The 112,435-nt window shown below is 69.7% G+C and carries 105 protein-coding genes (2 of these 105 only partly in view); 34 read left to right on the top strand and 71 right to left on the bottom strand.

What is annotated here, in order from left to right; genetic code table 11:
* Positions 1-2,186 carry the 5' portion of a polyribonucleotide nucleotidyltransferase gene (locus AC4FS2_RS03585; protein WP_491153449.1) on the bottom strand. 100 nt of this gene lie to the left of the window's left edge, so the window shows 2,186 of its 2,286 coding nt (coding positions 1-2,186); it begins with the start codon at positions 2,184-2,186; its stop codon lies beyond the left edge, outside the window.
* A gap of 378 nt (positions 2,187-2,564) precedes the next feature.
* Here AC4FS2_RS03585 and AC4FS2_RS03580 point away from each other — a divergent pair, with 378 nt between their 5' ends.
* The gene (locus AC4FS2_RS03580) at positions 2,565-2,750 is read left to right on the top strand and encodes a DUF5302 domain-containing protein (RefSeq protein ID WP_491153451.1); all 186 of its coding nucleotides are present in this window, start codon (positions 2,565-2,567) and stop codon (positions 2,748-2,750) included.
* A 45-nt stretch (positions 2,751-2,795) separates the two neighbouring features.
* Here AC4FS2_RS03580 and AC4FS2_RS03575 read toward each other — a convergent pair whose 3' ends face one another.
* From AC4FS2_RS03575 to AC4FS2_RS03560, 4 genes are all read right to left on the bottom strand, one after another.
* Positions 2,796-3,551: a fructosamine kinase family protein gene (locus AC4FS2_RS03575; RefSeq protein ID WP_491155658.1), complete on the bottom strand. Its 756-nt coding sequence runs from the start codon at positions 3,549-3,551 to the stop codon at positions 2,796-2,798.
* Positions 3,552-3,565: 14 nt separating this feature from the next.
* Positions 3,566-4,231, bottom strand: coding sequence for a CE1759 family FMN reductase (locus tag AC4FS2_RS03570; protein WP_491153453.1), 666 nt, complete (start codon positions 4,229-4,231; stop codon positions 3,566-3,568).
* A 1-nt stretch (position 4,232) separates the two neighbouring features.
* Positions 4,233-5,438, bottom strand: a complete 1,206-nt coding sequence (locus tag AC4FS2_RS03565) for an LLM class flavin-dependent oxidoreductase (protein ID WP_491155660.1) — start codon at positions 5,436-5,438, stop codon at positions 4,233-4,235.
* Between the two features lie 108 nt (positions 5,439-5,546).
* Positions 5,547-6,431, bottom strand: a complete 885-nt coding sequence (locus AC4FS2_RS03560; RefSeq protein WP_491153454.1) for an alpha/beta fold hydrolase — start codon at positions 6,429-6,431, stop codon at positions 5,547-5,549.
* A 76-nt stretch (positions 6,432-6,507) separates the two neighbouring features.
* Here AC4FS2_RS03560 and AC4FS2_RS03555 point away from each other — a divergent pair, with 76 nt between their 5' ends.
* Together AC4FS2_RS03555 and AC4FS2_RS03550 are read left to right on the top strand one after the other, a co-directional pair.
* Entirely contained in the window at positions 6,508-7,692 is a 1,185-nt protein-coding gene (locus AC4FS2_RS03555) for an acyltransferase family protein (RefSeq protein WP_491153456.1), read from the top strand.
* Positions 7,693-7,743: 51 nt separating this feature from the next.
* Positions 7,744-8,772, top strand: coding sequence for an isopenicillin N synthase family dioxygenase (locus tag AC4FS2_RS03550; protein WP_491153457.1), 1,029 nt, complete (start codon positions 7,744-7,746; stop codon positions 8,770-8,772).
* Between the two features lie 150 nt (positions 8,773-8,922).
* On the opposite strand, the gene AC4FS2_RS03545 is transcribed toward AC4FS2_RS03550, so the two are convergent.
* Together AC4FS2_RS03545 and rpsO are read right to left on the bottom strand one after the other, a co-directional pair.
* A complete protein-coding gene (locus AC4FS2_RS03545) occupies positions 8,923-9,975 on the bottom strand; it encodes a DUF2776 family protein (RefSeq protein ID WP_491153460.1) in 1,053 nt (350 codons plus the stop codon).
* A gap of 165 nt (positions 9,976-10,140) precedes the next feature.
* Entirely contained in the window at positions 10,141-10,410 is a 270-nt protein-coding gene (gene rpsO, locus AC4FS2_RS03540; RefSeq protein WP_491153462.1) for a 30S ribosomal protein S15, read from the bottom strand.
* Positions 10,411-10,602: 192 nt separating this feature from the next.
* Here rpsO and AC4FS2_RS03535 point away from each other — a divergent pair, with 192 nt between their 5' ends.
* Both AC4FS2_RS03535 and AC4FS2_RS03530 read left to right on the top strand, forming a co-directional pair.
* A complete protein-coding gene (locus AC4FS2_RS03535) occupies positions 10,603-11,931 on the top strand; it encodes an MFS transporter (protein WP_491153464.1) in 1,329 nt (442 codons plus the stop codon).
* An 88-nt stretch (positions 11,932-12,019) separates the two neighbouring features.
* Positions 12,020-12,946 (top strand): DMT family transporter, encoded by a 927-nt coding sequence (locus AC4FS2_RS03530; protein WP_491153466.1) that lies wholly within the window; start codon positions 12,020-12,022, stop codon positions 12,944-12,946.
* Positions 12,947-12,992: 46 nt separating this feature from the next.
* Here AC4FS2_RS03530 and AC4FS2_RS03525 read toward each other — a convergent pair whose 3' ends face one another.
* From AC4FS2_RS03525 to AC4FS2_RS03515, 3 genes are all read right to left on the bottom strand, one after another.
* Positions 12,993-13,553 carry a YceI family protein gene (locus AC4FS2_RS03525; protein WP_491153468.1) on the bottom strand — a complete coding sequence of 187 codons (561 nt, stop codon included), beginning with the start codon at positions 13,551-13,553 and terminating at the stop codon, positions 12,993-12,995.
* 122 nt (positions 13,554-13,675) lie between these two features.
* Positions 13,676-14,041 (bottom strand): FKBP-type peptidyl-prolyl cis-trans isomerase, encoded by a 366-nt coding sequence (locus tag AC4FS2_RS03520; RefSeq protein WP_491153470.1) that lies wholly within the window; start codon positions 14,039-14,041, stop codon positions 13,676-13,678.
* Positions 14,042-14,199: 158 nt separating this feature from the next.
* Positions 14,200-15,363: a PrsW family intramembrane metalloprotease gene (locus AC4FS2_RS03515; protein ID WP_491153471.1), complete on the bottom strand. Its 1,164-nt coding sequence runs from the start codon at positions 15,361-15,363 to the stop codon at positions 14,200-14,202.
* A 94-nt stretch (positions 15,364-15,457) separates the two neighbouring features.
* Here AC4FS2_RS03515 and AC4FS2_RS03510 point away from each other — a divergent pair, with 94 nt between their 5' ends.
* On the top strand, positions 15,458-16,321 hold the full coding sequence (locus AC4FS2_RS03510) for a fumarylacetoacetate hydrolase family protein (RefSeq protein WP_491153473.1): 864 nt from the start codon (positions 15,458-15,460) through the stop codon (positions 16,319-16,321).
* 2 nt (positions 16,322-16,323) lie between these two features.
* Here the strand turns inward: AC4FS2_RS03510 and AC4FS2_RS03505 are convergent, their stop codons facing one another.
* The 4 genes from AC4FS2_RS03505 to AC4FS2_RS03490 form a co-directional block, all read right to left on the bottom strand.
* On the bottom strand, positions 16,324-17,796 hold the full coding sequence (locus AC4FS2_RS03505) for an aspartate ammonia-lyase (RefSeq protein ID WP_491153474.1): 1,473 nt from the start codon (positions 17,794-17,796) through the stop codon (positions 16,324-16,326).
* 122 nt (positions 17,797-17,918) lie between these two features.
* Positions 17,919-18,833 (bottom strand): phosphodiesterase, encoded by a 915-nt coding sequence (locus tag AC4FS2_RS03500; RefSeq protein ID WP_491153476.1) that lies wholly within the window; start codon positions 18,831-18,833, stop codon positions 17,919-17,921.
* Positions 18,834-18,864: 31 nt separating this feature from the next.
* Positions 18,865-19,194, bottom strand: a complete 330-nt coding sequence (locus AC4FS2_RS03495) for a peptidase (RefSeq protein WP_491153478.1) — start codon at positions 19,192-19,194, stop codon at positions 18,865-18,867.
* Entirely contained in the window at positions 19,191-20,441 is a 1,251-nt protein-coding gene (locus AC4FS2_RS03490; RefSeq protein ID WP_491153480.1) for an inorganic phosphate transporter, read from the bottom strand. Before AC4FS2_RS03490 ends, AC4FS2_RS03495 begins: the two co-directional genes overlap by 4 nt.
* A gap of 172 nt (positions 20,442-20,613) precedes the next feature.
* Here AC4FS2_RS03490 and AC4FS2_RS03485 point away from each other — a divergent pair, with 172 nt between their 5' ends.
* The gene (locus AC4FS2_RS03485; protein ID WP_491153482.1) at positions 20,614-22,731 is read left to right on the top strand and encodes a S9 family peptidase; all 2,118 of its coding nucleotides are present in this window, start codon (positions 20,614-20,616) and stop codon (positions 22,729-22,731) included.
* Between the two features lie 510 nt (positions 22,732-23,241).
* Here AC4FS2_RS03485 and AC4FS2_RS03480 read toward each other — a convergent pair.
* From AC4FS2_RS03480 to AC4FS2_RS03465, 4 genes are all read right to left on the bottom strand, one after another.
* Positions 23,242-24,270, bottom strand: coding sequence for a 6-phosphofructokinase (locus tag AC4FS2_RS03480; protein ID WP_491153484.1), 1,029 nt, complete (start codon positions 24,268-24,270; stop codon positions 23,242-23,244).
* 100 nt (positions 24,271-24,370) lie between these two features.
* Positions 24,371-26,530 carry a DEAD/DEAH box helicase gene (locus AC4FS2_RS03475; protein WP_491153486.1) on the bottom strand — a complete coding sequence of 720 codons (2,160 nt, stop codon included), beginning with the start codon at positions 26,528-26,530 and terminating at the stop codon, positions 24,371-24,373.
* 196 nt (positions 26,531-26,726) lie between these two features.
* Positions 26,727-27,341: a hypothetical protein gene (locus AC4FS2_RS03470; RefSeq protein ID WP_491153487.1), complete on the bottom strand. Its 615-nt coding sequence runs from the start codon at positions 27,339-27,341 to the stop codon at positions 26,727-26,729.
* A 58-nt stretch (positions 27,342-27,399) separates the two neighbouring features.
* Positions 27,400-29,700, bottom strand: a complete 2,301-nt coding sequence (locus AC4FS2_RS03465) for a heavy metal translocating P-type ATPase (protein WP_491176368.1) — start codon at positions 29,698-29,700, stop codon at positions 27,400-27,402.
* A gap of 93 nt (positions 29,701-29,793) precedes the next feature.
* On the opposite strand from AC4FS2_RS03465, the gene AC4FS2_RS03460 reads away from it, so the two are divergent.
* Together AC4FS2_RS03460 and deoC are read left to right on the top strand one after the other, a co-directional pair.
* Entirely contained in the window at positions 29,794-31,155 is a 1,362-nt protein-coding gene (locus AC4FS2_RS03460) for an MFS transporter (RefSeq protein ID WP_491153489.1), read from the top strand.
* Between the two features lie 9 nt (positions 31,156-31,164).
* Positions 31,165-31,881 (top strand): deoxyribose-phosphate aldolase, encoded by a 717-nt coding sequence (deoC, locus tag AC4FS2_RS03455; protein ID WP_491153491.1) that lies wholly within the window; start codon positions 31,165-31,167, stop codon positions 31,879-31,881.
* Here the strand turns inward: deoC and AC4FS2_RS03450 are convergent.
* From AC4FS2_RS03450 to AC4FS2_RS03430, 5 genes are read right to left on the bottom strand one after another with little or no spacing between them, the layout of a single operon-like run.
* The gene (locus AC4FS2_RS03450; RefSeq protein ID WP_491153493.1) at positions 31,875-32,858 is read right to left on the bottom strand and encodes a bifunctional riboflavin kinase/FAD synthetase; all 984 of its coding nucleotides are present in this window, start codon (positions 32,856-32,858) and stop codon (positions 31,875-31,877) included. The two genes, deoC and AC4FS2_RS03450, sit on opposite strands and share 7 nt — an antisense overlap.
* Complete coding sequence (locus AC4FS2_RS03445; protein WP_491153494.1) at positions 32,855-33,292, bottom strand: hypothetical protein; 438 nt, start codon at positions 33,290-33,292, stop codon at positions 32,855-32,857. Before AC4FS2_RS03445 ends, AC4FS2_RS03450 begins: the two co-directional genes overlap by 4 nt.
* A 44-nt stretch (positions 33,293-33,336) precedes the next feature.
* The gene (locus tag AC4FS2_RS03440) at positions 33,337-33,705 is read right to left on the bottom strand and encodes a hypothetical protein (protein ID WP_491153495.1); all 369 of its coding nucleotides are present in this window, start codon (positions 33,703-33,705) and stop codon (positions 33,337-33,339) included.
* Positions 33,702-34,598 carry a tRNA pseudouridine(55) synthase TruB gene (gene truB / locus AC4FS2_RS03435; RefSeq protein ID WP_491153497.1) on the bottom strand — a complete coding sequence of 299 codons (897 nt, stop codon included), beginning with the start codon at positions 34,596-34,598 and terminating at the stop codon, positions 33,702-33,704. Before truB ends, AC4FS2_RS03440 begins: the two co-directional genes overlap by 4 nt.
* Positions 34,598-35,272 carry a nucleoside/nucleotide kinase family protein gene (locus AC4FS2_RS03430; RefSeq protein ID WP_491153498.1) on the bottom strand — a complete coding sequence of 225 codons (675 nt, stop codon included), beginning with the start codon at positions 35,270-35,272 and terminating at the stop codon, positions 34,598-34,600. Before AC4FS2_RS03430 ends, truB begins: the two co-directional genes overlap by 1 nt.
* A 69-nt stretch (positions 35,273-35,341) precedes the next feature.
* Between AC4FS2_RS03430 and AC4FS2_RS03425 the strand changes: the two genes are divergently transcribed.
* Positions 35,342-36,208: an HhH-GPD family protein gene (locus AC4FS2_RS03425; RefSeq protein WP_491153500.1), complete on the top strand. Its 867-nt coding sequence runs from the start codon at positions 35,342-35,344 to the stop codon at positions 36,206-36,208.
* A gap of 24 nt (positions 36,209-36,232) precedes the next feature.
* Here AC4FS2_RS03425 and rbfA read toward each other — a convergent pair whose 3' ends face one another.
* The 5 genes from rbfA to AC4FS2_RS03400 all read right to left on the bottom strand — a co-directional run bounded on the left by rbfA (position 36,233) and on the right by AC4FS2_RS03400 (position 43,123).
* Complete coding sequence (gene rbfA / locus AC4FS2_RS03420) at positions 36,233-36,781, bottom strand: 30S ribosome-binding factor RbfA (protein ID WP_491153502.1); 549 nt, start codon at positions 36,779-36,781, stop codon at positions 36,233-36,235.
* A gap of 224 nt (positions 36,782-37,005) precedes the next feature.
* Positions 37,006-39,810, bottom strand: a complete 2,805-nt coding sequence (gene infB / locus AC4FS2_RS03415; protein WP_491153504.1) for a translation initiation factor IF-2 — start codon at positions 39,808-39,810, stop codon at positions 37,006-37,008.
* A 93-nt stretch (positions 39,811-39,903) separates the two neighbouring features.
* A complete protein-coding gene (locus AC4FS2_RS03410; RefSeq protein WP_491153506.1) occupies positions 39,904-40,155 on the bottom strand; it encodes a YlxR family protein in 252 nt (83 codons plus the stop codon).
* 30 nt (positions 40,156-40,185) lie between these two features.
* Positions 40,186-41,172 (bottom strand): transcription termination factor NusA, encoded by a 987-nt coding sequence (gene nusA / locus AC4FS2_RS03405; protein ID WP_491153508.1) that lies wholly within the window; start codon positions 41,170-41,172, stop codon positions 40,186-40,188.
* 103 nt (positions 41,173-41,275) lie between these two features.
* Entirely contained in the window at positions 41,276-43,123 is a 1,848-nt protein-coding gene (locus AC4FS2_RS03400; RefSeq protein ID WP_491153510.1) for an alpha/beta fold hydrolase, read from the bottom strand.
* A 97-nt stretch (positions 43,124-43,220) separates the two neighbouring features.
* On the opposite strand from AC4FS2_RS03400, the gene AC4FS2_RS03395 reads away from it, so the two are divergent.
* A complete protein-coding gene (locus tag AC4FS2_RS03395) occupies positions 43,221-44,030 on the top strand; it encodes a DUF1206 domain-containing protein (RefSeq protein WP_491153511.1) in 810 nt (269 codons plus the stop codon).
* 6 nt (positions 44,031-44,036) lie between these two features.
* Here AC4FS2_RS03395 and AC4FS2_RS03390 read toward each other — a convergent pair whose 3' ends face one another.
* The 3 genes from AC4FS2_RS03390 to AC4FS2_RS03380 form a co-directional block, all read right to left on the bottom strand.
* Entirely contained in the window at positions 44,037-44,858 is an 822-nt protein-coding gene (locus AC4FS2_RS03390; RefSeq protein WP_491153512.1) for an aldo/keto reductase, read from the bottom strand.
* A 99-nt stretch (positions 44,859-44,957) separates the two neighbouring features.
* On the bottom strand, positions 44,958-46,727 hold the full coding sequence (locus tag AC4FS2_RS03385) for a proline--tRNA ligase (RefSeq protein ID WP_491153514.1): 1,770 nt from the start codon (positions 46,725-46,727) through the stop codon (positions 44,958-44,960).
* 59 nt (positions 46,728-46,786) lie between these two features.
* Positions 46,787-47,092, bottom strand: coding sequence for a hypothetical protein (locus AC4FS2_RS03380; RefSeq protein WP_491153515.1), 306 nt, complete (start codon positions 47,090-47,092; stop codon positions 46,787-46,789).
* 112 nt (positions 47,093-47,204) lie between these two features.
* On the opposite strand from AC4FS2_RS03380, the gene pcp reads away from it, so the two are divergent.
* Positions 47,205-47,840, top strand: coding sequence for a pyroglutamyl-peptidase I (gene pcp, locus AC4FS2_RS03375; RefSeq protein WP_491153517.1), 636 nt, complete (start codon positions 47,205-47,207; stop codon positions 47,838-47,840).
* Between the two features lie 122 nt (positions 47,841-47,962).
* Here pcp and AC4FS2_RS03370 read toward each other — a convergent pair whose 3' ends face one another.
* Positions 47,963-49,147, bottom strand: a complete 1,185-nt coding sequence (locus tag AC4FS2_RS03370; protein WP_491153519.1) for a benzoate/H(+) symporter BenE family transporter — start codon at positions 49,145-49,147, stop codon at positions 47,963-47,965.
* A 149-nt stretch (positions 49,148-49,296) separates the two neighbouring features.
* Positions 49,297-50,427, bottom strand: a complete 1,131-nt coding sequence (ispG, locus tag AC4FS2_RS03365) for a flavodoxin-dependent (E)-4-hydroxy-3-methylbut-2-enyl-diphosphate synthase (RefSeq protein ID WP_491155662.1) — start codon at positions 50,425-50,427, stop codon at positions 49,297-49,299.
* Between the two features lie 198 nt (positions 50,428-50,625).
* Between ispG and AC4FS2_RS03360 the strand changes: the two genes are divergently transcribed.
* Entirely contained in the window at positions 50,626-52,545 is a 1,920-nt protein-coding gene (locus tag AC4FS2_RS03360) for an anthranilate synthase family protein (RefSeq protein ID WP_491153521.1), read from the top strand.
* Positions 52,546-52,551: 6 nt separating this feature from the next.
* On the opposite strand, the gene AC4FS2_RS03355 is transcribed toward AC4FS2_RS03360, so the two are convergent.
* Positions 52,552-53,871, bottom strand: coding sequence for a M50 family metallopeptidase (locus tag AC4FS2_RS03355; RefSeq protein WP_491153523.1), 1,320 nt, complete (start codon positions 53,869-53,871; stop codon positions 52,552-52,554).
* A 72-nt stretch (positions 53,872-53,943) separates the two neighbouring features.
* Between AC4FS2_RS03355 and AC4FS2_RS03350 the strand changes: the two genes are divergently transcribed.
* The 3 genes from AC4FS2_RS03350 (at position 53,944) to AC4FS2_RS03340 (ending at position 57,080) form a co-directional block, all read left to right on the top strand.
* Positions 53,944-54,549 carry a hypothetical protein gene (locus AC4FS2_RS03350; RefSeq protein ID WP_491153525.1) on the top strand — a complete coding sequence of 202 codons (606 nt, stop codon included), beginning with the start codon at positions 53,944-53,946 and terminating at the stop codon, positions 54,547-54,549.
* Positions 54,550-54,648: 99 nt separating this feature from the next.
* Complete coding sequence (locus AC4FS2_RS03345; RefSeq protein ID WP_491176367.1) at positions 54,649-55,344, top strand: DUF1775 domain-containing protein; 696 nt, start codon at positions 54,649-54,651, stop codon at positions 55,342-55,344.
* A gap of 74 nt (positions 55,345-55,418) precedes the next feature.
* Positions 55,419-57,080: a Mur ligase family protein gene (locus AC4FS2_RS03340; RefSeq protein WP_491153527.1), complete on the top strand. Its 1,662-nt coding sequence runs from the start codon at positions 55,419-55,421 to the stop codon at positions 57,078-57,080.
* Between the two features lie 108 nt (positions 57,081-57,188).
* On the opposite strand, the gene dxr is transcribed toward AC4FS2_RS03340, so the two are convergent.
* Together dxr and AC4FS2_RS03330 are read right to left on the bottom strand one after the other, a co-directional pair.
* Positions 57,189-58,274: a 1-deoxy-D-xylulose-5-phosphate reductoisomerase gene (gene dxr, locus AC4FS2_RS03335; protein ID WP_491153529.1), complete on the bottom strand. Its 1,086-nt coding sequence runs from the start codon at positions 58,272-58,274 to the stop codon at positions 57,189-57,191.
* A 29-nt stretch (positions 58,275-58,303) separates the two neighbouring features.
* Positions 58,304-59,257 (bottom strand): FKBP-type peptidyl-prolyl cis-trans isomerase, encoded by a 954-nt coding sequence (locus tag AC4FS2_RS03330; RefSeq protein ID WP_491153531.1) that lies wholly within the window; start codon positions 59,255-59,257, stop codon positions 58,304-58,306.
* A gap of 113 nt (positions 59,258-59,370) precedes the next feature.
* On the opposite strand from AC4FS2_RS03330, the gene AC4FS2_RS03325 reads away from it, so the two are divergent.
* The 4 genes from AC4FS2_RS03325 (at position 59,371) to dhaM (ending at position 62,614) form a co-directional block, all read left to right on the top strand.
* Positions 59,371-60,132: a lysophospholipid acyltransferase family protein gene (locus AC4FS2_RS03325; RefSeq protein ID WP_491153533.1), complete on the top strand. Its 762-nt coding sequence runs from the start codon at positions 59,371-59,373 to the stop codon at positions 60,130-60,132.
* 85 nt (positions 60,133-60,217) lie between these two features.
* The gene (gene dhaK / locus AC4FS2_RS03320; RefSeq protein ID WP_491153534.1) at positions 60,218-61,210 is read left to right on the top strand and encodes a dihydroxyacetone kinase subunit DhaK; all 993 of its coding nucleotides are present in this window, start codon (positions 60,218-60,220) and stop codon (positions 61,208-61,210) included.
* A 7-nt stretch (positions 61,211-61,217) separates the two neighbouring features.
* On the top strand, positions 61,218-61,856 hold the full coding sequence (gene dhaL / locus AC4FS2_RS03315; RefSeq protein WP_491153536.1) for a dihydroxyacetone kinase subunit DhaL: 639 nt from the start codon (positions 61,218-61,220) through the stop codon (positions 61,854-61,856).
* Positions 61,853-62,614, top strand: a complete 762-nt coding sequence (gene dhaM, locus AC4FS2_RS03310; protein ID WP_491153538.1) for a dihydroxyacetone kinase phosphoryl donor subunit DhaM — start codon at positions 61,853-61,855, stop codon at positions 62,612-62,614. Before dhaL ends, dhaM begins: the two co-directional genes overlap by 4 nt.
* A 6-nt stretch (positions 62,615-62,620) precedes the next feature.
* Here the strand turns inward: dhaM and AC4FS2_RS03305 are convergent, their stop codons facing one another.
* On the bottom strand, positions 62,621-63,592 hold the full coding sequence (locus AC4FS2_RS03305; protein WP_491153540.1) for a sugar-binding transcriptional regulator: 972 nt from the start codon (positions 63,590-63,592) through the stop codon (positions 62,621-62,623).
* A 110-nt stretch (positions 63,593-63,702) separates the two neighbouring features.
* On the opposite strand from AC4FS2_RS03305, the gene AC4FS2_RS03300 reads away from it, so the two are divergent.
* The 3 genes from AC4FS2_RS03300 to glpK all read left to right on the top strand — a co-directional run bounded on the left by AC4FS2_RS03300 (position 63,703) and on the right by glpK (position 67,887).
* Entirely contained in the window at positions 63,703-65,427 is a 1,725-nt protein-coding gene (locus AC4FS2_RS03300; RefSeq protein WP_491153542.1) for a glycerol-3-phosphate dehydrogenase/oxidase, read from the top strand.
* A 115-nt stretch (positions 65,428-65,542) separates the two neighbouring features.
* Complete coding sequence (locus AC4FS2_RS03295; RefSeq protein WP_491153544.1) at positions 65,543-66,298, top strand: MIP/aquaporin family protein; 756 nt, start codon at positions 65,543-65,545, stop codon at positions 66,296-66,298.
* Positions 66,299-66,372: 74 nt separating this feature from the next.
* A complete protein-coding gene (gene glpK, locus AC4FS2_RS03290) occupies positions 66,373-67,887 on the top strand; it encodes a glycerol kinase GlpK (protein ID WP_491153546.1) in 1,515 nt (504 codons plus the stop codon).
* A gap of 81 nt (positions 67,888-67,968) precedes the next feature.
* On the opposite strand, the gene AC4FS2_RS03285 is transcribed toward glpK, so the two are convergent.
* On the bottom strand, positions 67,969-68,436 hold the full coding sequence (locus AC4FS2_RS03285) for an OsmC family protein (protein WP_491153548.1): 468 nt from the start codon (positions 68,434-68,436) through the stop codon (positions 67,969-67,971).
* A 65-nt stretch (positions 68,437-68,501) separates the two neighbouring features.
* Between AC4FS2_RS03285 and AC4FS2_RS03280 the strand changes: the two genes are divergently transcribed.
* The 3 genes from AC4FS2_RS03280 to AC4FS2_RS03270 all read left to right on the top strand — a co-directional run bounded on the left by AC4FS2_RS03280 (position 68,502) and on the right by AC4FS2_RS03270 (position 72,080).
* Entirely contained in the window at positions 68,502-69,485 is a 984-nt protein-coding gene (locus tag AC4FS2_RS03280) for an asparaginase (protein WP_491153550.1), read from the top strand.
* Positions 69,486-69,520: 35 nt separating this feature from the next.
* On the top strand, positions 69,521-70,636 hold the full coding sequence (ald, locus tag AC4FS2_RS03275; protein WP_491153552.1) for an alanine dehydrogenase: 1,116 nt from the start codon (positions 69,521-69,523) through the stop codon (positions 70,634-70,636).
* Positions 70,637-71,231: 595 nt separating this feature from the next.
* Entirely contained in the window at positions 71,232-72,080 is an 849-nt protein-coding gene (locus tag AC4FS2_RS03270; protein ID WP_491153553.1) for an endonuclease domain-containing protein, read from the top strand.
* Positions 72,081-72,221: 141 nt separating this feature from the next.
* Here the strand turns inward: AC4FS2_RS03270 and AC4FS2_RS03265 are convergent, their stop codons facing one another.
* From AC4FS2_RS03265 to prmC, 19 genes are all read right to left on the bottom strand, one after another.
* The gene (locus tag AC4FS2_RS03265) at positions 72,222-73,442 is read right to left on the bottom strand and encodes a saccharopine dehydrogenase family protein (RefSeq protein ID WP_491153555.1); all 1,221 of its coding nucleotides are present in this window, start codon (positions 73,440-73,442) and stop codon (positions 72,222-72,224) included.
* Between the two features lie 9 nt (positions 73,443-73,451).
* A complete protein-coding gene (locus AC4FS2_RS03260; protein ID WP_491153557.1) occupies positions 73,452-74,990 on the bottom strand; it encodes an APC family permease in 1,539 nt (512 codons plus the stop codon).
* 32 nt (positions 74,991-75,022) lie between these two features.
* Complete coding sequence (locus AC4FS2_RS03255) at positions 75,023-77,809, bottom strand: FtsK/SpoIIIE domain-containing protein (protein WP_491153559.1); 2,787 nt, start codon at positions 77,807-77,809, stop codon at positions 75,023-75,025.
* A gap of 91 nt (positions 77,810-77,900) precedes the next feature.
* Entirely contained in the window at positions 77,901-78,677 is a 777-nt protein-coding gene (locus tag AC4FS2_RS03250) for a PP2C family protein-serine/threonine phosphatase (protein WP_491176365.1), read from the bottom strand.
* Between the two features lie 103 nt (positions 78,678-78,780).
* Positions 78,781-79,758 (bottom strand): aldo/keto reductase, encoded by a 978-nt coding sequence (locus AC4FS2_RS03245; RefSeq protein WP_491155665.1) that lies wholly within the window; start codon positions 79,756-79,758, stop codon positions 78,781-78,783.
* A 71-nt stretch (positions 79,759-79,829) separates the two neighbouring features.
* On the bottom strand, positions 79,830-80,642 hold the full coding sequence (locus AC4FS2_RS03240) for a large exoprotein (protein ID WP_491153562.1): 813 nt from the start codon (positions 80,640-80,642) through the stop codon (positions 79,830-79,832).
* Between the two features lie 114 nt (positions 80,643-80,756).
* Positions 80,757-81,506 carry a YaaA family protein gene (locus tag AC4FS2_RS03235; protein ID WP_491153564.1) on the bottom strand — a complete coding sequence of 250 codons (750 nt, stop codon included), beginning with the start codon at positions 81,504-81,506 and terminating at the stop codon, positions 80,757-80,759.
* A 97-nt stretch (positions 81,507-81,603) separates the two neighbouring features.
* Positions 81,604-81,864 carry a F0F1 ATP synthase subunit epsilon gene (locus AC4FS2_RS03230; RefSeq protein ID WP_491153566.1) on the bottom strand — a complete coding sequence of 87 codons (261 nt, stop codon included), beginning with the start codon at positions 81,862-81,864 and terminating at the stop codon, positions 81,604-81,606.
* Between the two features lies 1 nt (position 81,865).
* Complete coding sequence (gene atpD / locus AC4FS2_RS03225) at positions 81,866-83,308, bottom strand: F0F1 ATP synthase subunit beta (protein ID WP_491153567.1); 1,443 nt, start codon at positions 83,306-83,308, stop codon at positions 81,866-81,868.
* A 23-nt stretch (positions 83,309-83,331) separates the two neighbouring features.
* The gene (locus tag AC4FS2_RS03220) at positions 83,332-84,228 is read right to left on the bottom strand and encodes a F0F1 ATP synthase subunit gamma (RefSeq protein WP_491153568.1); all 897 of its coding nucleotides are present in this window, start codon (positions 84,226-84,228) and stop codon (positions 83,332-83,334) included.
* 20 nt (positions 84,229-84,248) lie between these two features.
* On the bottom strand, positions 84,249-85,886 hold the full coding sequence (gene atpA, locus AC4FS2_RS03215; RefSeq protein ID WP_491153570.1) for a F0F1 ATP synthase subunit alpha: 1,638 nt from the start codon (positions 85,884-85,886) through the stop codon (positions 84,249-84,251).
* A gap of 71 nt (positions 85,887-85,957) precedes the next feature.
* Positions 85,958-86,749: a F0F1 ATP synthase subunit delta gene (locus AC4FS2_RS03210; RefSeq protein ID WP_491153571.1), complete on the bottom strand. Its 792-nt coding sequence runs from the start codon at positions 86,747-86,749 to the stop codon at positions 85,958-85,960.
* Positions 86,749-87,315 carry a F0F1 ATP synthase subunit B gene (locus AC4FS2_RS03205; protein ID WP_491153573.1) on the bottom strand — a complete coding sequence of 189 codons (567 nt, stop codon included), beginning with the start codon at positions 87,313-87,315 and terminating at the stop codon, positions 86,749-86,751. The genes AC4FS2_RS03210 and AC4FS2_RS03205 overlap by 1 nt, the downstream gene beginning before the upstream one ends.
* Before the next feature lie 28 nt (positions 87,316-87,343).
* The gene (atpE, locus tag AC4FS2_RS03200; RefSeq protein WP_491153574.1) at positions 87,344-87,592 is read right to left on the bottom strand and encodes a F0F1 ATP synthase subunit C; all 249 of its coding nucleotides are present in this window, start codon (positions 87,590-87,592) and stop codon (positions 87,344-87,346) included.
* A 46-nt stretch (positions 87,593-87,638) separates the two neighbouring features.
* Positions 87,639-88,451, bottom strand: coding sequence for a F0F1 ATP synthase subunit A (atpB, locus tag AC4FS2_RS03195; RefSeq protein ID WP_491155666.1), 813 nt, complete (start codon positions 88,449-88,451; stop codon positions 87,639-87,641).
* 130 nt (positions 88,452-88,581) lie between these two features.
* Positions 88,582-89,052 (bottom strand): Cg1360 family ATP-synthase-associated protein, encoded by a 471-nt coding sequence (locus AC4FS2_RS03190; protein ID WP_491153576.1) that lies wholly within the window; start codon positions 89,050-89,052, stop codon positions 88,582-88,584.
* Positions 89,049-90,206: an MraY family glycosyltransferase gene (locus AC4FS2_RS03185; RefSeq protein ID WP_491153578.1), complete on the bottom strand. Its 1,158-nt coding sequence runs from the start codon at positions 90,204-90,206 to the stop codon at positions 89,049-89,051. Before AC4FS2_RS03185 ends, AC4FS2_RS03190 begins: the two co-directional genes overlap by 4 nt.
* Positions 90,203-90,919 (bottom strand): L-threonylcarbamoyladenylate synthase, encoded by a 717-nt coding sequence (locus AC4FS2_RS03180; protein WP_491153580.1) that lies wholly within the window; start codon positions 90,917-90,919, stop codon positions 90,203-90,205. Before AC4FS2_RS03180 ends, AC4FS2_RS03185 begins: the two co-directional genes overlap by 4 nt.
* A gap of 141 nt (positions 90,920-91,060) precedes the next feature.
* Entirely contained in the window at positions 91,061-91,954 is an 894-nt protein-coding gene (prmC, locus tag AC4FS2_RS03175) for a peptide chain release factor N(5)-glutamine methyltransferase (protein ID WP_491153582.1), read from the bottom strand.
* A gap of 98 nt (positions 91,955-92,052) precedes the next feature.
* Between prmC and cysK the strand changes: the two genes are divergently transcribed.
* The 3 genes from cysK (at position 92,053) to AC4FS2_RS03160 (ending at position 95,083) form a co-directional block, all read left to right on the top strand.
* Positions 92,053-92,991, top strand: coding sequence for a cysteine synthase A (gene cysK, locus AC4FS2_RS03170; protein ID WP_491153583.1), 939 nt, complete (start codon positions 92,053-92,055; stop codon positions 92,989-92,991).
* Positions 92,992-93,561 (top strand): serine O-acetyltransferase EpsC, encoded by a 570-nt coding sequence (gene epsC / locus AC4FS2_RS03165; protein ID WP_491153585.1) that lies wholly within the window; start codon positions 92,992-92,994, stop codon positions 93,559-93,561. It begins immediately after the preceding gene.
* A gap of 130 nt (positions 93,562-93,691) precedes the next feature.
* Positions 93,692-95,083: an amidase gene (locus AC4FS2_RS03160; RefSeq protein ID WP_491153587.1), complete on the top strand. Its 1,392-nt coding sequence runs from the start codon at positions 93,692-93,694 to the stop codon at positions 95,081-95,083.
* A 114-nt stretch (positions 95,084-95,197) separates the two neighbouring features.
* Here AC4FS2_RS03160 and prfA read toward each other — a convergent pair whose 3' ends face one another.
* The 9 genes from prfA to AC4FS2_RS03115 all read right to left on the bottom strand — a co-directional run bounded on the left by prfA (position 95,198) and on the right by AC4FS2_RS03115 (position 107,354).
* Complete coding sequence (gene prfA, locus AC4FS2_RS03155) at positions 95,198-96,274, bottom strand: peptide chain release factor 1 (RefSeq protein ID WP_491155668.1); 1,077 nt, start codon at positions 96,272-96,274, stop codon at positions 95,198-95,200.
* Between the two features lie 18 nt (positions 96,275-96,292).
* Positions 96,293-98,599, bottom strand: coding sequence for a transcription termination factor Rho (gene rho / locus AC4FS2_RS03150; protein WP_491153589.1), 2,307 nt, complete (start codon positions 98,597-98,599; stop codon positions 96,293-96,295).
* Positions 98,600-98,790: 191 nt separating this feature from the next.
* Positions 98,791-99,702 (bottom strand): homoserine kinase, encoded by a 912-nt coding sequence (thrB, locus tag AC4FS2_RS03145; protein ID WP_491153591.1) that lies wholly within the window; start codon positions 99,700-99,702, stop codon positions 98,791-98,793.
* The gene (thrC, locus tag AC4FS2_RS03140; protein WP_491153593.1) at positions 99,699-100,784 is read right to left on the bottom strand and encodes a threonine synthase; all 1,086 of its coding nucleotides are present in this window, start codon (positions 100,782-100,784) and stop codon (positions 99,699-99,701) included. The genes thrB and thrC overlap by 4 nt, the downstream gene beginning before the upstream one ends.
* 1 nt (position 100,785) lies before the next feature.
* The gene (locus AC4FS2_RS03135) at positions 100,786-102,171 is read right to left on the bottom strand and encodes a homoserine dehydrogenase (protein ID WP_491176362.1); all 1,386 of its coding nucleotides are present in this window, start codon (positions 102,169-102,171) and stop codon (positions 100,786-100,788) included.
* Positions 102,168-103,613 carry a diaminopimelate decarboxylase gene (gene lysA, locus AC4FS2_RS03130; RefSeq protein ID WP_491153597.1) on the bottom strand — a complete coding sequence of 482 codons (1,446 nt, stop codon included), beginning with the start codon at positions 103,611-103,613 and terminating at the stop codon, positions 102,168-102,170. Before lysA ends, AC4FS2_RS03135 begins: the two co-directional genes overlap by 4 nt.
* A gap of 184 nt (positions 103,614-103,797) precedes the next feature.
* A complete protein-coding gene (locus AC4FS2_RS03125) occupies positions 103,798-104,604 on the bottom strand; it encodes an LmeA family phospholipid-binding protein (protein ID WP_491153598.1) in 807 nt (268 codons plus the stop codon).
* A 2-nt stretch (positions 104,605-104,606) separates the two neighbouring features.
* Positions 104,607-106,289 carry an arginine--tRNA ligase gene (locus tag AC4FS2_RS03120; protein WP_491153599.1) on the bottom strand — a complete coding sequence of 561 codons (1,683 nt, stop codon included), beginning with the start codon at positions 106,287-106,289 and terminating at the stop codon, positions 104,607-104,609.
* A gap of 252 nt (positions 106,290-106,541) precedes the next feature.
* On the bottom strand, positions 106,542-107,354 hold the full coding sequence (locus AC4FS2_RS03115) for a transglutaminase-like domain-containing protein (protein WP_491153601.1): 813 nt from the start codon (positions 107,352-107,354) through the stop codon (positions 106,542-106,544).
* Between the two features lie 146 nt (positions 107,355-107,500).
* Here AC4FS2_RS03115 and AC4FS2_RS03110 point away from each other — a divergent pair, with 146 nt between their 5' ends.
* A complete protein-coding gene (locus AC4FS2_RS03110) occupies positions 107,501-108,328 on the top strand; it encodes an SGNH/GDSL hydrolase family protein (RefSeq protein ID WP_491153603.1) in 828 nt (275 codons plus the stop codon).
* Positions 108,329-108,337: 9 nt separating this feature from the next.
* On the opposite strand, the gene AC4FS2_RS03105 is transcribed toward AC4FS2_RS03110, so the two are convergent.
* From AC4FS2_RS03105 to AC4FS2_RS03095, 3 genes are read right to left on the bottom strand one after another with little or no spacing between them, the layout of a single operon-like run.
* Positions 108,338-108,748 carry a VOC family protein gene (locus AC4FS2_RS03105; RefSeq protein WP_491153604.1) on the bottom strand — a complete coding sequence of 137 codons (411 nt, stop codon included), beginning with the start codon at positions 108,746-108,748 and terminating at the stop codon, positions 108,338-108,340.
* Positions 108,749-108,751: 3 nt separating this feature from the next.
* Positions 108,752-109,198 (bottom strand): helix-turn-helix transcriptional regulator, encoded by a 447-nt coding sequence (locus AC4FS2_RS03100; RefSeq protein WP_491153605.1) that lies wholly within the window; start codon positions 109,196-109,198, stop codon positions 108,752-108,754.
* A 37-nt stretch (positions 109,199-109,235) separates the two neighbouring features.
* Positions 109,236-109,394 (bottom strand): hypothetical protein, encoded by a 159-nt coding sequence (locus tag AC4FS2_RS03095; protein WP_491153606.1) that lies wholly within the window; start codon positions 109,392-109,394, stop codon positions 109,236-109,238.
* Between the two features lie 156 nt (positions 109,395-109,550).
* Here AC4FS2_RS03095 and AC4FS2_RS03090 point away from each other — a divergent pair, with 156 nt between their 5' ends.
* The 3 genes from AC4FS2_RS03090 to AC4FS2_RS03080 all read left to right on the top strand — a co-directional run bounded on the left by AC4FS2_RS03090 (position 109,551) and on the right by AC4FS2_RS03080 (position 110,950).
* Positions 109,551-109,745, top strand: coding sequence for a hypothetical protein (locus AC4FS2_RS03090; RefSeq protein ID WP_491153608.1), 195 nt, complete (start codon positions 109,551-109,553; stop codon positions 109,743-109,745).
* A 104-nt stretch (positions 109,746-109,849) separates the two neighbouring features.
* Positions 109,850-110,179, top strand: coding sequence for a hypothetical protein (locus tag AC4FS2_RS03085; RefSeq protein ID WP_491153610.1), 330 nt, complete (start codon positions 109,850-109,852; stop codon positions 110,177-110,179).
* A gap of 12 nt (positions 110,180-110,191) precedes the next feature.
* A complete protein-coding gene (locus AC4FS2_RS03080; RefSeq protein WP_491153611.1) occupies positions 110,192-110,950 on the top strand; it encodes a DUF1275 family protein in 759 nt (252 codons plus the stop codon).
* On the opposite strand, the gene AC4FS2_RS03075 is transcribed toward AC4FS2_RS03080, so the two are convergent.
* Positions 110,947-112,029: a DNA glycosylase AlkZ-like family protein gene (locus AC4FS2_RS03075; RefSeq protein ID WP_491153613.1), complete on the bottom strand. Its 1,083-nt coding sequence runs from the start codon at positions 112,027-112,029 to the stop codon at positions 110,947-110,949. The genes AC4FS2_RS03080 and AC4FS2_RS03075 overlap by 4 nt on opposite strands.
* Before the next feature lie 153 nt (positions 112,030-112,182).
* On the opposite strand from AC4FS2_RS03075, the gene AC4FS2_RS03070 reads away from it, so the two are divergent.
* Positions 112,183-112,359 carry a DUF2188 domain-containing protein gene (locus AC4FS2_RS03070; protein WP_491153615.1) on the top strand — a complete coding sequence of 59 codons (177 nt, stop codon included), beginning with the start codon at positions 112,183-112,185 and terminating at the stop codon, positions 112,357-112,359.
* A gap of 56 nt (positions 112,360-112,415) precedes the next feature.
* Here the strand turns inward: AC4FS2_RS03070 and AC4FS2_RS03065 are convergent, their stop codons facing one another.
* Positions 112,416-112,435 carry the end of a sugar ABC transporter ATPase gene (locus tag AC4FS2_RS03065; RefSeq protein ID WP_491153617.1) on the bottom strand. The gene runs 319 nt beyond the window's last position, so only the last 20 of its 339 coding nucleotides appear in the window; the start codon falls outside the window, past its right edge; the stop codon is at positions 112,416-112,418.

Genomic DNA, 112,435 nt, shown 5'->3' with positions numbered 1-112,435 from the left:
ATCTTCGTGATCTTCACGAGGATCTTCTGACCGACCGAGAGGACGTCTTCGACGTTCTCGACACGCTTGCCGCCGGCGAGCTTGCGAACCTCGCTGACGTGCAGCAGGCCGTCCTTGCCGGGCAGGAGCGAGATGAACGCACCGAACGTCGCGATCTTGACGACGGTTCCGAGGAACTGCTCGCCGATCTCCGGGTTGGTCGGGTTCGCGATCGCGTTGACCTGGGCACGCGCGGCCTCAGCCGACGGGCCGTCGGTCGCGCCGATGTAGACGGTGCCGTCCTCCTCGATGGAGATGTCGGCGCCGGTGGCGTCCTGGATCGAGTTGATCGTCTTGCCCTTGGGGCCGATGAGCTCGCCGATCTTGTCGACGGGGATCTGCACGCTGATCACGCGCGGGGCCGTGGGCGCCATCTCATCCGGCGCGTCGATCGCGGCGTTGAGCACACCGAGGATCGTGAGCCGTGCCTCGTGCGCCTGCTGCAGCGCGGCCGTGAGCACCGACGACGGGATGCCGTCGAGCTTCGTGTCGAGCTGGATCGCCGTGACGAACTCGCTCGTACCGGCGACCTTGAAGTCCATGTCACCGAGGGCGTCTTCGGCGCCCAGGATGTCGGTCAGCGCGGCGTAGCGCGTCTGGCCGTCGACCTGGTCGGTCACCAGGCCCATGGCGATACCGGCGACCGGCGCGCGCAGCGGCACACCGGCGTTCAGCAGCGACAGGGTCGAAGCGCATACGGAGCCCATCGACGTCGAGCCGTTGGAGCCCAGCGCCTCGGAGACCTGACGGATCGCGTACGGGAACTCCTCGCGGCTGGGCAGCACGGGCACGAGGGCGCGCTCGGCCAGGAAGCCGTGCCCGATCTCGCGGCGCTTGGGGCTTCCCACACGGCCGGTCTCACCGGTCGAGTACGGCGGGAAGTTGTAGTGGTGCATGTAACGCTTGCGCGTCACCGGCGACAGCGAGTCGATCTGCTGCTCCATCTTGAGCATGTTCAGCGTGGTGACGCCCAGGATCTGGGTCTCACCGCGCTGGAAGATCGCCGAGCCATGCACGCGCGGGATGACCTGCACCTCTGCGTCCAGCGGACGGATGTCCGCCAGGCCGCGGCCGTCCATGCGCACGCCCTCGGTGAGGATCCGGCTGCGCACGATCAGCTTCGTGACCGACTTGTAGGCGGCCGAGAACTCCAGGGTCGCGACGGCAGGCAGTCGGCCCGCTTCGACGGCGGCGAGAAGCTCAGCCTTCACAGCATCCTTCAGCTCGTCGTCGGCGTTCTGACGCTCGATCTTGTCGGCGATCTGGTAGATCGGCACGAGCTTGTCGTAGGCGAGGCCGGCGACGAAGTCGTAGGTCTCCTTGCTGTAAGGCAGGAAGACGGGGAAGTCCTTGATGGGCTTGGCCGCGGTGTTCGCCACGACGTTCTGCGCCGCGACGAGCTCCTTGATGAACGGCTTCGACGCCTCGAGGCCCTCGGCGACGACCTGCTCGTTCGGCTTGGTAGCGCCGCCCTTGATCAGGTTCCAGCTGCCTTCGGTGGCTTCGGCCTCGACCATCATGATCGCGACATCGTCCTTGCCGTCGGCGTCCGTGATGACACGGCCGGCGACGATCAGGTCGAAAACGGCGGTCTCGAGCTGCGCCGCGGTCGGGAACGCGATCCACTGGTCGGCGTGCTCGCCCGAGCCGGGGATGAGCGCGAGGCGCACACCGGCGATCGGACCGGAGAACGGCAGACCGGAGATCTGCGTCGACAGGGATGCGGCGTTGATCGCCAGCGCGTCGTAGAACTCGCCGGGCGCGATCGAGAGGATCGTCACAACGATCTGGACCTCGTTGCGGAGCCCCTCGACGAAGGACGGACGAAGCGGCCGGTCGATGAGACGGCAGACGAGGATCGCCTCGGTGGACGGGCGTCCCTCGCGACGGAAGAACGAGCCGGGGATCTTTCCGGCGGCGTACGAGCGCTCTTCGACGTCGACGGTGAGCGGGAAGAAGTCGAATCCTTCACGCGGGTGCTTGCCGGCGCTGGTCGCCGAGAGAATCATGGTCTCTTCGTCGAGGTACGCGGCGACGGCGCCCTGGGCCTGCTGCGCCAGACGGCCGGTCTCGAACCGGACAGTGCGGGTGCCGAAACGGCCGTTATCGAGAACGGCTTCAGCGGCGGTGATTTCTGGACCTTCCAAGAGGTCCCTCCTTCTTTGTTTAGACTCGCGCGTCCGTATGACGGGCGAGGCATTCGAAGGAGCAGGAACAGGCAGAAAGGGCGCGCGACGACAAGTCGGCGCGGTACCGGGCGACTGGCCACCAGTAGACGACCACCATCCGACACGGATGGGGATCCACCACAGGGGACCAGCGTCTGCCGGCCTGCTCCGCAGCTCATATGAAATTGAGCGGGGTACCGAATTCGGTAACCGACATCAGCGTATCAGGAGCGCCTCCGTCCCGGCTGAGGACTCCCCCGGGAACGGCGAGCGCACGCCCGGCACGGCATGCGAGCGGGACGAACCCCGCCGCCCCGTGCGGTGTACTCACGCGAAGTGCCCGCCTAGGCTAGGGATATGAGCAGTGAAGGCAAACCCGCGGGCGCAGCATCCGATGAGATGAAGCGCAAGTTCCGCGAAGCGCTCGACAAGAAGAACGCCGCCAACCGCAATGGCGAGGCACACCTGGACGGCGACTCGCCCGTCCATGGCACCCACGGCGCGGCGAGCTCCAAGCGGGAATTCCGCCGCAAGAGCGGCTGACCGGAGCTTTCCCGGGGCCGCCTTTCGGCCCGAACGCAGAGCCCTTCAGCCGGCCAGGGCGATCGTGCGCGCGGCCGCATCGGCCAGAGCCCGCCCGTACGAGCGGCCATGCCCGGCGGCATGCACCGCCAGGGGATGCAGCTGGTGCACCGGGATGCGGTCGCGCCAGCCCGCCCGCAGGGGACGGCGCTCGTCGTAGGCAGCGCGCGAGACGTCGAGGAACGGGCATCCGAACAGTTCGAGCATCGCCAGGTCGGTCTCGCGATGTCCGCCGTGCGCTGCCGGGTCGATGAGGACGACGCCCTCGCGCGACCACAGGACATTGCCGTTCCACAGGTCGCCGTGGAGGCGCGCCGGCGGGTCGCCGTCGTCGAAGGTGCCGGAGGCGATGATGGCGCACGCCCGCTCGACCCCACGGGCTTCGTCGACCGTCAGGTTGCCGGCATCCACAGCCGCCGGCACGAACGGCATCACACGCTGCGCGGCATAGAACGCCCCCCACGTCGCCGTCGGCTCGGCGGGCTGGCGACGCCGGCCGATGAAGGTCGGGCCGGTCCATCCCTCCGGCGGAGCGCCGAAGGCCTCCGCGCCCGCGGCGTGCGTATCGGCCAGCGCCCTCCCGAACGCCGCGGCAGACACCGCATCCGGTTCGCCCTGACGCACCCGCTCGAGAACGATGCGCCCGGGACCGACCTCCAGGACCCGCGCGAACCGGGCGCCGCCGGCCGCGGCGAGCCACTGCAGGCCCGCCGCCTCGGCCTCGAAGAAGCCCTCGGGTGCGTCGGCGCGCTCCTTGACGATGCGCTCCACGCCGGCTACTCCCCCGCCAGGCCGCCGAGAAGATGCCCGAACGAGCGCCCTTCCCCGAGGTAGGAGGACGGGTCGTAGGGATCGTCCTCCCGGGCAGGCTCCCGGGCGGCGATGGCCGCAGCGAGCTCCCTGGCCGCCCGATCGACCCGCGAGCCCAGTGGGGCGACCTCGTCCGCGCTGGCTCCCCAGTCGCTGGATGCGGCGAAGACGCCCGTCGGCACGGGGTTGGCGTGCAGATAGGTGAACAGCGGACGCAGCGCATAGTCGATCGCGAGCGAGTGCCGCGGGGTGCCGGCGTTCGCCCCGAGCAGCACAGGCACTCCGGCGAGGGCGTCGGGGTCGAGGATGTCGACGAACGACTTGAACAATCCCGAATAGCTCGTGGAGAAGATCGGCGTGACCGCGATGATCGCGTCCGCCGACACCACGGCGTTGATCATGGACTCGAGGCCCGGCGCGGCGAACCCGGTGAGGAGGTTGTTCGTGATGTCATGCGCGTAGTCGCGCAACTCGAACACATCGACCTCAGCATCGATCCCGTCGGGGTCGGATGCGGTGGTCGTTGCCCGAAGGGCTGTGACAGCCGCCGCTGCGAGGCGGTCGGCGAGCATCCGGGTGGACGAGGGGTTGGAGAGCCCCGCCGTCACCACGGCGATGCGACGGACGGTCATGTCACGCTCCCGTCCGGCTCGCAGCCGCCCCGAACGCGCTCCCGGTCCGCGCCGCGGTATCGCGGTACGGCGACCCGTCGGTGAGGTTGTCGCCGCGGTTTGCCTTCGGCCGCGCCTCGCGGGGCACGCCATCACCGTACGCGGCGGCGACGAGGTTGGCGTGGGTGGGAGCATCCGGAACCGACGCGGGGCGGTTCTGCGCGAGCTCCTTGCGGAGGACGGGCACGACCTCGCCGCCGAGGATGTCGAGCTGCTCGAGCACCGTCTTCAGCGGAAGACCCGCGTGATCCATCAGGAACAGCTGGCGCTGGTAGTCCCCATACGCGTCCCGCATGCCGGCGTATCGGTCGATGACCTGCTGGGGCGAGCCCACCGTGAGCGGGGTCATCTCGGTGAAGTCCTCGAGGCTCGGGCCATGGCCGTACACGGGGGCGTTGTCGAAGTACGGGCGGAACTCGCGAACGGCGTCCTGCGACTTCGCACGCATGAACGCCTGCCCGCCGAGCCCGACGATCGCCTGCTCGGGCGTGCCGTGCTCGTAATGCGCGAAACGCTCCCGGTACAGCGTGATCAGGCGCTGATAGTGCTCCTTCGGCCAGAAGATGTTGTTCGCGAAGAACCCGTTTCCGTAGAACGCGGCCTGCTCGGCGATCTCCGGCGTGCGGATGGAGCCGTGCCAGACGAAGGGCGGCACGCCGTCCAGCGGACGCGGGGTCGAGGTGAAGCCCTGCAGCGGGGTGCGGAACTTCCCTTCCCAGTCCACGACATCCTCACTCCACAAGCGGTGCAGGAGGTCGTAGTTCTCGATGGTCAGCGGCAGACCCTGACGGATGTCCTTCCCGAACCACGGATACACCGGCCCGGTGTTGCCGCGGCCGAGCATGAGGTCCACGCGTCCACCGGACACGTGCTGCAGCATCGCGAAGTCCTCGGCGATCTTCACCGGGTCGTTCGTGGTGATGAGGGTCGTGGAGGTGGTGAGGATGAGGCGCTCGGTCTGCGCCGCGATGTACGCGAGGGTCGTGGTCGGTGACGAGGACCAGAAGGGCGGGTTGTGGTGCTCCCCCAGCGCGAAGACGTCGAGGCCCACCTCCTCCGCGTGCTTGGCGATGGTCAGGGTGGCCTGGATGCGCTCCGCCTCGCTGGGCGTCTGGCCGGTCGTGGGATCTTCGGTGATATCGCTCACCGTCATGATGCCGAACTGCATGCCCGGCCACGTTTTGTCGTTCACGTTCTCTCCCGTGTCGTCCCGCGCTCAGATTATATGCGCGTGAATATACCTCGTGTAACGCGTCGCTCCTGAGGTTATTCCCGCTCACGCGGTCGCGAACAGGGCGAGCAGATCGCGCACCACCTGGTGCGGAGTGGTTTCGCACGGGCTGTGACCGGTGTCGTACACGGCGAAGCGCGCGCCGATGCGCTGGGCGTACGCGCGGTGCTGGGCGGTGGGCCACAGATCGTGCGAACCGACCGCGGACAGGAGCGGCACCTCCGCATCCCGCACTTCCCGGGCGACGTCGGGCATGCGCATCATCAGGCCCACGATGTCGTCGACGCTGCTCCGGCGGGTGAGCGCGAAACGTTCGCGCACGAACGCAATCCGCCTGGGCGAGACGCCGTTGAGGTTGTTGCGGATGCCCCACAGCATCAGCGTCGCCCCGCGGTGAGGGGATGCCAGCGGACTCAGCCGCCCGATGTGCTTGATCCCTCGGAAAACGTTGCCCGTCGCGGGGGGCGTCGAGAGCAACGTCAGGGAGGCGAACAGGTCGGGACGCCGAGAGAGGGTCACCTGCCCGACGAGGCCCGCGAAGGAGTACCCCACGACGTGCGCGGGCGCCGTGTCGTCCTCGAGCACCGCGATGAGATCATCGACGAAGAGGTCGTAGTCGTAGTGCGCGCGCGGCGGATGCAGACGCTCAGGACCTGCCCGATAGGACTCATACTGCCCCGCGAGGTCGAAGGCTTCGGCGCGGTACCCCGCGTCGGCGAGCAGCGGGAGCATGAGGGTGAAGTCTTCCTTCGAGCCGGTCGCGCCAGGAACGAGCACGATGCGGCCGCGCTCCCCCGAGCCCATGGCCACGCGCGCGATGGCACCACTGGGTGCCGCGAACACATCGCTCTCGGCGCCGACCGGCAGCACGCGCCAATCGAGGTCCGACAACGCTCGGTCGCGGCTCACGGCATCATCGAGAGTGGTCATCGGCGGTACAGTATCGCTTCGCCGTCCGTGCAAGGGGGGTCGGCGCGTCGATCGGGCGAGATAGTGTGACGCCGAGATGAGCGACGCCTCCGCCCCCGCCGACCCGGAATCCCCCACCGGCACCGTGACCCCGGCGCGCCCGCGGCGACGCGTGCCCTTCTGGGACAACGCTCGCTTCGCGTGCATCGTGCTCGTCGTCCTCGGCCACGCGACACAGCGCCTGACCTACGACTCCGATGTCGCTCTTGCGTTCTATCTCCTCGTGTACGCCTTCCATATACCGGCCTTCGCGCTGATCTCCGGGTACTTCTCGAAGTCCGGAGCACCCACCCCACTGCAGATGGCGCGCATCCTGACCGACATCGTGGTCCCGTATGTCATCTTCGAAGCCCTGTGGACGATGACGAAGTGGCTCGTCGAGGGCCAGGCGAACCCCAACCTCACCCAGCCGTCCTGGACGCTGTGGTTCCTCCTCGCGCTCGGCATCTTCCGCCTCGTGCTGCCCTACCTCGCGCTGCTGCGCTGGCCGCTGCTGTGGACGGTCGTGATCTCCATCGGCGTGGGCTACCTCCCCAACATCGACTCCACGTTCGCACTCACCCGTACTCTCGGACTGCTGCCCTTCTTCACCCTGGGCTGGTGGCTGCGTGAGCACGACATCGTCGAGAGGCTGCATCTTCTCGGCCGCCGGCCGTGGTGGGCCGTCGCGGCATCGATCGCAGCCTTCGTCATCGGAGCTCTCGTCAGCTGGTTCTTCGTGGACGTCTGGCGCGGGGTCGACCTCCGGACCTGGCTGTTCTACGACGACGCATACTCCGTTCTCGTCGGGCCGCAGTGGTGGGGCGGCGGGGTGCGTCTGCTGCTCATGGGCGTCGCGGTCATCCTGTGCACGGCGTTCTTCACCCTCCTGCCACGACGGCAGACGTGGTGGACGCACTTCGGCAGGTACACGATGTACGTCTATCTGCTGCACTCGTTCGTGCTGTATCCGTTCCGCGAGTCGGGTGTGCTGCGCGACCTCGAGCCGACGTGGCTGTGGCTGCCGATCGTGATCGTCGCCAGCGTCCTCATCGCGTTGGGGCTGGCGACCCGCCCGGTGCGCCGGGTGTTCCGGGTGCTGGTGGAACCCCGGCCGAGCTGGCTGTTCGCGGATCCCGGGCTGGCGACCCGGGAAGGCCACCAGGATGACCCCACGGGGTCACGCCGTCCGCAGGAAGATCCGCGCCCGCTCCCGGCGGATCCCGGACCGAACGGCCGGTAACGCGGGGCAACATTCGTGCACACCGGGCCGGCGGAGATCTAACCTCGGGGCATGTCCGACCTGAACCTTCCCGTGCTCGATCTGTCGCTTCTGGACCAGGGTCCCGAAGCCGCCCAGCGCTTCCGCGAGGAGCTCCGCACCGCGACCCATGACGTCGGGTTCTTCTATCTCGTGGGCACCGGCGTGACGCCCGAACTGGAGGCACGCCTGCTGCAGGTCGCGAAGGACTTCTTCGCGCTCCCCGAGGCTGACAAGCTGGCGATCGAGAACGTGCAGAGCCCGCATTTCCGCGGCTACACGCGTGTCGGCGGTGAACGGACGCAGGGCAAGGTCGACTGGCGCGAGCAGATCGACATCGGTCCCGAACGCCAGCCGGTCACCGAACCTGACGCGCCCGATTACGCGCGGCTCATCGGGCCGAACCTGTGGCCTGATGCTCAGCCCGAACTGCGCGACGTGGTCACGGAATGGCACGACCACCTCACGGGCGTGGCACGCAAGCTCCTGCGCGCATGGGCGCTGTCGCTGGGGGCCGAGGATTCGTACTTCGATCGGCACTTCGGCGAACCGTCCACGCTCATCAAGATCGTCCGCTACCCCGGTAAGGAAGACCCGACGCCGCAGCAGGGAGTGGGCGCGCACAAGGACTCCGGCGTCCTCACCCTCCTGTGGGTCGAGCCGGGCAAGGGCGGCCTGCAGGTGCAGCGCGAGGGGGAATGGGTGGATGCTCCGCCCGTGCCCGGCGCATTCGTGGTGAACATCGGCGAGCTGCTCGAGTACGCCACGCAGGGCTACCTGACGGCCACGAACCACCGCGTCATCTCGCCGCGCTACCCCGGCGAGCGGATCTCGGTGCCGTTCTTCTTCAATCCGGCGCTGGACGCGACGCTGCCGATCATCCAGCTTCCCGCCGAACTGGCCGCTGAGGCGCGGGGCGTGACGGACGACCCGTCGAACCCGATCCACGCCACCTACGGAGAGAACGCGCTGAAGTCGCGCCTGCGCGCGCACCCCGACGTCGCCGCCATCCACCACGCCGACCTCGTCGCCGCACGAGCCGCCGCATCCGCGTCTTCCTGACGCTCGCGCACGCTCCCCCGCGCTCCCTCGCGCCCTCCCTCTCGACCGCGCTCTCGGCCGCGCTCTCGGCCGCGAGGCTGCAAGGCGGCCTCGTTCGGTTGCAGTCTCGGCGGCGGGGGCGACAGGGCCACGGGACGAGGCCAGAGCGGGTCAGGAGTCCTTCGAGGTGCCCGCCTCGAGGATCGAGACGATGGAGAACAGCGTGAAGCAGACCGCCCCGAGCCCTGTGAGGACGCGGGCGGGAACGAAGAAGTTCGGGTCGGTCGTGGCCGCCTCCGCCAGGAACGCCGCGAAGAAGAGGCAGGTCAGACAGGTCATGATCGGGATGATCGGCACTCTGTTGGCCAGCGGGAAGTCACGGCGCCATACCGAGGCGAGCAGCCAGACCTTCGAGATGATGCTGAAGCAGATCAAGCCGAGACCGATCAGGATGCAGCCAGGTGCGATCCGCTCCGGACGGTTCGAGCCGAACAGTACGAACAGCCCCCACACGATGGTGCTGGTTCCCATGATCAGCACCCAGATCGACCACGACCAGCGCTCCTGTTCGTCGAACTGATTGCGCACCTGTCGCACGACGGTGCCCACCAGTGCGATGAGACTCGAGCAGATCGCGGTCAGTCCGAGCAGCACGTGCCCGGCGACATAGTGATCAGCCTGCGCCCCACCTGCCAGCAGCACGACCGCCCAGGCTCCGGCGATGAACGTCGCTGCGACGGGCACGCTGAGCAGCGCCCAGGCCGCCGACCTGCTGTAGGCCTCCGCGGGCGCGCCGTCGCTGCGACTACCCGCGCCGTTCCGCGGGATCAGCGTGAACGCGCTGGATGCGGCACCGACGGTCGAGACGCAGGCTGCAACCAGCCCGACCCCGAACACGACGTGACCGGCGACGAACGAGGGAGCAGACGTCGCGTCCGATCGGAGCCAGAGACCCCAGCCGGCTGTCGCGAGCGCGACCCCGTAGCCCACCGTGGGGAGAACGACCTTCCACGCCGGCGCGAAGGTGTTCGTCAATTGACGGATGATCATCGCCGCCGTGGTGAACAGTGCGATGCAAATGGCCGTCAACGCGGTCAGCACGTGCCCTGCGACGAAATGACCCGCGTCGCTGCCGCCGCTGAGGACGTACAGCCCGAACCCCAGACAGACGGCGCCCATCAGCAGAGGAATGACGCGGAAGAGGATGCTGATCCCGTAATTCATGCGGAGCACCTCCTCACGAGCCGAAGGACGTCGCCCGGATTCCACCGGCATCCACAACGTATCCGCGCCTCCGGGCATTCACAAGGATGCCGCCCGAACGCAAAGCGAAAGGCCGTCCCACACCTGGGACGGCCCTTCGAGAAAGCGATTGTGCGCTGGTTGCGACTAGCGGCGGAGCCCCAGACGCTCGATCAGCGTGCGGTAACGCGCGATGTCGATGTCCTGGAGGTAGCCGAGCAGACGACGGCGCTGACCCACCATCAAGAACAGACCACGACGTGAGTGGTGGTCGTGCTTGTGCTCCTTGAGGTGCTCGGTGAGGTCCTTGATGCGCTGCGTCAGCATCGCGACCTGCACCTCGGGGGATCCGGTGTCACCGGGGTGCGTCGCGTACTCTTCCATGATCGCCTTCTTAGCGTCTGACTCGAGTGGCATAGATGGGATCCCCTTTCAGCTTGTTGCGCGGCGCCCGACGGCTTATCCGTGGGCTCTCTTTCTCCGCGGCCGATCCAACGGCAACCTCCTAAGACTACCAGCGAACGGATCCCGCGGCGACCGGGCCGCGGCCAGCGCCGGTTAGCCTGGAGGGATGCGCCGACCCTCCCCCGCCGTCCGCGCCACAGCCGCGTGAGCGCGGGTCGTCCGGCTCGGGCCCGTGGTCTGCGTCGCGATCACTTCGTCGACCTCCGGCCGTTGCGCACCCCGGCGTTCGCGCGCCTCTGGGCAGGCTCGGCACTGGCGGGGCTCGGCGGCCAGCTGACCGTCGTGGCCGTCATGCTGCACGTCTACGAGCTCACCGGTGACACGTTCGCGGTGTCGATGATCGCCGTGGCGGGGCTGTTGCCGATGGTCGTCGCGGGCCTCTATGGCGGGATGCTCGCGGACGCGTTCGACCGCCGGATCGTGGCCCTCCTGGCCGCGTCGGTGACCTTCAGCTCCACGGTGCTTTTGTCGGTCCTCGCCTGGACCGGCGGAGAGACCGTGTGGTGGCTCTACGTGCTGAGCGTGGTCAATTCCGCCGCGAACTCGGTCGTGATGGCCACCCGGGCCGCCATTGTGCCGCGCCTCATCACGCGCGACCTGCTTCCGGCCGCCGCAGCGCTCCAGGGCATCTCCGCCGGGGCGATGGTCATGGCAGGACCGGCGCTCGCCGGCGTGCTGGTCGCATTCACGGGGTACGCGTGGACGTACACGATCGACGTCATCCTGATGCTCGGGCTGTTCCTGGGTCTGTGGACCCTTCCGAAGATCGCGCCGGAAGGAGACTCGGTCAAGGCGGGTCTGCAGTCGCTCCGTGACGGATGGCAGTTCCTCCGCCGCGCCTCGAACATCCGCCTGCAGTTCCTGCTCGACATCGTGGCGATGACCTTCGGGCACCCCCTCGCCCTCTTCCCCGCGATCGGTGCCGTGCTGCTGGGAGGCGGCGCGATCACGACAGGCGCCCTCACTTCTGCGGTGGCGGGAGGGGTCCTCCTGTCGAGCCTGTTCTCCGGCCCGGTCGGACGCGTCCGACGCCAGGGGCTCGGGATCGAGCGGGCCATCCTCGCGTATGGCGTCGCCATGGCGATGTTCGGCGGCGTTCTCGCCGCCGCGGCCTTCGGGATTTTCGCGCCATCCGAGGTCAACGAGAACTCCGCGAACACCGCGCTCATCATCGCGGCCATGGTGACCCTGGTGCTCGCCGGCGCCGCCGACAACGTCAGCTCGATCTTCCGATCGACGATGCTGCAGGCCGCCGTCCCCGACAACATCCGCGGCCGCCTTCAGGGCGTGTTCATCGTCGTCGTCACCGGCGGACCGCGCGTGGGAGCACTGTACGCCGGCACCCTGGCGACCCTCGTGGCGCTGTGGTTCCCGCCCTTGCTCGGCGGCTTGGTCATCCTCGCCCTCGTGGGCCTTCTCGTCCGCCTCAACCCCCGTTTCCGCCACTACGACGCGGAGAATCCGCAACCGTGACCGTGCGCCGACCGCCGATCGTCGGAGGATTTCGGACGTCCCTTCAGAGCGGTGCATCCGCGTCCGCCAGCGGGGCTATCGTCGGCGGGTGACCTCTCCGACGGCCGTCCGCACTCCCTCCCCGATCACGATCGGGGTGCAATTCGTCCTCACCGGAGTCGTATGGGGTTCCAGCTTCCTGTTCATCGCGGTAGCGCTGACCGGCATGACATTCGTGCAGGTCACGTGGTCACGTCTCGTCTTCGGCGCCCTGACCCTCGCGGCGATCGTCCTTCTCCGGCGCGAACGGCTGCCGCGCTCCCGGAGGGTGTGGGGTCATCTGAGCGTCGTGGCCGTGACCTTCTGCATCCTGCCCTACCTGCTGTTCGCGTGGGCTCAGCAGCACGTCACCTCGAGCCTGGCGAGCATCTTCAACGCGACGACCCCGATCATGACGGCCGTGCTCGCGTGGGCGGTCTTCCGTGTCGAGCGCCTGCGCACCGGTCAGCTCGCCGGGATCGCCGTCGGCGTGGCCGGCGTGGTCGTGATCATCGCGCCGGGAGCGACCTTCGAACTCGGCGAGAGCGTCGTGGCCCAGCTGGCCCTCCTCGGGGGCACCGCCTGTTACGGCTTCAGCCTGGCCTACATGCGCAGGTTCCTCGCGGACACCGGCCTGTCCGGGGTGGCCGTCGCCGCGGGCTACATCGGCATCGCCGCGCTCGTCATGCTCGCCCTGTCGCCCCTGGTCTTCCTCGAACCAGTGCGGTGGGATCCCTGGGTGGCGGGCAGTGTTGTGCTGCTGGGATGCTTCGGCACCGGCCTGGCCTACATCTGGAACCAGAGCACCTTGGCGGCGTGGGGACCCACCCGCGCATCCACGGTGACGTACATCACGCCCGTGGTGGGTGTGATCCTCGGCATCGTGGTGCTCGGGGAGACGCTGACGTGGAACGAGCCCGCGGGCGCCCTCATCGTCGTCCTGGGGATCCTCCTCGTGCAGCAGCGGATCCGCCTCGGACCCCGCGCGACCGACTGAACGACGAAGCGGCGGATGCCGGAGCATCCGCCGCTTGCTGTCGCGGTCAGGCCTGCAGCGATCCCTGCAGCTCGAGCTCGAGGGTGACATCCTTGCCGACCAGCACACCGCCGGTCTCGAGGGCGGCGTTCCACGTCAGACCGAAGTCCTCGCGGTTGATGACCGCCTTCGCGGTAGCGCCGGCCTTGTAATTGCCGCCCGGGTCGGTGCCGAAGCCGCCGAATTCGAAGGCGAACGTCACCGGACGGGTGGTGCCCCGGATCGTCAGGTCGCCGTCGACGAGGAAGTCCCCCTGCTCGATGCGCACGCCGGTGGAGCGGAACTCCATGGTCGGGTACGTCTCGGCGTCGAAGAAGTCCGCCGAGCGCAGATGCTGATCGCGGCCCGCGTCCTTCGTGTCGACCGAGGCCACGTCGACGGATGCCTCGACGCGAGCGTCGAGGGGGTTCTCGGGGGCGATCAAGGTCGCGCTCTTCACACCGAAGGTACCGCGCACCTTGGAGATCATCATGTGGCGAACCGTGAAGGACACCTCGCTGTGCGAGGGATCGAGCACCCAGGTGCCTGCTTGATACCCGGAAACGTCGAGCGGGGTGGTGTCGGTCATATCTCTCCTCGTGGATGCTGGGGATGCTGCAACAAGGGAGCCAACGCGTCACGCGGTTCGATCTATTCCCCCGAATAGAAAGACCCGGGAGCGAAGGCTCCCGGGTCTTCCTCGCCCGATCGTCAGCCGACGGCGAGCAGGTCGATGATGAAAATGAGGGTCTTGCCGCCGAGGAAGTGGCCACCGGCGGGGCCGTACGCAAGGTGCGGCGGGATGATGAGTTCGCGGCGCCCCCCGACCTTCATACCGGGGATGCCGTCCTGCCACCCCTGGATGAGGCCACGGAGGGGGAACTGGATGCTCTCGCCGCGTCCCCAGGAGGAGTCGAACTCCTCGCCGGAGTCGTACTCGACGCCGGCGTAGTGGACGGTCACGGTGTCGCCGGGCTTGGCCTCGGGGCCGTCCCCGACGATGAGGTCACGGATGACGAGGTCGGTGGGAGCCGGCCCCTGGGGCGCGTCGAACTCGGGCTTGGTGCGATCGGTCATGATCTCATCCAAGCACGCTCGGCGGTGCGCCGGCGGCACCTCTTGACACCCTCTCGAGCAGAGTGGATGCTGTGTGCAGACAAACTCAGCGCTCGGTAGGCACGCAGGCATCGCCGCGGCACCGGGCGCTGAGTCTTGCTGCGGGCCCGCCTGCCGGGTCAGCGGGCGAACAAGGCTGCCCGCGCCTCGGCGGTCTGCCTCAGCAGGGTCCGCTCGCTCTCCGCGGCAGATGCGTCCCGCCCGCTCAGGCTTCGCTGCCGCGCGGCGGCCAGGGCGGTGGCGTCGGCGATGAAGGTGCGCATGAGCCTGCGCCGATCGCCGGGGAGGGTCGCGGCCCAGTTCAGCGCCGCGCGGCGGCCGGGTCCGGTGGCGAGCATGTCCACCTCCTGGGGAGTGAACCATCCCGCTGCCGCATACTCCCCCAGACGGGCGCGCGTGAGACGGCTTTCTTCCCGACGAAGCAGCACGACACCGAGGATGAAGAGCACGAACAGCGGCACCTGCAGCGTGAAGTACAGGCCGAAGAAGTCAGCGAGAACGGCAGAACCGTTCCACAGCGCGTGCAGGACGATGGCGGCCACCAGGCCGACAACACCGTAGCGCAGCGCTCCCCCGGCACCGAGCGCGCGCCGTGCCGCCAGACCGAGAGCGAACCCGGTCATCGCGGTGAACATCACGTGCGCGAACGGTGAGAGCACGGCACGGAGGAAGAAGGTCACTGTCACGTCCGCGATGCCGCCTTCCAGGAGGCTCACCGCGAAGTACTGCACGTTCTCGGTGAAGGCGAAGCCGGCTCCGACGAGCGCGCCGTACACGATTCCGTCGACCGGTCCGTTGAAAGCCCGCCGGGCGGCGACGTAGATCAGGAAGACGCCGAGACCCTTGGCCACCTCCTCCACGATCGGAGCCTGGACGATCGCGGAGAGCGCGGAGTCGCCGGCGCCGAACAAGAGTACGAGCACGAGGTCGACGCCCAGCGCGATGCCCACCGAGGCGATCGCCCCCCACGCGAGGGCGAACACCACCAGACCGCGCGGCTCCGGCTCCCAGCGATCGACGATCCGTACCGCCAGCCACACCCCCACGAACGGGATTGCCGCCAACACGACGCCGATGATGGATGCGACGGGACCGAGGAAGCGCAGGAAGTACCCGACCAGGGCGAGCAGCACGATGACGAGGACGCCGCCGACCCAGATCAACGCGGCGCCCGTGCCCCGTGGCCGCGGCGGCTCGCTCGGAGCGACCTGCCGTGACGGTGCCGGTGGGATCAGGGCTCCGGCGCCGGGGTGCGGTTGCGACAGCGACGAGGGATGCGACATGCGCTCAGCCTAGAGCGCCGCCGGGTCCCTCTCCGGCCAGGCGCACCACCCCGCTCGGCACGGACCGCGCCGCAACCGCAGGTAGCGTGGAACCATGCGTTTCGCCCATGTCATCCCGCCGTCCTCGACCACCCCTCGGCTTGTGGTCGTCCGCGACGGCGAGAGCGCATTCGTCGACGAGCTCTTCCCGGGCGCGCCGTCCCGACTGGATGACCTGATCGCCGGCGGCGACGACCTGCTGGGTCGTGTCCGCGAGGCCCAGCAGGCAGCCGTCTGGCAGCCGCTGGCCGACCCCACCTTCGCGTCAGTGGTGCTCACTCCACCCGTCATCCTCGCGGTCGGGCTGAACTACGCGGCGCACTCGGGCGAGCTGGGGCTGAAGACGGACGCGACCCCGACCGTGTTCGGCCTGTGGCCGAATTCCCTCACCGGGCACGACGCGACCACCTCCTGGCCCCGGTCCCTCAGCCAGTCCGTCGACTACGAGGCCGAGCTGGGCGTCCTGATCGGCCGGCCCGCGAAGGACGTCGCGGTGGAAGACGCCCTCGACCACGTGTGGGGCTACACGGTGGTCAACGACATCACCGCGCGCGACATCCAGTTCTCCGAGGCGCAGTGGTCGCGATGCAAGTCGTTCGACGGCTTCACGCCGACCGGACCGTTCGTCGTGACGGCGGACGAGATCGCCGACCCGCAGGATCTGCACATCTGGACAGTGGTCGACGGGCACCTCGTCCAGGACGCCTCCACCGGTCAGATGGTGCGGTCTGTGGCCCTTCTCATCTCGCACCTCTCCCGCTCCGTCACGTTGCTGCCGGGCACCCTGATCTCCACCGGAAGCCCGGGAGGCGCGGGCTACTCGCGCGACCCGCAGATCTTCCTGCGCGACCGCTCCACCGTGACCGTGGGAGTGGACGGGATCGGCGAACTGACAACGCACTGCCGCATCCTCGACTGACCTCAGTCCTCCGCGGGCGCCACCACGTTCTCCGCGGCCTGGATGATCGGGATCGCCTCCGTGATGGCCTCGAGCCCCGACAGGCGCATCGGGGAGAGCTGCTTGATGACCTCCGCCCGCGACATCAGCCCCGCCTCCACGACGAGGTCGGCGACGCTCCGCCCGGTCAGCAGCGCGGTTTTCGCCAGCGCCGCCGACGCCGCGTAACCGATGAAGGGCGTCAGGGCGGTCACGACACCGACAGACGAACCGACCATGGCGCCCAGCCGCTCCCGGTTGACGGTGATGCCCTCGATGCAGTTGACGCGCAGCGTCCACATGGCCTGCTGCATCCACGTCATGGACTGGAAGATCGAATGCGCGATGACCGGCTCGAACGCGTTCAGCTGCAGCTGGCCGCCCTCGACCGCCATCGTCACGGTGAGGTCGGCACCGGCGACGGCGAACGCGACCTGATTCACCACCTCGGGGATGACGGGGTTGACCTTTCCCGGCATGATGCTGGAGCCCGCCTGCCGGGCGGGGAGGTTGATCTCCCCCAGGCCGGCCTGTGGGCCGCTGGAGAGCAGGCGCAGGTCGTTGCAGATCTTCGACAGCTTGATCGCGTTGCGCTTGAGAGATGAAGAGAACGACATGAACGCGCCCGTGTCGCTCGTGGATTCCACGAGGTCGGTCGCCGTCTCCAGGTCCAGTCCGGTGTTCTCGCGGAGGTGACGCAGAACCGCGCGGGCGTATCCGGCATGCGTGGTGATCCCGGTGCCGATCGCGGTGGCGCCCATGTTGATCTCGGACAGCAGGTAGGCGTTCTCGGTGAGACGGTTGTAATCCTCGCCCAGCGTGGTGGCGAACCCGTGGAACTCCTGCCCCAGGGTCATGGGCACGGCATCCTGCAGCTGCGTGCGACCGACCTTCAGCACGTCGTGGAACTGCGCCGCCTTGTCCAGGAAAGCCTGCCGCAGGAGGGCCAGCTGCTCGAGCAGGCTGTGCAGCGTCAGGGACAGGCCCACCTTCACCGCGGTCGGATACACGTCGTTCGTCGACTGACTGCGGTTCGTGTGGTCGATGGGCGAGAGGAAGGCGTAGTCGCCCTTCTCGCGTCCGGCCATCTCCAACGCGATGTTGGTGATCACCTCGTTGGCGTTCATGTTCGTCGAGGTGCCCGCGCCGCCCTGGATGACGCCGACGACGAACTGGTCGTGGAACTCCCCGTCCATCACGCGTTGCGCCGCGGCATCGATCAGGTCCGCCTTGTCGGCATCGAGCACGCCGATCTCGCGGTTGGCCCGTGCGGAGGCCTGCTTCACCATCGCCAGAGCGCACACCAGATTGGGGTAGACGGAGATCGGGCGTTTGGAGATGGGGAAGTTCTCGAGGGCGCGCGCCGTATGGATGCCCCAGTAGGCGTCGGCGGGAATCTCGAGCGAGCCGAGGGAGTCGGTCTCGAGACGGGTACGCGTCGTTGCGTCCAGTGCCATGTGATTGTCCTCGTGGGTCGCTTCACGTCGGTCGGGGATGCCCCGAGCCTACCCGCCGGGCCTCCCGGCCAGCCGTGGCCGCGGCGTCCAGCGAGCTCTCGGCGGCCGCCGCAGCGGACGGCTCACGCCTCCGCGGGACGCTTGCGCGAGAACGCCTCGAGACGCTCGTCCGGGCTCAGCCGGGACATCCGCTCGGCCCACGCCGCCGAGAAGTAGCCCGAGGGCTCCGCATCCACGACCGGCACGACCGCGGAGGTCACGGTGTCGTCGTAGACGTGGACGAGATGAAAAGACTGGCCGGCATCCATGCCGTTGACCTCCACGGCCGGTCGCGCGAGGTCCATGGTGTAGCACGTCGCCGCGGCCACGCTCACGGGCACCCCGGCGAAGGTGCCGCTGGTGGAGTAATGCAGGTGCCCGGCAAGGATCAGCCGCACGTCGGAGCCGGCGATGGCCTCGGCGAGCCCGGCCTGGTCACGCAGCTCGAGGATGTCGAAGAGGGGGATGTGCGTCGGCAGCGGTGGGTGATGCAGGGCGAGGACCGTTCCGAGCGGCGCCGGTTGGGCCAGAACGTCGCGCAACCACGCCAGCTGCGCCGCATCCACATCGCCGTGGTGCCATCCCGGAACCGTGCTGTCCAGCGCGATCAGGCGCAGTCCGCCCAGGTCCCACACACCGGTCACCGGCTCTTCGGACGGGGCGAGCCCGAGGAGGTCGCGGCGCAACGCAGGCCGCTCGTCGTGATTGCCCGCGACCCAGATCACGGGCGCCCCGAGGCGCTCGGCGACGGGCTCCACCGTCGCGCGCAGAGCGTGGTAGGCCTCGGGCTCACCCAGGTCGGTCAGATCCCCCGTGAAGACGATGGCGTCGGGGCGTACACCCAGGCCCGCGACGGCCTCCAGAGTGCGTGCGAGGTTGCCCGCCGTGTCGTACCGGCCGGCGAGCCGCTGGTTCCCAGCGAGCAGATGCGTGTCGCTCACGTGCACGATCACGCGGCGGGCGGGGGGATGCTGACCGAACTGAACCGCGGAGACCATGCCTCCACCCTAGAGCGGGGCGCCGACGCGATCAGTGCCCGACGACGATGAGGATCAGCCCGGCGAGCACCGCCAGCCCACAGACGACGAAGCACCCGTACGCGCCCAGGAGGGCGATGCGCTTCTGGGCGGCGCTGAGCGGGTTCTTCCTGGCCGCCTTGGCCGCGGCCTTCGCCGCGCGGCGCCGCTGTTTCTCGGTCACGACCGCGATGGCGTCGGTGAACTCCGCCGGGGCGACCACGGGAACACGCCCCGCGCGGACGAGCAGCCGGAGGCCGAGCGCGTAGAAGAGCACGACGACCACAGCGCCGAGCAGCGCCACGGCGAACACCAGCAGGAAGGAGAACCAGTCGATGGTCACTTGTCGCTCCCTTCGTCGGTGCGGGAGGGGGCGTCCGACGTTGCGGCCGATTCATGCGAGAGCCGCCGCTGGCGGCGCGTGGGCGGGGGGTTCCGCTGGACCTTCACGGCGCGGCCGGAAACGGCCACCTCGCTCATGGCGTTGGACGACGTCACCTGGTTCCGGCGGGAGCGCAGGAACAGCCCGAGCACGGTCACGCCGGCCAGGATCGCGTCCACGAGGATGCCCCAGCCCCCGAGCCAGACCACCAGAAGCGCCGCGAGCGCACCGACCCCACCGGCGGCCGGGAGAGTCAGGAGCCAGCCGATCCCGATGCGACCCGCCGTGCGCCAGCGCACGATGGAACCGCGGCGACCGAGACCCGACCCGATCACGGATCCCGACGCCACCTGCGTCGTCGACAGAGCGAAGCCCAGTGCGCTGGAGGCGAGGATGGTGGAGGCCGTGGACGTCTCGGCCGCGAATCCCTGGGCAGGCTTGACGTCGGTCAGGCCCTTTCCGAGCGTGCGGATGATGCGCCATCCGCCCATGTAGGTGCCCAGTGCGATCGTGACCGCGCACGCGATGATCACCCACAGCTGCGGCTCGTGGTGGGCGGACGATTGCCACCCCACCGTGATGAGCGCGAGGGTGATGACGCCCATCGTCTTCTGCGCGTCGTTGGTGCCGTGTGCGAGGGCGACGAGGCTGGACGTGAAGATCTGCCCCCAACGGAATCCGTCGCGTCCGTCCGGCCTGTTGTCGTACCGGCGGGTGACGGCGTAAGCGATCTTCGTGACGGTGAAGGCGATGATCCCGGCCGTGAGCGGCGCGACCAGGGCAGGCAGGATCACCTTCGACAGCACGACACCGAAGTCGATCGCGGTTGCTCCCACGCCCACGAGCGTGGCGCCGATGAGTCCCCCGAACAGCGCGTGGGACGAACTCGAGGGCAACCCCAGCAGCCACGTGAGCATGTTCCACGTGATGGCGCCGATCAACCCCGCGAAGATGATGGCCGGGAAGATCGATGCGGAGATCTCGTCTTCGCGGATGATCCCGCCCGAGATGGTCTTGGCCACTTCGGTGGACAGGAACGCGCCGACGAGGTTCAGCACGGCAGCCAGGAGCACCGCCACCTTGGGCTTCAGGGCGCCGGTGGCGATGGGCGTGGCCATCGCGTTCGCCGTGTCGTGGAACCCGTTCGTGAAATCGAAGAACAGTGCCAGCAGAATCACCAGCACGATGACGAGAGTTGCGGTCTCCACCGTTCGCTTCCTTGAGGGGATAGGGGGCCGACGTCGCGGCCGTGTGACGAACGAACAGTTCACCGTCTTGTTGCACCCCGTTAACCGGGCACCGAAGAATCCTGACACCCTCGCCAGCCCTGGTCAACTTGGCCCAGCGCCCTCGCGATCCGTGCTCCACTACCGTGGGAACGTGACTGACACCGCAGCATCCCCTCTCGCGCCGCAAGCCGCCCGCAAGCCCGTCGCTCGCACGCACCACGGCGACACGTTCGACGATCCGTACGAATGGCTGCGGGCCAAGGACGACCCGTCCGTGATCGCGCATCTGGAGGCGGAGAACGCCTTCACGCAGTCCCGCACGGCGCACCTCGAAGGGCTCCGGGACCGGATCTTCTCCGAGATCAAGGGGCGGACCCAGGAGACGGATCTGTCGGTGCCCGCCCGCCGTGGGCAGTGGTGGTACTACGGACGCACCCTGGAGGGCAGCCAGTACGGCATCCAGTGCCGTGCCCCGATCCGGTCGGAGGATGACTGGACCCCGCCCGAGCTCTCGCCCGACGCCGAGGTCCCCGGCGAGCAGGTGCTCCTCGACGGGAACATCGAGTCCGAGGGTCACGAGTTCTTCTCGCTGGGCAGCTTCGAGGTATCCACGGACGGGAACCGCATGCTGTACGGCGTCGATGTCGCCGGGGACGAGCGTTACACGGTGCGGGTCCGCGACCTCGTCACCGGCGCGAACCTGCCGGACGAGATTCCCGGGACCTTCGCCGGAGCGAGCTTCTCGCCGGACGGGCGGTTCATCGTGTACACGACAGTGGATGACGCGTGGCGCCCCGACACCGTGTGGGTGCACGAGATCGGCACCCCGGTGTCCGACGACGTGACGCTCTTCACGGAGCCCGACGAGCGGTACTGGGTCGGCGCCGGTTTCACGCGCAGCGACCGGTACCTCGTGATCGAGGTCGGGTCGTCCATCACCAGCGAGGAATGGCTGGTGGATGCCGCCGACCTGCGCGCCGAGCCGCGCGTCATCTGGCCTCGGCGCGAAGGGGTGGAGTACTCCGCATCCCATGCCGTGGTCGACGGCGAAGACGTGCTGTACATCCTGCACAACGACGGCGCCCTCGACTTCGAGCTCGTGCGGGTCCCCGCATCCGACCCGCAGGGCGACCGCCACGTCGTGCTCGCCCACGAGCCGGGGCGCCGGCTGCTGGACCTCGACACGTTCCGGGACTGGGGCGTGGCCGCCTACCGTCGTGAGGGGCTGGCCCGCATCGCGCTGCTGAACTACGCCGACGGGTCGACGGACGAACTGGAGTTCGGCGAGCCGCTCTACAGCGTGGGCACCGCCGGCAATCCGGAGTGGGCCCCTCCCCTGCTTCGCCTCGGGTACGGATCGTTCGTCACGCCCGGCACCGTCTACGACTACGACATCGCGACGGGCGCGCTGTTGCTGCGCAAGCGTCAGCCGGTGCTCGGCGGCTACGAGCCGTCGGACTACGCGCAGGAGCGGGTCTGGGCGACGGCGCAGGATGGCACGCAGGTGCCGATCTCGGTCGTCTGGAAGCGTTCGTTCGGCGAAGCGGGAGCCGCGCCCCGGCCGGTGCACCTCTACGGGTACGGGTCTTACGAACATTCGATCGAGCCGGGGTTCTCCGTCGCGCGACTGTCTGAGCTGGACCGCGGCGTCGTTTTCGCCGTCGCCCACGTGCGCGGTGGCGGCGAGATGGGCCGCCAGTGGTACGAGGACGGCAAGCTGCAGGCCAAGCGCAACACCTTCACCGACTTCGTGGACTGCGCACGGCATCTGATCGACGCGGGATACACGACGCCGGACCGCATCGTCGCGGAGGGCGGCAGCGCCGGAGGCCTGCTGATGGGCGCGGTGGCGAATCTCGCACCCGAGCTCTTCGCCGGAGTGCTCGCCGACGTGCCCTTCGTCGATGCGCTCACGACGATCCTCGATCCCTCGCTGCCGCTCACGGTGATCGAGTGGGATGAATGGGGCGACCCGCTTCATGACCCCGACGTGTATGCGTACATGAAGTCGTATTCGCCGTACGAGAACGTCCGCGAGGGGGTGCGGTACCCCCGCATCCTGGCCGTGACGTCTCTCAACGACACACGCGTGCTGTATGTCGAGCCGGCCAAGTGGGTCGCGCGCCTCCGCGAGGTGGGCGCCGACGCGCTGCTGAAGTGCGAGATGGTCGCAGGCCACGGCGGTGTCAGCGGCCGCTACAACTCGTGGCGCGAGCGTGCCTTCGAGCTCGCCTGGCTTCTGGACGTGCTCGGCGTCGCCGACGCCTGACCCGCGGGGCGCCCCGGATCACGTGATGCGGCGCATCCAGATCAGGTGATGCGGCGGAGACAGGACGATCAGGCCGGAAACGTCCTGTGTACGCCGCATCTCCTGATTCGGGCGCGGGGAGCCGAAGAGCGCGGCCCGTTCACGCACCCGCGGCCGCGCGGCCGGGTCGGGCGATGCGGCGCATCCAGATCAGGTGATGCGCCACTGCATCCAGATCAGGTGTTGCGGCGGAGACAGGACGATCCGGCCGGAAACGTCCTGTGTACGCCGCATCTCCTGAACTCGGCGCGGGGAGCCGAAGAGCGCGGGCCGTTCACGCACCCGCGGACGCGGGCGGGTCAGGTGATGCGCCGCATCCAGATCAGGTGTGCGCCGCATCCAGATCAGGTGATGCGGCGGAGACAGGACGATCCGGCCGGAAACGTCCTGTGTACGCCGCATCTCCTGATTCGGGCGCGGGGTGAGCCGAAGAGCGCGGGCCGTTCACGCACCCGCGGACGCGCGGGCGGGTCAGCCGAAGAGCGCGGCGGCCTCTTCGTAGCGGTAGTACGGCACGGAGTTGAGCTCTCCGAGGGCGTCCGCGAAGGGCACGCGGACGATGTCGGTCCCCTGCATGGCGACCATCTGGCCCCACGCCCCCTCCATGAGCGCATCGGCGGTGTGCAGCCCGAGGCGCGTGGCCAGCACACGGTCGAACGCCGACGGCGAACCCCCGCGCTGGATGTGGCCGAGCACCGTCGAGCGGGTCTCGATGCCGGTGATCCGCTCGATCTCCGGAGCGAGGATCTCGCTGATGCCGCCCAAGCGCGGGCGGTTGAACGCGTCGAGCCCCTTGTCGCTGTAGGCCTCTTCCATCCCCGTGAGGGTGAAGCCCTCCGACACGACCACCAAGGGCGCCCGGCCGCGATCGTGAGCGCGGGAGACCTGCGCGCAGATCTCATCGATCGACATCGGAACTTCCGGGATGCAGATCACATGGGCTCCCGCGGCGATGCCGGCGTGCAGCGCGATCCACCCCACGTGGCGACCCATGACCTCCGCGACCATGCAGCGCTGGTGCGAATCGCCCGTGGTACGCAGGCGGTCCATCGCATCGGTGGCGATGTTCACGGCCGTATCGAAGCCGAAGGAGTAGTCCGTGGCACGCAGGTCGTTGTCGATCGTCTTCGGGACCCCGAGCACGTTGATGCCGTCTTTCGCCAGCCGATCGGCCGCCGCCAGAGTGCCCTCGCCGCCGATCGCGACGATGCCGTCGATGCGGTGGCCGTAGAGCGTCTTGGCGATGTTCTCCGCTCCCCCGCGCGGACCCTCGTAGGGGTTCGTGCGGCTCGTCCCGAGGATGGTGCCGCCCACCTTCGACAGGCCCTTCACCTCGTGCCGGGTGAGGGGGAAGAAGTCCGCGTCCACGACGCCGCGCCATCCATCGCGGATACCGACGAATTCCATGTCGTAGGTCGTCGTGCCCTTGAGTACGACGCCGCGGATGACCGCGTTCAGGCCGGGGCAGTCCCCGCCGCTCGTCAGGATGCCGATCTTCATAGCTGTGGTCCTCGCTGTGTGGGGTGAAGAATCCGGCGACGCTGCCACCCCGACCCTAGCGCGGCCTCCCGTCGGGCGGCCACAGGGCGCGGATGACGCGTCAGTCGCCCCCGAGCGCCTGCCGCAGCAGGTGCGACAGCGCGCTCAGCTGCACAGAGTCGCTCGAGGTCGGGTCCGTTGCCACGCCGTCCAGCGCGCGCAGTGCGAGCCCTTGCTTGGAGTCGATGAGCTCGGCGATCTTGGTGTCGATCGTATGAGCGGCGATGATCCGCCACGCCGTGACCGGCTCGTCCTGGCCGATGCGGTGCACGCGGTCGATCGCCTGGGTCTGCTCGGCCGCGGTCCAGCTCAGCTCGGCGAGCACGACGTTCGACGCGGCCTGCATGTTCACCCCGACACCCGCGGCGGTCAGCGAACACACCGCGATCCCGACGCCCGGGTCGTTGTTGAACGCATCGATGGCGGCCTGGCGCGCCGTGGTGGTCTGATCGCCGCGGAGGGACACGGTGCGCACCCCGGATGCGGCGAAGTGCGCCTCCGCAGCATCCATCACGTCGATGTGCTTGGCGAAGAACACCACCTTTCCGACCGACCGTTGCAGCTGCACGGTGTAGTCGGCCGCGAGGTGGGCCTTGGCCTTGCCGATGCGGCGGACCATGGTGAACACGTTCTCCGAGCCGGACCCCGCCGCCTTGGACTCGTCCAGCTCGTTCTGCGCCACCAGGCGCACGATGTCGTCGTCGATCTCGCCGGGGGCGAGCCCACGGGCACCGCGCGCGTCGAGGATGCGGCGGTACTTCGCCGCGAGGCGGTCGGCGAGTTCGCGCTCGGCCCGACGGATCGAACGGCCCTCTTCGCCGTCGAGCTCCACGGGGAGGTCGGCGACGAGCTTGTCGGGCAGGTCGGCGGCGACGTCCTTCTTCTTGCGGCGCACGATCCCCATCGAGATGACGGCGTTGCGGGCCTCCGGGTAGAAGGCCTTGTCGGCCGGCGTCAGACCGGACGTGTCGAGCTTCTCCATCAGCTCCGGACCGGGCTTCTCGCCGTTCGTCCAGCCGAGGTAGCGCCAGATGGCATCGAAGTCTTCGACGTCGTTGATCAGCGGGGTTCCGGTGAGCGCCAGCAGCAGCGGGTCACGCACCTGCTCGCGGATGCGGGCGGCCAGGGCCAGCACGTTCTGCGAGCGCTGCGAGGAGAGGTTCTTGATGAAGTGCGCCTCGTCGACGACCATGCCCTTCAGGCCGATCGAGCTGAGCCACGCGAGGTGCCGGTCGAGGATCTCGTAATTCACGATGAACACGTCGGCGAACGCGTCCATGTCTTCACCATCGCCGGAGATCACGGTCGCGCGGCGCTGCGGCGTCCACCGGTGCACCTCGCGCGCCCAGTTCATCTTGACGACGTTGGGGACGACCGCCAGGAGCGGGTAGGCGTCGGCGACGGATGCGGCCAGCACCGACTCGGCCGTCTTACCCAGGCCCGGTTCGTCGGCGAGCAGGAACGTCCGGTGCCCCTCGCGCACGGCTTCGAGGAACCGTGACTGGTGGGGCATGACCTCCAGGCCCCGAGGCGAGAGCCGGTCGTACTCGGGGACGTCGGGAAGATCCATGGATGCGGCGGCCCCGCCGGCGCCGGTCTCGAACGCCTTGTACAGCGGTCCCATCAGCTCCCAGCCGTCCAGCCGGCGCCGCGGCGTGGCCTGGGCCGGACGCGCGCCGAGGTCGGGGGCGAGGAAGGGGTTGGCCATCTTGCGCGCTTCGACGGCGGGCGGGATGACCTGTCGCTCTGCCAGTGCCGCCGGTACGACCTGCGCGGTGGCGGGGGCGACATCGGTGATGATGAGCTCGTCCGGCGGAAGTTCGGCGCCGGACTCGAGCAGCCAGTCGCGACGCATCCGCCGTGCGACCGGCGACGCGGCCTGGTCGACTTCGAGCAGCTGGATGAGGGAGGTGTCTCGCGCGGCGGTCTTGGCGAGGATCGTCGCGACGCCGTCGAGCCGTTTGAGCAGCTCCGCACGCGCCGCGTCCGGAAGCTCGGTGTCGGCTTTCACCCGCGCGCGCTCTTCGCGCACGAGGAAGGCGATCACCTGGAACTTCACCCGGTTGGTCGGGCCGAGCTTGCCGCGCTGCGCCTTCGCCTCGACCTCTCGCACCTTGCGGGCGAGGATCGGGATGAGTGGGGCCTCGTCGTCGCGGCGCGCGGACGAGGACTTCCTGCGCCTCTGGCCAGAGCCGGAAGCGGCGGTCGCCGTGGTCGGCATGCTCCTCCTGAGCGTGTCATCCGGCCCTCGCCGTCATCGACGACGAGGAGTCCGGTAGGTCTGCGATCCCGCGGGGCGGCGCGAGCCGTGACTCCCTCGGGGCGGTTCCCTCACCCTGTCGCAGGCGTTCGCTGAGGCGAGCTGCGTCGTGGGGAAGGAGAATTCCGATAGCCAGTGTAGCGCTTCGCGGAGGAGATCAGCCGCCCAGCGTCGCCAGAATGTCTTCCGTATACCCCTCGGGCGAGATGTTCAGCCATCCCGTCGCAACCCACAGGTCGCCGCGCAGCGCGTGCGTCTCCCCCCGCACGTACTCGGTGTCCTCGAGGGTCACCCCCCGCTGTTCGATGCGGCAGACCGTCGCCCCGTCCGCGTCGTCGCAGCCGAATCCGGCGGCCACGAGCGCGTCGGCGACCGTAGCGGCCTGCCCCGCGTCCACGACGGAGATGTTGGTGGCCAGGCCTACCTCGCTGGGCGCTCCCCACGTGCACCGCAGGGTGGGCACCGTATCGAGGAGCTCCAGCAGAGTGGCGTTCTGGGTGGAGAGCATCGAGATGCCCGGGTCGTTCAGCGGCGGCACTTCGCTCTCCAGCAGGGCACGCATATCGGCGGAGTAGATCTCACCGCAGTCCGCGGGCAGCGCGGCCGTGGGTGTCGGGTCCGCCGACGGCGACGCCGTGCTCGACGGCGACGGGGATGCGGCGGAGCCCTCCGGGGTCGGCTCGACGCGCGGCTCCGGTGCGCAGCCGCTCAGGCCGAGCGCGAGCGCCGCCACCGCGACGGCCGTGGGCAGGGCGAAGCGGGTAGAGAACATGGCGCACCTCCGGGATCAGCCTCGACCCTAACGCGGCGCCGGGCCGCGGCCCGGTCGCTCAGCGGGCGCGTCGCAGCCGCAGACTGTTCAGCACCACGAAGAGGCTGGAGAAAGCCATCGCGGCTCCGGCGATCATCGGGTTCAGCAGCCCCAGCGCGGCCAGCGGGAGCGCTGCGACGTTGTACGCGAACGCCCAGAAGAGGTTCCCTCGGATGACGCCCATCGTCCGGCGGCTCACCCGCACGGCGGTGAGGATGCCGCGGGGATCGCTCCGTACCAGCGTGATGTCGCTGGCGTGCATGGCCGCGTCAGTGCCGCCGCCCATGGCGATCCCGAGATCGGCTGTCGCCAGAGCCGCCGCGTCGTTGACGCCGTCCCCGACCATCGCAACGGTGCGCCCCTCCGCCCGCAGCCGCTCGATCGCGGCCACCTTTCCCTCCGGTGTCGCTCCGGCCGACACCGTCGAGATGCCGAGTTCGCGGGCCACGGCGGCCGCGACGCGTGCGTTGTCCCCGGTGAGCAGTTGCACGTCCAGTCCGGCTGCGCGCAATCCGGCGACCGTCTCGCCGCTCTCCGGGCGCACGGCATCGGCCACGACGAAGACGGCGCGGGCACGCAGCATCCCGCGTTCGTCAGCCCAGCCGGTCACGACGACGGTGCCGCGTTCCTCCGCTGCCGAGACGGCGGCGTCGAGCGCGGGCGCAACGTCGGCGCCGAGCTCGCGCGCGAACCCGATGCGGCCGGCGAACGCCTCGCGCCCCTCGACCATGCCGGTGACGCCGGCGCCGGCCCACGCGCGAAAGCCCTCGACGACACCACCAGCGGCCGATGCGCCGGCGATGGCTCGGGCCACGGGATGCTCCGAGTGGCTCTCGAGCGCAGCCGCCACCCGCCGCGCCTCCGCCTCGTCCCCCGGCTCGGCGACGACATCGATCAGGGTCATCCGACCGGTGGTGAGCGTTCCGGTCTTGTCCAGGACGATCGTGTCGATGCGCTGGGCGGATTCCAGCACCTCAGGACCGGTGATGAGCACGCCCAACTGGGCGCCGCGTCCCGTCCCGACGAGGATCGCGATGGGGGTAGCCAACCCCAGGGCGCAGGGACACGCGATGATGAGCACGGCGACCGCGGCGGTGAAGCCGGCCGCGACCGACCCGCCCGTCACCATCCACGCCAGCAGGGTGAGGATCGCCAGGCCGATCACGATCGGAACGAAAACGGCCGAGATCCGGTCGGCCAGCCGCTGCACACGGCTCTTGCCGGTCTGCGCGTGTTCGACCAGCCGCGCGATGTGCGCGAGCCGGGTGTCTTCTCCCACGGAGGTCGCCCGGATGACGAGGCGACCGTCGACGGCAATCGTGCCACCGGTCACCGTCTGGCCCAGCGCCGCCTCCGACGGGACGGACTCGCCCGTGAGCATGCCCTCGTCCACGGCTGCCACGCCGCCGAGCACGACGCCGTCGGCGGCGACCGTTCCGCCCGGGCGGACGACGAACGCGTCGCCCACGCGAAGGTCTTCGACGGGCACGGTCGTGCCGTCCTCGAGTTCCACGTCGGTCGCGCCGAGATCGAGCAGAGCACGGAGGGCGGCGCCCGCACGCCGCTTCGAGCGCTGCTCGATGAACCGGCCGAGGAGGAGGAACACCGTCACCGCGGCCGCGACTTCGAAGTACACCAGAGCGGTGGCGTCGTGCACCGGCCCGAAGAGCATGACCTCGTGCGAAACGCCGATGCGGCCGGCCGACCCGAACAGCAGAGCCCAGACGCTCCACAGGAATGCGGCCATCGTTCCGAGCGTGATGAGGGTGTCCATGGTCGCCGCCCCATGACGCGCGTTGGCGATCGTCGCGCGGTGGAACGGCCAGCCACCCCACAGCACCACCGGCGCGGTCAGCAGAAGCGACACCCATTGCCAGCCGGGGAACTGCCACGCGGGCACCATGCCGAGCGCGACGACGGGAACGGCCAACGCCGCGGACACGAGAAGGCGCGTGCGCAGCGGAGCCGCGCCGGGGCGATCCTCGACGTCATGGTCGTGCCCGGCGGTGTCATGGTTCGCGTCATGGCCGTGCCCGGCAGTGCCGTGGTTCGCGTCATGGCCGTGGCCGGCCGTGCGGCGTACCCGCGCGTCGTAACCGGCCTCCCGCACCGCACGCACGAGGCGGTCGGAATCCACGCTGTCCGGAAAGCTCACACGCGCGGACTCCGTGGCGAGGTTGACGCTCGCGTCCACACCCTCCACGGCGCGAAGGCGCTTTTCGACGCGCGCGACGCAACTCGCGCACGTCATCCCTTCGATGTCGAGCGTGGCCTCGTGGCGGAACCCCTCGGATGCGGTGGGCTCGGTGTGCGTGGTCATGTCTGCCTCCTGGCGTGCAACCAATATACCCCTGGGGGGTATTTTGAATTACTGCGCCTCGTCGTTGTCCACACCCGGTCCTAGTGTGGTGCCATGACGGCGTCGATGACCCGGGATCAGCGGATGGTGCTGTGGATCGCGATTCTCGGTTCGTTCGTCTCCTTCCTCGACGGCACGGTCGTGACCGTGGCGCTTCCGGCCATCCAGGAGGAGCTCGGCGGGGGGCTCACGACTCAGCAATGGGTGGTCGACGCATACCTCATCACCCTCGGCGCGCTGATCCTCGTTGCCGGCTCGCTCAGTGACGTGCTCGGTCGCCTCCTCGTCCTCAACATCGGCCTGGTCGGGTTCGGGGTGACCTCCATCGCGATCGCCGCTGCTCCGAGCCCCGAGTTCCTCATCGGTGCACGCGCTCTGCAGGGCGTTGCCGGCGCTCTCCTGGTGCCCAGTTCGCTGGCTCTCATCACCGCCAACTTCCGGGATGCGGCGCAGGCACGCGCCATCGGTATCTGGACGGCCGCGACCACCGGAGCGATGATCGCCGGGCCGGTGCTGGGCGGGCTCTTCGTCGACCTGCTGTCGTGGCGGCTGGCGTTCCTCATCAACGTCGTGCCGCTCGCGGTCACGCTCTTGCTGGTCGTACGGCTGGGTCACCGGGACTCCCGACGCGCCGGTGCGACCGTCGACGTGCTCGGCGCGGTGCTGTGCACCATCGGGCTCGGCGCGAGCGTGTTCGCCCTCATCGAGCAACCGACCCTCGGATGGGGCTCCCCCGCGATCTGGGGAACGATGGCGATCGGTCTGGCGTCGTTCGCCGGCTTCCTCGTGCGGCAGCGGTTCGCCCGTCAGCCGATGATGCCCCTCGACCTCTTCCGGGTGCGGAACTTCTGGACCGGCAACGTCGCGACCGCCTTCGTCTACGCCGCGTTGTCGTTGAACGGCTTCGTGCTCGGGGTGTACCTCCAGCAGGGGGCCGGGCTGCCCGCAACCCTGGCGGGCTTGGCCACCCTCCCGGTCACGCTCCTGATGATCGGATTCAGCGCGCGCGTGGGGGCGCTGGCAGGGCGCCGGGGCCCCCGTCTCTTCATGACCGCGGGCCCGCTGCTCATGGCAGTCGGCGCTCTGCTCCTGCTCACGGTGTCGGAGGACTTCTCCTACTGGTGGCAGGTGCTGCCGAGCGTGCTGGTCTTCGGTGCCGGCCTCACCCTGACCGTCTCGCCGCTGACAGCGGCCATCCTCGGCGCCATCGACGAGAGCCGCTCCGGAATCGCCTCCGCCGTGAACAACGCCGTGGCGCGGGTCGCGGGGCTCGTGGTCATCGCCCTGCTGGCCACGATCCTCGGCGGTTCCCTGGACCTCGACGGCTTTCACCGCGCGGCGGTCGTCACCGCGGCGCTCCTGGCCATCGGTGGCGTGGTCTCGTTCCTCGGCATCCGCGGGAGCGCCCGCGCGTAGGCTGGAACCATGCCCCGCATCACCGAACGCGAGCTCGCCGCGACGATCGACCACGCCATCCTCAAGCCCGAGCTGACGCGCGCGCAGGTGGACAGCGAGCTCGACATCGCCGCAGAGTGGGGCGTGTTCAGCGTCTGCGTCCGACCGTCCGATATCGCCTACGCGGTGCGGCGTCTGGATGGCACGGGCGTGGCTGTGGGGACGGTCATCGGCTTTCCGCACGGCACGACATCGACGGCCGCCAAGGTGGCGGAAGTCGCCCAGGCGCTCGCCGACGGTGCGAGCGAAGTCGACATGGTCGTGAACATCGGGTTCCTCCGCTCGGGTTTCGATGACGCGGTCCGCGACGACATCCACGCCGTGGCGGATGCGGCGGGCGGGCTCATCACGAAGGTGATCTTGGAGACCGCGTACCTCGACGACGAACAGATCGCCCGCGGCAGCCGCCTCGCGGAGGCCGCCGGTGCGGCATTCGTGAAGACCTCGACGGGCTTCGGCGGCGGCGGGGCCACGGTCGAGGACGTGCGCCTCATGCGGGCGAGCGTCGGCCCGGAGGTCGAAGTGAAGGCGTCCGGGGGTGTCCGGAGCCTGGACACCGCGCTCGCCATGCTCGACGCCGGGGCCACCCGCCTCGGTACGAGCGCGAGCGCCACCATCCTGGGCGAGTTGCGTGCCATTCAGAGCGGGCAAGCGGCGTCCGGCGCGCGGGACGATTCGTCCTACTGACCGCTGCGCTCCTGCGACTCGATGAGAACTGCGCGGACGCGGTCCACGTCGTCGGCCATCTGCTCCATGAGTGCGGGGATGCCGGCGAACGCGACCATTCCCCGGATACGGGCGGCAAAGCGGACCTCCACCCGGTGGCCGTAGAGATCGAGATCGGTTTCGTCCAGCACGTACGCCTCCACCTGCCGCACCGGCACATCGCCGAAGGTGGGGTTCACCCCGATGCTGATCGCCGCGGCATAGCGTGTGCCCGGGCGCAGCCCGTCCGACGACCCCTCATCGATGAGCCAGCCGGCATAGACCCCGTCCGCAGGGACGAACCCTTCCAGGTCGGGCGACAGGTTCGCCGTCGGGAACCCCAGCTCGCGCCCGCGCTTCAGACCGTGGACGACTTCGCCCCACACGGACGGCGCCCGCCCGAGGAGCTTCGCCGCACGCTCCACGTCTCCCTCGGCGAGAAGCTCGCGAATCCAGGTCGACGAGACGCGCCGGTCGTCGTCGATGGCCCGGACGTCGTCCACGACGTCGACGACGAACCCGTACTCCCGGCCCATGGATCGCAGAAGGTCCGGGTTTCCCGACCCACCGCGACCGAAACGGAAGTCCTGGCCGACGAGGACCGTGCGTACGTCGAGCGCCTCGACGAGCACGTGGCGCACGAATTCCTCGGCCGTCAGCGCGGCGAGCGTCTCGTCGAAGGTCAGCAGCAGGGTGGCATCCACTCCTGCACGCTCGAGCAGGTCCAGCTTCTGGTGCACCCCGATGAGGTCGGCGGGGCGGACCTCCGGCCGGAGCACGCTGAGCGGGTTCCGGTCGAAGGTCACCGCGACGAGGCGCGCGCCGCCGGTGGCAGCATCCACGCGCGCCCGGTCGATGACCGCACGGTGCCCGGCGTGCACGCCGTCGAACTTGCCGATGGCCACGACCGACGGGCCGAAGTCGGAGGGGACATCGGCGGGGTCGTGGAAGACGATCACGACGCCACCGTCGCCGTCGCGCGGGCGGGAGCGGTAACGCGATGGGCCGCGAGCCACCACAGGCCGAGGAACGGCAGCACGAGCGGCACGAAGAGGTAGCCGTAGCCGTAGAGGGACCACACGGTCGGATGCTGGAACAGCTCGGGCAGCATAAGGCTGAGGGTCCCGACGATGAGGACGCCCGCGAGTTCGAAGCCGATCGCCACCCAGGCCACCGCGTACCAGGTGCGGCGGCCGGCGAACACGAGCGCGAGCGTGGCGACGATGTACACCACCGCGCTGACCGCCGACAGCGTGTACGCCAGTGGCGCCTCCTCGAACCGCTGAACGATCTGCACGAAGGAACGACCGGTCGCGGCGAGGGCCATGACGAGATAGACGATCACCAGGACGCGGCCGATGCCGGTCATCCGGCCAGGAGTGCGAGTTGCCATGACCTGTCAATCCTAGGCCGCGCTGTGACGCGGTCCGCCCCGTCTCACGCGATCTGCACCGTCCAGATCACGTGCATCCGCCACACCATGACCGCGACCGCCAGCGCGGCGACTCCCATGATGACCGTGCTCCAGCGGCTGCGTTCGACAAGCGCCCACGCGACGCCCACGGGAGGAAGGAGCGCCGCGGACACGAGGTACACCCAGAATTCCAGCGCGCTCCCGGTCGGCGGGTTGCCCGCCCACGGCGCGATGATCGCGGTGACGATCTGGGCGATCAGCAGTAGTTCGATGAGCGCGAGACCGCCGACGGTGACATCCCCCGGGCGGCGCCCCGCGAGACCGGCGATGATGGCGACCGTGCCCGCCACGCCTGCCACGACCAGCTGCACGATCGTGAACCAGAGGATCATGGGCGCTGCTCCTCCGGCATGTTCATGGCGCTCTTCAGGTCTTGCCCGCGGGCTTCGACGATGCCGACGAGCGCGCCGTGAGGATCGATCGCCGCCCCCCGGACGCCCCCCAAGCGGTGCGCGGCCCCGGCGAGACGCTTGCCATGGCGCAGGTCGCGCGCCTCATCCGCCGATACCGCCACGGCGCCGAGCACGGTCGTCGCCGCTGCAGCAGGAGACAGCATCCGCTCGGGCTCCAGAGCGTCGATGTCCGTGGCGTCCGTCACGGGGAAGGGGCCCACGCGTTCGCGCCGCAGGGCGGTGAGGTGGCCGCCCACCCCGAGCGCGGCGCCGAGGTCGCGGGCGAGAGCGCGGATGTACGTGCCGCTGGAGCAGTCCACGACGACGTCGACGTCGATGTGTCCGGCCGATCGGCGCGTCGCGAGCACATCGAAGCGGCTGACGGTCACCTCACGCGCGGCCAGTGCCACCTCCACGCCGGCGCGGGCGAGGTCGTACGCGCGTCGGCCCTGCACCTTGATCGCCGACACACGGCTGGGGATCTGGGAGATCGCCCCGGTGAGATCGGCCACGCCGCGGGCGATGGATGCGTCGTCCACGACGTCGAGCGCTGCGGCATCGGCACGTTCGGACACGGTGCCGTCGGCGTCATCCGTGTCGGTGCTCTCCCCCAGCCTGATGGTCGCGGTGTAGGTCTTGTCCGCTCCGACGAGGAAGGTGAGAAGGCGTGTCGCACCCTCGACACCCAACACGAGCAGTCCCGTCGCCATCGGATCCAGCGTCCCGGCGTGACCGATCTTCCGGGTGCCGAGCGCCCGCCGGGCGCGGGCGACCACATCGTGGCTGGTGATGCCCGCCGGTTTGTCCACGAGCAGGATGCCGCTTGCCACCATCAGCAGAAGTCCCCGAAGATGCGCACGGGAGAAGCCAGGTCGGAGTTCTCCACGATCGCCGACGCCGCCTTCCGCGGGTCGGCTTCGCGGAGATAGAGAGCCTGACCGGACCGGTACCGGACGTTGGCGGGGGCGTCCGGATCCGGGTCGCTGCCGTCCCGCACCGCCATGCGGGCGTAGGACACGCGGAAGGGCACCTCCAGCCACACCGACCAGTCCCACAGGCCCCGCAACTCCGGCCGGTGCAGGAACACCCCATCGACGACGAGGACGGCGTCGCGCGGAGCCGTCACCCATTCCGATGGAACCGGCACGTCGCGGGCGGCGTCGAACGCCGACAGTTGGAACCCGGTACTTCCGCCCGTGCGGAACGGGTCGATGAGCACGCGGCGGAAGGTCGCGTAGTCGAAGGAGTCACGGTAGAAGCCTTCCGGCGACGTGCGACCTCGCGCATACCGTTCTGCGCGCGGACGGTGGAACCCGTCGATCGACGCGCGGAACACCGCTCCCCCCTCCTCCGCGAACACGTCGGCGAGACCGTCGGCGAAGACCGTCTTGCCGGCACCGTCGACGCCATCCACGGCGACGATCACGCGACCGGCGCGATAGTGCAGGCGCACCTCGTCGCGCAGTTCGCGAAGGAGGGAGACCGCGGGAGTGGTGGGGAGCCGCACCCTTCCAGGGTACGGGCCTCGCCTCCCCCCTCGGCACGGCGACGCCCTGGCGCTCGTAGGCTGGACGGTATGCCCGACCTCGCGGCGCCTCTCCAGGCCTGGTACCGCACGAACGCGCGCGACCTGCCGTGGCGCCGGCCCGGGTTCGGCGCGTGGGGCACGCTCGTCAGCGAGTTCATGCTGCAGCAGACACCGGTGGCTCGCGTCATCCCCCATCTGGAGGCATGGCTGTCGCGGTGGCCGACGCCGACGGCACTGGCGGCCGACCCGCCGTCCGAGGCCGTACGGCAATGGGCGAACCTCGGCTATCCCCGCCGCGCGCTGTGGCTGCACCGCGCGGCCGTGCAGATCCGCGACCGACATGACGGCATCGTGCCGCGCGAGGTGGAAACGCTCCTGTCCTTGACGGGCATCGGGGATTACACCGCACGCGCGGTGGCCGTCTTCGCGTATGGCGATCGGCACCCCGTGGTCGACACGAACACCCGTCGTGTGCTCGCCCGCGCGGTGGCCGGTCGCGCCCAGCCCGGTCCGCCCTCGCGGCGCGACCTGGAGGAGATGACCGCCGTCCTCCCGGACGATGTCACCGCATCCACGGTCGTCAACGCCGCGGTGATGGAGTTGGGTGCCACGATCTGCACGGCACGGTCGCCCCGCTGTGATGCGTGCCCGATCGCGTACGCCTGCGCGTGGCGGGCGGCGGGTTACCCGCCCTCGGCAGACCGGCGCCGGCGGCAGGCGCGCTACGAGGGCAGCGACCGCCACGCGCGCGGCGCGGTGCTCAAGTCGCTGCGGGATGCTGCGCCCTCGCCCCTTCGCCTGGACGAAGTGCTGGTGGAGTGGCCCGACGCGCAGCAGCGCGACCGGGCCATCGACTCGCTGATCGCGGACGGTCTGGCCGAAGCCGGGGAGGAACTGCTGCGCCTCCCCCGGTGAAGCCGGGCGGCCTCGGTCAGCGGGTCAGGACCGGGAAAGGTCGTCCGCGTCCACCGAGTCGGCGTCATCCGCTTCCGCGGCATCGGCGTCGGCGTCGTCCGCTTCCGCGTCGTCCGCGTCATCCTCGTCGTCGGCCTCCTCCGCCACCTGGTCGAAGTCCTTCGGCTTGACGTAGGGGTCGGCGTCACCGGCGTAATTCCCCGCGGCGGCGAGGGCCGCGACGGCCTCATCGCGTTCGCGGGCCTCCCGCAGCAGCGCCGCGATGTGGTCGGCGTTCTCGGGGATCGCATCGAGGAAGAACTCGAGCGATGGCGTCAGCCGGGTGTTGAGATGCTTCCCCACCTCGGAGCGCAGCATCCCCGTCGCCGACTTCAGCGCGGCTGCCGTGTCGGCGCGGAGCGCCTCGTCGCCCATGACGGTGTAGAACACCGAAGCGTGCTGCAGATCGCCGGTCACCTTGACGTCGGTGATGGTGACGAAACCGAGGCGCGGGTCGCGCAGCCCCTTCTCGAGCCGCTCAGCGAGCACCACGCGGATGCGGTCGGCCACTCGTGCCTGTCGTTCGGATGCCATGTCTTCTACTCCCTCTCACACCGTGATGGTGTTTCCTACCACGTTCGCTATGGGTCATTCCTGCCCCGGCGAGGATTCGGATGTTCCGCCGGAGCGATCGGGGTAGGGGCCCCTCTCTCGCGGAGGCGGGACATCCGAATCCTCAACCCCCGGAGCAGTGGCCGAACCCCGGCCCGGTCGGAAACCGAAGAGGCCCCGAGCCGCAGCCCGGGGCCTCTCTGGAATCAGCCTCGCGGCTTCTCGATCATTTCGGTCGTCTCGATCTCGTCACCGATCTGGATGTCGTTGAACCTACCGAGTCCGATACCGGCCTCGAAGTCCGTACGCACCTCGGTGACGTCGTCCTTGAACCGGCGCAGCGACTCGATGGCCAGGCCATCGGCGAGCACGACGCCGTCGCGGATGACGCGCGCCTTCGCGTTGCGCGTGATCGTTCCGGAGCGGACGATGACACCGGCGATGTTGCCGAACTTCGAGGAGCGGAACACCTCGCGGATCTCGGCGACACCCGACTGGACCTCTTCGAACTCCGGCTTGAGCAGACCCTTGAGCGACTGCTCGACATCGTCGATCGCGTTGTAGATGACGGAGTAGAACCGGACATCCACACCCTCGCGGGCAGAACGCTCACGCGCCTTCGTGTCGGGGCGGACGTTGAACCCGATGACGATCGCGTTGTCGATCGTCGCGAGGTTGATGTCCGACTCCGTGATGGCGCCGACACCGCGGTGGATGATCCGCAGTTGCACGCTGTTGTCGACCTCGATCTTGAGGAGCGACTCCTCCAGCGCCTCGACGGCACCGGACACGTCACCCTTGATGATGAGGTTGAGCGACTCGACCTTGCCCTCTTCGAGAGCCCGGGTGAAGTCCTCGAGCGAGATGCGCTTGCGAGCCTTGGCCAGCTGGGCGTTGCGCTCGGCCGCTTCACGCTTCTCGGCGATCTGACGGGCCAGGCGGTCTTCCTCGGTCACGATGAACGTGTCACCGGCGCGGGGCACGGAGTTCAGACCCTGCACCTGCACGGGACGCGACGGCCACGCTTCCAGAACGGCTTCGCCGTTCTCGTCCGCCATGGCACGAACCCGGCCGTAGGCCGTGCCCGCGACGATCGCGTCACCGACGCGGAGCGTTCCGGACTGGATGAGCACCGTGGCGACCGATCCGCGTCCCTTGTCGAGCTTCGCTTCGATCGCGACACCGCGTGCGGCCTTGTTCGGGTTCGCCGTGAGGTCGAGCCCGGCGTCAGCGGTCAGCAGCACCGCATCCAGAAGATCCTGGATACCGATGTTGTTGCGCGCGGACACGTCGACGAACATGACGTCGCCGCCATACTCCTCGGCCACGAGACCGTATTCGGTCAGCTGCTGGCGCACCTTCGCGGGGTTCGCGTCATCCTTGTCGATCTTGTTCACCGCGACCACGATCGGCACGTTCGCCGCCTGAGCGTGGTTGAGGGCCTCCACCGTCTGCGGCATGATGCCGTCGTCGGCGGCGACCACCAGGATCGCGAGGTCGGTCACCTGCGCACCACGGGCACGCATGGCGGTGAACGCCTCGTGACCCGGTGTGTCGATGAAGGTGATGGCGCGCTCGATGCCCTCGTGCTCGGTCCAGACCTGGTACGCACCGATGTGCTGCGTGATGCCGCCGGCTTCGCCCGCGACCACGTTGGTCTGGCGGATGGCGTCCAGCAGTCGCGTCTTACCGTGGTCGACGTGACCCATGACGGTCACGACGGGCGGGCGGATCTCGAGGTCGTCTTCACTCTCGGCCTCGAGCTCTGCCTCCAGGTCGAGACCGAAGCCCTCCAGGAGCTCCTTGTCCTCGTCCTCGGGCGAGACCATCTGGATGTTGTAACCCAGCTCGCCGCCGAGCACCTCGAACGTCGCCTCATCCAGCGATTCGGTGGCCGTGGCCATCTCACCCAGGTTGAACAGGATCGTCACGAGCGTGCCGGGCTGGACCGTGTAGCCGGTCAGGGCCTCGATCTTGTCGGCGAAGTCCGAGATGGACGCCCCACGGCGCATCCGGATGATCTCTCCGTTGCCCTTGGTGACATTGACGCCGCCGACGACGGGCGCCGACCGCATCTCGAACTCTTGCCGCTTCGCCCTACGCGACTTGCGCTGCTTGGACTTGCCGCCACCCTTACCGAAGGCACCCGCGGTGCCACCGCCGGGGCCACGGCCGCGGCCACCGCCGCCACCGGGACGGCCGGCGAAACCACCGCCGGCCGGAGCACCCGGACGCGGAGCGCCGAAGCCACCGCCGCCACCGGGACGACCGGGACCGCCGGGACGCTGCTGGAAGGGCGCACCACCCGGACGACCGCCACCACCGGGGCGACCTGCGCCGCCGGGGCGCGGAGCACCCGGACGCGGGGCACCGGGACGCGGAGCCTGCGGACGGGGGATGTTGCCGGGCGACGGGCGCTGGCCCATGCCCTGCTGAGAGGAGAACGGGTTGTTGCCCGGACGCGGACCGGCGGGACGCTGGCCCATGCCCTGCTGCGACGAGAACGGGTTGTTACCCGGACGCGGTGCACCACCCGGACGCGGTGCCTGCGGGGCGGCGGGGCCGGGCCGAGGCGCGCCGGAGGGAGCTGCCGGAGCGGCGTCCGAAGGCGCGGACGCCTCGGGGGCCGACGGTGCCGGAGCGGGCGCTGCCGCAGCGGGCGCTGCCGGAGCCGGCGCTGACGGAGCGGGCGCCGCGGGTGCCGCCGGAGCCGGAGCGGCTTCGGCAGGGGCTGCCGGGGCGCTGGCGGCCGGGGCCGCCGGGCGCGCGGGAGCCGCCGGACGGGAAGGTCCGGGCTTGGCCGAGGAACGCGCGGGGCCGGCGGATGCGGCTGTCGGGGCCGGAGCGGCACCATCAGCCGAGAGCGCGGCCCGGAGCTTGCGAGCCACCGGCGGCTCGATGGTGGACGAGGGGCTCTTGACGAACTCGCCGAGCTCCTTGAGCTTCGCGAGAGCGACCTTGCTGTCGACGCCGAGTTCGGAAGCGATCTCGTGTACGCGTGGTTTTGCCACAATTCTCCTGTCTGGGGGCCTACCCCGGACAGGGCAGACCGTTACTTGCGGACGGGACTCATTTCGAGCCGTTCACTTTGTGTCCATAGCCGTTCAGCCGTTTCGCTGGAGGGTCATTTCGAAGGTCTGCGTGTCGAGAGGACCCGACACACGTAATGCGCGGACGAAGGCGCGGCGCCGTAGGGCGTGATCCACGCACGCGTCCGTCTCGTGTACCCACGCGCCACGCCCCGGCATCGTCGCCCGGTCGTCGCGAACGAGGACCGAATCAACGGCCACGACCCGAAGGAGCGTGGCACGGGGTGCGCGCGTGCGACATCCGACGCACGTTCGTACCGCATCCATTCTACACCTCGGGCCTGTGCGCTCGATCCGTCAGTCCTCGAGGATCGAATCGGGCTGAATGTCGATCTTCGCGCCGGTGAGCTTGGCTGCGAGCCGAGCGTTCTGGCCTTCCTTGCCGATCGCCAGCGACAGCTGGTAGTCGGGGACGAGCGCGCGCACGGCCTTGGTCGTCGCATCCAGGATGAAGCTGGACGTCACCTTCGCCGGTGACAGCGCGTTGGCCACGAAGCGTGCGAGTTCGGGGTCGTAGTCGACGATGTCGATCTTCTCCCCGCCGAGCTCTTCGGTCACGGCGCGCACGCGGCGCCCCAATTCGCCGATGCACGCACCCTTGGCGTTGATCGTGGGATCGTTCGCCTTGACCGCGAGCTTCGTGCGGTGGCCGGCCTCGCGGGCCAGGGAGACGATCTCCACCAGGCCCGACGCGATCTCGGGAACCTCCAGGGCGAACAGCTTCCGCACGAGGCCCGGGTGGGTTCGTGACACGGTGATGGACGGGCCCTTGGTACCGCGCGAGACCGAGGTCACGTAGACGCGGAGGCGGGATCCGTGCGGATAGGACTCCCCCGGTGCCTGCTCTTCCGGCGGGAGGATGGCTTCGACCGAGCCGAGGTCGACGTGCACCATGCGGGGGTTCGGCCCCTGCTGCACGACGCCCGCGACGATGTCGCCCTCCTTGCCGCGGAACTCACCGAGCACGGCGTCGTCGGCGATGTCGCGGAGGCGCTGGCTGATGACCTGCTTGGCGGCGAAGGCTGCGATCCGTCCGAAGTCTTCGGGCGTCTGCTCTTCCTCGCCGATGACCGCACCCTCGTCGTCGAGGAGCGGGGTGAAGATGGCCACGTGGCCGGACTTGCGGTCGAGTACCGCGCGAGCGCCTTCGGGGACGGCTCCGGTGGCCGTGGTGTGCTTTCCGTATGCGGTGAGGATCGCCTGCTCGATGATGCTCACAAGTTCGTCGAAGGGGATCTCCTTTTCACGCTCGATCGTCTTCAGTAGTCCAAGATCGATGTCCACCGTGGGGCCCTCCGTTATTCAGCTCTCACCCGGCACGAGAACGCACCGGCAACCACAGAACGTTACCGGATGCACCTGCGTCGCGTCTGCGAGACCCCTGAAATCAGCGGCGCCCGCAGTCATCCAGCAGCTGCGGTGAGCGGTCGAGAAGGCCCTCCGTCCACCCGAACAGCACCGGGAGGAACCGGGATCCCGGGAGGATCGGACGGAGGTGGTCGTACCCGTAGTAGGCCCGCCAGCGCACCTGCTGCCCCTGTTCGCAGAGGCCCTGGATGTACCGGTCTTGGAGGGCGGGCGGAACCACCTCGTCCTCTTGGCCCCACGCGACCAGGATCGGCGAGCCCGTCGGACCCGTCGCGGCGTTCTCCGCCAGCCGGCGTCCCAGCGCGCCGCCGGTGAGATCGGCGGTGTAGAGCGGCCGATCCTCCGAGACCCCGAGCGCAGCGAGCACCGACACGACCACGCCCGGTTCGGTCGGACAGCGCTGTGTCATCTCCCGCACGATCGTTCGTGCTCCGGCGGCCACGTAGTCCTCGAGGTGCACGTCCGCGTAGGTCCCCGCGTAGGGGACGAGCACCCATGAGGTCAAAACCGACAGCATCGCATTCGCGTCAGAGGTCAGCAGCTCGTCGGCCAGGGCGAGCGGGTCGGCGACGGGCGCGATGGCGGCTGTGCCGAGCACGGTCACACCGGGGGTGTACTCCGGTGCCAGTTGCGCCGTCCACAGCGCCGCGTGCCCACCCTGGGAGTGGCCCCAGACGACCGTGTCGGGTGAGAGCGTGACCCCCGGCAGCTCCGCCGCGGCCAGGACCGCGTCGAGCGAGGAGCGCCCCTCCCCCTTGCCGATGAGGTACGGGAACGTCCCAGGCGCGCCCTGCCCGGAGTAGTCCGAAGCGACGACGACCCAGCCGGCGGCGAGGGCCTCCTCGAGCGCAGGGATCGACCAGCGCGTTGCCGAGGCATCCCGCAGGCTCGGCGCGCACCCCTGCGCGACCCCGGTGGTGCCGTGGTTCCACACGATCACCGGTCGCGGCCCCGGCGGTGGGTCGTTCGGAACGATCACGAGCCCGCTGGCGACGGCGGGCCGGCTGACCGCATCCCGCGTCGTGTAGAGGATGCGGCTCACTTCGCCGCCCTGCGGAGCGCGTCCGAGGTAGTCGTCCCACCGGATGAGCCGACCGTGGCCGGGAGGAAGCCGGTCGGGCGGGTCGTAGAAGGCGTCCACCACCGGCGCGCCCTCCGCCAGCCAGTCATCCAGCCACCAGCCCCCGGTCGCGGAGGCGACCAGGAGCAACGCCAGGGCGTACCGGCCGGCCGCGGTCCAGGCCGTCCGGCGACGGGCGCGACGGAGGTCGGGTGACAGGGGAACGCGCGGCAGTCCGCGACGCGTGCGTCCGGCGTCGCGCATCCCGCGCACCCCGCGGACGATGAGGGTCACGCCGAAGGCGACCGTGCGCACCCCGAAGACGAGAGCGACGAGAAGGACGGTGACGTCGGGCCAGGTCAGCGAGAGGACGCCGAAGGCGATCTGTGTGGCACCGGATGCGGCGGCAAGGACACGCTGACTGGCGCGCCCGCCGGCCACGGCATCGCCCACCGAGGCCAGACCCCCGACGATGAGGAAGGTCGCCAGCACCGATGGCAGCAGATCCAGGCTCCGCCCGAGCCAGACGAGGACCAGCACGCCGCCGGCGATCCACGCCACGGCGAACAGCCGCGTCCACCAGCGCGGCGACCGGTGCCGGGAGACGAGCTCCACGAGTCCGGTGCCGATGGCGCTGAGCGAGACGTACAGCCCGAGGAGCAGCAGGGAGGTGAGCGGCCGGGTGACGATGAGTCCGCCGAGGATGACGATGAGGATCCCCACGACCAGCAGCACGCGCGCGGGAGCGCGCCCGACGAGGTCGGGCAGAGCGCTCCAGCGCGACGAGAGTCGTCGGCGGGATGGCATCCGGACATAGTAAGCGGGGGGAAGCGACCCGACGTGGCGGCATCTGGGCGAGGCGGGAGTGCGCGGAGCGTTCCGCCGGCCCCGGTAGGGTCGCCCAATGAGCATCGACGTGCGGTCGGCCGCGCGCCGCGCCGAGCGCAATTCCGTGCTGCGCACGCTTGCCCGCTCCGGCTATGCGGCCAACGGGATCATGCACGGGGTGATCGGGGTCATCGTCCTGCTCGCCGCTTTCGGCGGCTCCGGCGAGGCCGACCAGACGGGCGCGTTCCGCTCCATCGCGTCGGCGCCGTGGGGCTTCGCGCTCCTGTGGGCGCTGGCGATCGGCTTGGTGGCCCTGGCGGCCTGGCATGCCGTCGCGGGGATCGGTGCGCGACGCCCGAAGCGGACGCAGCGCGTCGGCATTCTGGTGTCCGAGCTCGGGCAGGCGCTGGTCTTCGCCGCGCTGGGCGTGGTCGCTGCATCCGTCGCTCTCGGCGCGCGCCCGAGCGCCGAGAGCGCCGCGGAGGAGGCCAGCCGGGGGGTCCTCGCCGTGGCGGGAGGCCCCATTCTTCTGGGCGCGGCGGGGCTGGGGGTCGGCATCGCCGGGGTCGCCTTCCTCGTTATGGGGGTGCGCCGGTCCTTCCGCACCAAGGTCGAATTCCCCCGCAGCGGGTGGGGGCACGCGCTCGCCGGCCTCGGCGTCGTGGGATTCGTCGCCAAGGGCATCGCCCTCGCGATCGTGGGCGTGTTGCTCGTCATCGCCGCCGTGGAGGTGCGCCCGGATACTGCCGGGGGCCTGCACGGGGCGGTGCAGGCTCTGTTGCGCCTGCCGGCGGGACCGGTCCTCGGGGGCGCGGTCGGCATCGGCTTCGTCTCCTACGGGGTGTTCAGCGTCTTCCGAGCGCGGTACGCGCGACTGTCGGTCTGACGCCGGTCAGTCCAGGTCGGGGTCTCGACCGGTGCGCAGGCCGGTCTCCAGCCCCGCGATGGCCGCGCGATCGTCGGCGTCGAGGGAGAAGTCGAACACCTCGGCGTTCTCGCGGATCCGCTCGAGGGACGTGGACTTCGGAAACAGCACCAGTCCCCGATCCAGGTGCCAGCGGATGACGACCTGCGCGGGGGTCTTTCCGTACCGCGCGCCGATGCGCGCGAGAACGGGTTCGTCGAGCAGACCGCCGCGGGCGAGCGGCGCCCATGCTTCGGTGACGATGTCGTGGGCGTCGTCCCACGCCTGCACCTCCGTCTGGGGGAACCGGGGGTGCAGTTCGATCTGGTTGACCACCGGCGTGACGCCTGTCTCGTCGATGAGCCGCTGGATGTGCGCGGGCGAGAAGTTGCTCACACCGATCGAGCGTGCCCGGCCCTCCGCGGCGAGGCGCACGAGGGCACGCCAGGTGTCGACATAGCGGTCGAGGCTCGGGATCGGCCAGTGGATCAGGTAGAGGTCGACCGTGTCGAAGCCCAGCCGCTGCGTGCTCGTGTCGAAGGCGCGGAGCGTGCGCTCATAGCCCTGGTCGTCGTTCCACACTTTCGTGGTGAGGAAGACGTCATCGCGCGGGACGCCGCTGCGGCGGATCCCCTCACCGACCTCCGCCTCGTTGCCGTACAGCGTCGCGGTGTCGACGTGCCGGTAGCCGTACCGGAGTGCTCCGTCGACCAGCGCGGCCGTCGCGTCCGGGGGCACCTTGTACGTTCCGATGCCCAGTTGCGGGATGCGTCCCCCGTCCGCCAACCTGACCCAGGGCCCACCGTCCACGCGCTCAGGCTACCTCCCCCATGGTTACGGATGACTTTCGTCGCTGGGGCGGCGGCCAGAGCGACGAAAACCGTCCGTACCGGTCGGCGGGTTGGGGGGTTAGGCGGAGAGGCGGGTGACAGCGTCGGCGGCGGGGATGACCTCGCGCTCGCCGGTGCGCCGGTCCCACAGCTCCACCTCGCCCGCGGCGGCACCGCGGCCGACGATGACGATGCGCGGAACGCCGACCAGCTCGGCGTCCCCGAACTTGACTCCGGGCGATACCTTCGGCCGGTCGTCGAAGAGCACGTCCAGCCCCGCGGCCTCGAGGTCGGCGCTGAGGCTCTCGGCGAGCTCGAAGGCCGCCGCATCCCGGCCCGTGGCCACGACGTGCACGTCGAACGGTGCAACGGACGCGGGCCAGATGAGGCCCTTCTCGTCGTTGTTGAGCTCGGCGATGATCGCGAGGATGCGGGTCACGCCGATGCCGTAGGAGCCCATCGTGACGGTGACGAGCTTGCCGTTCTCGTCCAGGACCTTCAGCCCGAGCGTCTCGGCGAAGAACCGGCCCAGCTGGAAGACGTGGCCGATCTCCATGCCGCGCGCCAGTTCCACCGGCCCGGAGCCGTCGGGGGCGGGATCGCCGGCGCGGACGGTGGCGACCTCGATGAATCCGTCCGCGGTGAAATCGCGCCCGGCCACGAGGGAGTGCACGTGCTTCTGGTCGATGTTCGCGCCGGTGATCCAACTCGTGCCGTCGACGACGCGCGGGTCGAGCAGGTAGCGGATGCCGGTGGCGGATTCCTCGCCCAGCACCGGCCCCGTGGGCGACCACGGGCCGATGTAGCCCTTCACAAGGAAGGGGTTCCGCTCGAAGTCGGCCTCGGTGGCCTGCTCGACGTCAGCGGGCGCGAAGGCCACCTCGACGCGCTTGTCATCGACGTCGCGATCGCCCGGCAGGCCCACGACGACGAGTTCGCGCGTGCCGTCCAGGTGCTTCAGCGCCAGGACGACGTTCTTCAGGGTGTGCGCGGCGGTCCACTCCCCGCCGGCGGCCGGAGGATCGAGGACCGCGTTGGAGTGGGCGACGAGCGTCTGGATGGTGGGCGTGTTCGGCGAGTCGAAGATCACCGGTTCGGGCAGCCCGTCGAACGGGATCGGCTCGGGCACGAGGGTCGTGAACGCCTCGACGTTGGCGGCATAGCCGCCGGCCGAACGGACGAACGTGTCTTCCCCGACGGCGGTGGGATGCAGGAACTCCTCGCTGCGCGCGCCTCCCATCAGGCCGTTGTCGGCGTTGACGATGACGTACTCGAGGCCGAGCCGCTGGAAGATCCGCTCGTAGGCGTCGCGCTGGGCCTGATACGACGCATCCTGGCCCTCGTCGGTGTAGTCGAACGAGTACGCGTCCTTCATCGTGAACTCGCGTCCGCGCAGGAGTCCCGCGCGGGGGCGCGCCTCGTCGCGGTACTTGTCCTGGATCTGGTACAGCGTCAGCGGCAGGTCTTTGTAGGACGAGTACAGGTCCTTCACCAGGAGCGTGAACATCTCCTCGTGGGTCGGCGCCAGCAGGTAGTCCGCGCCCTTACGGTCCTGCAGCCGGAAGATACCGTCGCCGTACGACTCCCACCGACCCGACGCCTCGTACGGTTCGCGGGGCAGGAGCGCCGGGAAGTGCACCTCGTAGGCGCCGACGGCGGCCATCTCCTCGCGGATGATCGCCTCGATCTTGGCCTTGACCCTCAGGCCCAGCGGGAGCCACGCGAAGATGCCCGGCGCGCTGCGGCGGATGTAGCCGGCACGCACGAGGAGGCGATGGCTCGTGACTTCGGCATCGGCGGGGTCTTCACGGAGCGTGCGGAGGAAGAAGTGCGACAGACGGGTGACCACGAGGATTCAGTCTAGGTGCGGGGGCGGCGGGCCTCCCATCGGAATGAGTCGGGTTCGCCTCATCCCTCACCGCAGGGCGCCCCGCGTCCGCGCTCCGCGTCAGGCGTCAGGCGCCGACGCCAGGGAGCACCGACGCGCGCGCGTTCGGCCTCCTCCCCCCGCGTGAGCTGGTGCACCACACCCAGGGCGGGGTCGTTCGCGGTGAAGTGAAAGGTGTGCGCCGGCGCCCAGTCGTCGATGCTGCCCGGCGCATGGTCGCCGCGCCCGCACGCGAGGATCGTGTCGCGTTCGTCGCGCCAGACCCTGAGGATCGGACGCGCTCCAGTAAGGACATGGGTGCAGACGATGCTTTGGGAGAGTTTCATCTGCCCGACGGTAGGCACCCCCCGGGCCGCACGTGGGGTTCGCGTCCCATGTGGGGAACGATCGCTGAAATCGCCTCCTGGGGAGGAGAGGTGGTCCGCTTACCCTGGAACGATGACGACCATCCTGCTGACCGGTTTCGCGCCATTCGGCGGCGACCCATCAAACCCCTCCGGCGAAGCGGTGCGGATCGTTGCTGATCGGTGGACCGGGCCGGAGGTCCTCATCACCGACGTCTTGCCCGTGACGTTCGCCGGTGCGACGTCCCGGATGCGGGAGCTTCTCGAGGAGCACTCCCCCGACGTCGTGATCGCGACAGGTCTGGCGGGCGGGCGAAGCGCTGTGACGCCCGAGCGGGTAGCGGTGAACCTTGCCGACGCCCGCATCCCCGACAACGCCGGCGCGCAGCCACTGGACCAGCCAGTCGTCGCCGACGGGCCGGCCGCGTATTTCGCGACGCTCCCCGTGAAAGCGATGGCCGGCGCGATCGCGGACGCCGGGATCCCCGCATCCGTCTCCTACAGCGCGGGCACCTTCGTGTGCAACGCCGTGATGTACGCCGTGCTGCACGCCACCGCGGGCACCGGCACCCGGGCGGGCTTCGTTCACGTACCGTGGGCCGACGGTGCGGCTCCGGCCGGAGCACCGTCGCTGCCGCTGGGCGACCTCGTCCGCGCGCTCGAGCTCGCCGTGCGCACCGCTCTGGACGTGCGCGACGACTTCGCCCTTCGCGGCGGCACGCTCTCCTGAGCGCGGCGCCCCCATCCCGACTCAGGCGATACGCCGCGCCGACCCCCCTCAGCGCACTGTCGAGCACGATTGGCCTGAGTACGGCGCGCCAGATCAGCAAACCCGCACGGCCGCGAACCGCGTCAGCGGCGACCGGCGTGCAGGACGGTGCGGACGACGAGGCCCGCGGCGAGGGCCCAGAACGCGGCACTGATGCCCGCGATGGCGACCCCGGACGCCGCGACGAGGAATGTGATCACGGCGGGCAGCCGCTCCCCCGGATCGTCGATGGCCTGCTGCACCGCCGAACCGAACGCCGCGAGGAGGGCTACCCCGGCAACGGCCGGAATCACCGCCTCCGGCGCGACGACCACGAGTGCCACCAGTGCGGCCGACAGGCCGCCCAGGACGATCGCGGTCACGCCCGTCGACACGCCCGCGACCCACCGGCGCTTCGGGTCGGGATCGGCGTCGGGAGCGGCGGCGAGCGCGGCACTGATCGCGGCGAGGTTGATCGCGTGGCCGCCGGCGGGCGCTGCGAGCGCCGTGCCCACGCCGGTGACCAGCATCGAACCGCGCCACGGCACCGCGTAGCCGTAGCTGCGCATGATCGCGACGCCCGGGACGTTCTGCGACGCCATGGTCACGAGGAACAGCGGGAGCGCGAGCCCCACCACTGCCCCCCACGTGAACATCGGAGCGGTCAGTTCGATGCGAGGCAGCAACTCTGTCGCCGGCACCCCGTTCCCGCTCACCGCGACGTGGATGCCGACGACCACGGCTGCAGCGACGAAGGACAGCGGCACGGCCCAGCGCGGCAGAAAGCGCACGCACACGAGCCAGGTGAGGAGCACCGGGGCCACCGCCCACGGATTCGCGACCAGCCCACCGACCGGCGCGAGGCAGAGGGGCAGCAGCACGCCGGCCAGCATGGCCTGCGCGATGGACGGCGGAATCATCGCGATGAGGCGGCCGAGCCGGGGCCACAGCGCCGTCAGAAGAATGAGCCCGGCACAGACGAGGAATGCGCCGACCGCCGCCGGCCACCCGCCGTCGACGGCGCCGGTGGCCGCCAACACCGCCGCGCCGGGCGTCGACCACGCCACGGTGATCGGCATGCGGTACCGCCCCGCGAGCACGATCGACGCGATACCCATGGTGACGCACAACACCAACAGTCCGCTGGCGGCCTGTGCGGGTGTCGCGCCCACCGCATCCAGGCCGGTGAGAACGACCGCGAAGGTGCTCGTCGTTCCCACGAGAGCGGTCACGACGCCCGCGATGATCGGCCGGGAAAGCGGCGCACCTACCGTCGGGGAGTCGGTCATCAGACTCCCGACGGTAGTGGATGCGCCGGCACCCGACCGGATGCCACCCGCGACCCCGTGGCAGCTCCGGACGCTCGCCCGACGCCACATTCCCGCGGCCGGTGGCAGACGCCCGCGACAGACCCCGCCCGCGGCAGACCCTGGTCGCGTCAGGCGGTGACGACCTGCGCGGTGCCGATCTGCGCGTCGGGACCCATGTCGTCGGCGATGCGACGAGCCTCTTCGATCAGCGTGGCGACGATCTCCGACTCCGGAACGGTCTTGATGACCTGTCCCTTCACGAAGATCTGCCCCTTGCCGTTGCCGGATGCGACGCCGAGGTCGGCCTCGCGGGCCTCTCCCGGTCCGTTCACGACGCAGCCCATGACGGCGACGCGCAGCGGCACGGTCATGTCCTTCAGCCCCTCGGTCACGTTGTCGGCGAGGGTGTAGACGTCCACCTGTGCGCGCCCGCACGAGGGGCACGACACGATCTCGAGCTTGCGTTCGCGGAGGTTCAGGGACTGCAGGATCTGGTGTCCGACCTTCACCTCTTCGGCCGGCGGGGCAGACAGCGACACGCGGATGGTGTCGCCGATGCCCTCGGACAGGAGGATGCCGAACGCGGTCGCGCTCTTGATGGTCCCCTGGAAGGCGGGTCCCGCCTCGGTGACACCGAGGTGCAGGGGCCAGTCGCCCCGCTCGGCGAGGAGACGGTACGCCTGCACCATGATCACGGGGTCGTTGTGCTTGACCGAGATCTTGAAGTCGTGGAAGTCGTGCTCCTCGAACAGCGACGCCTCCCACACGGCGCTCTCCATGAGCGCCTCGGGCGTGGCCTTGCCGTACTTCTCCAGCAGCCGCCGGTCGAGCGATCCGGCGTTCACGCCGATGCGGAGCGATACGCCGGCCGCCTTCGCCGCGGCGGCGATCTCGCCCACCTTGTCGTCGAACTGCCGGATGTTTCCGGGGTTCACCCGCACGGCCGCACAACCCGCGTCGATGGCCTGGAAGACGTACTTGGGCTGGAAGTGGATGTCGGCGATCACCGGGATCTGGCTCTTCTTCGCGATGATCGGCAGCACCTCGGCGTCGTCGGCCGACGGCACGGCGACGCGCACGATCTCGCACCCGGATGCGGTGAGCTCTGCGATCTGCTGGAGGGTCGCGTTGATGTTGGTCGTCGGCGTGGTGGTCATCGACTGAACGCTGACGGGGGCGTCTCCGCCCACCAGGACCTTGCCGACCCGGATCTGGCGGCTCTTGCGCCGTGGCGCGAGGACCGCGGGAATCCGCGGCATTCCGAGGTTCACTGCTGGCACTCCCTCAGCCTACGCCGCTCGCCTGCGAGGGGGCTCGGTGAGCCGTGTGGTAGGTTCGGCGCATGTCCGCGAACCGCACCTGGTGGCTCACCGTCTAGGCGGTGTGTTCGCGCAACAGACCGCTCCCTCGGGGCGGTCTTTTTCGTTGGACGGCCGCCCTCCGACGAAAGATCGACGATGACCCGACCCGACATTCCGCAGATCATCCGCGAGCTGGCGACCGGCACCGCGCCCTTCGCCCTGCTCGCTCGCGACGCCTCCACCGTCGAGCTGCTCACCGGCGACGTCATCGACGTCCCCCTCCTCGCCGACATCCCACTGGTGGATGCGGCGGGCCGGCGCCGCGAGGTGCTGGCCCTGGTGCCCTTCCGCCAGGTGCGCGAGCGCGGGTTCGTCAGCCACGACGACGGCGCTCCCCTGCGGTGCCTGGTGGTCGACCGCCACGACACGCTCGCCCGCGACGGGGTCGTCGCTGCGTTGCCCACCGCATCCGTCCGGCTGGGTGACGCGGGATTCGACATCGGCGATGAGGAGTACGCGGGGATCGTCCGCCGCGTGATCGCGGAGGAGATCGGTCGCGGCGAGGGCGCGAACTTCGTCATCCGGCGCGACTTCACCGCCACCGTGGACACCGATCCCCGGGTGGCGGCGCTGACCTGGTTCCGCGCGCTGCTGGAGCACGAACGCGGGGCGTACTGGACGTTCGCGATCGTCACCGACGGTCACATCGCCGTAGGTGCGAGTCCCGAGGCGCACGTGAGCGCCCGGGACGGGGTCGTCACCATGAACCCGATCTCGGGAACCTTCCGCCATCCCGCGGGGGGTGCCACGGCCGAGACCCTCACGACCTTCCTCGAGTCGACCAAGGAGACCGAAGAGCTCTTCATGGTCGTCGACGAGGAGCTGAAGATGATGTCGGCGGTGTGCTCGGATGGCGGCCGCATCACCGGGCCGCACCTCAAGGAGATGTCGCGCCTCACCCACACCGAGTACATGCTGCGCGGACGCAGCAAGCTCGACCCGCGCGACATCCTTCGCGAGACGATGTTCGCCCCGACGGTGACCGGGTCGCCGATGCAGAACGCCTGCACGGTCATCGCGCGGCACGAGACGACACCGCGCGGCTACTACTCCGGCGTCGCGGCGCTGTTCACCCCCGCTGACCCGGCGACGGACTCAGGGCCCGATTCGCAGCCCGCGGCGACACACGAACTCGACGCGCCCATCCTCATCCGCACGGCCTACCTCGTCGACGGCCGCCTGCGCGTCCCGGTGGGGGCGACCCTGGTGCGCCACTCCGACCCCTACGGCGAGGTCAGCGAGACCCATGGCAAGGCCGCCGGCGTGCTCGGGGCGATCGGAGCGATCCCCCGCGACGTTCCCGCGCCCGACCCGGATGCTCCGGCCGGCGGCCGCCCGGCGCTGGCCGATGACCCGGCGATCGCCGAGCTCCTCGCCTCGCGCAACGCCCGTCTCGCAGCGTTCTGGATGCAGCCGCAGGACACCGCACCCGCAGGCCCTTTCGCCGGGCGTGACGCGCTCGTGGTCGACGCGGAAGACCGGTTCACCACGATGCTCGCCCATCAGCTCCGCCACCTCGGCTTCGACGTCACGATCGCGCCGTGGTCGGACGTCACCGACGACCAGCTCGCCGCTGCCGGAGTGGTGGTGTCGGGCCCCGGCCCGGGTGACCCCCGCGACGCGGACAGCCCGCGGATGCAGCGCATGCGCGACGTCGTCGCGCGGCGGCGCGCGTCGGGGCAGCCGCTCCTGGCCGTGTGCCTGAGTCACCAGATCCTCGCGGACTCGATGGGGATCGACCTGGCGCCGCTGGACCGCCCCCACCAGGGTCTGCAGTTGAGCGTGGACGTGTTCGGGGAGCCCGCATCCATCGGTTTCTACAACACCTTCACCGCGCGCGTACCCGCCGGGACCACGCGCGCGGGCGAGGCCGAGCTCGCGGCCGATCCTTCGACCGGCGACGTCTACGCGCTGCGCGGCCCGGGCTTCGCCTCGGTCCAGGGGCACCTCGAGTCGATCCTCTCCCGCGACGGCATGCGGACGCTCGAGCGCCTCCTCTCCCACGCGCTCTCCTGACCGCGGTCAGAAGAGGGAGACGGGGTTGAACAGGTCGGCGAGGATGAGGATGCCGCCCATCCCGATCAGCAGCACGACCACCACGAACGTCACCGGCACGAGCTTGGTCGCATCCACGGGGCGCGGCGGGGGACGACGGAAGATCTTCGCCCACGCGCGCTTGAGGCCGTCCCACAGCGCAACGACGACGTGCCCGCCGTCCAGCGGCAGGAGCGGGATGAGGTTGAAGACGAACAGCGCGATGTTCAGCGATGCGAGAAGACCGATGAGGCTCGCGACGCGGTCGAGGACCGGCGCATCCGTCGCAGCGACCTCCCCCGCCAGCCGGCCGGCGCCCACGACGCTCAGCGGACCGTTCGGGTCGCGCTCCTGACCCGTGAAGAGATCGACGGCGGTGTCCCACACGCGCACGGGCAGCTGGGTCATGATCCCGGCGACGGCTCCGACGTTCTCGAACGCCGCCTGAGGACCTGCCCACAGCGGTTGCGGGACGCGCGTGACCTGGGGTCCCACGCCGACGAACCCGACCTCCCGCATGACCGCCTGTCCGTCCTCACCGACGACCTCGCGGGTTGTGGCGACCGGCGTGACGGTCAACGACCGTTCTTCGCCGTCGCGCTCGAGCACCACGCGGAGGGGCCGGCCGGGCGCCTCCTGGATGAGGGCGGATGCCTCGGCGAACGTGGCGACATCCGTTCCGTCGATCGACACGAGCACGTCGCCGGGCCGGATGCCCGCCTCCGCGGCCGGTGCCGACGGATCCGACGTCGCGCACTCGGTGCGGTCGGCGTCGGCGGGGATCACGCACTCGCTGACGGAGGCGATCGTGGTCGTCGCGGTGGACAGTCCGATACCGCTGAACAGGATGGCGAAGAGGATGATCGCCAGCACGAGGTTCATGAACGGCCCGCCGAGCATGATCACGACGCGCTTCCAGACCGGGAGACGGTAGAACACCCGGGAATCGTCGTCCCCGGCAAGGGTCTCGTCGTTCGCGGCGCGAGCATCCTGGACCATGGTCGCGAAGAACCCGCCGCCGGCGCGTCCCGACCGTTCCCCGCTCAGAGCAGCCTCGCGTTCGCGCGGCGAAGGCGGATACATCCCGGCCATCGAGATGTAGCCCCCCAACGGAATGGCCTTCACGCCGTATTCGGTCTCACCGAACCGTCGTGACCATAGCGTCGGGCCGAACCCGATCATGTACTGGCCGACCCGGACGCCGAAGCGCTTCGCCGGAACGAGGTGGCCGATCTCGTGCAACGCGATCGACACGGCGAGCCCGACGACGAGCAGCACGACACCCAGCACGAACAGGAGAACCGTCACGCCGATCACGGTACCCCCGCGCGCCTTTGAGTTGGCCGTGGGGCTGCGTGGGCGTTCCTCTAGCCTGGGACGGTGAACACGCGGTCGGCCCGGGCGCTACGCGGGGGCACCTTCGCGCTGCTCGCGACCCTGGCGGCTGCGGCATCCCACACCCTCGCCGGGGGCGGCGCGCCGAGCCCCCTGTTCTGCGCGGTCATCGCGGCGCTGGCTGCTCCCGGAGCAACGGCGCTGGCCGGGGCTCGGCCGGCACTGTGGCGCACCGCTCTCGCGGTCGGCGGAAGCCAGCTGCTCTTCCATGCCGCCTTCACGGTGACGGGCGATCCGGGCACGTGGGATGCAGCGGCAACGCACGTCCACGGCCGTGCGCCGGTGCTGGGGGAATCGGCGACCACGGTCGTTTCCGCAGGCGGCGGGGCGGTGATGACCGCCGCGCACCTCGCGGCGGCGATGGTCACGATCCTCGCGGTCGCCCGGGGCGAACACGTCCTGCGCGCCGTCGTGCACTGGCTCCCCCGCATCCTCCCGCGCCGCTCCACCACCCTTCCGGACATTCCCGTTCCGCGCCTCGTGCGCGGAAGCTTCGACGCCGCGTTCGTGGTGCGGCGGCGTTATCGCGCCGGCTCGGTATCGCGCCGCGGGCCGCCCCCGCATCCGCTCGCTTCCATCCTTCCCGCCTAGGCGCCTGGGCAGCTCGACGCCGCCCCGCAGGTGCGCGTTGTCGCGCGCGCCTGCCGATGAGCGCGCCCGGCGATCCACCCCCACTGTGAAGAGAGAGTCATGTCCACCACCCTTTTGCCTGCGCGCCGTCGCACCCGCGTTCTCGTGGGCGCGCTTGCCGGCGTCGCCCTCGCCGTCGGAGCGCCGCTGGCAGCCTCCGCCCACATCCACGTGACGCCGGAATCGTCGCCCGCGGAGAGCTCGACGACGCTGACGTTCTCGTTCAGCCACGGCTGCGAGGACTTCCCCACCACGGCGCTGGCCGTGGACATTCCCGAGGGTGTCACCAACGTCGTCCCGGTCGCCTCGGCCGGATGGTCCATCGAGCGCACACTGGCCGACAACGGCACCGTCACGCGCGTCGTGTACACGGCGGTCGAGCCGATCGAATCCGGCATCAAAGGCGAGGTGAGCCTCGATGCGCGGTTCTCGACCGACCTGGCCGACTCGGTCGTCGCATTCCCCGTGACTCAGGAGTGCACGACCGGTTCGACCGCCTGGACCGAGGAGACCGTCGAAGGCGAGGAAGAGCCGGGGGCGCCCGCCCCGACCGTCGCCGTCTGCGCGGTCGCCGAGGAGGATGGCCACGGACACGACGGCGCGGCCTCCGCTTCGGCCGATGTCCACCCGGATGCGGCGGACGCTGCGACCGCGGCTCCGCCCACGATGGCGCTGTGGCTGGGCGCGGGCGGCATCGCTCTGGGCGCGACCGCCCTCGTGGTCGCGGTCGTCGCGCTGAACCGGCGCCGCGCGTGAGTGATGTGCCGCGGCCGCACCGGTCGCGGCACATCCCCCGGTCGATCAGCGCCGGGTGAGAGGATGGTTCGGCCATGCCTTCCGACGCCGCATCCTCCCTCCCGCCCGTGCTCCGACCCGAGCGTCCGCCCCGCCGGAGCCTCAGCGAACTCGCGCGCCGCTTCGGCGTGCGCGTCGAGGGCGCCGACGACGGGGTGACGCTGTCCGGCATCACGCTCGCCACCGCCGACCTGCGCCCGGGCGAAGCCTTCGTGGCCCTCCGCGGGGTCAACCGGCACGGTGCGGACTTCGTCCCCCAGGCAGTGGCGGCGGGCGCTGTGGCGGTTATCACGGACGAGGACGGGGCGCGCATCGCCGCCGACGCGGGGGTGCCGATCATCGTGGTCGAGCACCCGCGAGCACTGCTGGGCGAGTTGTCGGCCTGGGTGTACGGCACCGGGCAGGACGACGATCTGCCGCTGATGCTGGGAACGACGGGCACGAACGGCAAGACGAGCGTGTCGCATCTGCTCGAGGGGATTCTCGGTCAGCTGGGCGTGGTCACGGGGCTGTCCTCCACCGCCGAGCGTCACATCGCCGGCGAGGTCATCGTTTCGCGCCTGACCACGCCCGAGGCATCCGAATTCCACGCGCTGCTGGCACTGATGCGCGAGCGCGGTGTCGAGGCGGTCGCGGTCGAGGTGAGCGCGCAGGCGCTGAGCCGCCACCGTGTGGACGGGCTGGTGTTCGATGTGGCGGCGTTCACGAACCTCTCCCACGACCACCTCGACGATTACGCCGACATGCGGGAGTACTTCGAGGCGAAGCTCCCCCTGTTCCAGCCCGACCGCGCACGCCGCGGCGTCGTCTCACTCGACTCCGCGCCCGGCGCCGAGGTCGTGGCGCGAGCAGCGATACCGGTCGTCACCGTCGCCACCCCGGTGATCGCCGACGACCCCGACGCGGCCTCGAGCGCGGACTGGATCGTCGAGATCCGCGAGGAGCGCCAGGACGGCACCGAGTTCACGCTCTCCGGCCCCGGCGACCGTCGCCTCACCACCGTCGTTCCCGTGATCGGCCGGCACATGGCCTCCAACGCCGGGCTTGCGATCGTCATGCTGCTGGAGGCGGGGTACGCGTGGGAGGCCCTCGTGGCCGCGCTCGACGGCGGGCGGATCGACGCCTACCTTCCCGGCCGCACGCAGCGGGTCTCGGGCGAGCGCGGGCCGGCGGTGTACGTCGACTTCGGCCACTCCCCCGACGCGTTCGAGAAGACCCTCGCTGCCGTGCGCCGGGTCACACCGGGGAGAGTCGTCATGCTCTTCGGCGCCGACGGCGACCGGGATGCCACGAAGCGCCACGACATGGGGCGGACGGCCGTCGAAGGCAGCGACATCCTCGTCATCACCGACCACCATCCGCGGTTCGAGGACCCGGATTCCATCCGCGCGACCCTCCGGGAGGGTGCCCGTCGCGCCCGCCCCGATGCCGAGATCCACGAGTTCTCGCCGCCCGAACGCGCGATCGTCGAGGCTGTGGCGCTGGTGGGCGAGGGCGATGCCATCCTCTGGGCAGGCCCGGGTCACCAGGACTACCGCGACATCCGCGGGCGGCGTACGCCGTACTCGGCTCGCGAGCTCGCCCGTCGCGCTCTGCGTTCGGCCGGCTGGCCCGTTCCCGAGCCCGCGTGGCCCGTGCCGTACCCCTCCGATTCGACGCCATCCTCCGACCCCGAGCGCCCCTACCCCGCGCCCTGACCAGCCCCGCCCGCGCCGTCCCGTCCCATCCCATCCCGCGAGAAACGACGATCCGGGCGAGACACGACGCCGCGCGTCGTTTTTCGTCCGGATCGTCGTTTCTCGGCGTCAGGAGGCGGCAGCGATCGCCCGGTCGGCGGCGGCCCGCGCCCACGACTCGGCGTCGGCGAGAGACTCGCGGGTGAGCTCCCCCGGCGCCTCGTGCGCCTCGACGACCTCCCGGACCGTGTCGAGGATGCCGAGGAACGGCAGCCGCCGCTCGTGGAACGCGTCAACGGCCTGTTCGTTCGCGGCGTTGAAGACCGCGGGGTAGGTGGCACCCAGCATCCCGACCTGCTTGGCGAGCGCCACGGCGGGGAACGCGTCCTCATCCAGCGGCTCGAAGGTCCACGACGACGCGACCGTCCAGTCCAGCGGCTGTCCCACGCCCGCCACCCGGTGCGGCCAGTCCAGTCCCAGCGAGATCGGCAAGCGCATGTCGGGGGGTGAGGCCTGCGCGATCGTCGAGCCATCGACGAATTCGACCATGGAGTGCACGATCGACTGCGGATGCACCACGACGTCGATCTGGTCGTACGGCACGTCGAAGAGCAGGTGCGCCTCGATCACCTCGAGGCCCTTGTTCACCAGCGTCGCCGAGTTGGTCGTGACCACCCGCCCCATGTCCCACGTGGGATGGGCGAGCGCCTCAGCCGGGGTGACGCCCGAGAGTTCCGCGCGCGTCCGTCCGCGGAAGGGTCCACCGGATGCCGTGAGCACGAGCCGACGCACCTCCCCGCGCTCCCCGGCCCGGAGTGCCTGCGCGATGGCGGAGTGCTCGGAGTCGACCGGGATGATCTGCCCCGGCGCGGCGAGCGCCGTGACGAGGTCGCCGCCGACGATGAGCGACTCCTTGTTGGCCAGCGCCAGCGTGCGGCCGGTCTCCAGCGCGGCGAGGGTCGGCCCCAGGCCGACCGAGCCCGTGATCGCGTTGAGCACCACGTCGGCATGGACGTCGCGGACCAGCTGTTCCGCTTCCGCCGCGCCGACGGCCGTGTGCTCGACTCCGAAGAGATCGGCTTGGGCACGCATCCCGTCGCGGTCGCGGCCGACGGCCAACCCGACGACCTGGAAGCGGTCGGGATGCGCCTGGACCACTTCGAGGGCCTGGGTTCCGATCGACCCGGTCGAGCCGAGGATGAGGACGCGCCGCATCCGGTCAGCCTACCGAGGCGGGCGGCGCGTCACTGGGCGGTGGCGGCGGCGGGATGCTGCGTCGCGAGGATGTCGACGACGAACACCAGGGTCTCGTTCTGCAGTTCGTGGCCCTCGGTGGCGCCGTAGGCTGCGGCGGGCGGGGCAACCACGAGCATCTGCGACCCGACGGTGTGACCCTCCAACGCCTGACGGAACGCTTCGATGACACCGGCCGTCGACGGGAAGGTCTCGGGCTCGCCGCGGGACCAGCTCGCATCGAACTCCTCGCTGTCCGACCACTTCACGCCGCGGTACTGCAGGATGACGCTGTCGCCGGGAAGCACCTCGATGCCGTCGCCGAGCTTGAGGGTCTCCACCCGCGCTTCCGTAGGTGCCTCAGTGTCGGGGATCGTGATCGTCGGCGCGCCGTCCTCGTCGAGCTCGACCGTGGGGAGCCCCTCGACCGGGGCCTGGTCCTCACCCGTCGCCTTCAAGGGCATGATGCCGGTGAGGTCGACGACGTAGGCCACCGGCGCGGAGGTGCCGTCGCTGGAGGGGAGAACGGTCGCCACGCGTGTGCCGACGGGGGCGCAGCCGAAGAACTTCCCGAGCACGCTGTCGGGCGAGATCTGCTGCGGCAGAAGCTCGCCCTCGGTGTAGCCGAGGGTGCCGAGCTGTCCGCCGGATTCGGGGTCGAAGGCCGTGAGGCCATAGGCGACGTAATCCCCTGCGGCGACGTCATCGCCGTCACCCTCGGACACGACGGTGCGCTCGAGCTCCGTGATCTCCAGCGGCAGGTCGAACGTCGCGGTTGCGGGGGTGCCCACTTCGCCCGATACGTCGATCGCGTCGGACGACGTACCGGAGGGCGCTGCCGCCGCGCACAGGTCACCGGGCGTGCCGGTCGGGCTTTCCTCAGGCGTGGATCCGCCCGAGCAGCCCGCGAGAACGACGGCCGCGGCAGCGACGAGGGACAGGGTGGCAAGCGGTCGGAAGCGCACGGGCGAACCTCTCGAGATTTGGGGGACCGTTCCATCCTGGCGTATCCCGCCTACGAGGCGCCTGGGAGCCGGGCATGCCGATCCAAGAATGCAATGCGGAGTAGCCTCGACGGGTGACATCCGAGCAGGCGGCCATCCCCGCCGAGAGCGCCGATCCCGAGCCGCTCGCAGGCACCGGAGCGGCCTACGCTTTCGGACGGATCGTGGTCGCTCCCCTGGCGCGCGCGGTGTACCGCCCGCACATCGAGGGTCGCGAGCTGGTGCCGCGGACGGGGCCGGTGATCTTCGCGAGCAACCATCTCTCGTTCATCGACTCGATCGCCATCCCCGTGGCCGCTCCTCGGCCGGTACGGTTCCTGGCGAAGTCGAGCTACTTCGACGGGTGGGCTTCGCGCCAATTCTTCTCGGCGCTAGGCGCGATCCCCGTCGAACGCGGCGCCGGTCAGGCTGCCCTCGACGCCCTCGACCAGCAGCGCCGCATCCTGGAGGACGGCGGTGCCGTCGCACTGTATCCGGAGGGCACCCGATCGCTCGACGGCCGCCTGTACAAGGGGCGGACCGGCGTCGCCTTCCTCGCTCTGCAGACGGGCGCCCCGGTCGTGCCGGTCGGACTCTCCGGCACGGACGTCGCGATGCCGGTGGGGGCGCGATTCCCGACTCTCCGGACGCGCATCACGGTGCGATTCGGAGCTCCCCTCGACCTGAGCGCGCATGGGCCGGCGGCGTCCGGTCGCGCCCGGCGAGCGGCGACCGACGAGATCATGGCAGCGATCCACGCCCTCTCGGGCCAGGAGCTGGCCGGGGTCTACAACGAAGTTCCCGCCGCCAGCCCGATCGAACGCATCCGGCAGGTGCTTCCGCACGAGCGGCGCTGAAGCCGCACCCGACCCGGCGCCCTTGACAGAGCAGGCGGTCGGGTGGAGATTCTCCCTGACCGCACCGTCGCGTCTGGGAGGGCCCATGAAGAAGTTCATCAACGCACCCGCCGATGTCCTCGTCCAATCCCTGCGCGGGCTGCAAGCCGCGCATCCAGAGCTGCGGGTGGACGCCGAGAACCGCGTCATCTACCGCGGCGACCCGCCCCGCGCCGGCAAAGTGGCCCTCGTCTCCGGAGGCGGGTCAGGGCACGAGCCGATGCATGGGGGGTTCGTCGGAACGGGGATGCTGGATGCCGCGGTCGCCGGCGAGGTCTTCACGTCGCCGACACCCGACCAGGTGCTGGAAGCCACCAAGAACGTCGATGCCGGCGCCGGCGTCCTGCTCATCGTGAAGAACTACACCGGCGACGTACTGAACTTCGAGATGGCCGCCGAGCTGGCCGCGGCCGAAGACATCCGCGTCGAGTCCGTGGTCGTCGCCGACGATGTCGCGGTGCAGAACTCCACCTGGACAGCAGGCCGCCGCGGCACCGGGACCACGGTCGTCCTGGAGAAGATCGTCGGCGCCGCCGCGGAGGAGGGGGCCGACCTCGACACCGTGGTCACCCTCGCCGAGAAGGTCAGCACGAACGGGCGGTCGATGGGTGTCGCCCTGACCAGCTGCACGGTCCCGGCCGCGGGGAAGCCCACCTTCGACCTCCCCGATGACCAGATGGAGGTGGGTGTGGGAATCCACGGCGAGCCCGGCCGCGAACGCGTGCCGCTGGCATCCGCCTCCGAGATCGCCCGGATGCTGGTCGATCCCATCCTGACCGACTTCGACGCCGCCGGCCCCGCGATCGTTCTGCTCTCCGGCCTCGGCGGCACGCCCCTGATCGAGCTGTACCTCATGTACGGCGAAGTCGCGGCGCTGCTGGCTGACGCAGGCGTCGAGGTGCAGCGCTCGCTCGTGGGCGACTACATCACGAGCCTCGACATGGCCGGGTGCTCGCTGACCGTCGTGAAAGCCGACGACGAGTTGGTCCGGTTGTGGGACGCGCCCGTGGTGACGCCCGGTCTTCGCTGGGGAGCGTGAGGCGCGGATGGCCGTCACCTCCGCAGACCTCACTTCCTGGATCACCCGCTTCGATACGCTCATCACCGAGCACGAGGCCGAACTGACCGCGCTGGACTCGGAGATCGGCGACGCCGATCACGGCTCGAACATGGCTCGCGGCCTTCACGCGGTCGTCGCCAGGCTCGACTCCGACCCGCCGACGACAGCCGCCGACCTGGGGAAGACCGTCGGTATGACGCTCGTGTCCACCGTGGGCGGGGCGAGCGGCCCGCTGTACGGCACGTTCTTCCTGCGCCTGGGCGCGGCAGCAGGTGCCGCCGACTCGCTCGACGCCGCAGCCCTGGGCGCTGCCCTCCGCGCCGGCATCGAGGGGGTCGTCGCGCGCGGCAAAGCCGAGCTCGGCGACAAGACCATGATCGATGCCCTCCTCCCTGCCGCGGACGCATGGGATGCGGCGGTCGCCACCGGTGCCGACGCCCTCGCGGCCGCAGACGCCGCTGTGGCGGCGGCGGAAAAGGGGCGTGACGACACCATCCCGCTCGTGGCACGGAAGGGTCGCGCGAGTTACCTCGGCGAGCGCAGCGCCGGACACATGGACCCCGGAGCGGCCTCCGCGACACTGCTCCTGGAGGCGCTCCGCGACGCGCTGGGACCGGCCGCGTGATCGGGATCGTCGTGGTCTCCCACAGCGCCCCCCTGGCAGCTGCGGCGGTCGATCTCGCGCTGCAGATGGGAGGGGGCGCTCCCCCGCGGATCGAGGTCGCCGCCGGCACTGCCGACGGCGGGTTCGGCACGGATGCGGTCGACATCGCCGCGGCGATCGACCGAGCCGCATCCGACGACGGAGTCCTGGTCGTCATGGACCTCGGCTCGGCGATCCTCAGCGCCGAAATGGCCCGGGATTTCGTGCAGAGCGACACACGCGTGATGCTGAGCCCGGCCCCCTTCGTCGAGGGGCTGGTCGCCGCGGTCGTATCGGCGGCCGCAGGGGCGTCGCTGGATGCGGTGGTCACCGAGATCGGCGGGGCCATGGCGGCCAAGCGCGCGCAACTGGGCGACGACGCGGATGCTGCGGTGAGCAAGACAGCGGTCGGGGATGATGCGCCGGCGACCACCACCGCGGGATCTGCGGGGGCCGCGGGCGGCGAGGCGTCCTTCGAGGCGGTCGTGCGCAATCCGTCGGGACTGCACGCCCGGCCTGCCGCGGCGTTCGTCCGCGCCGCCGGGCGCTTCGACGCGAAGGTGCAGGTCACCGACCTCGACACCGGCTCCGCCCCCGCTGCAGGCGACAGTCTCCTCGCCCTCATGTCCCTCGGCGTGCGGCCTGGGACCCGTATCCGCGTGACCGCATCCGGGCCGCAGGCTCAGGCGGCCACGGACGAATTGCGCGCGATGGTGGAGGACGGCTTCGGCGAACTGTGACCGTCGCTACCGCGCCGCTCCGCTCACCTCCAGCAGCTGCCTCGCGAGCGACTCCTCCACCACCAACTCGGTGATGATCTCCGCGGCGAGAGCTCCGCGCAGGCTGTCGAGCTTGGAAAGGCTCGACACGACGCAGAACCGCGTCGGGATGCGGCGGACGGCATCGAGGTCGGGGCCGCTCGACCTCTCATTGAGGTCGATGCCCTCCGACGTGCCGTCGACGCGGTAGAAAACCGTGGCGCAGTCCCCCACCACGCCGTTCCTCTCGATAGACCGGCGATCGGCCTCGTCGAAGTAATCGCCGGAGTACACGTGCGACGGGACGTCAGCGTGCGGTGAACCCAGACCGAACACGAACACGCTCGCCCGCTCCTGGATCTCCAGCACCGCTCGCACGGAGCGTTCGCGCCACATCGCGCTCTTGGTGAGCGGGTCATCGAACAGCGCCGGGACCGGGAATTGGTGCACCGACCCCGACCACGCGCTGCCGAACCTCGTGAGGATCTCCCCCGCGTACGGGATGCCGGACGTGCGCACGTTGGCTGCGCCGTTCATCTGCACGACGTGGGAGTCGTGCGTACGTTTGGCGGGAAGGTGCCGCGCGACAGCCGACAACGTCGAACCCCAGGCGATCCCCACCGTCATCGACGAGTCCACGCGCTCGGTGAGGATCCGCGCCGCCGACAGCGCGGTCCGCTCCAGGCGCTCGGCCTCGCTGATGCGATCCGGGGTGGGAACGACGTGCGCTGTGATGCCGAACCGCCGCGCGAGGCGGTTCTCCAGTTGGTCTCGCGCATCCTGGGGCGAGTGGATCGAGATGGTCACCAGGCCGCTCTCGCGCGCCGAGGAGAGCAGCCGCGAAACGGACGAGCGGGAGACGTGCATCTCCCGGGCAATGGCCTCCATCGTCAGGTCTTGCAGGTAGTACAACTGCGCCGCGCGCAGTGCATCCTGCACCCGTGAAGCTGCTCGGGCCATGAGTTCTCCTGTCGTCCGTAAGCCCACTCTGCACGTTTGTGCAGATAGCTTGCAACTCCGTTCACAGCCGCGACAGAGTGGGTGGACGCACCCCATGAAAGGTCGGATCCGTGACTCCGTCGACGCCGATTCTCCCCTCCCGCCGTGACGTCCAAGCGCTCCGCGAGCGCCGGGAGGTCGACATCCTGATCGTGGGTGGAGGAATCAACGGCATCGCCACGTTCCGCGACCTCGCCCTGCAGGGCGTGGACGTCGCGCTCGTCGAGCGCGGGGACTTCGTGTCGGGCGCGTCCTCGGCGTCGAGCCACATGGTCCACGGAGGCATCCGGTACCTCGAGAACGGCGAATTCCGGCTCGTCAAAGAGGCTGTCACCGAGCGGAACGCGCTGTTGCGCACCGCTCCGCACTACGTGCGGCCGCTGGAGACCACGATCCCGATCTTCAAGACGCTGTCCGGCATCCTCTCCGCGCCAATTCGTCTTCTCGTGACGCACGGTCGCGGCAAGCCGCGCGAGCGCGGGGCGCTTCTGATCAAGACCGGCCTGATGATCTACGACACCTTCTCGCGCGGCGGGGGGAGCGTACCGCGCCACCGCTTCCTCGGGCGGAAGAAGTCGCTCGCGGAGTTCCCCGACATGAACCCCGACGTCAAGTACACCGCGACCTACTACGACGCATCGATGTGGGACCCGGAGCGCCTTGCGCTGGACGTGCTGCACGACGGTCTCGAAGCAGGCGGCCCCCGCGCATCCGCGGTCAACTACGTCGGAGCCGTCGGGATGTCGGACGGCGCCGTGCAGCTCCGCGACGAGGTCTCCGGCGAGGAGTTCTCCCTCCGCGCCAAGGTGGTCGTGAACGCCAGCGGACCGTGGACCGACCTCACCAACGACACCATGGGCATGCCCACCCGCTTCATGGGTGGCACCAAGGGCTCGCACATCGTGCTCGACCACCCCGAGCTGCTCGCCGCGACCAAGGGTCGCGAGATCTTCTTCGAGCACTCCGACGGACGCATCGTGCTGATCTACCCGCTGAAGGGTCGCGTTCTCGTCGGAACCACCGACATCGACGCCGATCCGGCCCAGCCCGTCGTCACCACCGACGAGGAGATCGACTACTTCTTCGACCTCGTCAGTCAGGTGTTCCCCGACATCGTCGTCGACCGGTCGCAGATCGTCTACACCTTCTCCGGCATCCGCCCCCTCCCCCGTCACGACGACACCGCCCCCGGGTTCGTCTCGCGCGACTATCGCATCGTGGACGACACGAACCAGGGGACGCCCCTCCTGAGCCTCGTCGGAGGGAAGTGGACGACGTTCCGTGCCCTCGCCGAGCACCTCAGCACGCGCGCCATGGAGACTCTCGGCCGCCCGCATCGCGTGAGCACCGTCGGGCTCGCCATCGGTGGCGGCAAGGGGTACCCGCGCACCGACGCCGACCGCCGCCGCTGGGTCCACGATCACGCCGCCGGTCACTCGGAAGAGATCGCCGGCCGGATGCTGACCCGCTACGGCACCCGGGCGACCGAAGTGCTGGCCGCCATCCCCGTCGACGCGACTCCTCTCGAGCATGTCCCGGGGTACTACCGCGAAGAACTCGCCCACCTCGCCGCCACCGAGCGTGTGGTCCACCTCATCGACCTCCTGCTCCGGCGGACCTCGCTCGCCTTCGTCGGCGGCATGACCCCCCAGACCCTCCGCGAAGTCACCGATGCCGTCGCCGACGTGCTCGGGTGGGATGCGGAGAGGTGCGATCACGAGGTCGCGCGCACGGTGGAGATACTGCGCACCGCGCACCGCGTCGAGTTCGAGGAGGTCGACACCGCGCAGATGTGAGCTATGCGCCGGCCCCCCTGACGACCGGCCACCCGGACCGCTAGCCTCACGTCCAAGGCCCCGCGAGGGTGCATGGATAGGCAAGAGGGAACTTCACTGAAAGGTCACTGTCGACATGCAAGAAGAAGTCAATCTAGGTCTGTATTTCCTGTCCGAACTGATCGGCACCGCGATGCTTCTGCTTCTCGGCGCCGGGGTGGTGGCGAATGTCGTCCTCGCCCGGACGAAAGGCAACGGTGGCGGCTGGCTCCTGATCAACTGGGGCTGGGGGCTCGCGGTGTTCGCGGGTGTGCTCGTCTCGGCCTACTCGGGGGCGATGATCAATCCGGCCGTCTCCCTCGCTCTCCTGATCGCGGGCACGATCGATTTCGTCATGTTCCTCGTCGCCGTCGCCGCTCAGTTGATCGGCGCGTTCCTCGGCGCGGTGCTGGCATGGCTCGCCTACAAGACGCACTTCGACGAGGAGCCCGACCCGGCGCTCAAGCTCGCGGTCTTCTCTACGGGACCGGCGATGCGCTCCTACGGCTGGAACCTCGTCACGGAGATCATCGGCACCTTCGTCCTGATGTTCGTGATCTTCGCGTTCGCCGACTACGGAGACGTCGAGATCGGGACGCCCGGTGCCCTCGGCCCGTTGTCGGCCGTCCCCGTGGCGCTGCTCGTGGTCGCAATCGGAGCATCCCTCGGTGGCCCCACGGGGTACGCGATCAACCCCGCGCGTGACCTCGGCCCGCGCATCGCCCACGCCGTCCTGCCCATCAAGGGCAAGGGCTCCAGCGACTGGGCGTACTCCTGGGTTCCCATCGTCGGCCCCTTCATCGGTGCGGCACTCGCCGCCCTTCTGGCGCCGCTCCTCCTGAACCTCGGCTGATCCCGTGGACGCCGCCGCCCGGCGGCGTCCACTGCCCCTCCCCTCTCCACCCCTCATAGACAAGGAAGTCACACATGGCCGACTACGTTCTCGCCATCGACCAGGGCACGACCTCATCCCGCGCGATGATCTTCGACCGCAAGGGAACCGTCATCTCCGTCGGACAGAAGGAGCACGAGCAGATCTTCCCGAAGGCCGGCTGGGTCGAGCACGACCCTCTCGAAATCTGGCGCAACGTGCAGGAGGTGATCGGCCTGGCCCTCAGCCGCGCCGACGTCACCCGCCACGACATCGCCGCGATCGGCATCACCAACCAGCGCGAGACCGCGGTGGTCTGGGACAAGAACACCGGCAAGCCGGTATACAACGCCATCGTCTGGCAGGACACGCGCACGCAGCCGATCGTCGACCGCCTCGCCGTGGACGGCGGTGTCGAACGCTTCAAAGACATCGTGGGGCTGCCGCTGGCGACCTACTTCTCCGGTACCAAGATCGTATGGATCCTCGAGAACGTCGATGGGGCACGGGAGAAAGCCGAAGCCGGCGACCTCATCTTCGGGACCACCGACTCCTGGGTGCTCTGGAATCTCACGGGTGGCCCCGAGGACGGTGTGCACGCCACCGATGTCACCAACGCCAGCCGTACCCTCTTCATGGATCTCGAGACGCTCCAGTGGCGCGACGACATCCTCGAGGTCTTCGGCGTACCGCGCTCGATGATGCCGGAGATCCGCTCCTCCTCCGAGGTGTACGGCAAGGCCGAGTCTTCGTCGCTGCTGCGCGAGACACCGGTGGCCGGCATCCTCGGCGACCAGCAGGCGGCGACCTTCGGTCAAGCCGCGTACGACCCGGGCGAGAGCAAGAACACCTATGGGACGGGCAACTTCCTGATCTTCCAGACGGGCGAGGAGATCGTCCACTCGAAGAACGGCCTCCTCACCACCCTCGGATACAAGCTCGGCGACGGGCCGGCCCACTATGCACTGGAAGGGTCGATCGCCGTCACGGGTTCTCTCATCCAGTGGCTGCGCGACCAGCTCGGCATCATCAGCTCCGCGCCGGAAGTGGAAAAGCTCGCCGAAGCCGTGGACGACAACGGTGGGGTCTACTTCGTTCCCGCCTTCTCAGGCCTGTTCGCGCCGTATTGGCGGCCGGACGCGCGCGGCGCCATCGTGGGCATGACACGCTACGTCAACAAGAACCACATCGCCCGCGCCGCTCTCGAGGCCACCGCATTCCAGACCCGCGAGGTGCTGGATGCGGTCAACGCCGACTCCGGCGTCAACCTCGCCGAGCTCAAGGTCGACGGCGGGATGACGGCCAACGATGCGCTCATGCAGTTCCAGGCCGACATCCTGGGCGTGCCGGTGATCCGGCCGGTCGTCGCCGAAACCACCGCGCTCGGCGCTGCGTATGCGGCCGGCCTGGCCGTGGGTTTCTGGGACAACCTCGATGACCTGCGAGCCAACTGGCAAGAGGACAAGCGCTGGGAGCCGGACATGGATCCCGACGAGCGTGATCGCCAGCTGCGGCTATGGAAGAAGGCCGTGACCAAGTCGATGGACTGGGTCGACGACGACGTGCGCTGACCCTCCGCGCGTCCGCTGAGGCCGCGAGAATCCGCTCGCCCGTCGAGACTGGATTCTCGCGGCTTCGGCGTGCGGGAAGGGTCAGGCGACGAGGATCGTGGGCTCGTAGCGCACGGGGAAGTTCACCGAGTTGGCGATGAAACACCAGTCGTGGGCGTTCTCATGAGCGGTGGCCGCCGCGTCCACCATCGACGCCTCGGCGACCGTGACGCGAGGATGCAGCACGACCTCGCTGAACGCGCCCGTGTTGCCGTCCACCACCATCGTGCCGACAGCCTCGTCTTCGTAGCCCACCACCACGACGCCGGCCTGCACGCACGCGTAGAGGTACGACAGCAGGTGGCATTCGGCGAGCGCCGAGACGAGGAGGTCTTCGGGATTCCACCGGGCGGCGTCGCCGCGGAAGGGCACGTCGGCCGACATCAGCATGTCGGGTTTGCCCTCGACTCGGATCGTCACCGAGCGGTCGTAGTCGCGGTAACCGGTGGTTCCGGTCCCGCGGTCGCCCGTCCAGGTGGCATGGACCCGATAGGAGTGCGTTGCCGTCATCCGTCCAGTCTTCCATCCGAGCGTCGCCTCCCGGGCGGCGGGGTACACGACGATAGTGTGGGGGCGTGCCGTTGACATCCGCCGCATCCGTCGACCTGGCCATCGTCGAGCGAAACGGATTCGTCGAGTCCCGCCACTCCGGCATCGCGATCGTCCTGGCACCGGACGGCACGGTCGCCGAAAGGCTGGGAGACGTTTCGGCGACGATCCTGCCGCGCTCGAGCATGAAACCCTTGCAGGCTCTCGCATGCCTCACCGCGGGCGCTCCCCTCGAGGGGACGATGCTCGGGCTCGCCACAGCCAGCCACACCGGCACCGACCGGCACGTCTCGGTCGTCCGCGAGATCCTCGGTGCGGCGAGGCTCGGCGAAGACGCACTGGGGTGCCCGCCCGCCTGGCCGACGGACACCGCGGCCAGGGACGAAATGGTCCGCGATCACGCTGAGCCCGCGCGCATCCGGATGAACTGCTCAGGCAAGCACGCGGCCATGCTGCTCACGTGTGCGACCAACGGATGGGACACCGCCGGTTACCTCGACCCCGCCCACCCCATGCAGATCCACATTCGCGAACTGGTCGAGCGGCTCACCGGCGAGAAGCCGGCCGCGACGGCGATCGACGGATGCGGGGCGCCGGTGTACGCGATGACCCTGGCCGGATTCGCCCACGCCCTTCAGCGCGTGGGCACGTCGTCCGAACGCTCGCCCTTCGCGCTGCATCGCAACGCGGGTGCCCTCGTGGGTGCGGTCCGCGAGAACCCGTGGACGATCGACGGTCCGGGGCGACCCGACACGATCGTCACCGAGCGCCTGGGAGTGTTCGCCAAGGGCGGCGCCGAGGGCGTCATGGTCATGGTGGCGCCGGATGGCACGACCGTCGCCCTGAAGATCCTGGACGGCAGCGGACGGGCTGCCTCCGCCGTCGCTCTGCGACTGCTCGAACGCGCCGGGGCTCTCCCGGCTCCGGATGTCGCCGAGGCGATGTCGAGACTTCCGCTGTCGATCTCCGGCGGCGGGAAGGATGTCGGGGCGATCCGCCCCGCCTTCTAGGGCACGCCCACCCGGCGTGCGGAAAGGTCGGTTCCATGAGAATCAGCGTTCCCACCGAAGTGAAGGACCACGAGTATCGAGTGGCCCTTACCCCGTCCGGAGTGCACGACCTGGTCGCCGCCGGTCACGAGGTATTCGTGCAGCGGGGCGCGGGACTCGGGTCGTCGATGTCGGATGCCGACTACCAGGACGCCGGCGCCGTGCTTCTGGAGAGCGCCGCCGAGGTGTGGGCGCGCGCCGAGCTGCTGCTGAAGGTGAAGGAGCCGATTGCGAGCGAGTACGGGTACTTCCGCGACGACCTCGTGCTGTTCACCTACCTGCACCTTGCCGCCGACCGGGCCTTGACCGAACGTCTCCTGACCGACCGGGTCACGGCCATCGCCTACGAGACCGTCCAGCTCCCCGGGGGCGGGCTGCCCCTCCTCGCGCCCATGAGCGAGGTCGCCGGACGCCTCGCCCCCACCGTGGGCGCCCACACGCTGCTGCGTTCCCAGGGAGGGCTGGGGTTGCTGATGTCGGGTGTACCGGGCACGCGGCCGGCGCAGGTGACGGTGATCGGTGGCGGTGTCGCCGGCGCCAACGCCACCGTCATCGCGATGGGCCTCGGCGCGCAGGTCACCGTCTTCGACACCAATGTCCAGCGCTTGAGGTACCTCGACGATCATTTCCAGGGCCGCATCCGCACCGCCGCATCCCACCCCCTGGATCTCGAACGCGCCGTGATCGACTCCGACCTCGTGATCGGCTCGGTGCTCATTCCCGGGGCCCGGGCGCCCAAGCTCGTGTCGAACGAGACGGTCTCGCGGATGCGGCCGGGGAGCGTGCTGGTGGACATCGCGGTCGATCAGGGTGGATGCTTCGCCGACACCCGTCCGACCACCCACGCCGACCCCACCTTCACGGTGCACGGGTCGGTGTTCTACTGCGTCGCGAACATGCCCGGGGCTGTTCCGAACACCTCGACGTCGGCGCTGACCAACGTCACGCTCCCCTATGTGCGGCAGATCGCCGGGCGGGGATGGAAGGAAGCCCTCCGCTCCGACCCGTCTCTCGCGGGCGGCCTCAACACCGCCGGCGGCGCGCTGCTCAACGCCGGTGTCGCCACGGCGCACGGCCTGCCCGCAGCATCCCTCGCCGACGCCCTCGCCTGACCGGCGGGGGCGGCTTCGTGCCGAGCCCGCGGGGTCGCCGGCGGGCGGCGCGCGGCGCACGTGTCGGACCGCCCTCGCCCCGCGCGTGCGCCGCACGTGCGCGCCGCACCTTCGCACGCCCCCCGGGCGCAGCACCGGCGCGCGGCGCACCTTCCCACCTCCCCCCGGGCGCAGCACCGGCGCGCGGCGCACCTTCGTGTCGAGAGCAGGCGTTTTCGCGGACACAGGACGATCACCGTCATATCGGCCTGTCTCCGCCGTATCTCCTGATTCCGCAACGCGGGCCGTCCTCGTACCGAGGCGCCCTCGCCTCCAAAGCGGCGCGGGCCCGCGCAGATCCTGCGCCGGCGTTCTCGCGTCGAACGCCGGCGTTTTCGCGGACACAGGACAATCGCCGTCAGATCCGCCTGTCTCCGCCACATCTCCTGATTCCACAACGCGGGGGCCCTCCCGCGGGTGGACGTGTCGAACGCGGGCGGATACGCGCCGGCGGGGACGCATCAGTGCTCCTGCACAGGCCGCACGTTTGCGGCTTTGTCCACGGCGGAACGACAACAGTCCCCCACACAGCCCCGTGCCAGGCATCCTGCTCTGCATGTCCACAACGGTTGCCCTCTTCGACTGGCTGACGCTGCAACACGGGGTCGCCCACACCTCGGCCGCTCGCGCCGCCGGCTTCACAACGCGTCGGATTGCGGACGCCGTCGACGCCGGCGAAGTCTTGCGCGTACGGCGTTCCTGGCTGGTGTCGCCAGCATGCGATCCGCGCCGCGCTTCTGCCGCACGGCTCGGTGGGCGGGTGACGTGCGTCTCCGGTGCCGCGCTTCGGGGCCTGTGGGTCCCGTCCGAGGAGACGGTTCACATCGCCGTACCCGGCACCGCATCCCGGCTCGACACGGAGGGCCTGACGGTGCACTGGTCGACGGGTCCCGCGCCCGTCGTTCGCAACTCTGTCGACGACCACCCGCTCAACATGCTCTTCCACGCCGCGCGGTGCCTTCCTGTCGCGGATGCAGCGATGCTCTGGGAGTCCGCCATCCGCAGAGGCGTGGTCGGCGCGGACCAGCTACCCCGCGTGCAGTGGCGCTCTTCAGCGGCATCCGAATTGGCGGATCTGGCGTCATCCCTGTCGGATTCCGGGTTGGAGACCCGCTTCGCCTGGATCATGCGGGGGTGCGGCGTGCGGGTGGCGCAGCAGATCTGGATCGACGGTCATCCGGTCGATGGCCTCATCGGCGAGTCGCTCATCGTGCAGATCGATGGTTTCGCGTACCACCAGGCCGCCGACCGCCGCCGAGACATCGCCGCCGACGCGCGACTTGTGCTGCGCGGCTACACGGTGCTGCGCTTCGACCATCAGCAGGTGCTCTTCGCAGGGGACGACGTCCGGGACACCGTACTGACCGCGATGGCGCAGGGTCTGCATCGGCGACGCGTGTCCTGACCCTGCCGCGGCGTGCACCGGATCAGGAGTTTTCGCGGAGACAGGCGGATGCCGCCAAGAACGGCCTGTACCCGCGAAAACTCCTGATCCCGCGAACGCATCCCGCGGGAGCGGCACGGCGCGGGGGGCACGGGTGGGCGGCTACTTCTCCTGGATGCCCCACGGGGAGCCGTAGCCCCCCGGCGCGGGAGCGGCGAGAAGGTCGAGGAACGGACGGGCGGGGAACGCCTCCGGACCGAGAACGCCGGCGCCCGCCCAGGCACCGGATGCGAGCAGCTCGAGGGCGATCACCGGATTGATGGCTGTTTGCCACACCACGGCCTGCGAGTTGTACTCCGCCATCGTGTGCTCGTTGTCGGCGACGTGGTAGAGGTACGTGGACCGCGGGGCACCGTCCTTGCCGGTCCCGGTGACCCACACTCCCGCGCACGTCTTGCCGCTCATCCTGTCGCCGATCGTGGCGGGGTCGGGCAGGACCGCCGCGACGACGTCGCGCGGCGACACCTCCACCCCCTTCACCTTCACGCTCTCGGTGCGATCCAGCCCGAGCTTGTGCAGGACCTTCAATACCTTGATGAACTCGTCGCCCAAGCCGTACTTGAAGGTGACCCGCTTCGCTTTCGTCCATCGCGGCATGAGTAGCACCTCTTCGTGCTCGACGTTGACGCACTCGACCAGCCCGATGCCGTCGGGGAAGTCGAACATCTCGGGCTCGCTGAACGGCTCCGTCGTGTACCAGCCGCGGTCGCGTTCATAGATGACCGGCGGATTGAGGCACTCCTCGATCGTCGTCCAGATCGAGAACGAGGGCGCGAAGTCGTAGCCGGCCACGACGAGATTCGCCCCGTCTCGGACGCCGAGTTCGTCGATGTCGGAGAACAGCTCGTCCTCGGCATACCGTGCGAACACGTCCGAGAGCCCCGGTTCCACCCCGATGCCGACGAGCGCCAGCAGTCCCTTGCTCTCCCACGCGTCCGCGCGCGCGAACTGCTCATCGCCGAGCTTGACGCCGGTCAGCTCGTGCGGATGCTCGGGATGCCGCGTGGACAGGCTCATCGCCATGTCGAGGTAGGTGGCACCGGCGGCATAGCAGCCGTCGAAGATCGGCACGACGAACCGCGGATCGACCGCGTTCAGGACGTGCGTGATGTCGTGCTCGCGGATGAGATCGGCCACCGACTCGGGACGGGATGCATCCACCTGGGCTGCGCTCAGACGTGGGTCGCCCAGCTCGGCGATCAGCGTCTCGGGGCGGGCCGGGTCGTAGTCGGCGATGACGAGCGCGTCATAGAAGGAGCGCCGCACGGCGATCCGGGCGGCGGCCGACCCGACGCCGCCGGCGCCGAGGATGAGAATGCGCATGCGTGCTCCTCAGACCAGCCCGCCGTCGACCGACCGCAGATAATCCGACGGCTCCTCGGGCACGAGGACCGGCGTATCCCGGTTGAGGCTCTCCCCACGGAAGAAGGGCTTCGACCTCGGGAAGAGGAACCACAGGAACATCAGCAGCACGCCTACGGCGAGCGCGCCGATGCCGACCACGAAGGTTCCGCCGACGCCGAGAAGCACCGTATACCCGTAGTCGACGTCGTACATGTCGATGGCCGACTGGACGAATGCGTAGGTCAGCATCAGGGCACCTGCCAGGGGCAGGATGCCGCGGTAGACGAGGTTGCGTGCCGAGCTGAAGAGGTCCCGCCGGAAATACCACACGCAGGCGTAGCCGGTGATGGCGTAGTAGAACGCGATCGCGAGGCCCAGCGACAGGATCGAGTCCTGCAGGATGTTGTCGCTGATGAGGGTCATCCCGATGTAATAGAGGATCGCGACCACGCCCATGACCAGCGTCGAGAAAGACGGCGTCCGGTACCGCGGATGCACGTTCGCGAACCGCTTCGGCAGAGCCTTGTACGCGGCCATCGCGAGGGTGCCGCGGGCCGTGGGGAGGATCGTTGTCTGCGTGGATGACACCGCCGAGATCAGCACCACGACGATGAGCACCCAACCGAGCGGGCCGAAGAGTCCCTCCCGGAGCGCGAGGAACACGTCGTCGGCGTTCGCTTCGTTTCCGAGGCCGGTGCCGGTTTCGCCGAGTCCGGCGTACATCATCGCCGCCACGGTCACGCCCACGTACGTCACGAGCAGGATGACCGTGGTCAGCACCGCCGCGCGGCCCGGGATGCGCTGGGGATCCTTGGTCTCCTCGTTGAGGGCGAGGCACGTGTCCCATCCCCAGTAGATGAACACCGCGAGCAGAACCGCCTCGGTGAAACCGCTCCATTCCGTGAACCCGAACGGGTTGAACCAGGCGATGTCGAAAGGCGTGGGGTCGGGCGCTGATCCATCGAAGAACTTCCACAGTGCGACGACGACGAAGGCCGCCAGGACGAGGTACTGAATCCCCAGCAGCACGTTCTGGATGCGTTCGCCGATCTCGACCCCGCGCCAGCTCACCCAGGTCATCGCCGCGATGAAGACGACGCCGGTCGCGGTGACCAGCGGCACGTTCTCGGAGAGCGACCCGTCGCCGATCAGCGACCAGAAATAGATGCCGGCGATCTGCGCGAGGTTGGCGAGAACGACCATCCCCGCCACCGCGACGCCCCAGCCACCCATCCAACCCACCCACGGACCGAACGCCTTGGTCGCCCAGGTGAACGTGGTGCCACAGTCGGGCACGGCATTGTTCAACTCACGGTAGGCGAACGCGATGAACAGCATCGGGAGGAACGCCAGGACGAACGCGATCGGCGCCTGCGCTCCGACGGCGAGCACGACGAATCCCAGCGTCGCGACGAGCGAGTACACCGGCGCCGTGGAGGCCAGGCCGATGACGACCGATCCCCACAGCCCCAGTGACCCCGCAGCCAGTCCCTTGCCGTCCGGGCGGTTCAGTTCCGTGGTGGCCATCTGCTGAAGGTAGGGCTCCGTGCGGTTCACGGTCAAGCAATCGCCGACGGTGTCACCGCGACGCGACGGGGCGGTCCTCCCGCATACTCCCATGCCCGGCCTCCGTGCGGCTGGGCGTAGGGCGGGAGGTCACGGTCGCCGGTGAGAACGCGGAGGTCGCGCCCGCACCCCGCGTCGATGACGAGGGCCGAGCTCGACCGCATCCGCTCCAGCAGGCGCGGGCGGGCCATCCACTGCTCCGGGTCTCCGACGAGCACGACACGCCCGCCCGGCTCGGGCTCCGCCGGGTCGCCCGGGGCTTCCACCCCCCGGAGTCGCACCCCGCTGCGCTCCCAGCGCTCGAGCGCCGGAGCGGAGCCGCGACGGGTGATGAACCCGGACACGCCGATCGGCGGATGCCACAGCTCCACGACAGCCGGCGGTGTCGGCTGCGGAGCATCCGGCGCGAGGGCGACCTGCACGACCTTCCGACCCATCACTCCGCGGCCGGGAGGGGCTGCGGGGGTGAAGTCCGACGCCTCTCCCCCGGCCGCGACGTGCTCCGCCCGCGTCGGCGTGGCAAGGATGAGGCGCGCAGGGAAGAGATCCGCGACGCGGCCCGCGAGGCCGGTCAGTCGCTGCGCCCCCGCGAACACCTGGATGCCGAGGGACCCGGCATCGCGGATGAGGCGCTCCACGGCCTCTGCCGCCGCGCGGCCGTACTCGTCGGGCAGTCGAGCGGCCAGCGCGTCGAGGTCGTCCAGGAACACGGCTGTGCCGCCGGCCGGTGGATGCACCGCCGCGGTCGATAGGGCGTCCCAGGCCTGTTCCGGGTCGGTGCCGACCCAGAGCCGGGTGGGCACCTGCGCGGCGATCGTGCGGAGGGCCGTGGTCTTGCCCGATCCCGGCCCGCCCACGACGAGGAGCCCCCTCTCCGATCGGCTGAGCAGAGCCGCGTCCTGCCGTTGCTGCGCAGGGTCATCGCGCATGCCGAGGACGATGCCCGGAGCAGGCGCCCGGATGTCGTCGAGGCGCACGGTCGTCGGCAGCTCGGGGAGCCAGCTGGCGCGGGGTTGCGGACCGGCACCCATCCCGGCCACGGCCAGATCTGCCGGCGCCGAGAGCGCGATCCGCACGCGGGCCGCGCGGGTGTCGGCCGCGCGGCGGATCAGGGCGATGCCTCGTGCTTCGGGTCCGCCCGACAGGGCGGCCGCGTCGGGGGTTCCGACGATGGTGGTGCTGTCGTACGGGTCGGCGACCCGCAGGCTGATCCGCAGCCCGCAGTTGGCCAGGAGCGCATCCCGGACGACACCGCCCGCGCGCTGGGTACCGAGGATCAGGTGGATGCCGAGGGCCCGGCCGCGCGCGGCGAGATCGGCGAAGAGCGGCTCGAGGTCGGGGTGGGCGGTGCGAAGCGCCGCGAACTCGTCGACGATCACCACGAGGCGCGGAAGATCGACGGCCGCGACATCCCGAGCGCCCGCGTGAGCCAGGAGGGCCTCGCGGTGACGGATCTCCGCGCGCAGGCTGTCGATGGCCCGGCCGGCACTGCGGGCATCGAGGTCGGTGATGACGCCCGTGACGTGCGGGAGCGCGGCGAGCGGCTCGAAGGCCGTTCCCCCCTTGAAGTCGGCAAGGAGGAACGTGACGTCGGCCGTGGAATACCGCGCGGAGAGCGCCGTGACCCACGTGACAAGCAGCTCGCTCTTCCCCGCACCGGTCATCCCGGTCACCACCGCATGCGGACCATCGCCGACGATGTCGACCACATACGGTTCGCCGCCCGACATGCCGATCGCGACGGGAAGCCCCATGCGCGCGCGTTCCCTCCCGGCCGCTCTCACAGCGGACAGCGGAAGAGGCGCCGCATCGTCGTGCGCGGCGCCACCGCCGGCGACCGAGCGGGCGGCGAGCTCGCCCGCGATGTGCGCCGCCTGCACCGCCCCGATCGCTTCGACCTCGACATCGTGAGCGTCCACACCGACCTCCACGCGTGCGGTTCCCGGACCGGTCAGGGTCACGACGACGTCGCAGCGCGGGGGCAGCGGATCGCCCGGAGCCGTGCACAGCAGGACGATATCCGCTTCGGGAAGCGGCGCCCCGGGCCGCGCCCAGACGACCCTGCGCGCGGCCGCCGCCGAGGCGTGGGGCAGCGCGTGCACCCAGCCTTCCCGGTCGTCACGCGTGGCGATCTCGAACTCGCCCGGTGGGTGCGCCATCGCGACCTGCAGCAACAGGGAACGCATGACCGCCCGCGCGAGCGTGTCGGGCCCCACAACGGCGCACCCCCCGCCCAGGGGGACGGGGACGGGGGCGTTCTCCAACACGCGCGCCGACTGCGCGAGGCGGAGGTCGTCGGGGTGCGACCCCGAAACACTCAGCCGGGTGTCGCTCGGGACGACGCCGCGCCCGGCGACGACGAACCCCGCCCGCTCGGTTCCGGTCCGCCAGATCTGCTCGGGCCGGGCGAGGTAGCCGGCGACGTCGGGGTGACGTGCGTCCCGCAGCCGCCGTTCGATCGCGTGACGCTCGTCGACGTGCTCTCGGGTGCGGGACAGCGCTTCTGCGGCCTCCCGCTCGCCGACACGGCGGTCGCGACGGGTGCTCCGCATCCCGTCCACGATGCCCGCCCCTGCGATCAGCGGACCGAGGAGTGCGAACCACAGTGCGAAGACCGAACCGGTGAAGGCCCAGAACCCGAGCGCTCCCACGACGGGAACCGCCGAGGCGAGCCACGGGACGGCGGGACGTGCGTGCGGTGTCTGTCGGGGCGGGAGAGACAGGGCTGTTCCGTCGCCGCGCCGCGCAGCGACGGAAGGGGGGAAACCGGCGGCGCTCATCCCCCCAGTGCACCGCGTTCACGGTCCGCCGGGGCGGCGGGGGATCGCGTGCGGGGAAACCGCCTGCGCGAGGCGGGTTGGGGAGGAAGAGTCAGTCGGCTCTGCGGTGGACGTCGAGCACGACGATCGTCACGTTGTCGCGGCCGCCGTTCTCCAGCGCCGCGTCGAGCATGGCCTCCACCGCATCCGCCGGATCGGGGTTCTCGTCCAGGAAGTGGCGGATCCCGTAGTCGGTGAGTTCCTTGGTCAGCCCGTCGGAACAGATCACGAACCGGTCGCCGTCCAGCACGTCCAGCCGTACGTAGTCGGGCTTGACGCTCTCCGTCGGGCCGACCGCGCGCGTGATGACGTTGCCGTAGGGGTGGTTCTCGGCCTCTTCAGGGCTCAGCCGTCCCGCGGCCACCAGCTCCTGCACGACCGAGTGGTCGGTCGTGATCTGCACCAGGTCGCCGTCGCGGAAGAGGTACACGCGGGAATCGCCGATGTTGAGAGTGACCCAGTGCGGTGGATGCTGCGAGGTGTCCAGGAACACCCCCGTCAGGGTCGTCCCCGTGCCCTCGTCGGTGGTCTCCGGGTGGGACAGGATGTCTTTCACCGCCCGAACGAGCGCCTTCTCGATGGCTTTGGGGGTGACGACGCTGCCGTCGTCGACCATGCCGCGGAGGCGGTCGACGGTGCTGGCGCTGGCGATCTCGCCGCCCACATGGCCGCCCATTCCATCGGCGACGACGAACAGGGGGTAGCTGGTGAGCACGGCGTCCTGGTTCGCCTCGCGCCGACGGCCCGTGTCGGTGACCTCAGCCCACGACAGCTCGATCGTCCCGTCCTGCAGGTGGACGGAGCGGGTGCTGGTGGTCACCTGGGGCACGCCACATCCTCCGGTCGAATACGGTCGCCGCGCTGGACCCGTGCGGCGTCCTCACATCCTAATGGACCGGTTCCCGCCCGCCGTGGCATCCCCCGAAGACGACTCATCCGGCCGCGGGGTCTTTGGGAAGCGGCAGGATGGCGTCGATGGCTGCCACGTCGTCTGCGCTGGGTGTCCACGCGGTGGCCGCGGCGGCATTCGCCCGCACCTGTTCGGGGCTCGTCACTCCGGCGATGACGCTCGACACGGGCTGCTGAGCCAGCAGCCACCCGAAGGTCGCCTCGAGCATTGTGATGCCACGCTCTTCGGCGAAGGCGCGGTACGCGTCGAGCCGGTCCCACGGCGCCTCCGACCACAGGTGCGGGCGCTGGCGCAGGATGCGGCTGTCTTCCGGGCCGCCCTCGCGCGTGAATTTGCCGGTGAGCAGGCCGTTGTGCAGCGGAAAATACGGGAAGAATCCCAGGCCGAAGTGTCGCGCCGCCGGGAGCACCTCACGTTCGGCGGCTCGGGCAAGCAGGCTGTACTGGTTCTGCGCCGACACGAAGCGGATGCTGCGATCGGCCGCAGCCGCAGCCTCGGCGATTGCCCACCCGGCGAAGTTCGAGTGCCCGAGATAACGGACCTTGCCCTCGCGCACGAGGTCGCCCAGCGCGTCCAACGTCTCCTCGATGGGCGTCGCCGGGTCGGGGGTGTGGAGCTGGTAGAGATCGATCCAGTCGGTACCGAGGCGCCGCAGCGTCGCCTCCACCGAACGGCGGACCGCCGTGCGTGAGCCCTTGCTACCGCCGCCGATGGCCGGCGCGAGCTGTGCGTGGCCGAACTTGGACGCCAGGACGACGTCGTCCCGCCGGCCGCGCAGCGCCTCGCCCAGCAGCGTTTCGGAGAGGCCGAACTCCTTGCCGTACACATCGGCGGTGTCGATGAACGTCACCCCGACCTCGATGGCCGCGTCGAGCACCGCGCGTGTCCCGTCGAGGGTCTCCGTGCGGGTTCCGGCGCGGCCGAAGTTATTGCCGCCGAGGCCGACCGCGGAAACGAGCAGGCCGGACTCACCGACGCGGCGAAGCGGAACCGAGTTCATCATGGTTCCACGCTATCCCCCACGCGAAGGACCCCCCGCCGGCGGGCGGGGGGTCCTGTGCGGTGCGGGTCTCAGGGGCGCGGCGGCTCCGCTGGTGGCGCAGGCGGCTCGGTCGGCGAGACCGGGGGTTCCGTCGGCGGCTGCGGGGCCGACGGATCGCGCGGCGGGGTCGCGGCGGTCGGCGGCGGCGAGGAGGGCGCCGCGGGGGGCGGGAAGCCGGCAGGCGGCGGTGGCGTCGTGGCGCCGGGGGCCGGGTAACCGGCCGGCGGCGGGGTGTAGCCGGCAGGCGGCGGCGGGTAACCGCCGGGAGCGGGGTAGCCGGGAGCGGGGTAGCCGGGAGCGGCGGGAGGAGTGAGGCCCCCAGCCGACGCCTGCTGCGGAATGCCCGCCCAGACCGTCTTGTCGGCGAGGAACGTGTTGGCCCACGGCGCGGGAGCGATCCGGTCATTCCATCGCGAGCTGTCGAACGCCAGGATGCCGAGCCAGATGAGCGTACCCAGGCCCGGGATGAGCCACAGCAGCAGGTAATACCACTCCTTGCCGAGCTTCTGACCCATACGCCACCCGTACATCACGGCAACCGCGACGGACACGAGGCCGAAGATGAAGCCGATCGCGGGGATCTGCCCCAGCACGGCGCTGGCGATGAGTGCCCCGAGGACGACCCAGGGTGAGACGTCGCCGAGCTTGCCCATGACCATCGTGCTGTAGACGGGCACCCACGCGCGCCACTTCCCCTGCACACCGGCCTTGTCGAAGATCCGCATGAGGAAGAACGACGCGATGACGTAGAAGACGGCGAAGATGAAGAAGAACAGCAGGCCGAAGATGGCGAGAGCCGCAAAGAGCGCCGCCCCGCCGGACGGGTCGTAACCAGGGTCCATGAGATGCCTTCCGAATGTGCGCGCGTGCGCGCGGCGAGGAAGCCCCCGCCGCACACATGCTAGCGATCCTGGGCGTTTCCTGAGCGGTGCCACGGCGACGCGCGGCGGATTGCCTCACACGAAGAGGTCGATCTCCCCCGGTCTGCCCGCTCGCGCCCGCATCCCCGTCGACTCTGCCCAGAGGCAGAACGCGGGCGCCGACGCGACGCGGGGGCGGTGCGTGGCGAGCATCCGGACGAGCTCGCCCTTCGCGTGCTTGTTGAAGTGGTTGAGCGCCCTGACCGCTCCCCCGCCCGAGTCCGTCACGATACGCACGTACGCCGTGTCGACCCCGGCCGGAACGGGACCCAGGGCGGCATACGCCTCGGAGCGGAGGTCCAGCACGAATCCGGGGGCGGAATCGGCCAGCGCCGCACTGACCGCATCGGCCCACACCCGACGCAGCGGCGGAAGGCCCGGCAGCGTCGTCCCGGCTGCGAGCCGGTACGGGGGAATGCGGTCGAGGGCGCCCACCGGGCCGAAGGGTGCCGAGTGGATGAACACGTGACCGCCGAGCCACCGGCGGGATGCAGCATCCAGCGTTGCGGCGTCGAGGGCGTCGAAGAGCACGCCGGTGTAGCGATCCACCGCCGGCAGCGTAGGCGCGGTGCGCAGCGCCGCGTTGACGGCGATCTCGGGGCGCTGTCGAGCGCTGAGCTTGAGAACGCGCGCTGCCTTCTCCTCATCCGCCGACAGCGCGGTGAGCGCATCCACGACCTGCTCGCGCTGCGGGCGCAACACGGGAAGCGCGAGCCGGTCGAGATCGAGGCTCGGCCCCTGGCCGCCCGAGCGCTTCGTCTCCGACGGTGGCAGCAGAATCAGCATCCGCTCCTCCCCCACTCATGCGAGAAACCACATCCCGGACGAGACACCGCGCGTAGCGGTGCGTCTCGTCCGGAATGTGGTTTCTCGGCGTTTGACCTTAGGAGACGAGTGCGGCGTTACCGGCGACGATCGTCAGGTCGTCGCCCTCCATCGAGAGGAACCCGTCCTGGGCGTTGGCGATCACCTTGGAGCCGTCGGCGCGCGTCACGCGCACCTGGCCCTCGGCGAGGATGGCGAGAACCGGCTCGTGACCTGCCATGAAGCCGATCTCGCCCTCGACGGTCTTGGCGACCACGAGGGTGGCCTCGCCCGTCCACACCTCGGCGTCCGCCGAGACGAGGTGCACCTGGAGCGGCATGTCAGCCGTTCTCCTTCTGGATCTGCGCCCAGCGCGCCTCGACGTCGGAGATACCGCCGACGTTGAAGAACGCCTGCTCGGCGACGTGGTCGAAGTCGCCCTTGACGATCGCGTCGAACGACTCGATCGTCTCCTTGATCGGGACGGTCGAACCCTCGACACCGGTGAACTTCTTGGCCATGTACGTGTTCTGCGAGAGGAACTGCTGGATGCGGCGTGCACGCGACACGACGATCTTGTCCTCTTCGCTGAGCTCGTCGACACCGAGGATCGCGATGATCTCCTGCAGTTCCTTGTTCTTCTGCAGGATCTGCTTCACCGAGGTGGCCACGCGGTAGTGGTCCTCACCGATGTAGCGCGGGTCGAGGATGCGGCTGGTGGAGCTCAGCGGGTCCACGGCCGGGTAGAGACCCTTCGACGCGATTTCACGCGAGAGCTCGGTCGTGGCATCGAGGTGAGCGAACGTGGTCGCCGGAGCCGGGTCGGTGTAGTCGTCGGCCGGAACATAGATGGCCTGGAGCGACGTGATCGAGTGGCCACGCGTCGAGGTGATGCGCTCCTGGAGCACACCCATCTCGTCGGCGAGGTTCGGCTGGTAACCCACGGCGGAGGGCATGCGGCCCAGAAGCGTGGAGACCTCGGAGCCGGCCTGCGTGAAGCGGAAGATGTTGTCGATGAACAACAGCACGTCCTGGTTCTGCACGTCGCGGAAGTACTCCGCCATCGTCAGTGCCGACAGTGCCACGCGAAGGCGCGTCCCCGGCGGTTCGTCCATCTGGCCGAACACCAACGCCGTCTTGTCGAAGACGCCCGCCTCCTCCATCTCGGAGATGAGGTCGTTGCCCTCACGGGTGCGCTCGCCCACACCGGCGAACACCGACACACCACCGTGATCCTGCGCGACGCGCTGGATCATCTCCTGGATGAGGACGGTCTTGCCGACACCGGCACCGCCGAACAGGCCGATCTTTCCGCCGAGCACGTAGGGCGTCAGCAGGTCGATGACCTTGATGCCGGTCTCGAACATCTGGGTCTTGGACTCCAGCTGGTCGAAGTTGGGGGCCTTGCGGTGGATGGGCCAGCGCTCGGTGATCTCGATCTTCTCGCCGGGCGCGGCGTTGAGGATGTCTCCGGTCACGTTGAACACGCGACCCTTGGTGACGTCGCCCACGGGGACGGTGATCTGCGCACCGGTGTCGCGCACTTCCTGGCCGCGGACGATGCCGTCCGTCGGCTTCAGGGCGATGGCGCGGACGAGGTCGTCGCCGAGGTGCTGCGCGACCTCGAGGGTGATCTCGGTCGCCTCGTCGCCGATCGTGATCGTCGTCTTCAAAGCGTTGTAGATGTCGGGGATCGAATCGTGGGGGAACTCGATGTCGACGACCGGGCCGGTCACGCGCGCAACGCGCCCGACGACCGCAGTCTTCTCGGCGGTGAGGCTCATGGCTTCTTCTCTTTCGTTTCGGTCTATTTGCCCGACGCGAGAGCGTCGGCGCCGCCGACGATCTCGGCGATCTGCTGCGTGATCTCCGCCTGGCGCGCGTTGTTGCGCAGGCGGGTGTAGTCGGTGATGAGCTTGTCGGCGTTATCGCTGGCCGACTTCATCGCCTTCTGCGTCGCGGCGTGCTTGGCCGCCGACGACTGCAGAAGAGCATTGAAGATACGACTCTGGAGGTAGACGGGCAGCAGCGCGTCCAGCACCGTCTCGGCGTCGGGCTCGAATTCGTACAGCGGATACACCTGGGCACCGGCGGACTCTTCGGCCTCCACGACCTCGAGCGGGAGCAGGCGCACCGTCTCCGGACTCTGGGTCATCATGCTGACGAAGCGGTTGTACACGAGGTGGATCTCATCCACGCCGCCCTCGGATCCGCCGCGGTTGTACGCGTCGATGAGGGTCGCCGCGATCTCTTCCGCGGTGCGGAACTGGGGCGTGTCGGTGTCACCGGTCCACTCGGCCGCGGTGGCGAGGCGACGGAACTGGAAGTACCCGACGGCCTTCCGCCCGACGAGATAGAACGCCACGTCCTTGCCCTGCGAGCGGAGCAGTGACGCCAGCTCCATCCCCTCACGGAGGATCTGCGAGTTGAACGCGCCGGCCAGGCCTCGGTCGGAGGCGAAGATCACCACGGCGGAGCGCTGGATGTTCGCGCGCTCCGTCGTCAGCGGGTGGTCGATGTTCGAGTGCGTCGCGACCGCCGAGACGGCTCGCGTCACCGCCCGTGCGAAGGGCGACGACGCGCGCACCCGCGCCATCGCCTTCTGGATGCGCGAAGCCGCGATGAGCTCCATCGCCTTCGTGATCTTCTTGGTGGTCTGAGCAGAGTTGATCTTCTGCTTGTAGACCCGCAGTTGTGCGCCCATGTCGTGTCCTCGCGCCGCGCTTAGCGGCGGCCCTTGACGATCTTCTCCTGGTTGACGTCATCCACCTCGGCGGCCTCGACGGACTCACTGCCCGGCGTGCCGATGCCCTGACCGTCGCCGGACTGGAACTCGAGGATGAACTGGTCGACCTGCTTCTCCAACTCGGCGGCGGTGTCGTCGTCGAGGACGTTGGTGTCGCGGAGGGTTTCGAGGATCGTGGTGTTGCGGCGGAGATAGTCCAGGAGCTCGCGCTCGAAACGCAGCACGTCCGACACCTCGATCGAGTCGAGCTTGCCGTTGGTGCCGGCCCAGATGGACACGACCTGCTCCTCCACCGGGTACGGCGAGTACTGCGGCTGCTTGAGGAGCTCGGTCAGGCGAGCACCGCGCGACAGCTGGCGGCGGGAAGCGGCATCCAGGTCGCTCGCGAACATCGCGAAGGCCTGAAGCGAGCGGTACTGGGCGAGCTCGAGCTTGAGCGTGCCGGAGACCTTCTTGATCGACTTGACCTGCGCATCGCCACCGACGCGCGACACCGAGATGCCGACGTCGACAGCCGGACGCTGGTTGGCGTTGAACAGGTCGGACTGCAGGAAGATCTGACCGTCGGTGATCGAGATCACGTTGGTCGGGATGTAGGCCGACACGTCGTTGGCCTTCGTCTCGATGATCGGGAGACCCGTCATCGACCCCGCGCCGAGCTCATCGGAGAGCTTCGCGCAACGCTCCAGCAGACGGGAGTGCAGGTAGAAGACGTCACCCGGGTAGGCCTCGCGACCCGGCGGGCGGCGAAGCAGCAGCGACACGGCGCGGTAGGCCTCGGCCTGCTTGGACAGGTCATCGAAGATGATGAGGACGTGCTTGCCGCCGTACATCCAGTGCTGGCCGATGGCCGAGCCGGTGTACGGGGCGAGGTACTTGAAGCCCGCGGGGTCGGAGGCGGGGGCGGCGACGATGGTGGTGTACTCCATCGCTCCGGCGTCCTCGAGCGCGCCCTTCACGGCAGCGATCGTCGAACCCTTCTGACCGATGGCGACGTAGATGCAGCGGACCTGCTTGTTGACGTCGCCCGACGCCCAGTTGTCCTTCTGGTTGATGATCGTGTCGATCGCGATGGCCGTCTTACCGGTCTGGCGGTCGCCGATGATGAGCTGGCGCTGACCGCGACCGACCGGGATCATCGCGTCGATGGCCTTGATGCCGGTCTGCATCGGCTCGTGCACGCTCTTGCGGGACATGACGCCGGGCGCCTGCAGTTCGAGTGCGCGGCGACCCTCGGTCGCGACCTCGCCGAGGCCGTCGATGGGATTGCCGAGCGGGTCGACGACGCGGCCGAGGAAGCCGTCGCCGACGGCCACGGAGAGGACCTCGCCGGTGCGGGTGACTTCCTGTCCTGCCTCGATGCCGGAGAACTCGCCCAGGACGACGACGCCGATCTCGTGCTCGTCGAGGTTCAGGGCGAGACCCTGGGTGCCGTCGGCGAAGCGGACGAGTTCGTTGGCCATGACGCCGGGCAGACCCTCGACGTGGGCGATGCCGTCAGCGGCGTCGACCACGGTGCCGACCTCGGTCGCGGCAGCGCCGGTGGGCTCGTAGGCCGCGACGAAGTCCTTCAGCGCGTCACGGATGACGTCGGGGCTGATCGTGATATCTGCCATTGTCTTCCTTCATGTTGTGGGGCGTTCACGCCCCCAGATGTGCGGTCCTCGCGGACGGCAAGCCTTCTAGATTATCCCGCGAGGCGCTGGCGGAGGCCGGCCAGGCGGGTGGAAATGCTCGCGTCGATCACGTCATCGGCGATCTGCACACGCAGGCCGCCGACCACCGCCGGATCGATCACGACGTTGAGGGACACCTCGGCACCGTAACGGGCCGAGAGCGCCGTCGCCAGGCGGGTGCGCTGCGCGTCGCTCAGCGGTGTCGCCGAGACCACGGTCGCCACAGTGCGTCCGCGCTGGTCGGAAACGAGCCACATGGCGCGATTCAGCAACGAGCGCACGCGGCGGTCGCGCGGCTGCTGCACCAGGGAGGAGACGATGAGCGTCGTCGCCGCGCTCGCGCGCCCTCCGAGCAGTGAGGTGATGAGATCGCCTTTCGCGGCGGGGTCACCCAGGCGGCTCCCGAGCGCGAGCTCGAGCTCCGGGTTCTGGGCGATGGTGCGCGAGAACGAGAACAGCTCGGCCTCGACCTCGTTCCCGGTGGCGCCGATGGCGGCCGCGCGGACGGCGAGCTCTTCGATCCCGTCGACGAGATCGGATGCCCGCGACCAGCGCCGGTCGACAAGAGAGCGGAGGAGCGAAACCGTCGTCGGACGGAACGTCCCGCCGAAGATGTCGGTGATGACCTTTGCCCGGGACGCCGGAGCGGCCGAGGCATCCGCGAGCGCGCCGCTCAGATGCAAGGAGCCACCGACGGCACGTGCCGCGGCGAACAGCTCGCCGGCGACCTCGAGGTCGACGTCCGTTGCCGCGCCGAGCGCTGCGGTCGTCGCCTCGAGCGCCTGAGTGGTCGCGCTACCCATTACTGAGCCGCCTTAGCGTTCTCCGACGCCTCCAGCTCGGCGAGGAAGCGGTCAACGACCGCCTGTGCCTTCTGGTCGTCGGAAAGGGTCTCGCCGATCACGTTGCCGGCCAGGTCGAGTGCGAGCGAGCCGACCTCCCCGCGCAGCGACACGAGCGCCGCCTGGCGCTCGGCCTCGATCTGCGTGTGGGCGGTCGCGGTGATGCGCGCAGCCTCGGCGGATGCAGCATCCCGAGCCTCGGCGACGATCCTCTTGCCGTCCTCACGGGCGGCTTCGCGGATCTCACCGGCCTCCTTGCGCGCCTCGGCGAGCTGGATGGTGTACTGCTCCAGCGCGGCCTCGGCCTGGCGCTGGGCCTCGTCGGCCTTGGCGATGTTTCCTTCGATGGCGGCACCGCGCTCGTCCAACAGCTTCTGCATCCGCGGGAGCACGACGCGCCAGAATACGAAGAGGATGACGACGAAGCACACCGCCGACCAGATGATGTCGTACCAGGCCGGGATCAGCGGACTGGGTGCCGCCTCTTCCGAGTGCTCCGCGGCGAATGCGACAAGAGCGTTCAGCATCTCGTCTCCTTACGTCGTGGGTGCGGGATCAGAAGCCGAAGATGAAGCCGGTCGCGATACCGATGAACGCGAGGGCCTCGGTGAAGGCGATACCGATGAACATCAGGACCTGCAGGCGGCCGGCGAGCTCGGGCTGGCGAGCAACGCCCTCGATCGTCTTGCCGACGACGATGCCCACGCCGATGGCCGGGCCAATGGCGGCGAGGCCGTAGCCGACGGTCGCGATGGAACCGGAGACATCGACGTTTACAGCGGCGAGAACCGTAGTTGCGTCCACGGGGTGTTTTCCTTTCGGTTGGGTGGCTCGGCGTGCGCCGGGCCGCTCAGTGCTCTTCCGCGACCGCGAGCTGGATGTAGACCGCGGTGAGGATGGCGAAGACGTACGCCTGGAGGAAGGCCACCAGGAGTTCGAAGAGAGTGAAGGCGAGTCCGAACGCGAGGGTTCCCGCGCCCAGAGCCGACCACCAGCCACCGAGACCCACGATGAAGAACTGGGTGGCGGCGAAGAACAGCACCAGCATGAGGTGCCCGACGATCATGTTCATCAGCAGTCGCAGCGTGAGCGTGACCGGCCGGATGATGAAGGTCGAGAGGAACTCGAGCGGGATGATGATGATGTACAGCGGCCACGGCACGCCCGAGGGCATGAGGGAGTTCTTGAAGAACTTCCCCGGGCTCTTGCGGACGCCGGCGTAGATGAAGGTCACGTAGGCGACGGCTGCGAGCAGCAGCGGTACGGCGATGACGCTGGTGCCGGCGATGTTCAGGAACGGGATGACCCCCGTGAGGTTCATGAACAGCACCATGAAGAAGATCGTGGTGAGGATCGGCAGGAACCGGTCGCCGTCCTTGCGGCCGAGCAGGTCGTGCGCGATGTTGACGCGGACGAAGTCCAGGCCCATCTCGACGATGCTCTGGAAGCGGCCGGGAACGAGCTTCATGCGTCGTGTGCCGACGACGAACAGAAGAACGAGCACCGCGGTGGCCAGGAACTGGATGAGGTTGATCCGCGTGATGGCGAAGATCGTGCCCTCGAACAGGAGCGCGTCGGGGAAGAACTCGTTGATCGACGGCGGATGGAACTCCGCGTCAGCGGACGCAACGTTCGCGATCAGGGTCGCAGCTTGAGTGAACAGCGCTGGCTCCAGCTTTGGGGCATCGGTGTGGACCGTTGCGACGATGGTCTGTGAGAGCGCCCAGAGCGCACTCGGGGAGTGGGCGGGCGCGATAGTAACTCTATCAAACTACCGGGCCGCCCGAAGCCGCTCAGGCTCGACGGTCCCCCTCATCGGGGTCAACGGGCAGCGACACGTCGCTCGCGTGCGGAATCCGCATGCGCGCCAGGACGATGACATCCACGATCAGCGAGCCCAGGACGCTCGCCACCAGCGCGACGAAGAAGATCACCGGGTCGACCCAGGGCTGGCCGCGCAGGACGAGCAGCGCGACGATGAACAGCACGAGCTTGACGATCCACCCGCCCAGCACGATCGCGAAGAAGATCGGCACGTAGAGCGGATCGCCGAACCAGCGGTTGGCGATCAGGATGCTCGCGGCCGTCACCGCGGAGAAGAACGCTCCGACGAGGACACCGACCAGGGCGCTGGCGACGCCCTCTCCCCCACCGACGGCGAACCCGACGACGGCTCCGGCCACCGCAAGCACACCCGCGACGATGCCGCCCCACGTGAGGGCTGTACGCAGCACGGGAGTGCTGGAGACGGGACTGGGGCTCATGATGCGGGCTCCTCAAGGGGGGCGGGGCGCGCCGGACGGCGCGAGGGAAGAAGGGTCAAGACCAGGCACGCCGCAACGCCGACCACGCCGAACGCGACGCCGATGAGATAGTCACCGGGCCACTCCTGCTGCGTACCGAGGTACATCAGAAGGAAAGAGAAACTCACCACGGCCGTCCATGAGTAGAAGATCAGCACGGCGCCGCGGTCACTGTGGCCCATGTCGAGCATCCGGTGATGCAGATGCTTGCGGTCGGGCGAGAACGGCGACTTCCCCGCGCGCACCCGCCGCAGAACCGCGAGTCCGAAATCCAGCAGCGGCAGCAGGACGACAACGATGGGCAGGAGGATCGGGATGAAGGCACCGAGCAACTGCGAACGACCGAGTTGTTCCGGATCGAGCACCGCGGGATCGATGACGCCGGTGATCGCGACAGCCGAGGTGGCCATGAGGAGGCCCAGCATGAGCGCACCGGAGTCGCCCATGAAGATCTTCGCGGGGTTCCAGTTGAACGGGAGGAACCCGATGCACGCGCCGATGAGGACCGCGGCGAGGAACGACGCGATGTTGAAGTACGTGCTCGCGCCCGTGTCGCGCAGCAACAGGTAGGAGTAAGCGAAGAACACGCCGTTGGCGATGAGGCACACACCGGCGACCAGCCCGTCCAGGCCGTCGATGAAGTTGACGGCGTTCATCACGATGACGATCGCGAAGACCGTGAGCGTGAAGCTCATCCAGCTGGAGCCCACGGTGAGCCCACCGATGGGCAGCGAGTAGATCTGCAGTTGCCCGAACCACGCGATGATGCCGGCCGCGAGGAACTGCGCGCCGAGCTTGATCATCCAGTCCAGATCCCACAGGTCGTCGGCGACACCGATCAGAACGATCACGAAGGTGGCGGCGAGCACCGCGAGCACCGGACCGGGGTTCGCCCAGATGATCGAGAAGAACGTCTGCTGGCTGGAGAACAGGAAAGCCGCTGCCACGCCGAAGAACATCGCCACCCCGCCCAGGCGCGGGGTCGGGGTCTTGTGCACGTCGCGCTCGCGGATGCCCGGGTAGAGCTTGTACCTCAGACTCAGGCGCAGCACCGCCCACGTCAGGACGAAGGTGACCACAGCGGTGAAGAGCACCAGGATGAGGTACTGCTTCACGCGGCGCCGTCCTCGGACGCGGAGCGGGGCTCGGCCGGCTCCTCCGACGAGTGGCGCTCGAGCAGGTCGCCGAGTACCGCGCGCAGTTGATCGAGAGGCACCGCCCCTTCACGCAGGATGCGGACGGTCGGTTCTTCGCTGCCGACGAGGCGCGTGGCATCCACGATCGTGGAGGCGATGCCGAAGGTGCTGGGCCCGGCGTCGAGGTACACCGAGACGGAGTCGCCGAGCATGTCGCGGGCTTCGTCGATCGTGACGGCCGCGGTGAGGCCCGTGCGGTTCGCGCTGGAGACGGCCAGCGGCCCGGTCTCCTCGAGCAGTTCGAGCGCGATGTGGTGGGCCGGCATCCGTACGGCCACCGTGCCCCGGGTCTCGCCGAGGTCCCACGACAGCGACGGCTGCGACGGGAGCACGATCGTCAGACCGCCCGGCCAGAACTCCTGGACCAGCCGCTCGACCGGCTCGGGCACGTCGGCGACGAGCGCACGGAGAGTAGTGACGCCGGCCACGAGGACGGGCGGGGGCTGCTGGCGTCCGCGGCCCTTGGCAGCCAAGAGCGCCGCTACCGCGCGGGCGTTGAAGGCGTCGGCGGCGACGCCGTACACGGTGTCGGTGGGCAGCACGACGAGTTCGCCGCGGCTCAGCGCCTGGCGTGCGTGGCGCATGCCGGAAAGCAGCTGCGCTTCGTCACGGCAGTCGTAAACAGGTGACATATCGCCGCCCAGTCTACGTGCGGCCTCACTGAGATCAGGTTCGACGCGATCGGTCCGCGCGCCACTCCGGCGGCGCAGGCCGCCGACGGCTGTTACCGCCCTCCACCCTCCGCGGCAGTCGCGGAGATCCGGTGGGGGGAATCAGGGGCGGAGGGCGGTGGTGGCGCGGTCGCGCATCGTCAGGTCGGGATGCGTCGCTGCCGCACGCCATCCGTCGGCGGTGAGGATGTCGCGGATCGCGGCGCCCTGCCACTCGCCGTGCTCGAGCACGATCATCCCGCCCGGGTGCGCGAGCCGGAGTCCCACGTGGCTGAGAACGCGCACGACGTCGAGGCCGTCGGCGCCGCCGTACAGCGCGACGGGCGGGTCGTAGAGGCGCACCTCCGGGTCGCGCGGGATCGCATCATCCGGAACGTACGGCGGGTTGGAGACGACGACCGACACCGTGCCGTCGAGGTCGGGGAATGCCTGCTCGAGATCGACGAGCGCCAGTGACAGGTTGTCGGCACCGCTGCGCCGCACGTTCTCCTCCGCCCAGGCGTAGGCGTCGGCGGACTTCTCTGCGGCGTAGACGCGCGCGTGAGGCACCTCGGTGGCCATCGCGAGAGCGATCGCGCCGCTCCCCGTGCCCAGGTCGACCGCCACCGGCGCCGGTGTCGCCGCAGCCCGGAGCGCATCGATCGCCAGCTGTGCGACCACCTCGGTCTCCGGCCGCGGGACGAACACCCCCGGGCCGACCGCGAGCTCGAGGTGGCGGAACGGGGCGCGACCGGTGAGGTGCTGCAGCGGCACGCGCGCGCAGCGGCGTTCGACCAGGCCCTCGTAGGCCGCGGTGGTGGCAGCATCCACAGCATCACCGCGGATGGCGGCGGCCTGAGCCGCTCCCCGCGACGTCCCCAGCACAGAGGCGGCGAGCAGTTCCGCGTCGACCGCGGGGTCGGGAACACCGGCTGCCGCGAGTCGCTCGGTCGCGGCGCGGACGAGCCCGGACAGGGGCACGTCGGCGGCAGCGGCGGCGGGGATGGGCTCGGGCATGGGCTCTCCCACCCTACGGGCCCCCGTCACAGGGGGGTGCGCCCGGGACGTCGCCGGTAGTCTGGAAGCCACACCCGTTCGACGGCGAAAGGCCCGCCATGCCCGGCATCCACCCCGACATCACCTCCGCGTTCGGCGACACCCCGCTCGTGCGGCTGAACCGCGTCGCCGAGGGGGTGGAGGCGAACATCCTCGCGAAGCTGGAGTTCTACAACCCGGCAGGCAGCGTCAAGGACCGCCTGGGCATCGCCATCGTGGATGCTGCGGAAGCCTCCGGCGACCTGCAGCCGGGCGGCACGATCGTGGAGTCCACGAGCGGCAACACCGGTATCGCCCTGGCGATGGTCGGTGCGGCGCGGGGATACCGCGTCGTTCTCACGATGCCCGCATCCATGTCGAAGGAGCGCCGCCTGCTGCTCAAGGCGTTCGGCGCCGAAGTGCACCTCACCGACCCGACGAAGGGCATGTCGTTCGCGGTGGAGGAGGCCAAGCGCATCGTCGACGAGACTCCGGGCGCGATCTGGGCGCGGCAGTTCGAGAACGAGGCGAACCCCGAGGTCCACCGCAAGACCACCGCCGAGGAGATCCTGCGCGACACCGAAGGCAAGGTCGACTACTTCGTCGCCGGCATCGGCACCGGGGGCACCATCACCGGCGTCGGCCAGGTGCTCAAGGAGCGCGTGCCCGGCGTGAAGGTCGTCGCGGTCGAGCCCGCCGACTCCCCCATCCTCACCAAAGGCCACCCGGGTCCGCACAAGATCCAGGGAATCGGTCCGAACTTCGTCCCGGCCATCCTCGACCGCGACGTGATCGACGAGGTCATCGACGTCGAATTCGACGACGCGATCCGCCTCGCCCGCGACACGGCTACGAAGGACGGCATCCTCGTGGGGATGTCCAGCGGCGCCGCCATCTGGGCAGCGCTGGAGATCGCGAAGCGACCGGAGGCCGCGGGCAAGAACATCGTCGTCATCATCCCGTCGTTCGGCGAGCGGTACCTCTCCACCGCGCTGTACGAACACCTGCGCGAGGACTGAGTGGGCGTCGTCGCACGCCTGCGCGAAGACATCGCCGCGGCCAAACTCCGCGACCCCGCCGCCCGAGGCTCCCTGGAGCTGCTGCTGCTGTACTCGGGGCTGCACGCGGTGTGGGCGTATCGCCTGCACCACCGGCTGTGGCGGCGCGGCTTCCGCTTCGCCGCGCGGTTCGTCTCGCAGGTGACGCGGTTGCTGACCGGCGTGGAGATCCACCCGGGAGCGATCATCGGGCGTCGCTTCTTCATCGACCACGGCATGGGCGTCGTCATCGGCGAAACGGCCGAGATCGGCGACGACGTGCTGATGTACCACGGCGTCACGCTCGGCGGGCGCCAGCGCGAGGGCGGGAAGCGGCATCCCACCCTCGGCCACGGCGTCGCCGTGGGTGCGGGGGCGAAGATCCTCGGCCCCGTGACCATCGGTGACGGTGCGGTCATCGGGGCCAACGCGGTCGTGACGCGGGATGCTCCGGCCGACTCGGTGCTCGTGGGGGTGCCCGCCAAGCCGCGCCCTCGCCGGGCCGGCGAAGACACCCGCGCGGTACTGACCGCGCCCGAGTACTCGATCTGACCGCCGCCCCGCCGCCGTAACTCAGGATGAATCGCCCGAATCAGGCCGGCCGACGGCGGAACGGCCCTGACGGGGGCGGATGTCCTGAGTACGGCTCGGCGCGGCCGCGCGCGTGCGTAGGCTCGGGAGGGTGAGCGCACTGCACGAGCTGTCGGCGATCGAGCTGACCGGGATGCTGCGCCGCGGCGAACTCACGCCGTCCGACGTCGCGGCGTACTACCTCGAACGGATCGCCGCGCACGCCGACCTGGGCGCGTTCGCCGAGGTGACCGCGGATGCCGCGCTGCGGCGTGCTCGTGGCCTCGAGGCAGGGCCGCTGTGGGGCCTGCCGCTCGCCGACAAGGATCTCGTCGCCCGGGCGGGCGTCCCGACGCGATACGGATCGCGGGCACGCGCCGACTTCGTGCCCACCGCATCCGACGCCCTCGCCGTGGCACTGGACGCCGCCGGCGCCGTGAGTCTCGGGAAGACCAGCACGTCGGAGTTCGGGATGACCGGGTACACCGAGCCCCGCACTGCTCCCCCGGCCGTCGACCCCTGGGACCACCGCTTCGGTGCAGGCGGGTCGAGCGGCGGCGCGGCCGTCGCCGTGGCGGCAGGGCTCCTCCCCGTCGCACCGGGCTCGGACGGCGGTGGGTCGATCCGCATCCCCGCGGCCACCGTGGGAGTCGTGGGGCTGAAGCCGTCGCGCGGGCGGCTGCCCATCGGATCGGGGCTGGACTCCCCCGACGGGCTCGCGGTGACCGGGCCCATCGCCCGCACCGTGGCGGATGCGGCCTTCCTCCTCGATGCGCTGTGCGGCCTGGCGCCCTACCCGTTCGCCACCGGCGCGACCGACGCCGCACCGTTCCTCCCCGCCACCGGGGGCGATCCACCGCGCTTGCGCATCGGCATCACGACCGTCTCACCGTGGGATGACGACGTCGACATCACGCTGCACCCCTCGGCACGGCAGGCGTTCGACGTGACCGCTGCCGCCCTCGCGGACATGGGCCACGAGCTGCGGGATGCGGCGTGGCAGCCGCAGGGCTACGGACCGCTCTTCCGGGTCCTGTGGCGCGCGAGCGCCGCGCGCATCCCGCTGACCGAGACCGAGCTCGACCTCGTCGAGCCGATCACGGCGTGGCTCGTCCGCGAGGGACGTGCGCTCCAGGCGCCACGGCTGCTCGGCGCGCTCGCCGACGCTCGCGTGTTCGAGCGGGCAACGATCGCGGCGTTCGCCCCGTTCGACATCGTGCTCACCCCCGCCCTCGCGCTCCCCCCGCGTCTGTTGGGGTGGCACGACGCGAACGACGCCGAGCGAAGCTTCACCCAACAGGTGCAGTACGCGCCCTACAGCAGCTTCGTCAACGTCGCGGGCCTCCCCGCGATCGTGCTGCCGGTGACGCGGGACGAGTCCGGGCACCCCGTGAGCGTGCAGCTCATCGGACGCCCGGGGGGCGAGCGGATGCTCCTGGCCGCGGCCGCCCAACTGGAGCGCTGGCGCGGCGCCCTCCCGCATCCTCCCGCCTGGCTCCCCTGACACCGCGAGACTGCACCCCCGCCACGAGACTGCGGCCGTCGCCGGCGGTTTCGTGGCGCAGATGCAGTCTCGCGGTCCGGAGGCCCGAGGTCCGGAGGCCGGAGGCCCGGAGGGTCAGGAGTCGGAGAGGGCGGAGAGTCGCGCTTCCTCGTCGGCGGCGATCGCCGACTCGATGAGCGGGCCCAGGGCGCCGTCGAGCACCTGGTCGAGGTTGTACGCCTTGTAGCCGGTGCGGTGATCCGCGATGCGGTTCTCCGGGAAGTTGTAGGTGCGGATGCGCTCGGATCGGTCCATGCCGCGGATCTGCGACTTGCGCGCATCCGAGGCCGCCGCATCCCGTTCCTCCTGCTGCTTCGCGAGGAGCCGGGCACGCAGCACGCGCATCCCGGCCTCGCGGTTCTGCAGCTGCGACTTCTCGTTCTGCATCGACACGACGATCCCGGTCGGAAGGTGGGTGATGCGCACGGCCGAGTCGGTCGTGTTCACCGACTGCCCGCCAGGTCCGGACGAGCGGAACACGTCGATCTTGAGGTCGTTCGGATCGATCTGCACCTCTTCGGGCTCATCCACCTCGGGGAAGACGAGCACGCCGGTCGTGGAGGTGTGGATGCGGCCCTGCGACTCGGTCGCCGGCACCCGCTGGACACGGTGGACTCCACCCTCGTACTTGAGGTGGGCCCAGACGCCCTGCGCAGGGTCGTTGGACGAGCCCTTGATCGCGACCTGGACGTCTTTGTAGCCGCCGAGGTCGGACTCGTTGCGCTCCAGCATCTCGGTCTTCCAGCCCCGGGATGCGGCGTACTGCAGGTACATCCGCAGCAGATCGGCGGCGAACAGCGCACTCTCGGCGCCCCCTTCGCCCGACTTGATCTCCATGATCACGTCGCGGGCGTCGTCGGGGTCACGCGGGATCAGCAGACGCCGCAAGCGTTCCTGCGTCGCGGTGACCTGCTCTTCGAGAGACGGCACCTCCTCGGCGAACGCCTCGTCTTCCTTCGCGAGTTCCCGCGCGGCGGTGAGGTCGTCGATCGCCTGCGTCCACGCCTCGTACGCGTGCACGATGCGGTTGAGTTCGGCGTACCGGCGGTTGACCCGCTTGGCGCGCCCCGCATCCGCATGGACCGCAGGGTCGTTCAGTTCGAGCTCGACCGCCTTGTGCTCTTCGAGCAGTCCGCGGACCGACTCGAACATTCCCGAGTCGGACACGGCTCAGCGGATGCTGTTGTCGTGCCCGTGCGCTCCGCCGGCGCCGTGCGCCGGTGCGGGGATCGACTTCTGCATCTGCACGAGGAACTCGACGTTGGACTGCGTCTCCTTGAGCTTGCCCAGCACGACCTCCAGCGCCTGCTGCGGGTCGAGACCGGCCAGGGCGCGGCGAAGCTTCCACGTGATCTTGACCTCGTCGGGCGAGAGGAGCATCTCCTCGCGACGGGTGCTGGATGCGTTGACATCCACGGCGGGGAAGATCCGCTTGTCGGCCAGCTGACGGCTCAGGCGCAGTTCGCTGTTGCCGGTGCCCTTGAACTCCTCGAAGATCACGTCGTCCATCTTGGAGCCGGTCTCCACCAGAGCGGTGGCGAGGATCGTGAGCGATCCGCCGTTCTCGATGTTGCGGGCGGCGCCGAAGAAACGCTTGGGCGGATACAGCGCGGACGCGTCGACACCGCCGGTCAGCACACGACCCGACGTCGGCGCCGTGATGTTGTATGCGCGACCGAGACGGGTGATCGAATCGAGCAGCACGACGACGTCGCGGCCGAGCTCGACCAGGCGCTTGGCGCGCTCGATCGCGAGCTCGGCGACGGTGGTGTGGTCTTCCGCCGGTCGGTCGAACGTCGAGGCGACGACCTCGCCGCGCACGGTGCGCTGCATGTCGGTGACCTCTTCGGGGCGCTCGTCCACGAGGACGACCATGAGGTGCACCTCAGGGTTGTTCTGGGCGATCGCGTTGGCGATCTGCTGCAGGACGATCGTCTTGCCCGCCTTGGGGGGCGCGACGATCAGGCCGCGCTGGCCCTTGCCGATCGGTGCCACGAGGTCGATGATCCGCTGGGTCAGCTTCTCCGGGGCGGTCTCCAGGCGGAGGCGCTCCTGCGGGTACAGCGGGGTGAGGTCGCTGAATTCGGGCCGGGTCGCGGCGTCTTCGACAGAGAGGCCGTTGACCGCGTCGACCTTGACCAGCGCGTTGTACTTCTGACGGCCGGGCTGCTCGCCCTCACGGGGCTGCTTGATGGCACCCACGACGGCATCGCCCTTGCGCAGGTTGTACTTCTTGACCTGGCCCAGCGAGACGTAGACGTCGCTGGGGCCCGGGAGGTAACCGGTGGTGCGGACGAACGCGTAGTTGTCGAGCACGTCGAGGATGCCGGCGATCGGGATGAGGACGTCGTCCTCGTTGATGTCGGTGTCGAACTCGTCGGTGGGGGTCTGCCCGCGGCGCTTGTTGCGCTGGCGGTTGCGGCCGGTGCCCTGCTGCTCGCCGTCGGCTTCGGCCACCGGCTGCCGTTCGGACTGCTGCTGCCGTTCGGACTGCTGCTGCCGCTCGGACTGCTGCTGCCGTTCGGACTGCTGCTGGCGCTCCGGCTGCTGCTGGCGTTCCGGCTGCTGCTGGCGCTCCGACTGCTGCTGCCGCTCGGGCTGGCGCTCCTGCTGCTTATCGGGCTGGTCGCCGTTCGAACCGCCGTTGCGGTTGCGGTTGCGGTTCCGGTTGCGGTTGCGGCTACGACCCGAGGATGCGCCGTCTTCGCCCTGCTCGGACTCGGCCGGAGCCGACTCCACAGACGTCTCGGTCTCGCTCGCGGATTCGGTGCCCACGGCGGGGGCGTCGGTCGGCGCCTCGCTCGCAGGGGCGTCCGCGGCGGATTCCGCCGCGGGCTCGTCGGCGGCAGGGGTCTCGCCAGCAGCATCCGGCGACACCGCGTCGGGCGCGGCCCCGGCGGGGGCGGCGTCGACGGCTGCAACGTCGGTGGGGGCGGCATTCGACGCGGATGCGGCGTCGCCGTCGGGCGCAGCCTCAACGGGCGCGGTGTCGGTAGCCGGCGCCTCGGCGGGCACGTCGCTGCTCTTGGCGCGGCGCGGTGCGCGCTTGCGCGGGGTGCGCGCGGGCTTCTCAGCCGCGGCGGGCGCCTCCTCGGCGGGTGCCTCAACGGCGGGTGCCTCAACCGCGGCGGGCGCCTGCTCGGCCGGCGCAGCGGCCTCGACAGGCGCAGCGGCCTCGGAAACAGGCGCGGCGGCCTCGACAGGTGCATCCTCGGCCGGCGGCGCCACGACGGCGGCGGCATCCTCGGCCGGCGCTGCAGCCTCGACGGGGACTTCCTCGACGGGGACCTCCTCGACCGGGGCATCCTCGGCGGTGGCCGCGGCGGCGTCGACGGGCGCGGACGCCTCGGTCTCAGGCTGCGCCTGCTCAGCGGTGGCCTCATCCGGCGTCTCAACGACGGCGGAGGCGGTGTCTTCGGTGTTCGTCGCGTCGTCCGAAGACGCGTCGACACCCTGGATCTCGGAGATGGACTCCACGAGTACTCCCTTGTGAAACGGATGATTGACCGCACACGACACCGGAGAGGACAGGCATCGACCCTTCGACAAGCTCAGGGTTCCGCTCCGCGATTCGCCGGCCGGAGCGGCCGAGGCGGTTGCGGGTGCGTGCGGTGGTTTTCGCAGAATTGCGACGGGGGCCAGATTCACGTGGTACGTGGAACCCCCCGCTACTCCCTCACTGTACCACCCTTGACGTCGACGGCGAGCATGCGCGCCTCCCACGGGGTGTCGACGAGGGATGCTGCCAATTCGGCCGCTTCGAGGCGGCGGCCCGGTCCGTCCGCGAGCACGAGCACGCTGGGTCCGGCACCGGAGACGACCGCGGCATACCGTTCGGCGCGGAGAGCGCGGACAAGACGATCGGTCTCGGGCATCGCCTGCGCCCGGTAGCTCTGGTGAAGCTTGTCTTCGGTGGCGGCCATCAGCAGCTCGGGGCTCTGGGTGAGCGCGGCGATCAGCAGGGCCGAGCGCGACACGTTGAAGACCGCATCCTCGCGGGGCACCTGCAGCGGCTGCAGACTGCGCGCCACCTTCGTCGACATCGTGAACTCCGGGACGAGCACGAGAGGTGCGACCCCGCGGTGCACGATCAATTGCTTGTGCTGCGGCCCGGTCTCGTCCATCCAGGCGATCGTGAGCCCCCCGAACAGAGCGGGCGCGACGTTGTCGGGGTGTCCCTCGAGCTCGGTGGCCAGGCGCAGGAGCGTCTCGGAGCTGAACTCCACCTCGCCCTCGAGGAGGCCCTTCGCCGCCAGCAGCCCGGTCACAACGGCAGCTCCCGAAGAGCCCATGCCGCGCCCATGGGGGATGACGTTGACCGCCTCCAGGCGCAGCCCGGGAAGCTCGCGCCCGACGGAAGCGTACGCATGGGCCATGGCCCGCACGACCAGGTTGGACCGGTCGCGGGGCACGGATGCGGCACCCTCCCCCGACACCTCTATCTCGAGCGTGTCGCCACCGACCTCGGTGACGACGAGCTCGTCGTAGACGCTCAGGGCGAGCCCGAGCGTGTCGAATCCGGGACCGAGGTTCGCGCTGGTGGCCGGCACGCGCACGAGCACGCGACGCCCTTCGGTCATGCCTGTGCCGCGGGAACGAGGTCGAGGACCGACGCGACCTCACTGGTGGCGGCATCCACGACCGTCGGCTCCACGGTGGAGCCGTCGGCGTTGCGCAGCGCCCACTGCGGATCTTTCAGTCCGTGGCCCGTGACCGTGAGCACGACGCGCGATCCGGCCGGGATGATGCCCGCCTCCACGCGATCGAGGAGGCCGGCGACGCTGATCGCGGATGCCGGTTCGACGAAGATGCCCACTTCGCCGGCGAGGAGCTTCTGTGCGGCGAGGATCCGGTCGTCGTCGATGGCGCCGAAGTACCCGTCGGTGGCTTCACGGGCCTCGATGGCCAGCTCCCACGACGCCGGGTTGCCGATCCGGATGGCGCTGGCCACGGTCTCGGGGTTGCGGACGACCTCGCCCCGCACAAGGGGGGCGCTGCCCGCGGCCTGGAACCCGAACATGCGGGGCACGCGCGTGGACACGCCCCGCTCCGCCTCTTCCCGGTACCCGCGCGAGTAGGCGGTGTAGTTGCCGGCATTGCCGACGGGGATGAAGTGGAAATCCGGGGCGTCGCCGAGTACCTCGACGATCTCGTAGGCCGCGGTCTTCTGACCTTCGATGCGGTCGGGATTGACGGAGTTGACCAGGTGGACCGGGTAGTTGTCCGCGAGTTCGCGGGCGATCTCGAGGCAGTCGTCGAAGTTGCCGCGCACCTGGATGAGGCGACCGTTGTGCGCGACGGCTTGGCTGAGCTTGCCCATGGCGATCTTTCCCTCCGGCACGAGGACGGCGGCGGTGATGCCGGCGTGCGCCGCGTAGGCCGCGGCCGATGCCGAGGTGTTTCCCGTCGAGGCGCAGATGACGGCCTTCGCGCCGTGCTCGACCGCGCGGGAGAGGGCCACGGTCATCCCGCGGTCCTTGAAGGAGCCGGTGGGATTCATGCCCTCGTACTTCACCCACACGTCCGTGCCCGTGCGGCGCGAGAGTGCGGGAGCAGGCAGGAGCGGCGTGCCGCCCTCACCCAGGGTCACCACGGTGGATGCGTCGGTGACGCCCAGCCGGTCGGCGTATTCGCGGAGCACTCCGCGCCAGACGTGTGCCATGTCAGTCTCCTTCCACGCGCAGAACAGAGACGACGCGTTCGACGACGCCGCTTTCCGCTAGGCGCGTCACGGTCTCGCTGAGGTCTTGTTCGCGTGCTTCGTGGGTCCCGATGACCAGCCGTGCCATCGGGATGGCGCCGGCCACCCCTCCGGCGGCTGACCCGGCGGTGTGGTCGGCCGCTGAGCCCGAGGGGTCGGTAGCGGAGCCGGGAGAAGGGGCGATCACGGTCTGCTCGACGGTTGCGATCGAGACGCGTCCGTCGCTGAGGATGCCGGCGATGGTTGCCAGCACGCCGGGTCGGTCATCGACCTCGAGCGTGATCTGGTAGCGCGTGATGACGTGCCCGATCGACACGATCGGGAGATTCGCGCGCGTGGACTCGGCGACGCCCACGCCGCCGGCGATGTGCCGGCGAGCAGCGGAGACGACGTCGCCGAGCACGGCGGAGGCGGTCTGCACGCCGCCGGCGCCGGCGCCGTAGAACATCAGGTTCCCCGCGGCCTCGGCCTGGACGAAGACGGCGTTGTGCGCACCGTGCACGCTGGCCAGGGGGTGGGCGCGGTCGACGAGGGCCGGGTACACGCGTACCGAGATCGACTCGGCACCGTCGTCGTCGCTGACCCGCTCGCAGACGGCCAGGAGCTTGATGACGTAGCCGGCGTGCCGCGCGGCCTCGATCATGCCCTTGTCGATCGAGGTGATGCCCTCGCGGTGCACCTTCTCCAGCGGCACCGTGGTGTGGAACGCCAAGCTCGCCAGAATCGCCGCCTTCTGGGCCGCGTCGTAACCCTCGACGTCGGCGGTCGGATCCGACTCGGCGTAACCGAGGGCCTGCGCCTGCGCCAGCACGTCGGAGAACTCGGCGCCTTCCGCATCCATCCGGTCGAGAATGTAGTTCGTGGTGCCGTTGACGATGCCCATGATCCGCTGCACGCGGTCGCCGGCGAGCGAGTCGCGCAGGGGCCGGATGATGGGGATCGCGCCCGCGGCGGCGGCTTCGTAATAGACCTGGGCACCCACCTGGTCGGCGGCCTCGAAGATCTCGGGGCCGTGCGTGGCCAGGAGCGCCTTGTTGGCCGTCACGATGTCGGCCCCGGCGTTGATCGCCTGCAGGAGGAGCGTACGCGCGGGCTCGATGCCACCGATGAGCTCGATCACGATGTCGGATCCGACGAGCAGCGGCTCGGGGTCGGTCGTGAAGAGTTCACGAGGCAGGTCGGTGTCACGGGCGGCGTCGAGGTCGCGGACGGCGATCCCCACGAGCTCGAGGGTGGCTCCGGCGCGGTCGGCGAGCTCGTCGCTGTGCTTGAGAAGCAGCGCGGCGACCTGCGATCCCACGGCGCCGGCGCCTAGGAGAGCGACGCGCAGACGGCGGTAGTCGGTCACTTCGTCTCGCTCCGCTCGCTCAGTACAGGCATGCTCTTCCCTTCGTTGTGCCCCACGCCCAGGTCGCGGGCCAGGAGGTCGGCGACGGTCTCCCGCCGCACGAGGACGCGCGCTGAGCCGTCGCGGACGGCGACGACCGGTGGGCGTGGCGTGTAGTTGTAGGTGCTCGCGAGCGAGAAGCAGTAGGCACCGGTGGCGGGGACGGCGAGTAGATCGCCCGGAGTGACGTCACCGGGGAGGTACTCGGCATCCACCACGATGTCGCCGGATTCGCAATGGTGTCCGACGACGCGCACGAGCGCGGGATCCGCGTCGCTCGTGCGAGCGGCCAGACGCGCGGAATACTGCGCCCCATAGAGGGCGGTCCGGACGTTGTCGCTCATGCCGCCGTCGACGCTGACATACAGGCGCGTGACGTCTTCGGTCACCTGAACCGGCTTGACCGTGCCGACCTCGTAGAGCGTGATGCCCGCCTGCCCGACGATCGCGCGTCCCGGCTCGAAGGCGAGCTCGGGGAGCGGGATGCCGCGGACGGCGCATTCGTCGGCAACCGCATCCACGATGCCTGCCGCGATGTCTTCGAGCGGGCGCGGGTCATCGGCCGAGGTGTAGGCGATTCCGAATCCACCGCCGAGGTTGAGCAGAGGGATGTCGCCGCCCTCGAGGAGATCGTTGTGCAGGTCTACGAGCCGGGCCGCCGAGGCGCGGAATCCGTCGGCGTCGAAGATCTGAGACCCGATGTGGGCGTGGAGGCCGAGGAACTCCAGTCCGGAGAGTTCGCGGATGCGCGCGACCGCGGTCGGCACGTCGTCCACGGAGAAGCCGAACTTCTGGTCTTCGTGGGCGGTGGCGAGGAACGCGTGGGTCTCGGCATGCACGCCGGTGCGCACGCGGACGAGCACCGGCTGGACCGCACCGCGGCGCTCGGCGACGGCCGAGAGGCGCTCGATCTCGATGTCGCTGTCGACGATCACGGTGCCCACGCCCACCTCGACCGCTCGCTCCAGAGCGGCGGAGGACTTGTTGTTCCCGTGGAACCCCAGCAACGCGGGGTCGATTCCTGCGGCGAGGGCGATCTCGAGTTCCCCGGGGCTGCAGACATCCACGCGCAGACCCTCTTCGGCGACCCAGCGGACGACATCGGCGGTCAGCAGCGCCTTACCGGCGTAGTACACCCGGGCGTCGCCGCCGTGCCGGGCAGCGGCACTGCGGAACGCGTCGAGCGCACGCCGCGCGTGGGCGCGCACGTCGGCCTCGTCGAGCACGTACAACGGCGTGCCGTACTCCGCGGCCAGCTGCCGGGCAGAGACCCCGCCGATGTGCAGCGCACCGGCGTCGTCGCGGTGCGCGGAGGCGGGCCAGATGGCGGGGGCGATGGAGTTGGCGTCGGCCGGCACGCGGAGCCACTCGGGCACCAGGGGGGTGGAGAGCGAGGCGGACACGGGCAGACCAATCGGGTGGATGCGGCAGTGCGAGCGGCCGCGGGAGGCAGCGTCCGCCGGGCGGAGAGGCTCACGCCAGGCGGTGATTGCAGTCTAGCGGGCCGCCCGCGCCGCACCGGACCCGCTCACTCGCGTGAATCAGCGGCTATCCGGGCCGGAACAGCCGCCGATTCCGGCAACTCGATCAGGGGCAGGCACCGGGCTGGCGCAGATCCGGGTCGATGACGACCGCGCCGTCGATGTCGAACGTCGCCACGACCGAGTCGCCTTCGGCCGCGGCGGACGTCAGGGTGAGGGCGGCCGGCAGATGCTCCGCGATGCACACGCTCCACTCGCGCAGCACCGTGTCGGCGAGGCCGCCGAACTGCGAGCGCAGGGCCTCGGCGGTCACGTCGGCGCTGCCGAGCTGGAAGGCCGCAGGAGCGAGGGTGAGGTTCCCGCCGGCCGCACCCGGCTGGAGGGCGACGCCCAGAGGGACGGATGCTCCGAACACCGACAACTCCGTCGTGATGGTGACGTTCGGAGCGGCGATGCCGACGGAGTCGGCCGGAAAGCCATCGATCGTGCCGAGCAACGCCTGCAGCTGGGCCTCATCCAGGCGCACGGTGGCCGAACCCGGACCCGCCGCCGCGTCCGCACTCACGGGCACATCGGTGAGGTTCACCCGGACGTCCCCGCTGACGGGGCCGAAGGCGACGTCCGGCGACGCGACGGAGATCTCGTTCAGGCGGCCGGACAGGAGCTGGGGCAGCACGAGGCCCGGCACCTCGACGTCGACCGGCTGGTCGGCGGGGAGTTCGAGCTGCGTCAGGATAAGTTGACGCACGCCCGCTTTCACCGCACCGCGGGCCAGCGCCTCCGCGCCCACCGCGGCACCGAGGATGAGCGCGAGCACGATGAGCAGCGTCACGACCCATGGCCACCTCCGCCGCGACCGCGGAGCGGGCTCGGTCTCGGCAAAGCCGAACGGCACGGTGGCGCGGTCGGTCATCGCTACATCCGCTCGGGTGCGCCGACGCCCAGGAGGTCCAGGCCGTTACGCAGGACCTGCCCCGTGGCGTCGTTGAGCCAGCGGCGCGTGCGATGCAGAGGTTGGACCGGCTCGTCGCCCAGAGGGATGACGCGGCAGTTGTCGTACCACCGGTGGTACAGACCGGCGAGCTCTTCGAGGTAGCGCGCCACCCGATGCGGCTCGCGGACCTGAGCGGCGAAAGCGACCGTACGCGGGAACTCCTGCAACGCGCCCAGAAGCGCCGACTCGGTCTCGTGGGACAGCAGTTCCGGTGCGAACTCGGACCGGTCCACCCCGGAGGCCTCAGCGTTGCGCGCCACGTTATGCGTCCGGGCGTGTGCGTACTGCACGTAGAAGACCGGGTTGTCATTCGTGCGCTTCTGCAAGATCTCGGGATCAAGGGTCAGTGGCGAATCGGCAGGGAACCGAGCGAGCGAATAGCGCAGCGCATCCGTTCCCAGCCAGGTCCGCAGATCGTCCAGCTCGATGATGTTTCCGGCGCGCTTGGACAGGCGCGCACCGTTGATCGACACGAGCTGGCCGATGAGCACCTCGATGTCCCTGTCCGGGTCGTCCCCGGCCGCGCCGGCGAGCGCCTTGAGACGGTGCACGTAGCCGTGATGGTCGGCCCCGAGGAGGTAGATCTTGTGCGCGAAGCCGCGGTCACCCTTATTGAGGTAGTACGCGGCGTCGGCGGCGAAATAGGTGTACACGCCGTTGGCGCGGCGGATGACGCGGTCTTTGTCGTCGCCGAAGTCGGTCGTCCGCACCCACACGGCGCCATCTTCGTCGAACACGTGCCCCTGTTCGCGCAGGCGGTCCACGGCCTCGTCGACGAGGCTCGGCCCGCCGCTGGGCGGCACGGCGTGCAGTGTGCGCTCGGAGAACCAGACGTCGAAGTGCACGTTGAAAGCCGCGAGCGAGGCTTGGATCTCGCCGAGCTGCAGGGCGTAGGCGAGTTCTGTCGTGAAGGCCAGCTGGTCATCGTAGGCCGCCCCGAGCACGCCGCCCGGCTCGCCGTCGAAGGGCGCTTCACGCACCCGCTCGGCGAGCGCCTGGATGTACTCGCCTGCGTAGCCGCCTTCAGGGGTCGGCTCCCCCCGTACCGCGGCGAGCACCGAGCGGCCGAACCGCTCCATCTGCGCCCCGGCGTCGTTGATGTAGAACTCCCGCGCGAGAGTGGCACCGCTGGCCAACAGGAGGCGAGCGATGGCGTCGCCGAGCGCCGCCCACCGGGTGTGCCCGATGTGCAGGGGGCCGGTCGGGTTGGCGGAGACGAACTCGAGGTTGATCGTGTTACCGCGCTGCGAGTCGTTCGTGCCGAACGCGGCACCCGCGTCGACGATGATTTTCGCGAGGGCGCCGGCGGCCGCGGCATCCAGGCGGATGTTGATGAACCCGGGACCGGCGACCTCGACGCTCGCGATGCCGTCGACGACGGCGAGCCCGTCGGCGATCTCGGCGGCCAGCTCCCGCGGGTTGGCCCCCACCGCCTTGGCGAGCTTCAGGGCGGCGTTGGAGGACCAGTCGCCGTGGTCGCGGTTCTTCGGGCGTTCCAGCGGAAGGTCGGCGGCGCTCAGACCCTCGGACGAGCCCTGTCGTCGAGCCTCCGCGATCGGCGTCACGACGGCGAGCAAGGCGGCGGAGAGGGCTTCGGGATCCATAGCCTTCTCATCCTACGTTCGCACCAGCGGTCCCATTCCGACGAACGTGTGCGTCGCGGTGCCGGTGCGCAGAGCCGGGCGGGGAGGTGAGCGGTCCGCCGGTCCCCCGACAGCGGACCGCCCTGTTCCCCCCTCGGTCGGTGAAGACCGATGACCAAAGGCTGTCAGGCGACCCGCAACGAAAGCGCAAGGCCAGCGCAAGACAATCGCAAGAATCCCCCAGCCCGGCCGGTCACCCGGCAGGCACGGCGGTCACGCCATCTGGATGAAGGTGGAGTGATCGTCGAGGGCGGGAGGCGCGGGCGTCGTCCCGGCCGGGATCCGTGCATCGATGAGCATCCGCTCCAGCCCCACGTTGCCGCCGTGATAACTGAGGAAGGCGCAGTCCGCGGCATCCCTGCCCGTCGCGATCCGCACGAGCGATCGCCGGTCGGCCAGCCGGGTGGCGTCGATCACATACCACTCCCCCTCGAGGTAGGCCTCGGCAACGGCGTGGAAGTCCATCGGCTCCAAGCCGGGGGCGTAGCAGGCGGTGTAGCGGGCCGGCACGTCCAGAGCGCGAAGCAAGGCGATGACGAGGTGCGCGTAGTCGCGGCAGACCCCCTGACCCGTTCTCAGCGTGGTCACGGCACTGTCGGTACCGAGGCTGAGCCCTGGCGTGTACGTCACCGCCGAGGCGACGAACGAGGACACCGCCGCCGCCAGCTCGAACCCGTGCATGCCGCGGAACTCCCTCCGCGCCTGCGCGAACACCTCGTCGGACTGGCAGTACCGGCTCGGACGCAGGTAGGTGATCGTCTCAAGATCACTGGATGGTCGGGTCACGGCGGGGCCCGTCACGACCGCGGTGTACCGGACCTGGAGGACACCGGCCTCCCCCGTGAAGCGGTGCAGGCGGCTCCCCGAGGCATCCACGATCTCCGCCGCGCTATACCGGTGGTCCCCGCGCTCGAAGGTCAGATCTTCGCTCTCCACCGCGGCGCCGCGAGCGGCGGTGATCTGGAAGATGAGGTCGACCGGAGAGCTCAGGACGAGGTCGAGTTCTGCGGTCACGAGGCGCTGCACCGAGCAATCCTCGCACGCATCCGGATCCCCCGAATCGGGCGCGTCAGCCGTCCGGAAACCGCGTCGAGAGGCCGAGTCGACACCGGCCGGAAACGGGTTCTGCCCCAGACGCCCGCACAGGGCGCGCGGTGCCCTAGGCTCTGCCCGTGACCCCGCCCGAGCAGCCACGGCTGCGTCGCCCTCGATGGCCGCTCATCGCGCTCGCGGTCGCGGTCGCGGCGGTGTGCGCGTTGGCAGGCTGGCGACCCTGGGTGCAGCCGAACATGGTCGTGGCTGCCAGCGGTGTGTCGGCGCCGGTACTCACTCCCGCCGCGCTCTCGCTCCCCGATGAGCCGCGGGTGCTGATCTTCGGCGATTCGTGGACGTACGGTTCCGCCGCGACCGACCCCACGCTCGGGTACGCCTACGTACTGGGCAGCGCGATGGGCTGGGATGTCGTCGTGGACGGCGTGCGGGGAAGCGGCTACCTCAAACCCGGGTGGGACGGCGGGTCGTTCGGCGAACGCATCGCCGCGCTCGACCCCGCGCTCGATCCCGACCTGGTTCTCGTCGAGGGCTCGATCAACGATCGCCGGCTGCCCGCCGAGGGATATCGCGAGGCCGTCTCGGCGGCGTGGGACACGCTCTCGGGCATCTACCCCGACGCGGCGATCGTGATCCTCGGCCCGGCACCGCAGGTGCTGCCGGTGGAGCCGGCGACAGCGCGCATCGACGCCGATCTTGCCTCGCTCGCCGGCGAGCGCGGGTGGTGGTACATCTCGCCGATCGCCGACGAGTGGATCACGAGTGTGAACTACCTCACGGTCATCGACACCAGCGACATCGGGCGCGACCACCCGTCGACCGGCGGGCACGCATATCTGGCAGAGCGGGTCGCGGATGCCCTCGCCCGTCTGTCAGCGCCGAGCGAGGTCGTAGCCGATGGCCCGGCGGGGTCGACCTCGGGCGGCGTGCTGGAGCCCGGCGACCGCTGACGGCCGCGCTCAGCCGGCCTGCTGCATCCGGATCATGTTCCCCGCCGGGTCGCGGAACGCGCAATCACGCACGCCGTAGGGCTGATCCGTCGGCTCCTGGACGACCTCGGCGCCCGTCGCCTCGATCGCTGCGAACGCCGCGTCCACGTCGGGCGTCGCGAGGTTGACACCGAAGTAGCTGCCCTTGGCGATGAGTTCGAGCAGCATCCGCTGCTCGTCGTCGGTGAGGCCCGGCGTGGCGGTCGGCGGATGAAGCACGATGCCGGTGTCGGGCTGGCCTGCGGGACCGACGGTGATCCACCGCATCCCCTCATATCCGACGTCATTGCGGATCTCGAAGCCGAGCACGTCGCGATAGAAGGCGAGCGATGCATCGGGATCGGTGTGCGGGAGGAAAGAGGTGTGAATCGTGATGTCCATGCCTCACGGTAGGCGCGAGTCGGCACTCACCGCTTCTCGATTCCTGACCGGTCGGGTCACCTGCTTGGCGGTACACGCCGGCATCCCGAGGGTGGCGCGAGCGGCCCGGTCCCGGTAGGCGCTCGGGGGCATGCCCACCAGCTCGCTGAACCGTGTGCTGAAGGTACCGAGCGAGGAGAACCCCACGGCGAAGCACGCCTCGGTGACGCTCAGATCGCCACGCCGCAGCAAGGCCATGGCGCGTTCGATGCGCCGCGTCATGAGGTAGGCGTACGGCGACTCACCGAACGCGGCGCGAAAAGCACGACTAAGGTGCCCGGCGGACATGTGCACGCCGCGCGCGAGCCCCTCCACGTTGAGCGGCTGGGCATACTCCCGGTCGATGCGGTCCCGCACCCGGCGGAGCAGCGCGAGGTCACGCGCGCGATCGGGGGGCAGCACACCGGCCATATCCCGATCGTGCCAGAGGCCTCGTCCGAGGGCGAGGTCAGGTCTGGCGACGGATGTAGCGCATCAGCCACGCGATGACCGCGAGGATCAGGATCACGGCGCCCACCCAGAGCAGGAACTTCACCGCCTCCACGAAAATGCCCAGGAGAAGCAGAACGATGCCGACGATGAGAAGGATGACTGCGAGTCCGGCCATGCATCCACAATGCTCAGTCGCCCGCGGGCGTTCCAGGGGTTGACACCGCATCACACCGACAGGGTTGTCCGGGCGTACACCTGAGGCCGCACCACATCAAGCCCGCACGGCGGGTGGGCGGCGCGGCGTAGCTTGGCTGGCGACAAGGAGGCGCTCATGTCTGATAACACCCCTCTGCCGCCGGCGGTGCCCGGCGACGACGAGTCCGTGGGCCAGGAGAACGACACGGGCTCCGGCGACGAGGACGCTCCGACCGGGGGTGACGAGCTGACCGAAGACAATCTCCAGGCCGACAACGCGGTGGAGGAGGACATGCTGCGCGCCCTCGATCCCGGGGCCCCATCCGCCTGAATCCGCCCGGCGGGTCGCGTGTACCTCACATCCCTGAATGCTAGGCTGCCTAGTATTCCGTGTGTCGAACGACCATCCTCGACCACGTGTGGAGAGGAATTCCGATGCCCAACCTCACGGCCGTTTCGCTGGCCCCTGTCGACTGGCGTGAGGTCGAGCCCGGATTCCACATCGCGTCGCGCGGGGGGGAGTTCGCGGGCTTCGTCGAGGCCACGTCGGACGGCTCGCATGTCGCGTTCGATGAGTTCTCCACCCCGATCGGCCGCTTCCCGGATCTCCGCGCCGCGCGGAGTTCGCTCTCCACCACCGCGTCGCCCACCAACGAGCGACGCCGCGCCCGGCTCCGCCGCATCCGACAGACCGCTGCCGCCGTGGCCGGTGGCGTCGCGGGGACGCTGGCGCTGACCGCAGGAGTCCTCGCGCCCTACCTCTGATGAGTCACTGACATGCCCCGCGAGCCCAACTCCTCGGTCGACTCGCGGGTTGTACGACTCATCCACGGAGCTCTCATCCTGCTCTCCTTCTCAGCGGGAGCAGCCGATGCCTTCGCATTCTTGGCTGTCGGCGGGATCTTCACGGCGAATATGACCGGGAACCTGATCCTGATCGGCATGTTCAGCCGCCCGGAGTTCGGCCTCACTCTCCTCGCGGCAACCGTGGCGATCGTCTCCTTCGGCGGCGTGGCGTACGGGGCCTTCCGGCTCACCTCCGCGCCGACCAGCGCAGGCGCAACGGCGCCCGCCGCCCTTCGCCGCCTCATCCTTCCTTCATTGGCGTTGCAGACGATGGTGGTGATCATCTGGGCGGTGGCCTCTGGGAGCGGAACGGTCGAGCGGTGCACGGTGATCGCGCTGTCGGCGGCCGCACTGGCGCTGCAAACGGTCGCGGCGAAGAAGCTCTCCGACATCGACGGTCTCACCACGACCTACGTCACCGGCACGATCACGGCCACGATGCAGCATCTCGCTGAGCACAAGGACGAGGGCCAGCGAGTGCGGATGCTCTCCATCCTGGCGCTCCCGATTGGTGCCGTCTGCGCCACAGCCGTGTTCGTGTTCGCGGAAGACCTCGGCCCGGTGGTGGCGTGGGTGGCAGCCGGGCTGGCCGCCCTCATGCTCCGCCACGGAAGCCACATCCGTGACGAGGGCGGATCTCCCCCGGTCGGGCCGTCCGGACCTCGCCGGTTTCCGGCCCCGACCGCCTAAGGCCCGTCAACCACAGGAAGCCCGAGCCACTCCCCCAGGTCGGCGATTTCAGCCCGCACCATCTCCTCCTCCTCCGGTTCGAAGGGGAGGAATTCGTGCAGAGCGTTGATGCGGAACACCTCCTGCGTGCGGTCGACCTCGGCATCCAGCATCCCGACGAAGCGATCGCCGAGGAGGATCGGATGCGCGAAGTAGCCGTAGGTGCGCTGCGCCTTCGGCTTGAACTGCTCGAGGACGTACTCGAACTCGAAGATGTCACGAAGTCGCGGGCGGTCGAAGAGCATCCCGTCGTAGGGATTCAGGAAGGCGACGCGCCCGCCAGGGTCCTCCTCGTCCAGCGCGGCAAGAGCCTCCGGGTCGACGCGCCACCTCGACGACAGCCCTTCGATGACGGCGGGCTCACCGGCGTCGCCCACCGGCGTCCAGGTCGACTTCCACTTCGACAGACCCACCGCCTGGAGCCGACGCTGGTGGCGTAGGTGCTCGGCCTCCTCCTCGCCATACTCCGGGAGGTCCTGCGGGTAGACCCGCTCGGCAAGGTCCCACCGGCGCTGGCGCCCCTTTCTGCTGTGAACGGCGACGATGCCCTGTCGCATCAGGAATTCCAGCATGTGGGGCACCTGGTTCGACCCTGACCACCCGTCGGGGGCACGCCTCACCTCCGCAGTGTCAGGAATCTCGCTGGCAAGCAGCGGGCCCTCTGCACGAAGCCGTGACATCACCTCGTCGCGGAACCGTGCGTTCGCTTCGAGCCACTGCTTGCTGCTCTCCCGCTGCGGCCACCGCCTCATCGCCGGGAGCAGCAGGGGCAATGCGCTCATCGGCCGGAAGGTACCGTCGAATTCGAACAGGACCCGATCGACTTCCACCGCCTTCTGGAGTTGCCCGGGCTCGTACGACCAGCCGATGCGCGACCAGAGCATGGTGTGCTCGCACGGAGCGATCGTGGCGGTCGGATCGATCTTGATGTAGTCCAGCTGCTCCGCCACTTCCACGACATCGCCCGGACGTTCCGCGTCCAGCAGCTGCGCTCGCACGGCGATGCGGCGCGCCTGGTCGAGAGTGAGGCGATGCGTCACGGGACCGACGCTAGCGGTACGGACGGACACACCACCACGCCACAACGTCCCGGCGCGGAACACATGCGGACGCTGATGGTCGCGTCACCGCGGTCCGGGACATATCGTCAGAACTACGTGGCGGAATCACCCGCGTGCGGGAAGGAGATCACCGTGACCGATGAAGCTGTTGTCACCCGACCCAACCGTGGTCAGTGGGAAAACGTCGTGCCGGGCCACCCGGAGCTGTCCGAGAGTTTCGGCTCCCGTGAGGAGGCCGTCGACATCGGCCGGGCGGTCGCCGACGAGCTCGGTCTGCACCACCAGGTCCTGGACTCGGACGAGCAGTAGGCCCGAGGAGCACGCCGGGCAGCGACCCTTGAAGAGGCGCCACCCGGCGCTGCGGGTCAGTAGTCTATGGGCGACA

The sequence above is a fragment of the Microbacterium sp. Z10_103 genome, from assembly GCF_058310455.1.
This window is presented reverse-complemented; position numbering and strand designations above follow the sequence as displayed.

What these genes read in the sequence shown, in the direction of transcription:
- AC4FS2_RS03580 (WP_491153451.1), top strand. Translation starts at nt 2,565, where the DNA reads ATGAGCAGTGAAGGCAAACCCGCGGGCGCAGCATCCGATGAGATGAAG.
- AC4FS2_RS03570 (WP_491153453.1), bottom strand. Translation starts at nt 4,231, where the DNA reads ATGACCGTCCGTCGCATCGCCGTGGTGACGGCGGGGCTCTCCAACCCC.
- AC4FS2_RS03565 (WP_491155660.1), bottom strand. Translation starts at nt 5,438, where the DNA reads ATGCAGTTCGGCATCATGACGGTGAGCGATATCACCGAAGATCCCACG.
- AC4FS2_RS03560 (WP_491153454.1), bottom strand. Translation starts at nt 6,431, where the DNA reads ATGACCACTCTCGATGATGCCGTGAGCCGCGACCGAGCGTTGTCGGAC.
- AC4FS2_RS03555 (WP_491153456.1), top strand. Translation starts at nt 6,508, where the DNA reads ATGAGCGACGCCTCCGCCCCCGCCGACCCGGAATCCCCCACCGGCACC.
- AC4FS2_RS03550 (WP_491153457.1), top strand. Translation starts at nt 7,744, where the DNA reads ATGTCCGACCTGAACCTTCCCGTGCTCGATCTGTCGCTTCTGGACCAG.
- AC4FS2_RS03545 (WP_491153460.1), bottom strand. Translation starts at nt 9,975, where the DNA reads ATGAATTACGGGATCAGCATCCTCTTCCGCGTCATTCCTCTGCTGATG.
- rpsO (WP_491153462.1), bottom strand. Translation starts at nt 10,410, where the DNA reads ATGCCACTCGAGTCAGACGCTAAGAAGGCGATCATGGAAGAGTACGCG.
- AC4FS2_RS03525 (WP_491153468.1), bottom strand. Translation starts at nt 13,553, where the DNA reads ATGACCGACACCACCCCGCTCGACGTTTCCGGGTATCAAGCAGGCACC.
- AC4FS2_RS03520 (WP_491153470.1), bottom strand. Translation starts at nt 14,041, where the DNA reads ATGACCGATCGCACCAAGCCCGAGTTCGACGCGCCCCAGGGGCCGGCT.
- AC4FS2_RS03515 (WP_491153471.1), bottom strand. Translation starts at nt 15,363, where the DNA reads ATGTCGCATCCCTCGTCGCTGTCGCAACCGCACCCCGGCGCCGGAGCC.
- AC4FS2_RS03510 (WP_491153473.1), top strand. Translation starts at nt 15,458, where the DNA reads ATGCGTTTCGCCCATGTCATCCCGCCGTCCTCGACCACCCCTCGGCTT.
- AC4FS2_RS03505 (WP_491153474.1), bottom strand. Translation starts at nt 17,796, where the DNA reads ATGGCACTGGACGCAACGACGCGTACCCGTCTCGAGACCGACTCCCTC.
- AC4FS2_RS03500 (WP_491153476.1), bottom strand. Translation starts at nt 18,833, where the DNA reads ATGGTCTCCGCGGTTCAGTTCGGTCAGCATCCCCCCGCCCGCCGCGTG.
- AC4FS2_RS03480 (WP_491153484.1), bottom strand. Translation starts at nt 24,270, where the DNA reads ATGAAGATCGGCATCCTGACGAGCGGCGGGGACTGCCCCGGCCTGAAC.
- AC4FS2_RS03475 (WP_491153486.1), bottom strand. Translation starts at nt 26,530, where the DNA reads ATGCCGACCACGGCGACCGCCGCTTCCGGCTCTGGCCAGAGGCGCAGG.
- AC4FS2_RS03470 (WP_491153487.1), bottom strand. Translation starts at nt 27,341, where the DNA reads ATGTTCTCTACCCGCTTCGCCCTGCCCACGGCCGTCGCGGTGGCGGCG.
- AC4FS2_RS03465 (WP_491176368.1), bottom strand. Translation starts at nt 29,700, where the DNA reads ATGACCACGCACACCGAGCCCACCGCATCCGAGGGGTTCCGCCACGAG.
- AC4FS2_RS03460 (WP_491153489.1), top strand. Translation starts at nt 29,794, where the DNA reads ATGACGGCGTCGATGACCCGGGATCAGCGGATGGTGCTGTGGATCGCG.
- deoC (WP_491153491.1), top strand. Translation starts at nt 31,165, where the DNA reads ATGCCCCGCATCACCGAACGCGAGCTCGCCGCGACGATCGACCACGCC.
- AC4FS2_RS03445 (WP_491153494.1), bottom strand. Translation starts at nt 33,292, where the DNA reads ATGGCAACTCGCACTCCTGGCCGGATGACCGGCATCGGCCGCGTCCTG.
- AC4FS2_RS03440 (WP_491153495.1), bottom strand. Translation starts at nt 33,705, where the DNA reads ATGATCCTCTGGTTCACGATCGTGCAGCTGGTCGTGGCAGGCGTGGCG.
- truB (WP_491153497.1), bottom strand. Translation starts at nt 34,598, where the DNA reads ATGGTGGCAAGCGGCATCCTGCTCGTGGACAAACCGGCGGGCATCACC.
- AC4FS2_RS03425 (WP_491153500.1), top strand. Translation starts at nt 35,342, where the DNA reads ATGCCCGACCTCGCGGCGCCTCTCCAGGCCTGGTACCGCACGAACGCG.
- rbfA (WP_491153502.1), bottom strand. Translation starts at nt 36,781, where the DNA reads ATGGCATCCGAACGACAGGCACGAGTGGCCGACCGCATCCGCGTGGTG.
- AC4FS2_RS03410 (WP_491153506.1), bottom strand. Translation starts at nt 40,155, where the DNA reads ATGGATGCGGTACGAACGTGCGTCGGATGTCGCACGCGCGCACCCCGT.
- AC4FS2_RS03400 (WP_491153510.1), bottom strand. Translation starts at nt 43,123, where the DNA reads ATGCCATCCCGCCGACGACTCTCGTCGCGCTGGAGCGCTCTGCCCGAC.
- AC4FS2_RS03395 (WP_491153511.1), top strand. Translation starts at nt 43,221, where the DNA reads ATGAGCATCGACGTGCGGTCGGCCGCGCGCCGCGCCGAGCGCAATTCC.
- AC4FS2_RS03380 (WP_491153515.1), bottom strand. Translation starts at nt 47,092, where the DNA reads ATGAAACTCTCCCAAAGCATCGTCTGCACCCATGTCCTTACTGGAGCG.
- pcp (WP_491153517.1), top strand. Translation starts at nt 47,205, where the DNA reads ATGACGACCATCCTGCTGACCGGTTTCGCGCCATTCGGCGGCGACCCA.
- AC4FS2_RS03370 (WP_491153519.1), bottom strand. Translation starts at nt 49,147, where the DNA reads ATGACCGACTCCCCGACGGTAGGTGCGCCGCTTTCCCGGCCGATCATC.
- ispG (WP_491155662.1), bottom strand. Translation starts at nt 50,427, where the DNA reads ATGCCGCGGATTCCCGCGGTCCTCGCGCCACGGCGCAAGAGCCGCCAG.
- AC4FS2_RS03360 (WP_491153521.1), top strand. Translation starts at nt 50,626, where the DNA reads ATGACCCGACCCGACATTCCGCAGATCATCCGCGAGCTGGCGACCGGC.
- AC4FS2_RS03345 (WP_491176367.1), top strand. Translation starts at nt 54,649, where the DNA reads ATGTCCACCACCCTTTTGCCTGCGCGCCGTCGCACCCGCGTTCTCGTG.
- AC4FS2_RS03340 (WP_491153527.1), top strand. Translation starts at nt 55,419, where the DNA reads ATGCCTTCCGACGCCGCATCCTCCCTCCCGCCCGTGCTCCGACCCGAG.
- dxr (WP_491153529.1), bottom strand. Translation starts at nt 58,274, where the DNA reads ATGCGGCGCGTCCTCATCCTCGGCTCGACCGGGTCGATCGGAACCCAG.
- dhaK (WP_491153534.1), top strand. Translation starts at nt 60,218, where the DNA reads ATGAAGAAGTTCATCAACGCACCCGCCGATGTCCTCGTCCAATCCCTG.
- dhaL (WP_491153536.1), top strand. Translation starts at nt 61,218, where the DNA reads ATGGCCGTCACCTCCGCAGACCTCACTTCCTGGATCACCCGCTTCGAT.
- AC4FS2_RS03305 (WP_491153540.1), bottom strand. Translation starts at nt 63,592, where the DNA reads ATGGCCCGAGCAGCTTCACGGGTGCAGGATGCACTGCGCGCGGCGCAG.
- AC4FS2_RS03295 (WP_491153544.1), top strand. Translation starts at nt 65,543, where the DNA reads ATGCAAGAAGAAGTCAATCTAGGTCTGTATTTCCTGTCCGAACTGATC.
- glpK (WP_491153546.1), top strand. Translation starts at nt 66,373, where the DNA reads ATGGCCGACTACGTTCTCGCCATCGACCAGGGCACGACCTCATCCCGC.
- AC4FS2_RS03285 (WP_491153548.1), bottom strand. Translation starts at nt 68,436, where the DNA reads ATGACGGCAACGCACTCCTATCGGGTCCATGCCACCTGGACGGGCGAC.
- ald (WP_491153552.1), top strand. Translation starts at nt 69,521, where the DNA reads ATGAGAATCAGCGTTCCCACCGAAGTGAAGGACCACGAGTATCGAGTG.
- AC4FS2_RS03270 (WP_491153553.1), top strand. Translation starts at nt 71,232, where the DNA reads ATGTCCACAACGGTTGCCCTCTTCGACTGGCTGACGCTGCAACACGGG.
- AC4FS2_RS03265 (WP_491153555.1), bottom strand. Translation starts at nt 73,442, where the DNA reads ATGCGCATTCTCATCCTCGGCGCCGGCGGCGTCGGGTCGGCCGCCGCC.
- AC4FS2_RS03260 (WP_491153557.1), bottom strand. Translation starts at nt 74,990, where the DNA reads ATGGCCACCACGGAACTGAACCGCCCGGACGGCAAGGGACTGGCTGCG.
- AC4FS2_RS03255 (WP_491153559.1), bottom strand. Translation starts at nt 77,809, where the DNA reads ATGAGCGCCGCCGGTTTCCCCCCTTCCGTCGCTGCGCGGCGCGGCGAC.
- AC4FS2_RS03245 (WP_491155665.1), bottom strand. Translation starts at nt 79,758, where the DNA reads ATGAACTCGGTTCCGCTTCGCCGCGTCGGTGAGTCCGGCCTGCTCGTT.
- AC4FS2_RS03240 (WP_491153562.1), bottom strand. Translation starts at nt 80,642, where the DNA reads ATGGACCCTGGTTACGACCCGTCCGGCGGGGCGGCGCTCTTTGCGGCT.
- AC4FS2_RS03235 (WP_491153564.1), bottom strand. Translation starts at nt 81,506, where the DNA reads ATGCTGATTCTGCTGCCACCGTCGGAGACGAAGCGCTCGGGCGGCCAG.
- AC4FS2_RS03230 (WP_491153566.1), bottom strand. Translation starts at nt 81,864, where the DNA reads ATGCCGCTCCAGGTGCACCTCGTCTCGGCGGACGCCGAGGTGTGGACG.
- atpD (WP_491153567.1), bottom strand. Translation starts at nt 83,308, where the DNA reads ATGAGCCTCACCGCCGAGAAGACTGCGGTCGTCGGGCGCGTTGCGCGC.
- AC4FS2_RS03220 (WP_491153568.1), bottom strand. Translation starts at nt 84,228, where the DNA reads ATGGGCGCACAACTGCGGGTCTACAAGCAGAAGATCAACTCTGCTCAG.
- atpA (WP_491153570.1), bottom strand. Translation starts at nt 85,886, where the DNA reads ATGGCAGATATCACGATCAGCCCCGACGTCATCCGTGACGCGCTGAAG.
- AC4FS2_RS03210 (WP_491153571.1), bottom strand. Translation starts at nt 86,749, where the DNA reads ATGGGTAGCGCGACCACTCAGGCGCTCGAGGCGACGACCGCAGCGCTC.
- AC4FS2_RS03205 (WP_491153573.1), bottom strand. Translation starts at nt 87,315, where the DNA reads ATGCTGAACGCTCTTGTCGCATTCGCCGCGGAGCACTCGGAAGAGGCG.
- AC4FS2_RS03190 (WP_491153576.1), bottom strand. Translation starts at nt 89,052, where the DNA reads ATGAGCCCCAGTCCCGTCTCCAGCACTCCCGTGCTGCGTACAGCCCTC.
- AC4FS2_RS03180 (WP_491153580.1), bottom strand. Translation starts at nt 90,919, where the DNA reads ATGTCACCTGTTTACGACTGCCGTGACGAAGCGCAGCTGCTTTCCGGC.
- prmC (WP_491153582.1), bottom strand. Translation starts at nt 91,954, where the DNA reads ATGCCCGAGCCCATCCCCGCCGCCGCTGCCGCCGACGTGCCCCTGTCC.
- cysK (WP_491153583.1), top strand. Translation starts at nt 92,053, where the DNA reads ATGCCCGGCATCCACCCCGACATCACCTCCGCGTTCGGCGACACCCCG.
- prfA (WP_491155668.1), bottom strand. Translation starts at nt 96,274, where the DNA reads ATGTTCGAGTCGGTCCGCGGACTGCTCGAAGAGCACAAGGCGGTCGAG.
- thrB (WP_491153591.1), bottom strand. Translation starts at nt 99,702, where the DNA reads ATGACCGAAGGGCGTCGCGTGCTCGTGCGCGTGCCGGCCACCAGCGCG.
- thrC (WP_491153593.1), bottom strand. Translation starts at nt 100,784, where the DNA reads ATGGCACACGTCTGGCGCGGAGTGCTCCGCGAATACGCCGACCGGCTG.
- AC4FS2_RS03125 (WP_491153598.1), bottom strand. Translation starts at nt 104,604, where the DNA reads ATGACCGACCGCGCCACCGTGCCGTTCGGCTTTGCCGAGACCGAGCCC.
- AC4FS2_RS03120 (WP_491153599.1), bottom strand. Translation starts at nt 106,289, where the DNA reads ATGGATCCCGAAGCCCTCTCCGCCGCCTTGCTCGCCGTCGTGACGCCG.
- AC4FS2_RS03105 (WP_491153604.1), bottom strand. Translation starts at nt 108,748, where the DNA reads ATGGACATCACGATTCACACCTCTTTCCTCCCGCACACCGATCCCGAT.
- AC4FS2_RS03100 (WP_491153605.1), bottom strand. Translation starts at nt 109,198, where the DNA reads ATGGCCGGTGTGCTGCCCCCCGATCGCGCGCGTGACCTCGCGCTGCTC.
- AC4FS2_RS03095 (WP_491153606.1), bottom strand. Translation starts at nt 109,394, where the DNA reads ATGGCCGGACTCGCAGTCATCCTTCTCATCGTCGGCATCGTTCTGCTT.
- AC4FS2_RS03090 (WP_491153608.1), top strand. Translation starts at nt 109,551, where the DNA reads ATGTCTGATAACACCCCTCTGCCGCCGGCGGTGCCCGGCGACGACGAG.
- AC4FS2_RS03085 (WP_491153610.1), top strand. Translation starts at nt 109,850, where the DNA reads ATGCCCAACCTCACGGCCGTTTCGCTGGCCCCTGTCGACTGGCGTGAG.
- AC4FS2_RS03080 (WP_491153611.1), top strand. Translation starts at nt 110,192, where the DNA reads ATGCCCCGCGAGCCCAACTCCTCGGTCGACTCGCGGGTTGTACGACTC.